Raw genomic sequence first — 114396 nt, 5'->3', positions numbered from 1 at the left:
GACACTTTTTCCAAGTATCAAAAAGATGCCCCGTGTAAGGAGGCATCTAATCTTGTTTGTTTAGTTATGGAAACTGATATATAAGAGCACGCCGGCAATGGCTAAAGCGGCCACTCCCAAGACCACGTTTACAATTGTGTGGACTCTCTTTGGTACGGATTCGCTCATTTGGAACTCATAGGCCCCATAGAAGGCTAGGAAAGGAAGAATCCCCCAAAAAGTGCTCTGTCTGTGGACTAATTTGTCGATCAGCAAACAGGCAGCCACGATCAACAGCATGTTCACCGAAATTGCTAAGATACTTTTTCTCGCTCTCATTCTAATTTTTCCTCCAGCAAAAATTGAAATTCACATATACGAATACAAGAAAATGATACCATAGCATACGCATAAAGGAAATATCAAAAAGATGCCCCGCGCAAGGAGGCATCCCTATTGATTATTCAGCGTCTGGCCAAACTTCCTTAGCCGTGTCGATGACCAGCTTGATCTTGGCCCATTGTTCTTCATCAGTCAAGTGGTTGCCTTCTTCAGTTGAGGCAAAGCCGCACTGGGTGCTGAGAGCCGTAGTAGCCAATGGGTGGTACTGGCCTGCTTCCTTGATCCGGGCCTTCAAAGCTTCCGGGTCTTCCAATTCCGGCTTCTTGCTGGTTACCAGGCCCAAAACAACTACCTTGTCAGCCGGCACTTCAGCCAAAGGAGCGAAGTCGCCTGACCGGTCGTCGTCAAATTCCAGGTAGAAGGCGTCCACCCCTTTTTCCTTGAAGACGTAAGGAGCAGCTGGGCCGTAGCCACCTTCTGAAGCCCAAGTTGAGTCGTAGTTGCCCCGGCAGATGTGGGTCGTAATCCGCAAGTCTTCTGGCAGGTCAACCAAGGCATTTTCATTGATTTCCTTGTAAAGCTGCAGGACTTCTTCGCGCTTGAGGTGGCCTTCGTCAAAAGCATGCCAGAAACTGTCGTTGACCAAGACGCCCCAAGTACAGTCGTCCAGCTTGATGTCGCGGGCACCATGCTTGTACAAGTCCAAAATCAATTCCCGGTAGACCTTGGAAACGTCCTTGGCCAGTTCTGCCCGGTCTGGGTAAACGGCATCAGTAGCCGCGATCAATTCATCGTTGCGGCAAATCAGTTCACAGTAAAGCTGAGCCGGGGCAGGGATACTCTGCCGGGCTTCAACGCCAGCCGCATCCGCCAAGGGCTTGAGGAAGTCGAAAGCTGCCACATCCGGGTGACCAGCTTCATAAGTCAATTTGCCAACCAACTTGGCCGCGTCTGGCCGGGTTTCTTCATCATGGAAGAAGTAGCCATGATCAGCCCGTACATGTTCTACCCCGCCAAAGCCCCAGAAGGTATCCAAGTGCCAATAGCTGCGGCGGAATTCCCCATCAGAAACTACCTTTAAGCCAGCAGCGACTTCTTTTTGCACCAGGGCCTTGATTTCCTGGTCTTCTACGGCCGTAAGCTCGGCCTGGCTGATTTCGCCGCGGGCAAATTTTTCCCGGGCTTCCTTTAACGCTGCTGGACGCAAGAAACTGCCGACAATATCGTAACGTGGAAATGACATCTGAATTACCTCCGAAGTTTTTAAATCGTGTTTTTAATTTGCTCTTAATGCTTGTTATTATAGCCAGATCTCGTTATGATTGAAAATAGCTATTTTTATCATGTATCGATAGATTTAAACTATGGAGGTTCAACCATGCGCATCCAGCAACTGCTCTATCTGCAAAAAGTCGTCGCCCTCGGCAACATGACCGAGGCAGCCAAAGAACTTTTCATCGCCCAGCCTACCCTGTCCAGCGCCATCAAGCAGCTGGAAAAAGAAATGGGGATCACCATCCTAATCCGGGGCAAAAAAGGGGTTAGCTTGACTGAAGATGGCCGGGAATTCATGCAGTACGCCCAGCAGATCCTGGACCAGGTCCAGCTGCTTGAGCGCCGCTACGGCGACCAGGCCAGCGCCCCGAAGATTTTTTCCGTGGCGGCCCAGCACTATGCTTTCGCCGTTGACGCTTTCGTCCAGCTGTTAAAAGAAATCGGCCAGAGCGACTACCAGGCCAGCCTCAAAGAAATGCGGACCTATGAAGTCATCGAAGACGTGGCCAACCTCCACAGCGAGATCGGCATCGTCTACCTCAGCCGCTACAACCGCCAGGTCATGGAAAACAGCTTCCAGGAAAAGGAGCTCAATTTCACTCCCCTTTTTAAGGCCCGGCCCCATGTCTTTTTATACAGAAACCATCCCCTGGCCGGCAAAAAATCTATCTCTTTAGCCGACCTCTTGCCCTACCCTAAGCTCAGCTACGACCAGGGCCAGCACAATTCCTTCTATTACTGGGAAGAAACCCTGGCTGACCAGCACTCACCAAAATCCATCATTGTCAGTGACCGGGCCACCCTGTTTAACCTGGCGATCGGCTTAAACGGCTATACCATCTCTTCAGGGATCATCAATGCTGACTTAAACGGGGACGACATCATCGCCCGGCCTTTGATCAGCGATGAATACATTGAAATCGGCTACCTGACCAACCGCCTGCACCAGCTCTCTTCCATCGGGCAAAAGTACCTGGGCTACTTAAGGGAAAGCATTGCAAAGAATGCTAAAAACTAACTTAATTTATTTCTAATAAGGCTCAGCTGCTTTTTTCTTAAAAAATCCCGTCCCCGCTTAATTTAAATAACTTTGCGGCCTATACAAGGTTTGCCAAACGGCTATTTTGTAGTAAAATTAAAAGATATAAACGGGCTTAGCACTTTGCTTTGAGCCAGATAAATTTTAACTTAGCATTAATCAAGCATTTTTTCAGCTCGGAAGAAATGCCAACACTGGAGGTTTAGACAACTATGGGTTGGATACTTTTAATTTTAATCATCATCATCTGCGTCGGTACCTACATCAACTCCCGCAATGAAAAGAAGAAGCAATCCCAGCTGTGGGCACAGCGTCAAAAGGACAGCTATGTTCCGCCAATGCCGATCATCAGTCTGGAGACCGTTGACGGCGCAAACAAGCTGGTTGTCAAGAACGACTCAAGCGTCTACTTCACCCAATATGAAAAGGGCAAGGCTCCTTGGCCAGGCGGCGTTGAAAACTTCAGCGTATACTACGACAAGGATACTAAGCACTTATTGATCTTGTCATTGGTACAAGAAAACGACAACATCGACTTCGGTGAAGTTGACCCTGAAGCAACTGAAAAGTTCCTGGCTGTCTTCCAAAGCGTTGGCGGTCACTTGGCTCAGCACTACGAATTGCTGACCTTGAACAAGGTTGACTCCAGCGACCTCAACCTGGCAGTCAAGTCCAGCCCGGCCAAGGTTTACTTCTACACTGAAAAGTCAGTAACTGACGGCAAGAAGCGCCTGTACTTCTCACCAGACCCGACTTCAACCGCCTACAAGCTTTTGGGCGTGGCAGTCAGCGATGGCAGCAATGGTGAAAAGAGCATCGACCTCAGCCTGGAAACCTTCAAGGGCGTTAAGGGTTCAATCTACACCACCCTGTCAGAAGCCGGCGTGAAGGACCTGCAGGAAAACTTTGCCTAGGTCAAAACAACATAATATCAACCGGTCTCCAACTTTTTTGGAGACCGGTTTTTTTACGCATATCAGATTAAAGGAAAATTAGATGACTGAATTTTTTGAAAACGACCAATTGCAATTTGCACAAGTCCTTACCCAAGTAGCATCTTACGCCAAGTCCCACGAAGCTAAAAACTTGCTTCTGCAAGCCCAGCCATTGACCAAGCCGGCAGCCGTTGTCCACTTACTCGACGAAACAGAAGAAGGTACGCGGCTCTTAGAGCGGCGCTTGCAGCTGCCGTTTGTTTCTTCAGATTCCCTTTTGCCATTGATCAATCGCGCTCAGAGGGGACTCCTTCTATCAGCAGATGATTTGGAAAAAGTTGCTGATTATCTCCGGGTCTGTGAATTGCTGCAACGCTTTTTGTGCAGAGAAAAAGATCTGGTTCCAATCCTTAATTCCTATGGTGAAGAGCTCCAGCTTTTTCCAAAACTGGTTGAACAGATTTATCAGTCAATAGAACATGGTCAAGTTGCCGACAGCGCTGACCGCGACTTGAGGCGGCTGCGGCGACAAGAACGGGAACTGAACCAGGAAATAAAAGACGCCGCTGGTAAGTTGCTGCAAAGCAAGAAAGTCAGCCAAAGTTTGCAAGAACAGCGGCTGGTAGAAAAAGATGGCCACTTGACTCTGCCCGTCAAAAGCAGCTTTAAAAAGGCAATCGCTGGCCGAATCATCGCTTATTCGGCCAATGGGCAGACTGCCTTCATTCTTCCACGCAAGCTGGACCAACTAAGCAGCGAAAAGATTGCTGTCAAGGGACAAATTGAAGCTATTGAAGCGATGATACTCGGACAACTGACCGCTGCCGTCTATGAAGAAAGCCACGGCCTATTACGTAACATTGATATCGTCGCGGCAATTGATCAAATTATGGCCCGGGCGCGGTATAGCCGGGAGCTAAATGGCAAGCGGGCCAGATTAAATCAGACAAATCAGCTGCTTTTACGGGGGATGCGGCATCCCCTGCTTAAAAATCCCGTTCCACTTGACCTGGAAATCGAGTCACCAGTTCGCGGCTTGATCATTACTGGACCAAATGCCGGTGGCAAAACCGCCACTTTAAAAACCTGCGGCCTGGCTATCATGATGACAGAGATTGGGCTTTATCTGCCTAGCCGGGAAATCTGCGACATTCCTGTCAGCCAGCAAATTTTCAGCCAAATTGGTGACCAACAGGACCTAGATAACTCCCTGTCGACCTTCTCAGCAGAAATGACCAATATTGCCGAAATTGTCACTCACGCTCAAAGCCGCAGTCTGGTTTTGCTCGATGAACTGGGAAGTGGCACTGACCCTGATGAAGGAGCTGCTATTGCTATCTCCGTCTTGCAAACCCTGCAACTTAAGGGATGCTTGGTTTTAGCCACGACCCACTACAGTAGGATCAAGGACTATGCCGTTAAGCATCCAAATTACCGGACCGCGTCAATGGACTTCAATGCTGACACTCTCACCCCAACATACCGTCTGCTCTTAGACCAAGTCGGCCAGAGCCGGGCTTTTTGGATCGCCCAAAAAGTAGGGATGCCAAAAGAAATTATCGACCAGGCGCAAAAAGTTTTAGCCGGTCAATTGCCACTCAACAGCAGCACGGTCATTTTGAAAGAAAAAGCCACTGGCAAAATAGTCAAAACACATTTTTGCAAAGGAGACGTGGTCTACGCGGGCAATCTGGAAAAAGAGGGTATTTTCTACGCTTTGGAAGCAGACCGAACCTTAGCCAAAATTTTTATCAACAAACAATTTTATGTCGTTCCCGTTAAACGGCTGAAATTACGGCGAAAAGCTGCCGACCTTTATCCAGAAGGTTATAACCTGGACCTGCTCTTCATAAGCGACTGGCAAGAATATAAATTTAACAAGGACTTGAACCGCGGGAGCAAAAAAGCTTATAAGAAATTAACAAAGTATGAGCAAGAAGTGAAAAGCAATAGTGATGAAAATAGTTAATGTTTTCTGCTTATACCGGTTGAACAGGCTATAGAATTAGACTAAAATTACTAAAAAATGATAAAGAGGTGGTAACAATGGATTTGGAACAAGTAATTGAAGATTTAGACAACAACACGATTTCTTATTTTTCAGATATCGTGCTTTCATGGAATCACAATGTAATTACTAAGGGAAGAGCATGAAATTTGAATCATTTTTAAGTTCTTTCAAGTCAGGAGATTCTTCATGGCAAGAATCTCCTGTTTTGTTTGAAAGAATACAATACGCAAAAGAAACAGTTTTACAAAACAAACCCGCTCACAGCAGAAGTCTAAAAGCACCTGAATTCTTAACGGACTTCGGACTGCGTAAATCGACATCACAATTCTACTTTATTGAACAAGTCAGCAAAAAGCTTGGGATAACTTTGCCAACCGAAGAAGAGATCGTAGCCCAGCTCATGACAATTGATATCTCCGACCTGGCAACTTGGATTGATTCTATCGTAATGATCCTCGGCTACTATTCGTCTTGTCACTCAGTGGTCACACTCCGGCAAGATGAATTATGTCAGATAGATTCCCCAGCCGATTTGGTAAAACTCGCTACGCTTTGCGGTATTGAGAGGGATGCCAGATTAGCAGAAATAATTTTTAACTTAGCTTTAGATAAAGCAGAGGAACCTGAAATTCAAAGACTGATACTTCATCGCTTGTGCGTCTTAAAACTAAAACGTACTAATAATACTGAGGATTTTTATAAGACGATGTCAGTCTTGACCTCTAAAATGATTCTTCAAGATCAAACTGAGGAATCTTTAGTTCTTATTGACAACTTACTTGCGCTAGCTCTAATTTCTACCGCCGATAATCACTATCAGCATCTGCAAGACGCCCGTCTTCTGTTGCTTAGTGCCAGTACAATTCTAAGCAGCTGTATTACCACAAGCGATGCTGCCAACACTACATTGATTTCTGAGCTTGTTCGTTACTATAGTCAAGTTTCAATTAATCAAGTTCAATTAGAACTAGAGTTGCAAAACTATGATCTTGCCAAAGAAATCATAAAAAACAGCATCAAACTGACTTCTGCGTATAACAGTGAGTATTTAGCTGAAGAATTTGCTACAGCTGCTTATATTGACTACAAGACCGAAGATTTTTCACTTGCCATATCTGGCAGCATAGATGCTCTATCAGAATACCGGCAGTTGGGCGATGTTTTAGGTATAAAAAGAATGAAACAAATCTTAGCAGCCTCTCTAGCAAAACTAGGTCTAAAAAAAGATGCCGAAACCGTTATGCAACTCATATCCCAAGATCCTTTAGGAGAAAAAGACTACACCATTTTTACTCATGACTTTATGTAAACTAATCAACAGCAACCGGGGCCGCTTCGCCATAATCTTTGCCCTGCTGGTCATGACCCAGGTCATCGACGTTACTTCAACTTACCTGTTCTCGCCAATGGTCAACCAAGTTTCCGCCGGCCGTTTTAACATTTTTTGTAGCCTGCTTCTGATTCAATTTGCCCTGGCCTTAGTACTGAACTTGGCTTTCAACGGGGCCAACTACCTCTTCAGCAAGCAGACCCAGCAGTATCTGCACGGTGTCAGAGACAGACTGGCTGACCACTATTACCAACAGCCTGCCGGCGTCTCCGAAATGACCAACCACTTTAGCCAAGACCTTGACACCTTGACTTACGATTACGCGACTGTTCTCTTTTACTTGATCTGTGACGTTATCAACGCGCTTATGGTTGTCGCCAGCCTCTTGTCTTTTCACTGGCTCCTGCTCCTGGCCAGCCTCTTAACTACCGTGACTTCCTTCGCGATTGCCCGCTTATTGGAAAAATACAGCAACCAGGCCACTGATCAATTGTCAGTTGCCAACCAGCACTTTTTAGCGACTATTGCCCAATGGACTGCCGGCCTGGCAGAACTTCGCCGCTATTTTGCCAAAAGCCCTTATCAAAAAGCCTTGCTTAAGTCCGGCCAAGAGCTGGCCGACCGGCAAGTCAGCCGCCGCAAGATCAACAGCCAGATCCAGTGCCTGCAAAGCCTTAGCAACGCCTTAGGCACAGTCAGCATCCCCCTCATCGCCGGCTTCCTCTTCTTTAAAGGACAAATGTCCTTAGGCGGCGTCATTGCGGCTGGTTATTTCGCCAGCAGTATTTTTTCCGTCCTGGAAAACATCGCCGGCAGCTATTCTTATCTGAACTCGACCAAAAGCCTGCGCCAGCGGCTTAGCCGCCTACAGGAAAGCAAGAAAAATGACAATCTGCAGCCGGTCAGCTTGATGGCCCAAATCGAGATTAACCAGGTCTCCCTAACCCGCAGCAAGCAGCTTCTGTCCTACCCCGATTTGACCATCCATGCTGGTGAAAAAATCCTCATCACTGGCGACAGCGGCAGTGGTAAAAGCACCCTGCTAAAACTGCTTTTAGGTGATTTACAAGCTGAAAGAGGCCAGATCGTTTTTAAAGACGCTGCTGGCCAAGCCTTCCAGCCGGATCCTTACTCAATCGGCTATCTGGCCCAGGACCTGGTCCTGTTCCCCGCGACTTTGGCGGAAAACGTGACCATGCATACCCCTGGCCTAAGTGCTGATCCAAAAGATTACCTGGAAGAAGTCGGCCTTAAGCTTGATCCCCAGCGCCAGATTACTTCAGACGATTTGACCCTGTCCGGCGGTCAAAAGCAAAAACTGGCTCTTGCCCGGACTTTAAGCCATAACTTTCCCCTGCTTTTGCTGGATGAGTCACTCAGCGCGGTTGACCGGACTGGCCAGGACCAAATCTTGCAGACTCTTTGCCAATTGCCGGCAACCGTCATCTTCGTTGCCCACAATTTAAGCCCTGAACAAAAAGCCCGCTTTGACCGGGAAATCAGCTTAGCTAGAAAGAAGCATGTATGACTTTTAAAGAATTTTACCTCCGCAAACCAGTCAAAAGCAGCCTGCTCTTCCTGGCCGCGGCTTTAAGCTCCTTGCTGCTGGTCGGGTCTTCTTACGCCTTGACCCTGGAATTCAATGCTTTAAGAAACCGGCAGCCCGTGCTTTTTGCCCAAATGCTGGCCCTGCAGCTGGCCTGCTTGGCCTTCAGTGCCCTGCTCACCTACTACGGCAACCTGGCCCTGGAAAAGCTGATCCAAAGCTACCTGCAGCAGATCCGGCAAGAGCTTGCCCTGCATATATTCAATGATGGCCAAGCAAACGATCCAGCCCAGGCGCAAAACCAGCTGCTTAAGGAAGGAGACCTGCTAACTGTCAGCTACCTTCGCAATATTTACAGCAGCTTTAAGGCCGGCATGACGGTCCTGGCTGCCGGCGGCGCTCTGCTCAGTTTTCACTGGAGCCTCTTCATCGCCTGCCTCATCTTTGCCTTGATGCAGATCTACCTTCCCCGCCTGCTTGACCGCCAGCTCAACCATGCCAATCAAAGACTGGCCGCGCAGAACCAGGCCTATCTCAAGCTTCTTGGCGACTGGCTGCTCGGCCTTGGCGACTTGCACCGCTGCCTATCCTTAGCCTGGTTTAAGGAAAAAGCCGGCCTGGCCGCCAAGGAGCTAGAAGATGCTCATGTGCACAAAAGCGCCGTCTCTGCCCTCTTGGATTACCTCAATCAGCTGGCATATTCTCTTGGCAGCAGCTTGATCCTGCTCTTGACCGCCTTTTTGGTCATCCAACACTGGACGGCTTTTGGCCTGCTCAGCAGCATTGCTTCTTTTAACAGTGACTTTTTTGGCAATCTGCAGAACGCGGCTGACTACTTAGGCGAAATTTCCGGCAGCCGCCAGCTGCGGCAAGACCTGCTTAAGCAAAGAGAAGCTGTCCCAGAGAAAAAAGAGACCGGCCAAGCTCCAGCTGCTTTTGCCAGCAGTCCTTTAACCGTTGACTTTAACGGCCTCACCCTGGTTTACCCGGCCATCAAGCTGCAGCCTGGAGAAAAAGTTTTGCTGACCGGCGCCAGCGGCCGGGGGAAAAGTACTTTTTTCAAGCTGCTCTTAGGTGAAGTCAAGGCAGCCAGTGGAGAAATTCACTATCTGGACCAGAAGGGGCAGGCCATTCAGCCCAACTTGAGTCAAATCGGCTATCTCCCCCAGGATCCCCAGCTTTTCCCCGGCAGCGTTGCCGAAAACATGACCATGTTCAATCCAGATTTAAGCGATCAAGACTTGCTCCGCCAAACAGCAGACCAGGTGAACTTAAGTGAGGACCTGCATCTTTGGCCGGCCGGGCTTGATACAAGAGTTGCCGTAGAAAACAGCAATGTTTCTGGCGGCCAGCGGCAAAAAATCGTTCTGGCCCGCAGCTATCTTTACCACAGCCAGCTGCTTTTGATCGATGAAGGCACCAGCGCTATTGACCAGGCCGCCACGCGGGAGATTATTGCCCGCTTGCTCAAGACGGATAAAACGATCATGTTCGTCGCCCACAATCTGACCGCGGAAAGCCGCCAGCTTTTTGACCGCGAAATTCAACTTGATTAACCTGGAAAGGTTCACGAAAGTGAGCCTTTTTTATTCTCCTATTGCACATTGCTACTAGTTCGTGATAGTATATTAACTATAAAAGCGTTTTCTTTATTTTGACTGCACAAAATAAAAATTACTATTTTTCTATATAATAAAAGAATGATAAGGATACTAGCATGACTAACGAAACCGAACTTTTGCAAGCCGTTCAGCAATTGGCAGACAAGGACGTAGCGCCTTTTGACCTGCAGATCGACCGCCAGGCCAAGCTGCCAAACGGCCTTTTCCAGAAGATCGTTGACCTGGGCCTTTTGCGGGCAAAAATTCCCAAGGAATATGGCGGACTGGACGTCTCTGCCATGACCGCCGGCAAGATCGTCAACATCCTGGCCAAGGCCAACGCCAGTGTCGGCGTAATGCTGGAAGGCCACTACAAGAGCTGTGACCAGCTGGCCAAGTACGGCACTGACGCTGCTAAGGAGCGCTACTTTGCCTGGGGTGCCCAAGCCATCCTTGGCTTCTCCAACACTGAACCAGAAGGCGGCTCAGACCCAAGCAAGCACCAGTCCTACGCGGTTGAAAAGGACGGCCGCTGGATCATCAACGGCGACAAGGTCATGATTACCAACGGGACCCTGGCTCAAGTCTACTCAGTCAATGTGAAGACCGGTCCTGACGAATACTCTGTCTTTATCGTGGACAAGGGGATGCCAGGCTTCTCCTTCGGCTATGTTGAAAAGTTTATCGGCTTGCGGGGGATTCCTTGCGGTGAAGTTGTCATGAACCAGATCGAAGTTGGTCCAGAAAACATGCTGGGCAAGCGGGGGCAAGGTTTGGAAATTGCCAACAACGCCCACGATGATGCCCGCTACTTGATGGGGGCCGTTTTGACTGGGATCCAGGAACACGCCCTTGATATTGCCAAAAACTACGCGGCTAAGCGCAAGTCAGGCAATACCCTGCTTAAGGACATGCAAGTTACTCAATACAAGATCAGCAAGATTGCAACCAACAAGGAACTGACCCGTTTGGTTTACGAGGAAGCTGCCCGCCGTAAGGATGCCGGCCTGCCATACATGGAACAATCCGCTATGGCCAAGTGCTTCGGCAGCAAGGCAGCGGTTGAATCCTGCGACTTGACCCTGCAAATCATGGGCGGCTACGGCTACAGCGCTGAATTTGCCCCAGAACACCTGGTAAGAGACGCCAGAGCCATGGAAATCGCTGAAGGCACGATCGAAAAGATGTACACGGAAATCAGCAATGCTGAAATGGCTGATGTACCAAGCCAGGAAGTGGCAAGAAAGCAGGCTGACTTGACTGACCTTGACCAGATCCTGCCGCTTTTAGAAGCAGCCAAGACTCCAGCCGGCGCGGTTGACGCGGTAAGCAGCCCATCACAAGCAGCCGGCCTGCCAAAGGCCAAGATCGTTCTGGCTCTGGGCCGCGGTGCCAACCAACCAGAAACTATCGCTCTGGCCAAGCAAGTAGCTGAAAAGCTGGGCGCTGAAATCGGGGTTACCAGACCAATGGTCGGCTCAGACTTCAACCGTGGCCAGCAACTCGGCGTCAACGGCCACAAGATCAAGCCACAAGTTTTGATCAACCTGGGGATTGCCGGCGCGCCGCAATACACCTTTACTGTTGACCATGCTGAAAACATCATCTCCGTCAACACTAACCCGAACGCTATCGTCTTCGAAGACTCAGACTACCGCTACGTCGGCAGCACTTACGACTTCTTGAAGGAACTGCTCAACCGTTTGGGCTAAAAATTAATAACCGCCAGCCGCTGGTATTTAACCGCGGCTGGCGGTTTTTTCTTTACTCTGAGCAAGTAGTGTAAAGAGTTTTGGGGCTTTTTCGCCATTTCCTTCAAATAAATTGAATTTGTCAGAAAATTTTTGCCGAAAAAAACGTACTAGTAAATGGAGGGGTAAAAATAGCTTACTAGTGAAAGGATGTTTTATAATATGAGCAAGGAAAATAATTTGAACCAGTACGAACCGATTGGCATTACTGACGATTTTATGTTTTTCGCGGTGATGAGCGATGAACAGATCTGCACCCGGCTCTTGCAAGAGTTGTTGCCAGAACTCAAGATTAAAAAGGTGACGACAAAAGCCCAGTCACAAATCAAGGGTGGCCGTGAAGACAAGGCTATCCGGTTGGATATCCAGGCCTTTGACGAACAAGGGCGAATCTACGACATCGAAATGCAGCTCTCCCGGGATTTTCAACCAAAACGGAGCCGCTATTACAAGGCTTTGGTTGACATGACCACTTTGCTAGCCGGGACTGACTATGATGATTTGCCACCGATGTTCGTAATTATCTTCTCTCCCTTTGACCAGTTCGGGGACAAGGAGCGGGTTTCAGATTACATCGTGTATTGTCCGAAAACACACCGGGCACTTGGCGATGGCACTCACGTCGTCTACGTCAACTCAAAGGGAGTGAACGGCAAAGTCAGTCCGACCATGCAGAAGTTCTTGGATCTGATGAATGGACAAGTTGACCGCAAGAATGCTCTGATCAATGACATCGCCAAGAAGATGGATTACTACAATCATAATCAAGAATGGAGGGCGAACAGATTGGAATACGAGACAACTTTACGCCATGAGCACAAGCTCGGCGTTGATGAAGGCCGCAAGCAAGGAATTGATGAAGGTATTGACAAAGCAAAAGCAGCTGATGCTCTGAGCGTAATGGTAAAGTTTAATGTATCAGCTGAGCAGGCCTTGGATGCATTGGGCGTTCCAAAGTCTGACCAACCCAAGTATTTGCAGATGATGAAAGAAAAAGTTTAATCATTCAAAAACGAAGCCGCACATTAAAGCGGCTTCGTTTTTTGTTTTGATATATAGTGTGAAAAACTTATACATAATTAAGATATAGAGTTATAATTATCTTAACGTCAAAAGTAAAAAACATATTTTTTGAAATGGAATGAGAAAAAATGATTTTAGCTGAGGTAGCTTACAATATCTGGCCAGTCTTGCTTGCCCAACTGGTTGGCATCATCATCTTCTTCGTGATCGCCTACTACTTTGCCAAGTTCCTGGTAATCAAACTGACCCCCTTAGTCCTCAAGATCAAGCGCGAGGAAGAAGCCAAGCAGGACCACGGCCAAGACGATTAGCCGGCTTGGATAATTTTTGCCGCAAGCTATTACAAAATAACTATCTGTGATAGCTACAAAATAGATAATTATCAATATTTTTTCAATATACATCCTTCTTGTTATGCTATTTCCGGATAATAAACATATTTAAACAAAAAAGCCCTTGCATGCAGTCATGCAAGAGACTATAATTCTAAGTGTCAATATCACATCTGTTGTTATATTAGGAGGAAAATATGAAGCCAAAGCATCTATTGCTTAGTGCCATTTTCGCTATCGCACTTTTTTTGGGAAATCTCTTCTGGCACAGTTGTTAAGGCCGATAGTTTTAACGGAGCATCAACTAACTCCCAACTAACTACTAGTCAAATCAAACAAGCCGATAAGTATGTTGATGTTTCCAATAATCAGTATGTTTTATCCGATTCAGGGAAGAGCAAGCTTTCCGAAAATACTAAGAAAGTTGTTGAAAATCAATTAGCTACGGTAAATGCTGATATTCAAAAAAATGATCTAGTTATCAATACAGAAACTAAATCTCTCTCTACACAAGCTTTATATGTTTCTAAAGCTGCCAGTGTTAAAGGCGCCGCTCGACTTCATAGTGGTTGTTATGTTCGCGCCTTTTGGTGGGGTGTCAGAGTTTACTTCACTTCAAATGCAGGCGTTTATTGGTTTGCCGGGAAAGCCGGAAATGTCTCTACAATTTCATCTTTAGCATCGGCTATCGCAACAGTAACAGGACACGAAATTGCATCGACATTAGGCGAAGCCTTTGGGATGTATGTCGACTCTTTTAGCAGTCAATTGTTAAACTACAATAAGAAACACAAAAAGAGTAAGATCTATACTGACATCAATTACACTGCCGGATTTTCATTCCACATTTACAAGTAAATTTTCTGAGGTATTATCATGGTTCCAAACAGTTTGTTAATCAGCATCTTCGCGTCTGGGCTGCTGTTGGGCTTTATTTTGGCTGTACCTTTCGCGCCAAAGTTGCAAGAAATTAGAGATTTCTTCCGTTACCGGATTGGCTATTGGAACATGCTGATCCCTATCGGAATCATCGTAGTTACCAACGCGGCAGCCTATAGCATGTTGAACATCGCCGGACTGGCTCTTCTAGGCCCCTTTGACTTGATCTTCATTGGCGCGACGATTGCCGACTATTTGCGGGACCGGAAATTTAATTCCGGCAAGCAAAAGCGTGACGAATAGCCGGCTTGGACAATTTTTGCCGCGAAAGGTTGACAAGCGGCTATCGTTATTATATTATGATTAAAAAATGAAAACACGTTGACAAGGAAAAGATAAGTAGCTGGTCAAATCTTCTTTCAGAGAGGCGCGGTGGCTGAAAAGCGCTGAAGAGGCCCCGGCGAACATGGTCTTTGAGTCATACGGGAGGCGAGCTCCGGCAAGTTTCCCGCGGGAGGCGCCCGATACCGCGCCCGAGTATAACTCCGCCCAGGCGGAGCGTACTTAAAGGCGGTCTTTTTTAGACCGTGAAGATGGGTGGTAACACGCTAATACGTCCCTGAGCGAAAGCATTTTCGTTCAGGGACTTTTTTTGTCACGTTTTTTCAAGTAATTTAGTCAACCAGTATTTTTTAGAAAAAAGGAGATTATCATCATGGCTAAAGTAGAAAGTTTTGAATTGGATCACACTAAAGTTAAGGCACCTTACGTCCGCTTGATCACCGTTGAAGAAGGCCCTAATGGCGACAAGATCTCCAACTTCGACCTCCGCCTGGTGCAGCCTAACGAAAACGCCATCCCAACTGGCGGCCTGCACACCATTGAACACCTCCTGGCCAGCCTCCTGCGCGACCGCTTAGACGGCGTCATCGACTGCTCCCCATTCGGCTGCCGGACCGGTTTCCACTTGATTACCTGGGGTGAACACACGACCACTGAAGTAGCCAAGGCCCTGCGCGACTCCCTCAAGGCCATCAGAGACGACATCACTTGGGAAGACGTGCCTGGCACCACCATCGAAAGCTGCGGCAACTACCGCGACCACTCCCTCTTCAGCGCCAAGGAATGGTGCAATGATATCCTGAAGAAGGGCATCAGCGACGACCCATTTAACCGCCACGTGGTTGAAGACTAGTTTTTATTTTTAGGAGCAAAAATCATGAGAAGAAAGAAAAAGCAGCAACGGCTCATCGCCGCCGCCATCGCCCTCGTCGTCATCATTGCCGCCTTCTTCGCCCTGCGCCTGACTTCTTCCCGGCAAACGGCCAAGAGCCAGACGACTACCGTCACTGTCGGCTCCATCGGCCCCGACGTCCAAGTCTGGCAGCACATCGCCAAGAGCAGCCAGGCCAAAAAGCTGGGCCTTAAGATCAAGGTGAAGGCTTTTACCGACGGGCCCAGCCTCCTGCGGGCAACCTCTGACGGCAGCATCAACGTCAGTGCCTTTGCTTCCTGGGCCTACCTGGAAGCCTACAACAAGTCCAAGAGCAATACCGGCCAGCAAGTAGCCTTGGCCACAACCTACCTGGAGCCAATGGGTATCTACTCATCCAAGTACAAGAAGCTCTCCGACCTGCCTAAAGGCGCGACCATTGCCCTGGCCAACAACGCCGCCAACGAAGCCAGAGGGCTCCTGCTTTTGCAAAGCGCCGGCCTGATTAAGCTGAAGAAAAACTTTGACTCAGCCAGCGGCAACACCAACGACATTGTTTCCAACCCCAAGAAGTTCAAGTTCAAGCTGATCGATGATACCACCGGCCCCCGGGTCATCAAGTCCGTCGACGCCGTCCTCATCGGCAACACCATCGCCCTGGCCGGCAACTTGAACGTGCTGAAGGACTCCCTTTACCACGAAAAGATCGACCAGAGCACCAAGAACAACATCAATGTCCTGGCCACCGCTAAGAAAAGCAAGAACAATGCCGCTTACAAGAAGCTGGGCAAGCTCTACCATAACAAGCAGATCCAGAAGTGGATCGCCAAGAAATACTCCGGCACCAAGGTCGAAGTCAACAAGCCGGTTTCCTACTTGACCGATTAAAAAAGCTGAGCCGTTTGGCCCAGCTTTTTGCTTTCCTGCCTTAATTAAATTAATTTGCCCTTGCAGTGGTCGACTTCATGTTGGATGGTTTCCGCCACAAAGCCTGTAAAGGCCTGCCCATGCTCTTTTAAATCCATGTCCTGGTACTTGACCGTGATTTCTTCATAGCGGTCAACTGACCGCTCTCCCGTCAAAGACAGGCAGCCTTCTTTTGCCAGGTAGTGGCCGGATCTTTTAACGATCTTAGGGTTAAGCATAACTATAGGTAAAAAGCCGGCGTTTACCGCGATAATCGCCTTGTTTACCCCAATCATGTTGGCAGCCAGGCCAGCGGCGGGCGGCAGGCCGTCAACGCTTTCCCGGTGGGCCAGCAGGGTGTCCAGCAGGTCCTGGGCCGCTTGCCGGTCACTGGCAGCTGCTTTAGCTGCCGGCTGACTTAAACGGAGGGGGTCGTGGATGATTTTTTGCACTGTCATTTTTCTTGCTCCTTTATTTGCTAAAACCAGTTTAAAGGGTCTGGAGCTTTTTGACAAATATAGTTTGTGAAAAACGTTCACGTTCACGAACTAGCGGCAAGCTATTCGCTTAGTATAGCGCTTACAATAAAAATATTTGCTCAAATACTCACATTTTAGTTTTTTACCCGGCGATTTTGTGCTAAGATTATCAATGTAAGAGCAAGAATAACGGAGGGACAATTAATGACTAAAATTTTTGCTTACGCAATTCGTGAAGATGAAAAGCCATTCTTGAAGGAATGGGAAGACGCTCACAAGGACGTCGAAGTTGAATACACTGACAAGCTTTTGACTCCAGAAACTGCTGCTTTGGCAAAGGGTGCTGACGGTGTTGTTGTTTACCAACAACTTGACTACACCGCTGAAACTCTGCAAGCTTTGGCAGACAACGGCATCACTAAGATGAGCCTGCGTAACGTTGGTGTTGACAACATCGACATGGCTAAGGCTAAGGAACTTGGCTTCCAAATCACCAACGTTCCAGTTTACTCACCAGACGCTATCGCAGAACACGCTGCTATCCAAGCTGCCCGCATCCTGCGTCAAGACAAGCGTATGGACGAAAAGGTTGCCCGTCACGACCTGCGTTGGGCACCAACTATCGGCCGTGAAGTTCGCGACCAAGTTGTCGGTGTTGTAGGTACTGGCCACATCGGTCAAGTTTTCATGCAAATCATGGAAGGCTTCGGCGCTAAGGTTATCGCTTACGACATCTTCCGCAACCCAGAATTGGAAAAGAAGGGCTACTACGTAGACTCACTTGACGACCTGTACAAGCAAGCTGACGTTATTTCCCTGCACGTTCCTGACGTTCCAGCTAACGTTCACATGATCAACGACAAGTCAATTGCTGAAATGAAGCAAGACGTAGTTATCGTTAACGTATCACGTGGTCCATTGGTTGACACTGACGCTGTTATCCGTGGTTTGGACTCAGGCAAGGTCTTCGGTTACGTAATGGACGTTTACGAAGGTGAAGTTGGCGTCTTCAACGAAGACTGGGAAGGCAAGGAATTCCCAGACGCACGTTTGGCTGACTTGATCGCTCGTCCAAACGTTCTGGTAACTCCACACACTGCTTTCTACACTACTCACGCTGTTCGCAACATGGTAGTTAAGGCCTTCGACAACAACCTTGAATTGGTTGAAGGCAAGGAAGCTGAAACTCCAGTTAAGGTTGGCTAATCTAGCCGCTTAGAAATCCCTTTTTTAAAACTTACAGATTTTCTTACAACAATCTACTTAAAAATTACTTACATTACTTTACAAACACATACTTTTAAACTTATCCATTAAAAGCTAAAACGAAAACCCGCGGGGCCTTCTCACCCGCGGGTTTTTGCTTGCTGATTTGTAGAAGAAAAAGTGTTGGATGCTTGCTCTCTAAGTCATCCAACACTTTTTAATTTGCTTGCTTATTTTTTCGGACGTCGGGCAGGCTTGCTCTTAACGTCAGCCACGCCCTCTAAAAGGTTGGCATAGCGAGCCATGACGAACAGGTAGTCTGACAGGCGGTTTAGATACTTGAGGCTGTCGCTCTTGACCTCCCCGCTTTCGTCCGCATACAGCACGCAGACCCGCTCGCTGGTCCGGGCCAGTGCCCGGGCATACTGGAGGTTGGCGCTGGTCTTTGACCCGCCAGGCAGGATGAATTCCTTCATTTCCGGCAATTCTTCCGTCCAGGCATCAATCTGCTCTTCCATGTAAGTCACTTCAGCCAAAGTAATCGTATGGTGCCGCTTGACCACCAGGTCAGCCTGCAATTCATACAGTTCCCGCTCCAGCTTGATCAGCTTTTCTTCCAATCTCTGGCAGGCCGGAGAAAGGTTGGCCACCGTAACCCCCAGCCAGGACTGCAGCTCATCGAGAGCTCCCAGTGTCTGGATCTGCGGGGTGTATTTGGCAACCATCTTGCCGGTAACCTGCTTGGTTTTCCCCTGGTCGCCGACTTTAGTGTAGACTTTGAGCATTTTGCTTCCACCCTGCTTTCTTTTTAAACCGGTCCAGGCCCAAAATCAATGGCAGATAAAGGATAGGATAAAAGGCCAGGTTGCCGGCGGCGTGATACAAGTCAAAGGTCAGGCCGCTGACCCAGTAGGCGATGAAAGCTGCCCAGCCGCCCCAGCCAGCCATGCCCAGGCTGACGAAGAAGCCGTATTCCAGGCCCAGAAAGCCGACCAGGAGCTCCTGCAGCCAGTAGAATTTCCGGCTTTTCAGCGGCAAAAGCCTGGCAAATAATGCCACGGTCAAGGCGCAGGCCGCGTAGGCAAAAATCTGCGGCAAGGTCCAAATTCCAAAGCCCAGGAAGATGTTGGAGATCACCATGACCAAAACGGCCAGGAGAATCCCCGTCCCTGCCCCCAGTTCCAGCGTGGCTAGCATGATAATATCAGTCACTGGCTGGACATTGGGGATATCGATAATTTTAAAGATCCGCAAAACCACGCACATCGCCGTTAGCAGGGCCAGCAGGGTCAGCCTTTGCAGCTGGTAGCGTTCCTTGGTCTGCATCTTAGTATTGCTTCAGAGTGAAGACAACCTTGGACTTGTTCTTGGTCAGCTTGTCCTTGTCAGCCGCTACCTTGGCCATCTTGCCGTTAACTGTGTAAGTCCAGTAGAGCTTCTTCTTTTCGTCGCCCAGCCCCTTGATCTTGGTGATGAAGACGCCGTATGAAGATTTAGTGTAGCTGACCTTCCAGGCCTTTTTCAAAACAGTGAAGACGCTCGTCCCTTTCTTGACCTTGAAGGTCTTCTTGGCTACAGTCTGCTTGTTCTTGGCCTTGGTCGTGTCCTTCAAAGTATAGGTCACGCTGATTTGCTTGGTGGTCTTAGCTGCTTGCACGCTTTGCTTTTGGACAGGCTGGCTGGCAAAAAGACCAACGAAGGCTGCCAAGGCAACTACGACTGCTAAAATCTTCTTTTTCATTGTTTGTTTCTCCCGTTTTTTATTTCAGTTTTGTTTTTTGTCTTTTGTTTCTAATTTGCCTGTCTTATTTAACCGGGCAGGCACCGCCTTCACAGTCAGTCTGGTCGACCAGTTCCAGGTCCTTGACGTCGCTATTCAGCTGGCTAAAGACCTCTTCCACGTCGCCGGTGATTTCCCGGCTGCGCTTTTCATAAGTCTCCTTGTCGATCGGTTCCTTTGGCGCTTGCTGGAGCGATCCGCCAAAGTATGGCAAAAGCGAGGTCGACTTGGTGATGAAGCGGTACTGGCGGAGCAAGGATTCAACCTGGTCTGCTTCAGAATCCTGGAAAGTAATCGTGCAGGAAACCGCGTTGTCCGACCAGTAAGTCTGCAAGAAGGCCTGGGTAGCAAATTGTTCCGCGATTGAAACCGTGCCGGCTGAAGCAAAGTTAGGGTTATCCGCCCCTACCGCCTTGATCGGAAATTCCACGCAGGTCGTGTTTTCCGTGTAGATATCTGCTTCCGTCCGGTAGCCGCAGGCCTTCAAGGCTGGCAAAAGCGGGTCAGAATCCTGGAAACGGATCCGCTGGATCAAGTAAGCACCGTAGTGGAAGTGCATGCCTTCACTGGCCCCGGCCAGCTTAGCCACCGTGCCTGACGGCTTGACCGTGGTGTGCTTGATTGATTCATTGCAGCCCAAAGTCTTGCTGTAGGCCTGATCAGCCTTGACCACTGCCTTGTAAAGGTGATCAACCGCCTTGATGGCCCGCTTGTCGTAGACTGGCACCTTAATGGCTTCATGGGTTTCCGGGTCAAAGTCATCCTTGAAGCCAGTGACCACCCGGTTGCCCAGTCTGGTCAAGAGCCAGTCCTGGATCCCGGACATGGAGATCCCGATCCGGCGGTTCTTTTGAATTATTTCCCGGGAAATTTCCCAGTCATAAGGACTAAAAGTTACCCGCTTGGTGTAGCGGGCCGCCAAGGCAAAGACTTCCTGCAGGTCCCAGCCCTGTTCTTCCGCGATCAGCGGGAAGACTTCAAAGAGGTTGCAAGGTTCCCCGTTGGCCAGGGAGATCTCCCCGCAAGGGTTGGTCCCTTCCACGTCCCCGTCAATTCCGGCCTGGTAGCCATCAATGATCCGGCCATAGTTCTTGGACAAGTCCAGGTTCACGATCCCCGGCTCCCCGTTTTCCCGGATCCCGGCAGCGATTGGCTGGTAGCCGCTGAAGGCTGAGTCAACCGCCACGCTGTTGTTGGATGCCCAGCGGTGGTGCATCAGCTTCTCCTGGTCCTGCTTCATGGAAATGAAGTCCTGGTCGTCGTTTGAGCCCAGGGCCAGTTCGGCTGACCGGCGGACATTGCCAGCCACGACTGCCTTGCCGATCAAGTTGCAGATGTCAGTGGCATCGACAGCCGTAAGACGGCCGCCGGCCTTATTGTTCAAGACTTCGTTGACGTCCAGCAGCATGGAGATCAAAGGCATTGGGCCGGAAGCCGTGCCGCCGAAACCGTGGATCTCTGCCCCGTAAGGACGGATGTCAGACAAGTCCAGGATCAGCTTTTGCTTGCGGTCCGGGTTGGTTTGGGCAAAGTGGAGGTCGATCAAGAGGGCATTAGCCAAAACCCAGCCTTCCCGGGTGTCCGGCAGGCGGTAGTAGATGCTGTCAGAATCTTGGACCAATTCATTTTTGCCAACGGCCCCAACCTTGACGGAAGCATCGTAAGATTCACTGGTCTCGTCGATTACCAGCTGCAGGTCGATGGCAAAATCGACCCGGGGGATCTGGCTGATGTTGGATCTGGCAACTGAGAAGCCAACCCCGCCCCCCTTCATCAGTTCGTCAAAGAGGAAGGAGAAAGGCATGGAGACAGCCTTTTCCTGCTTGCTAAGATAGCTGGGCACAATCTTGCTGTCCCCGTACTTTTGCGGGCGGATAGCCACAAACCAGCAGTTGTTCAAGGAATCCCCGGTCCGTCTTTGGTAGTCGGTCCCGGAAATCCACAAGTTCCGGCCAGATGGCGTCGCACCCAAACCGTAGATCAGCTTGTAGAGCCGTTCAGCTTCTTCAGTCAGGCTCTGCTTCAGTTCCAGACTTGGGGAGTCCTTGAGCCGGGGATCCAGGTTGATGTTTCCTTCAACCACCCGCTTGACGGTTTCATCCCAGTTTTCACTCCGCCCCTTTTCCGGCAGCCAGCGGGCATAGGTCCGCTTGTAGGTTACCCAGCCCAGCTTGCCCCAGTGGGGTTTTACACTCTTTTTCACCCGGTCGACAAATTCAGCCGAGAGCGATATTTCTTCACTCATCTTCTCAGATCCTTTCTGCTTGTCTCATTATTTTCTAAGCACTCCATATGTTAGCAGTCTTCCTGTGAAACACAATATCTAGTATCGTGTAACCAGGCGAACACGAGAAAATGTATGTCGGTTCAATTCAAACCCCGTAAGCCTTCAGCCACCGAAAAAATTTTTTCAAAAAAATTTTTGCAATTTTCGTTCGGCTTTTGCGAATATATACAAAAAGACTGCATAAATACCAGACAGGTTTCTGGTACGTTGTGCAGTCTTTTTCATAAAAATTTTCAGTTTTTCGCTAAAATTCAGCTTGGTCCGGATCCAAAACCGGCTGCCCGATCCCTTGCAGGCCATCCAGCTTGGTCATGTCGTCTTCGGTAAGTTCAAAGTCAAAGACTTCGGCGTTGGCCTCGATGTAGTCCGGGTGGACTGACTTTGGCAACGGCAAGAAGCCATGCTGCAGGGACCAGCGGATCAAAACCTGGGCGCTGGACTTGCCATACTTGGCCCCAACTGCCTTGATGGTCTCATTGCCCAAAAGGCCACCCGTCCCCAAAGGACTGTAAGCCTCGCTCAAAAGGCCATATTCCTTGTTAGCGGCCGTTACTTCCGCTTGCAGGTCATTTGGGTTAAGGCAGATCTGGTTGACCACAGGCTTGATTTCTGCCGTCTTCAAGAGGGCTTCCAGGTGGTGGCGGCGGAAGTTGGAAACACCGATCGCCCGGATCTTGCCAGCCTGAACAGCTTCTTCCATGGCCCGCCAGGCTTCCGCGTTGGCTTCTGCCCAGTGGTCCCGGACAGCAACCGGATTTGGCCAGTGGATCAAGTACAGGTCCAGGTAGTCCGTGTCTAGTTTGAGCAGGCTGTCGTCAATAGCGGCCTTGGCTCCTTCATAGCTGTGGGACCCGTTCCAGAGCTTGCTGGTCACGAACAAGTCGCCCCTCTTAACCCCGCTCTTCTTGATGGCCCGGCCCACGCTCGCCTCATTGCCATAAGCCGCGGCCGTGTCGATATGCCGGTAGCCGGCATTCAAGGCTGCTTCAACTGCTTCTTGAGCCACGTCGCCATCTGGCGTCTGCCAGGTCCCGAAACCAATCACGGGAATCTTGACCCCGTTGGCCAATTCGTAAGTATCTTCCAAACCGTGCAAAGTCATTTTTTGCCTCCTGTCAAACATGTTACTTACTTTTTGTAATTTAGTTTATTATAACAAAAATCCTCCCTGACGGGAGGATTTTCTAACATCTTGACTTTACTTTTAAAGTTTTTGATTTTTTATTCCAAACTGGCCAGACTGTCCTTCAGCTTCTTGGCGGAAGCTTCCAATTTGGCCTGTTCATCAGCTGGCAAATCCAAAACTGGTACTTCTTCTACCCCATGCTTGCCAACGATTGACGGGTAGCCGATGTAGGTCCCCAAGGATTCAACGTAGCAGCTGGTTGGGCCGTAGAACTTGGCGTCAGAGAAGACTGCTCTGGCCAAACGAACCGCGCAGGTAGCAACAGCGTAGCAAGTGTAGCCCTTGCCCTTGCCAACCTTGAAAGCATTGTCCTTGCTCAAGCGGTCCATTTCTTCTTTCTCTTCTTCATTGAAGAGGTCCTTGGCTGGCCGGTTGTTGACCCAGACGGTTGACCAGGCCGTAAACTGGCTGGACCCGTGCTCGCCCAGGTTGAAGCCGGACACGTTTCTTGGGTCCTGGCCCAACTTTTCCCCGACGACCCGCTGCATTCTGGAAGTATCCAGGAAGGTCCCGGTCCCAAAGACTTGATTCTTTGGCAGGCCGGTCACCTTTTGCAAGATAGAAGTTACCACGTCGCAAGGGTTGGAGATGTTGATGATGACGCCCTTGAAGCCGCTGTCCTTGATCTTCTGGCCAACTTCAACCGCGTTCTTGGTGTTGATCGGGAATTCCGCGAAACGGTCACCAGTCGTGATTGAGGCCGCCACGTCACCAAAAGCGGTGATGATCAAGTCGGTGTCCGCCAATTCCTTCCAGTCGCCCCACTTGACGTTGACGTAGAAGTCATTTCTGCCCAGGGTGTCGCGCAGGTCGCCCCATTCAGCCTGGCACTTGGTCTCATTCTTGTCCAGCAAGACCAATTCGTCTGCTACCCCGTGGGTAAAGAGAATAAAGGCTGCCGTGGCCCCAACGTGTCCCATGCCGATCACTGCTACTTTTCTCATCAAAGATTCCTCCTTGCTTTTTAATATATCGTCAATTATTTTTTCATAATTAACAATAAAACAAGTTTGGCCAAAGTGCAAGCTTTACTTAATTAAAAAAGTTTGAACCTGGTTAAAAATTATGAAAAGAAAGTCACAGCAAAAGAAAAAGGACTTCCATAAAAATGAAAGTCCTTCTGCTTAATCTGTAAAACTGAATTCCAGCGGATCCTGGCCAGCGCTCAAAGATACTGAGCTTGGGCCGTTTCTCTTCAAGCGGCCCAGGGGGTAGAAGCCCTGGCTGTAGTTCTTGTCGCTGGCAAAAATCAGCAGCTTGTCACTGGCTGGATCATAGCCGATCTCGCCCGTAATGGCGTGGGTCAATTCCTGCCCCTTAGGGGTTGGCAGGTTAACCTTCTGCGTGCTGACGAGCAAGCCGTCCTTCTTGCTGGCCTTGAAATTCAAGTCAACCTTCTTCTTCTTCCACTGCTTGAGCAGGCTGATCGTGGTTGGTGACTTGGGCAGGATGCCAGTAATCTTGCTCTTCTTGCCGGTCAATTCCACCTTCAAGTTCTTGAAGTGGTGGTTGTCCGTTGACTTGACTGCCTTCTGGTACTCTGAGGTATCGAAGGCGTCTGAACTGCTTTCTGCTTTCTGGCCACCGCTGCTAAAGGCCATAATCGCCGTGCCGGCAAAAATGACCAGGATCAGACCGATGACCCCTTTTTCTAATCTCTTCATATACACATACGCCTCATATACTAATACTAAAATTCTTTGCTAAAAGTTCTTTGTTTTTTCATCCTCTAACTTCTAATTGTAACCGAATTACAGCTTAATTTCCAATAAAATTGGACAATGATCCGCTCTTTCCCCAGTCGCGATCATTTCCGACTTCTCCACCTGGTCGGCCAGGCGGTTGGAAACCAGCCAGTAGTCGATTCTCCAGCCGGAATTGTTGGCCTTGGCCGTCCGCACCCGCTGGGCCCACCAGGAGTAGACCCCTTCAACCTGGCCATGGATCTGGCGGAAGGTATCCGTGAAGCCTGCTGCTAAAAGCTGGCCAAAGCCGGCTCTTTCTTCATCTGTAAAGCCGGCTGAATGGTGGTTGGACTCCGGATGCTTCAAGTCGATTTCCTGGTAGGCAGCGTTGAAGTCCCCACTAGCTAAAACCGGCTTCTTTTTGTCCAATTCTTCAAGGTAGGCCCGGTAGCACTTGTCCCATTCCTGCCGGTCGCCCAAGCGGACCAAGCCGTTGCCGGCATTTGGCGTGTAGACCTGGGTCACGTAAAGGTCCGGGAATTCCAGGGTCAGGATCCGGCCCTCAAAGTCCATCGGCTCCGGTGCCCCGATTTCCGGCCGGGTCACCACCGGATCCAGGCCCTTTTTGTATAAAAACATCGTGCCCGCGTAACCCTTCCGGGCTGGCTCCATGCTGGAGCGCCAAACGAAATCGTATTCCGGGAAAAGGTCAGCCAAGGCAGCCTGGTGCTTCTTGCTTGGGCCGCTGGCTGGCAGCTTGGTTTCCTGCAGAGCCAGGACGTCTGGATCCAGGTCATGCAAGTTCTTCAAGACCCCCCGGGTCATTTCCGCCCGCGGGGAGGTCCCCGTCAAGGCCGCGTTCAATGAGTCGATGTTCCAAGAAATCAGTCGCATTTTATCTTCACTTTCTGTTTTTCTTTACTCTCTGTTGCTTTTTACGCTTTATTTTTCTTAAATATTCAAAATTTCCAGGGGATAGTCGACCGTATAGTCAGCCTTTTCTTTTTTGAGGCTGGCCGGGTCAAAGGCGCCCCAGGTGCAGGCACAGGTCGCGCAGCCGGCGTTCTTTCCCATCCGGATGTCGTACTTGGCATCCCCCAGCATAATCGATTCCTTCAAATCCAAGCCATGCCGCTTGGCCAACAGGTCGATCTCATCGCTGGCCGGCTTATGGTTGACCACCTCATCAGCTCCGACAAAGTCGGTGAACAGATCCAGCAGGCCCAGATTTTCCAGATTGTGGACAATTTCCGGGTGGGTCTTGCTGGAGCAGACGAAGAGCTGCTTGCCGGCCAGTTTCAGCTGGGTCAAGGTCTTCACGATCCCTGGAAAAAGGCGGACCTGGTCGTCCTCCAGCAGGGCATATTCCGCCATGCTTTCCTCAAACAGGGTCTGGGCCAGGTCGCTTCTGTGCCCTTCCTGGGCCCAGCGGGCAATTGAGACATCGATCGGAATCCCCATGGCCTGGTAAATATCTTCAGTGCTTGGCACCTTGACTCCCCGGGCCTCAAAGGCCTTCTGCACGCTGGCCGCGTAGATGTGGCGCGATTCGCAGATCGTGCCGTCGAAATCAAAAAAGTAATTTTCCATTTTTCCCCAAGTCCTTCTTAAAGTTTACTTACTTTAAGTATACACGGAAACTAACGCAGAGCGGTCGGGGCGAAATCTTTTTTCAAGATCCGCTGGAACTGGGCGTAGTTGTCCACCTCAAAGAGGGGGTGGACCGGCAGGGTCTTTTGCCGGTGGCGGTGGTTGTACCAGATGCTGTCAAAGCCGTAGTTTTCCGCCCCCATGATGTCAGAGGACAGGCCATCGCCGAAGAAGACCGTCTGGTTGGGGCTGTAGCCGCTTCTGGCAAAAAAGTAGTCAAAAATTTCCGCGTTTGGCTTCTGCACCCCGGCTTCCTGGCTGGTCACGACCAGGTCAAAGTAGTGCCTGATCCCGGCTAATTCCAGCCGGTGCTCCTGGCCAAACTGTTCCCCGTTGCTCAAAACCGCCAGGCTGTAGCCCAGTCTTTTGGCATAGCGGAGGGTGTCCTTGACCCCAGGCAGGAGCTTGTGGCCGGTATGGAAGTAACTGTGGAATTCGTCAGCCGTCTCCATCCCGTCAACTTCGACCCCGCAATACTTTTTGATAATGTCCGGGAACATGATCTCATAGAGCTGGTCCAAGGTCAGCTCGCCCTTTTCCAGCCGGCGCCAGAGACCCTGGTTATAGGCGTGGAATTCTTTTTCAAATTCGTCACTGATCTCCCAGCCATGGGATTTAAAGAGCTGAACCAGGGAATCGTGCACCGTTGCTTCAGTGTCGAGCAAGGTGTCGTCAACGTCCAGGATAATTTGCTGATAGCGCATGTGGCCTCCTTATTTTCTGTTACATTACTTGTTTCTATTAGGCGTATTAAGTTTCCATTATAGACAAAAAGCTGGGCCAGTGCAAAAAATTGTCTTCAACTTATCTTACCCCCGTTTTTCTCTTTTCCACATCTTGGGCCTTACTCCGACAAGCAACTACGATATCTTGTGGATAACTTCTGTGGAAGTTGTGTATATCTAGTAGCATCCCCGGCACTTAGCCACTAGACTTAGTTTTCTCGTAATAATTACTATACGTGTACTCGATAAAATATCTTATTGACAAAAAGCTCCAGTAAAACTATATTAATCAAGTAAGCAATAGTTTTACTGGATTGGAGGAGAAACATGTCCAGAAAAAATACTTTTCAGCTTTGTCTTTTAGCCTTGTCCACGGCCCTGATCATTGTCGGCAGCCAGCTGGCGGTCCCCTTGCCGGGCGGGGTCCCTTTTACCCTGCAGACCCTGGTGATTCCTTTGATCGCGGCTGCCTTTGGCTGGCAGCTGGGAACCGGCGCCGTCGCCCTCTACCTGCTCTTAGGAGCCGCCGGCCTCCCCGTCTTCAGCGGGGCCAGTGGCGGCATCGCCGTTCTTTTCGGGCCTAACGGGGGCTTTCTCTGGGGCTTCTTGCCCCTGGCCCTGATCACGGGTCTGGCTAAAGGAAACAGATTTTATTTGACCCTGGCTGCCGGGATTGCCCTCTTTTTGCAGCTGCTCTTGGGCGCGGCCTGGCTAGCCTGGATCAGCCACTTACCATTTACGGCCGCGGCTAGCGCTGCTATCTGGCCTTTTTTGCCAACGACTTTGGCCAAACTGGCCCTGGTTGTCGCCCTGGCCCCGCGCCTGCGAGCGATTTTTGCCACTTACGCCGGCAAGGTCAGCCGCGGCTATCAAAAATAAGCTGTCAGAAAGCATGCAAAAAGACGAAGTTCTTCTTAGAGCTTCGTCTTTTACTTTCTTCAATTTCGCCTTACTGCTGGTAAAGCGTGACCAGCTGCTGGGCCAGGTCAGGCTGCTTGAGCTCGATCTGTGGAACCAACTCCATGGCGTCGATCTTCCCGCTGTGGATCCGGGAGATGTTTTCCGGCGTCAAGCCTTCCGTTTCGATGATTTCCAAGGTAGTCGGCAGCTTGTGGTACTTGTACATCTTCCCTCGCAAAGCTTCCTGCCGGGTCCCGTCCAGCATCCGTCTGAGCAGGTCCCGCAGCTCGTCTTCCTGCTCATCAGTAACAGTAAAGCCGATCAAGCGCAAAGACCGGGGCACGGCGTTGATGGTCTCTTCCACCGTCTTGCCGTAGCTGACCGAGTGCAGCTGGGTCAGCGCCTCAAAGAAGGCTTCTTCCAGCCGGTCGTCGCTGAGGCCAGGATTGCTGTCTTTCAGATACTGGCGGTACTCTTCCGTCGCCGTGGTCCGTTCATAGTACCATTCGTTTTCCCGGCGCAAAAATTCATCCTTCTCCGGCACGTAATAGAGGCGGTTGTGCTGGAGCTTTTTGATCTGCTTGAAATCCTGCGGCAGATCCATCAAGACCCAGTCGCCGTAAAGGTAGAATTCCTCATCCTCGTCTTCGCCCCGGTCTTCAACCAGCAGCTCCCCTTCACCAGCGATATTGTAGTCCTGGTCGCTCTGGTCCAGCATGGTGAATTCCCAGAAGTCGTCCTCGTCAATATTGAGCAAGGGGTTCTGGTGGCTGAAAATGTGGTACGCGTGTCTGAGCGGAATAATGCCGTACATGTTGATCATGGCGTAAAGATAGCGCCGGATCAGCAACTTGTTTTCTTTACTAATCATCTGTCTCACCTACCATTTTCGATAGATCTTTCCCTGTTTTTTCTACATCCTATTATAGGCCTGCTGGCAAAAAATCAGTACATCGGCCGACCAAATTCTTCCAGGCTGACCTGGCCGTTGTCATCGACATTCAAGACCGTCATCTCGTTGTGCTTAGGCAATTCCGTTCTAAGGTGCTTGCCCCCGTAGATGCAGGCCAGGCAGTGAATGACGCAGGCATGGCCAACCAAAAGGATCCGTTCTGACTCATCATAGTTGACCAGATAGTCGATCCCGCGCTTCAGGCGCTCTTCAAACTCGCTCCCGCTTTCAGCATCCCCTTCCGGGTCAGCCGCGTGGAACAAGTCCCCGATTTCCCGCCAGGTGTAGCCGTCCTTGACCGCGTCGACCAGGCGGGGGTACTTGGTGGACTTAAAGGCTGCCGCTACCCCTTCCGTGTCATGGAAGGCCTCGTAGTAGCCGAAAAAGAGCTCCCGCAAGTCAGCGGTCTGGGTCATCTTGGTTGACTCCCAGTTGTCATTTTCTGAAACGATGATCTTCCGGGTGTCAGCGGCCCGCTTCAAGTCACTGGAGGCCACCAAGTCAAAATGCTGGTCCTTCAAGGCCTTTCCCAGCTGGTGGGCACCTTCGATCCCTTCTTCAGTCAAAGGGGCGTCAGACCAGCCCTGCAGGCGCTGGTACTTGTTCAAATAGGTCCGGCCATGGCGAACCACATAGATCTTCTTCATTGTTCAACCTCTTCCTTGGGCAGCTGCTTCATCATTTCCGCTGCCAGCAATTGATAACCGCGCGAGCCAAAATGCAGGCCATCATCGAGTTCTCCCCGGCACAAGTCTGCAAGGTCCCCCTCCTTCAGCATGGCCGTGAAAAAGTCGGCGTAGGCGACCTGGTATTCAGCCGCGACTTCCCCCATTACTTTAGCATACTTTGCCAATTTTGCGTTGGTCCGCCCCCGCTGCTTGCTTTCATCTACTGCCGGCCCGGAGACCAGGACAGTTTTGACCCCTGGATAAAAACAGACCAGGGCGGAGACAATGGCCTGGAGGTTCTGCCGGTACTGATTGAGTGGTACTTGCTTATGGCTGGCCGCGTCATTGATCCCCACCATTAAGAAAAGCTGGTCAGCCCGGGGCCGCTTTAAGGCCAGGTCGCCTAATAAGGCCAGCAGGGCGCCGGAATTGATGCCGGACACCGCCGTATTGTCGATTTCCAGGTCAGATTTTCTCTCTTTCAAGGTCCAGTTGATCCGGGGCTGGTCCAGGCCTTCTTTTCGGGCGAAGATGCTGTCGCCAAGTAATATAATTCGCATTTTTACCTTTCTATGCCATTAAAGCATTTGTTATTTTTTACCACTAATATTATTTTGAAAGCAATCCCTGAAAAGGCTTAACAAACAAGGGGAACGAGTGCTAATATGGTACTAGCCTAGTTTATAGTTTTTAGCTTATAATTAACAAAAATCATCGTACAGTTTTTTATTTATATTCCGCCAGTTGCTCCATGAGGATCGAGACATGACAGAACTTTACCACTTTTCCGCGGCAAACCGCGAAAGCTATGAACAACTGAATTTCGCCCTGGCCGTCTTTCAAGAGTACGAAGGCAAGCTTATTCCCCTCCTGGTTTCTGACGGCCTTTGCCGGCTTTACCAGTTAAGCCGGGAAGACCTGCTGAACCACCTGCGAGACATCAGCTACATCACCAGCAACATGCTCAAGGCCAAACAAGATCTTTTGACCTGCAGGATCAAGCTGACCGAAAGCTACCAAACCGTTCTCCTGCACTTAAGCAGGCAGGATTTTTCCGGCCAAGGCCTGCTTTTCGTGGAGTATTTGAACATTGGGGAAGATGCGGTCGACACCCAGCCAATTCAAATCAGCCATATTCCTTCCAATGAACAGTATGAGGACAATTTGACCGGTCTGCTCAACGGGGCTTATTTGACTAGTTTCGGCAAGGACTATCTGGTCAGCAAGCTGCGGGCCGGCGACCAGCCCAGGGTCATTCTTTTTAACGTTATTGGGATGCACGGCTACAATGAGCACTTCGGCTATCTGGCAGGCGACCGCTTCTTGGTCAAGATCAGCAAGCAACTCTTAAACCTCTTCCCCGACGGCCTGGTCATCCGCTACAATGACGACCGTTTCGTGGTTTTGTCGACCGATACCGATTATATCGCCAAAATCAAAGAGCTGCAGAAATTCGTTCTCCGCAACTACTCCGTCGGCGGAATCAAGGCCGGAATCTGCTACTACACTGATCCCAGAGAAAGCATCAAGTCGGCCATCGACAAGGCCAGGAAGGCCCTCCAGTATACCGGAGATGACTTGACCCAACTGTATCATGTTTTTGACGAAAGCGTCCGGGAGAAGTACGTCAACCGCGACTACGTCTTGACCCACTTCCAGGAAGCCCTGGACAAGCGCTGGATCAAGCCTTACTACCAGATGGAAATCCGCAGCTTGACCGGCAAGGTTTGCGGCTATGAGGCCCTGGCCCGGTGGATCGATCCTAAGGAAGGCGTCCTCAGCCCGGCGACTTTTATCGGTATTCTGGAAGATACCCACTTGATCAACCGCCTGGATTTGTCGATCATCGACCAAGTTTGTGAGATGCTGTCCTCCTGCTACAAGCGGGGGATCCCGATCCAGCCCGTCTCTGTCAACCTCTCCCGGGTCGACTTCCAGGTCTGTGATATTTTTGCGGAAGTCGATGCTATCAGGAGAAAGCACAAGATCCCGACCTCCTACTTGAAGATCGAGATCCTGGAATCAACCTTGACCACGGTGCCGGAACAGCTGCACAAGGCTATGGACAAGTTCCACGCTGCTGGCTACCAGATCTGGATGGATGACTTCGGCAGCGGCTACTCCAGTCTGAACAACTTGAAGGACTTCGACTTTGACCTCTTGAAGATCGATATGATTTTTTGAAGAACTTCAAGACCAACTCCCGCAGCCATATTATTTTGCGGGAAATCGTCGACATGGCCAAGCATCTGGGCATCCATACCCTTTGCGAAGGGGTCGAGACCAAAGACCAGGCCGACTTCCTCAAAGCCATCGGCTGCGACCGCCTGCAGGGTTTCCACTTCTCCAAGCCCCTGCCAGAGGAAGAAATGCTGGCCTTGATCGAAAAGAATGGCGCGGACCACTACGAGCCGCAAGAGATGAACAACTACTATGATACGATCGGTGAAACCAACATTTTGGTCAACCCGATGGTCAGTCATATTTCCCAGGGAATAAAGCACCTGGAAATGCCCCTGGCCTTGATCGAGCGGCGGAGCGGCGACCAGCTGATCTACTACTTCACCAATTTTGCCTACAAGGACGAATTGACCCGTCGCCACCTGGATCAAGAAGAATGGCAGGAAATCGTCAATGATTCGGCTTTTTATAAGAATCTCCTGCTCAATCTGATGGGCAGAAGCAAGAAGGCCAAGGCTGCCGTCAACGGCATGCTGGACAACTACAGCTCTATCGAGGTCCGCCATTTGGCCAACTACCAGGACCGGGACATGTACGTCTGCGCGATCAACAACTTTGGCCATTACTTAGACAAGACAAGACAAGACAAGACAAGACAAGACAAGACAAGACAAGACAAGACAAGACAAGACAAGACAAGACAAGAAGTAAAAACTCAGCACCCGGACCGGTGCTGAGTTTTTACTTGCTAAATTTCAATCCCAATCATCAGCCCGCCCTCTTCAGCGTAGAAGCTGCATAGAGCATGGCAGTTGCCCAGGTCAACCTTGGCCTCTGGATGCTTTTTTCTGATCTGGTCGTGGAGCTCAGCCGCGCTGTCGAAGTTGTCAGCGTGGTCAATCTTGACCCGGCCGCCCGTATAGCCTTTCTCTTCCAAAGTTTTCAGCAGGGCAGCCAGGGTCTTCTTCTCCCCTCTGGCCTTGCCCAAAGGCTTGATTTCGCCTTCCTCTGCCCAGCCGTAGATCCATATTTTCAAAAGGCCGGCAATCTTGGCTACTGCCGGACTGACCCGGCCGTTATTGGCTAAGTTGGTCATCGACTTTAAGGCGAAAAAGAGGCGGATATGGTTTTCCAGGTAGTCGCTCACGGTCTCTACCAGGTTAGGAAACTGCATCCCTTTTTCTTTCAGTTCCGCGATCTTTTCTGCCGCCAAAAACTGGGCCGGACCCGCGCTTTTGCTGTCAAAAACGTGAATCAAGACGTTTGGATGCTCTTCTTGGTAGATCTTTGCCGCCTGGACAGCAGAATTGTAGCTGCCGGACAAGACTGAAGAGATGGTCAAAACATAGATTTCACTGCCCCCGGCGTAAGCATCCAGCCAGGCAGCGATACTAGGACAGGCTGAAGAAGCCGCGATCCCGCTTTTAGCCCTTTCATTGAATTCCACCTGGTCAAAGCTGGCGTCGTCCGCCCAGGTCTTGTCCCCTTGAATCAAGCTCAAGGCCGCTACTTCCAACTGGCAGCCGCCCAAATTCCCCGCCGTCATGTTGGCCCCGGAATCAGTCACTATCTTAATCGTCATATTTTATAATCCTCGTCATCGGTTTCTTAAAAACTTTTGCTTAAGTCTATAGCAGGAAAGTCCCTATGTCAAGTTTTTTGAAAACCGCTAAGCCGATTTGCTATAATGTGGATGATTGAATTTCATTTTGCCTGTATCTTTTGTATCAGCTGACAGGAGGTTTTTATGGAAAAAATTGCCCGTTCCCTGGCCGGCCTGCACCTGCCCCGCTACCAAGACTTGCCCCAGATGGGCCTGTACCTGGAGCAGACCGCGACCTATATCAATGAGGCCCTGGCCCCCTTGGAAAACGTCCACCTGACCAGTTCCATGGTCAGCAACTATGTCAAGCACGACTTGATTGCCTCGCCTAAAAAGAAGCTCTACAGCCGCCAGCAGATTGCCGAGCTGACTTTCATTGCCATTTCTAAAAACGTCCTCTCTCTGGCTGACCTGCGCGAAGCCTTAAAGCTGCAACGGTCCAGCTACGACACCGAGACGGCCTACAACTACATGGTTGATGAGCTGGAAAACGTCCTGGCCTACGTCTTCGGTTTTAAAGGCGAACTGGCCGACATCGGCCACGAGCACGGGGAATACAAGACCATGCTCCGCAACGTCATCATGACCGTCAGCTACAAGGTCTACCTGGACAAATACTTCGCCCAGTTTACCAGCCAGGAAGAAAAGTAAAAGAGCACGCAAAAAAGGACATCCGCCAGGATGTCCTTTTGACTATTTCTTCTGATTTTTCTGAATAAATTCAAACAGATTTACACTTTCATTGGACGCATTAGCCATTAACCATCCAGTCATAAAACTCTGGTGAGTTCTTAGGATCATAATGGCCATTTTCGTCAAAGTCAACGCCTTCTTCTGGAATTTGATCGATCAAATCGGCCCAATCTAAAGCACTTGGCAGCTTTTTAATCATGATTTTATCATCTTGAATCTCAAAGGTGACTTCACTACCTTTGGTCAAGTTCAATTCCTTTCGAATTGAAGCCGGAATAACAACTTGTCCCTTTTGAGAGACACGGCCAACCATTGTTTGCATCGTTTTCTCCTACTCTCCTCAAGCCGTTGTCAGCGTTTGGTAGACCAGCTTCCCGTAATGGGGATTGTCGACCATGCTGAAGTTGGACTTGACGGCAATTTCCTGCCCGCTCTGACTGATGACGTGATAGTTCAGCTTATGGATATCGCCAATCTCAGCTTCAGCCGTAAATTTCTTCAGCCAAACCTCGACCAAATCCATGTCCCGCGGAGCCACGACATGTCCGGCTTGGGTGTTCACCCGGCCAAAAAAGTCCCACAGATTGTCATAGCCTAAAAGGCGCAGGGTTCCTTGATTGACGAAAAGAATATGGCCATTTTCCGGCTTGTAGATCATCAGAGCAGTAGGAATATTGGCCGCGATGTCATGCAGGGTGAAGCCCAGCTGGGATCTAAGGGGCTTGCTGGTTTCCCCGGAATAGTACTGGGCCCCGCTCTTGCCGCTCAATTTGACCTCATAGAGAGCCTCGTCAGCCCGGCTGATCAAGCCTTCCAGCTTCTTCCCCTGCCGCGGGCTGTCCGCGTAGCCGATCGACAAGCTGTACTTGACTTTGTGGCCAAAATAAGTGATCTGATGGTCGGCCGTCAGAATCCGCTGGATCACCGTCTGGCAGTCATCCGCGTCCAGCCCCAGCAAGGCCAGCATGAATTCGTCCCCGCCAGTCCGGCCCACCACGCCGCGGCTTCCCACAGCCTCTTGCAGCCCTCTGGCCACCTGCTTCAAGACTTCATCCCCGATCTGGTGGCCGTATAAGTCGTTGAAAAGCTTGAAGTCGTCGACGTCAACCATGACCAGGGTAAACTTGCCACCTTCCTGCCCCTTTAAGCTGCGCTTCAGCTGCTCATTGAAGCCCAGGCGGTTGTTGATCTGGGTCAGGGGGTCAACGGTCGCTTCTTCTTTTAACAGCCTCGTGCGGGCCTGGTGCCTGACCAAGGCTACCGCCAGGCAAAAGATCCCAAGCGCCAGCAAACTGAATAAGACCATCACCCGGCTGCTTCTTTGCTCATAAGTCCAACCGCCTTTTGGTGAAACGTAGATCTTCCAGCTGCCACTTGAACTGCTGGGCTTGAAGCTGTAGGCCACTGGACTGACGACAGCTGCCTTTGATCTGGACATCAGACTGTACTTCTTGCTGTCAACCGGACTTCTCAAGAGGCGGTAGTTGTAGTCCCCATGCTTCAAATTGCCTAAACTGGCCTTTAGCAGCTGCTTGGCATTGACCGCTACGACCGCGAAGCCCCACAGCTGTCCTTTGACGAAAAACGGCCGGTAAAAAATCATCCCGCTTTCTCCGCCCTTGAGGGTGACGGGTCCCTGCATGATGGTTTTCTTCTTGCTCACGGCATATGCCCGGCAATGTCCGCGGCTGAACCGCTGATAAGCTTGCTTAAGTTCATTCGTCAGCCCGGGGTTGGCCTGCCAGTTCCCTTGCACGGTAACCAGATAGCTGCCCTGTACATAACCTGTTGCCAATATTTCCCGGCTTCTTTTGGCAAAATTGGTCACCTGACCATTGTCATCAATAGTCGTCTGTGCTAATTCCCGGCTAAAGTCTTCAGCCTGTTCCAGAGCTGGAGAAAAAGACCTGCCCACCAGTTCAGCTGTCTGCAGAGCCCGGTTTTCCTCTGTACTCTTAAATTGCTGGTAGCTCCACTTTCCCATGGAAGAAAGCACCAGAATCAAGCCGATAAAGACGGTCGTTAAAAAGATGTAATCCCCACGGCGCATTTTGTACTTGCTGCTCATTAACTGCTCCTTATTTTCAGTGTTACTAATTATGACACAAAAGTTATAACAATAACACTGAAAGGTCTTTTTATCCCAAAGAATAATTGCTATGGAATTATAACTTTAAAAAACAGGCAAAAATAAAAGACCGACCTTAGTCGATCTTTTTAACATCTTTAATATTTGATTCACTGGAAATGTAGTGGGGCCGGTGCTTGCTTTCCATGTAAATCTTGGCCAGGTACTGACCCATCACGCCGAGGCTGAGCATGACCAGACCCCCGATAAAGATCACCACGCAGATCAAGGAGGCCCAGCCGGCTACCGGGTCGCCCTTGATCAACTTGCGCAGAACAATTACGATCAGCATGATAAAGGACACCCCGGTCATGAGGAAGCCCATCCAAGAAGACAGGTTCAGCGGCACCAGAGAGAAGTTGATAATCCCGTCAATGGCGTACTTGAACAGCTTCCAAAAATTCCACTTGCTTTCCCCGGCCACTCTTTCCACGTTTTCATAAGGGAGCCAGTAGGTCTTGAAGCCGACCCAGCCAAAAATCCCCTTGGAGAAGCGGTTGTACTCACTCATTTCCACGATCGCGTCGACCATATCCCGCTTCATCAAGCGGAAGTCCCGGGCCCCGTCGACCACATCAGCGTCAGAGATCTTGTTGATGATCTGGTAGAACTTGCGGGCAAACCAGCTTCTGATCGGCGGCTCACCCTTCCGGTCCTCCCGTCTGGTGGCCACGCTGTCGTATTCACCGGAGTCCAGAATCTTGATCATTTCCGGCAAAAGGGCCGGCGGATCCTGCAAGTCGGCGTCCATCACAGCCACGTAGTCCCCGCTGGCGTTGACAAAGCCCGCGTACATAGCGGATTCTTTGCCGAAGTTTCTTGAAAATGAAATGTAAAAGACATGGGGATCCTTAGCGGCCAGGTCGCGCAGAATGTCCAAAGTCTTGTCCTTGGACCCGTCATTGACAAAAATCAGCTCGTAGTCGTCGGGCAGTTTTTCCAGCGCCTCATGAGCTACAGGATAAAAAAGGGGCAAAGCCGCTTCTTCGTTGTAGCAAGGCACGATAATTGAAATCTTTTTCATTCTTTTTCAGATCTTCCTTCCCTTTCTTGTCTCTTATCTCTAAGTTTAACCCCTAAGCCGGCACAAATAAAGCCAGGCCAGGAAAGCAGGGAAATTGCCAAAAGCAGCTTCATCCAGAAAGGAGTCACGAATTCCAGATAGGCCACGTTCTTGCCCTTTTGGCTGGCCACCAAGGGAGCGCCGATCCGGCTTCTTTCATACTTATGCAAAACTTTGCCGTTGACCGTCAGCTTGGACTGAGCATAAGTCACGACTGGCAGCCGCTTCTTTTTCCCCTTGCTCTTCCAGGTCAGCTTGATTCTTCCGCCCTTGACGGCCTTGATCTTGAGCGGCTTTCTGACCTTGTGGTTCAAAACCGTCTTGTTGTAGGAACTGGCCGCCTTGTCGGTCTGCTCTTGCCAATATTGCTTGTTCTTATAAGCATCTGACCAGCCGGTAATGACCGGCTTAGGGTCAAATTTGTAAACTGGCAGGTAGTCGGCGATTGGCTTTTTGGTCAAGGTCAAAAACTTATGCAGGTTTTTAGAGTGCGTGGCCGCGTTAGCCTGCCGCATGGCTTCTTTGCGGGCGGGAGTCAAGGCAATCAAGCCCTTCTTGGTCTTTTTGATCTTGTGCTTGCCCGGATCAGTGACTTCATGGCCAAAATTGGTGATGGCATTGTGACCGACATTGGTCAAATAGCCATTCCAAGCATCGACATTCATGTAGTAGACCAGGCTGTTCACGCTGATGACCAGAGACAGGCCAGCCAGCCCGTAGATCAGCCAGGCGAAGTGCTTGGACTTCTTTAGCATGATTTCCGCCGACATCCCTATCCCCAGCAAAATCAAAGGATAAGCCAGGCAGATAAAGCGGGACGGGAACTGGAGGAAGCGGGCCAGGACCGGCAAGCGGTTGGAAATATGGCCCCAAGGCAGCATCCGGGAGGAGACCAGCAGCCAGAAGCAGCCATAGAGGCTGACCCAGCAGTTGAGCCGGTTTTCCTTCCGCCGCCAAAGGGCATAGACCAGCTGGCCAATAAAGATGTAGGCCAGCCAGTAAGGCAGGCTGCCCCGCATGCTGTAATTGACGATGTTTAAAGGATTGTGTCTGATATAAATGTGTCTGAGATGCAAGGACTGATCCATCATGTCCATCGTCGACGGGGCGGCCAGCTTATTGGTCTTGGATATCCAGAGAAGCGGGGCCAGGGTGTTCAAAGACAGCAAGACAGCAAGACCGACTGCTTTAAAAGTCTCCAGCCAAAGCTGGCGGGACCACTTGTTTTGGACCATGGCATAAAGCCAGGCTGGAAGCAAGAGGGCCACGTACATCACGGCCGTCAGCAGGTGCACTTCCAAGGCGATAGCCATCAAAAGGCCCAGCTTGACCCAGTGAATTGGCTTTTCCTTGTCCAGAATCATGTCCGCGGCCACCAAGATGGCGTAAGGCATCATCGCCGCCCCAATGCCGGAGAAGTTGGTCCCTTCCTGCCAGCGGGGCAGCCAGCCGATCGTCATGTAAAACGCGGCCAAAAGCGTGGCAACTGACCGCCGGCTGTCAAAGCGGCGCAGGGCCCAGTACATGCCGGTTCCCCCAACCGCGTAGACGATAAAGGAGCTGACCAGCTGATACCGGTACCAGCTTTTAACAAGCAATAAGAGCAAGCCATTGGCATAAGCAAAAAGCGGCCCGTACAGGGCGTTGATCACCCGGCCAGAATGGCTGAAACCATACATGGTCATGAACCAGTTGAAGTTGCCGTGCTTGATCTGCTCAGCAGCTTCATAGAAGCGGTTGTAATGGAAAATCGTGTCCGACCCGATGATGACGTTCCCCGTCCGCATCTGCCGGTAACAGAAATACGCCGCTAGCAAAAGCAGGGCGGCGTAGGGCAAAAAAGCTTGGTATTCAAGCTTGCGTTTATTATTGTCTTCTTGCATCTCTCTTTCTTTCCCTTTCATTTCCAAAAAATGGCCTGGATTATACACTCTTGACCCAGTCCACTACTAACTGGTACAACTTTCACTAATTCTAGGATAATCATTTTCATTTTCACGTGCAAGCCTTTTTAACATCTTTTAATGTCCTTTTTCAAAAACTTTACGCATATATATTACGAAAAAGCCATAACAGCCATTTTGGACTTATGAAAACAAAAAATATCCCTGTACACCAAAAAAGCAGCTGCTTATGGCTAGCTGCTTCTTAGGTAGTGTATATGTATGTTGTGTATATCAGGGAAAGAAAAATATAAGAAATATGAGTTATAGACAAGTTCTTTCAGCTCGTCTACGATTCTTATAGTACACAGTAAATTTGAACAAACTATGATGCTAATTCTTCCCTTCAGTGAAATTTCCATAGGCAAAAAGCCGAAGCACTTTTGTTTTTCAGCAGTTGGCCCGGATTCGTGAACAATTCACTTACTTTTCCCTAGAAAGTTTGTTAAATCTAGCTAAAAAAGCGCATTCATGTTCAAAAAATCACGATTCCCTATATCTTTTTGCCGGCTATAGGTATATAATTATTAGCTGTTATGTACCTTAAAAATTATCTACTGCAAGGAGAACAGAATTTTGATGCACAACTTGTTAAATGAGTTCCTGTCTACCGGGCTCATGATTCTTTTCGGTGTTGGCGTGCACTGCGATGACGTTTTGAACAAGACCAAGTACCACGGCTCAGGCCACATTTTCGCCATTACGACCTGGTCATTCGGGATCACTGCCTGCCTCTTCATCTTCGGCGGCGTCTGCATGAACCCAGCCATGGCTCTCTGCCAGGCTATCCTGGGTCTGATCCCATGGTCCAGCTTCATCCCTTACACTCTGGCTGAATTCGCCGGTGCCTTTGCCGGGGCTCTTCTGGCTTACTTCATGTATGCTGACCACTTCAAGGCTTCCGAAGACACCATCGACGGCGTGGCTACCCGGAACATCTTCTCCACCAACCCTAACCTGCGCAACCTGCCACGGAACTGGATGGTCGAAATGATCGCCACTACCATCTTCTTGAGCGGTATCCTGGCCATCGTTGCCAAGTTTGAAAAGCTCGGCTGGACTCCACTTCTGGTTGGTCTGCTGGTTTGGGCGATCGGTATGGGCCTGGGCGGTACTACTGGCTTCGCCATGAACCAAGCCCGGGACTTGGGGCCACGTCTGGCTTACCAAATCCTGCCAATCAAGAACAAGGCCAACAACGACTGGCAATACGGCTTGATCGTGCCAGGTACCGCGCCATTTGCCGGTGCCGTTCTGGCTGCCCTGTTCGTCAAGTACTTCTTGAAGCTGACTTTCTAATTCAGCTAAAGGCTTAATAAGAAGAATACTGAACACAAGAGAAAAAAGCGCTGGACCGCGACGTCCAGCGCTTTTTCGCGTAAAAAAATAGATATAGATGCGGCCCGGAGGCCGCGGGTTTGCTTGTCTTGGAAAGAATAAAAAAAGGTATGGAATCATAGATCAAGATCTCTTGATCTATGGCTTAAATGATACGGGGGAAGTATGAATGATCTATGACGACTTTCTTGCTTTTCTCCTAGGAAAAGTTTTATTTTTTACCTGGATTCAGCCCCTAAACTTGCCCTTAAACAGCCGTTCTTACATTTTCTTCAAAGTGTAAAGGGCGGAAAAACGGGCTTTTTGCCCCCTCGCTTCCGGTCAGCACTCCTTTGGCAAAGATCCTAAGCTAATACTTGCAAGGCGCCGAGCAAGAAAAAATTAAGGAGTGCGAAAAAATGAACATGCAAATCAATCAAGCAATGGACCAAGCCTGGGAAAACCGGAAATTAGTTGCCGGAGCCTTGAAAACGGCCCATGTCTACCGGAAATGTGCCGATTACGAGGATCTTTTTCAAGAAGGCTTGATCGTCTACGCCCAATGCCTGCGGGAAATGGCTGACCAGCCGCGGGAAGAAGCAGACAAATTGGCCTTCCGCAAGGTCTACTGGCGGGTCCTTGACCTGCTCCGGCAGAGAAAGCGGCAAAGAGACCACGATGAACCGCTGCTGGCCGCCGCCTTTGTTGGCCAGGCCGACCAGCACAATCTGCTTCTTAAGGAAGCCTGGAAGAAACTGTCGACTAGCGAAAAGCTGCTTTTAGGCCAGAACCTCCTCGCTGGGCGCAGCCTTAAGGAAACGGCCGACTTGATGAACATCCCCTACCGGACGGCCAGCCGGATCAAGAAGCAGGCCCTGGAGAAACTCCGCCGGCAGTTAGTCTGAATTATTATAAGGAAGCAAAGCAAAGCCCCCGCGAGCGCGGGGGCTTTTCGTTATATTCTGAACAAGAACTTTTTCTCTGCCTGCTTTAAGGCATAGTCTAAATCAGCTGGCAAAACAGGCAGGCCGAGTTCATCCAGCAGGACCTTTTTAAAAGCCTCTGCCTTTTCTGCCCGGATCTCACTCAAAAGCTGCCTTAAAGACGGAAGCTTGCCGGCCAGTTCTGCCTCAACCGCCTGCTGGTAGCTGGGTCCGTAGAGCAGGTTCCAGTCACCTTGCCGGCAGACCGGGCAGCCTACTTGACCAGCCAGACCATGAAAAAGGCTGCAGTAGAGGGCATTGTGCTCAACTGCTTCTTCCACTTGCCGGCTGGCGTTGGCATAGCCGCGCTTCAGCTGAAAGAAATAGCAGTTGACCCCGGCCAAATCGGTCATGAGCATCCCGCCTTGGCAGGCTTCCATCCCCCGCATCCGCTGCAGGGCGATTAGATCGACCAAGCCGGCGTGAAAGGATTCCGGAGAAAAAAGCGCCCCGTGCCCCGCTGAAATCACGTGCTGCTCCCGGATCTCCAGGAGCTGGTAGAGCTTTTCCTGCAAGGGATAGCCGCCAGGCAGGTCTTCGTTGACGAAGTGGGCCAGCAGGGTCTTGGTCGTTGCTTTTAAGACGATCTCCCCCTGCTTCCGGTCGACCAGCAAGGTCCGGTAAGGGGCAGCCGGGCCCAGGTCATAAGCCATAACAAAGTCCGGCCCCAGCCGGTAGCTGTCCAGCTTCTTGGCCTCGATTTTTCCTTCGGCTAATCCTGCCTGGTAGTACTCCCGGCTGTAGACCGTCATCATTTGAAGGCCTCATGGCAGATTAAATTCCGCCTTAGAATCGTCTTTAAAGGAATTGCAGCCAGACTTTTTGCTTTTGACTCTGGCTCTTTATCCTTGAGCAGGTAGCGCAGGACATAATAGATCCGGGGATCTTTTCTCCCGCTAGAGATTTGAAAACCCGCCAGTTCCACGCCCGGGCCGTAGTGTTTGCCGAAGTACTTTTCTTCATACAAGGGGCCAAAGAGGTCAAACCAGCTTCTGAGTTCTTCCCCGTCCACTTCTTCGCCCTGCAGCAGGCAGGAAAAAGCTGCTGGCTGCTTTTTTAGGCCGGCAAGTTCACTGATGTGGACCAGGTCTGCCGGGAAAATATTAGTCGAAAAGCAGGCGTTGTTGCGGAAATAGATCCGCGGCCCATGAAAAAAGACGTATTTCTCAGCTTCCTCAGTCTGCAGGAGAGCCAGCTGGTCAACCGTCAGGTCCCGGACTCTTTTCCTTTTCTTGGCAAAAAGCTGCAGGAGCAGCCAGGCCAGCCGGTCCGCGTCAGAAGTAGCTCCTATTTCAGTTTGCAGAACCTGCTTGACTGCCTCGCGGAAATTCTGTTGCAATTCGTCCAGGGCCTGGCGGATTAAAGGGACGTCAGCTGACTTGATCACGTTCAGTCTTTGCTTGTCCAGCAGCAAATCGCTTAAACAAATATCCTTGCTTTCCAGCTGGCGGCGCAAGCCGGCTGACCAAACCCGGCCAGCCAGCTGCCGCTTAAGTGCCTCTTCGACTTCTCCCATTTTCCTTTTCCTGTATTTAAAACATCCTGATTAACTGTGGATAATACTTATATTATGAAGAATTAAGACTATCCATTCCAAGTTAAAAATATAACATATTCGCGCGTGAATTAAAAGCGCTAACATCTAATTTTTTAATCAATTGTTTTGAACCCTCCAGTCCCTTTTGTTAAGGCAAATGAGTTATTATATTAATTAAGGAACATATCATATTTTATAGGGAGCAAGCCATGCAAATTACTCGAGCGTTTGCCTACGCGGTCTCGGAATATTTCTGCGTTATTATGATCTTATTGCTGTTAAGATCATCTCTGCAGATCAAGCGCCACAACCGCCAACATCACTGGTTCAATATCAGTTTGGGCATTCAGGCCGCTTACCTCTTTTTAGACGGAACCCGGACCCTGTTGATGAACCATATCCTGCCCAGCAACCAATTTCTGGTCAATTTTACCAGTCTTTGTTTGTCGATCACTCTGAACATCCTCAGCTATACCACCTTGATGTTCGTGGCTTACAAGATTGAGCTGCCCTTGACCACTGACAAAAGGCAAAGCCGGTTCGTACTGGCCCTGCCGATCGCGATCTCAGCCGTGGACTTGATCTGCGCTATTTTCGCGCCCCAGCTGATGTTCTCTACCAATAATATCAATGCTTTTACGCCATTTTTCTCAGGCCTTTTCCTTTTCCTGCCGATCAGTTATTCTGCCTTCGTCTTTGTGATTACGGCTTATAATGCCATAATCAACCGGAAAAACGGCCTGGGCCACTACTACCTGGTCTTGACCTTCTATCCAGTTCTGATGACGGTCTTCGGCTTCATCGAAGTCATGCTGTCCACGGCCCTGCCCCTTTACTCTTACGCGGTAACTTTTTATTTCACCTTCAACTTCCTTTACCAGCTGAACTCCTCTATTAAGGAAGCAACTATCGACAGTCTGACGGGCTTGAGAAACCGAGAAAACCTCAGGGAATACATCGACGATATCTGGAAGCAGGGTACAAGTGACCAGTACTACCTGTTCATGATTGACATGAACGGACTTAAATCAGTCAACGACGTCTACGGGCACGTGGAAGGCGACCATGCCATCCGGGCCATCGGCCAGGCCCTGGACGACGTCCTGCAGACTGGCAATGACGGGATCGTCTGCCGTTACGGGGGCGACGAATTTTTAGCGGTCATTACGGTCACTGACGACAAGCAGGCTGACAAGCTGGTGCAGCTGACCAGAGAAAGGATCAGCTACTACAGTCAGGTCGACAAGCTGCAATCCGCCCCGCAAGTAGCTACCGGCTACATCCACCTGCCTAAAGAAAAAACTCCCCTGGCTGACCTCTTGAAACAGGCTGACAGCAAGATGTACGCTGAGAAGCAGGCCATGAAGACCGGGGACCGGGCAGCCAACTTCTTTACCGACGAAATCACCGGCCTGCCAAATGCCAACTACTTCCATAATTTCGCGGGAAACTTCCTTAAGAAGCTGGCAAAAAAAGACCAGCATCCCCTGGTTATCCTGTTCAACATTTCCGGCATGCACAGCTACAACGACCGCTTTGGCTACCAAGGCGGCGACGACCTGCTCCGGACAGTTTCCCGGGTTTTGCGGGACTTTTTTGACCAGGAAGATGACATCTTAGTCCGCTACACGGAAGACAACTTCGTCCTTTTAACTTGCACGCCCTTGACTGAGGCCAAGCAAAAGATCCGGGACATCTCCAAAAAGGTAACGGCTATTGATTCGATTGGGATCAAGGCCGGGATCTACCAGACCAAAGATGGCAAAGAAGACGTCATTGCCACGGTCGACCGGGCCCGGCGGGCCATGCGCCTGATCGGGTCTGACCGCCAGCGGGTCTACTGCGTTTATGGGCCGGAAGTTCAGGCAGTTTACGACAGCCGGGACTTCGTCTTGATCAACTTCAAGCAGGCCTTGGAAAATGGCGACATCAAGCCCTTCTTCCAGCCAGTCATCCGCAGCTTGACCGGGCAGATCCGCAGCTTTGAGGCCCTGGCCCGGTGGAATGACCGTCAGCGGGGGGCAATTCCGCCCGACCAGTTCATTGGAATTCTGGAAGAGACCCGGCAAATCCACCTGCTGGATCTGGAGATTTTCCGCCAGGTCTGCCAATTGCAGCAGAGCTGCCAGCGGATGGGCCTGCCGATCCCGGTGATTTCCGTCAACATCTCACCAGTTGACTTCAACTCCTGTGATATTGTCGCGGAAATCGAGAAAATCAGGACCCAGTACCAGGTTCCAAGCAAGTATCTGAAGATTGAAGTTTTGGAATCAGTCATTGCCAGTGCCCCGGACCAGCTGAAGGAGATCATCGCCCAGCTGCATGATTTGGGCTATGAGATTTGGATGGACGACTTTGGCAGCGGCTACTCCAGCATGAACAACTTGAAGGACTTTGACTTTGACCTGCTGAAGATCGACATGGGCTTTTTGGAAAACTTTACCGCAAACTCCCAGAGCAAGATCATCATTTCAGAAATCGTCGACATGGCCAAACGGCTGGGGATCGAGACTTTATGCGAGGGGATCGAGAACCGGAGCCAGTCAGATTTCCTCAAGGAGATCGGCTGCCAGTACCAACAGGGCTATCTCTTCGCGGCTTCCATGGAGCCGGAGGAATTGCGGCAGTTCCTGGGCAAAGCTGGCGACCAGCTTGAAGATATCAGCTTAAGCGACTACTACAGCCAGATCGACCGGGTCAACGTTTTGTCCAACCCGACCCACAGCCTGGCAGAACAGAATTCCAGCCTGGGTGAAAATATCGACGTGCCGATGGCCATCATTGAAAAAGACGGGGATAACATAAGCTACCTTTACTTCAACCACGCCTTGAAACGTTTGCTGGCAATAGCAGAGAACGGGCAAGCTGTTTCGGCTGAGACTCTTGCTAAGCTGCCGGCCGTGGATAAATTCCTGTTAGAGCAGATGGACCGCTGCCAGGGGAAGGACCGGGCAATTTCGGCCAGTTATGAAAGCGGCGGCTTGGAATTCAAGATCAGAATGCGCTGGCTGGCCAGTCAAGAAAAGAGCTCGTTCGTGTATATCGTTACGTCGGAACATTATCAAGAATAAAGTATGACCAACTCAAGACATCTTGGGTTGGTCTTTTTATTCGCTGAAAATTCAAAAAAGTCACAAAAAACGCAATAAAGGTTGACAAAATATTCAACCGTGCTAACATTGAGTTGGTTTTAAGAAAGAAGATGTTTTGATTGAGTAAGCTTTTACTCAAAGTCTTAGTTCCTTTAGCCACTGTCTTTGTATTGGGCGTTACTGTTGTTTCTGCCTCAGGCAAAGCATATTGGACAATCAGTTCAGAAACCGTTAGCGATCATGGTCGTTGGAGCTCCTACGGTAGTTCCAACAAGAAGATGACTAACTCCAATTACGCGTCATTCAACGGTGATGCGCAACCCGCAAGCTTTGGCTATTACGTCCACTTGATCAATAACAAGGCAGCCACAAGATCTGGTACAGTTCCATTGGAACTGAATCATACGACAAGAGCCAATAATAACTCTGGTAAGAAGGGCTACCACTATTACGCCGATGTTCGCTCTAAAAAGTATGAGCCAAATACGACCAGAGTAAAGCTGCACTTCAGCGCGGACTACAAATAATGTAAGAGGGGTGTTCAGCCCCTCTTTTGTTTTTGAAGGAGTAATAAATTGAGTCGTTCAAGGAAAATCGCCATCTCTCTGGTTTGCCTTTATCTAATATTGGTAACCTGGCAGATCTTTTATGAAATCGGTCAAAACAAGATGTTACGTTTTGATCCCGATCATTTTCTTTATATGTTTTTCGGTATTCAGTTTGGCGGCGTGTTAGACGATGCCTTCTCTCTATACCTACTTGAATTTTCATTGATACCTGTAATAGGATCAGCGCTCGCCGTCTTTACCAAAAACAATAATTCGTTTTCAAATTACCAGCAGCGGTCGGGCTATCACGGCTATCTTAAAACTGCCTGCCTAAGAGCCTTTGGCACTGGCTTTGGTTTGGCTATTCTGATCAATATCTATCAGATGATTATTATCAGCCTCTTTTACAGTCCTTTTGTCTACCAAAATCCCAGTTTTTTCCTTTGGGACAATTCCGGTGGCGTTTCTCTTTCACAGAACAGCTTGGTAGCACTGGTTTTATACGTTTTCATGTCTGCCATCGGCTGGGGCAGTTTTTCCTTACTTATCCTTGCAGTTGGCCTTTGGATCAAGAAAAACAGCCTGTATCTGGTAAGCGGTACTATTATTATGTTGATCTGTATCTTAACTCCTACACTTATAACTGCCAACAGTGGTCCTTTGTTGATCTTGTCAGATATGTTCTTCCTGCCAAATATCATGTCTCCAGGCCTGTTATCATTCGTGAATGCTCACCAACCTGTCAATGTCTACGGTCTTTACTTCCTGACCCTGGCCACCTGCCTGCTGATAGTTGCCGGTCTAATCAGATTTTGGTATCTGAAGAAGGTGCAAAATGGCTGATATTGACCTCGAGCTTCTGCCACAAACTAAACGCTTCCGCGAACTTAGCCTGGCCTTGATCTTCATCCTGTCTGCTGCTGCCAGCATCTATACACTGCACGCTATAAAGGAAAGAGATATTGTCTACTTCTTCTTATACAACAACCTGCTTTCCCTATATCTGCAGACCTTTGTCCTCTTGATCATTTTCAGCCAGATCCTTAAAGTCCGCCCCATCGCTGTCTTTCTTGGCATCCGCCAGGCTGAAACTGGACTGGTAAAGAAGCTGCTCCAGCTGATCCTGCTGGACATCCTGGTCATGACGGTTGGCTTGGCCATCCCCTACCTGCTGGGCGTTCGCCACTACTTCAGATGGGGCAGTCCGGCCTTGGGCAGTCTGCTCCTCTTCTTGCACCTGCTCTGCTTTACCCTGTGTGTCCTTTTCATGATTTTGAGCTTAAGAGTCAGCCACCCCTGGCTGATCTTCATCATCGCCATTGCCGTGATCATGCTCTATCACTACAATCTGGAGCAGTCCACCCTTTTGTCCAAGTACAGTATTATCTTTGACCCCTTATACCGGGCCACTCACTATATCTACTTCTGATTTTTGCTTTTGGAGGAAAAATGTTACAGGTTACTCATGTCAGCAAGAAATTTAAAGACGCCGACGTTCTCAAAGATGTTTCTTTAACTGTCAAGCCGGGCGAATTGATCCACATCGTTGGGGTCAACGGGTCTGGCAAGTCAACTTTATTCAAGATCATCACTGGACTGCTTAAGGCCGACAGCGGCACGGTCAGTCTGGACTCCGGCGATGTGATCGGGGCCTTGATCGAAAACCCGGGCTTTCTGGAATATGAAACCGCCTGGGCCAATCTGCGTTTCTTGGCCAATGTCCACCATAAGTTCCAGGAAGACAAGGTCAGAAAGCTGCTCACCGACTTTGACCTGGACCCAGACAGCCGGCAAGCCGTTGGCAAATACTCTATTGGCATGCGGCAGAAAGTTGGCATCATCCAGGCCATCATGGAAGACCAAAACATCATTCTTTTGGACGAACCAACCCGGGGCATCGACAAAAAAGGGGTCAAGCAGTTTGTCGACCTGCTTGAGCGGCTGAAAACTGAAGGCAAGTCCGTCGTCGTTGCCAGCCACGATGACATCCCCGGCCTAGTCTATGACCGGACCTTGACCCTGGAAAACGGGGAACTGAAATAACACTCTTTAAAAGACCAACTCAAGACATCTTGGGTTGGTCTTTTTGCATTTTTTTCAAAATCGTCAAGAAAAAGTCAAATTTCTATTGACACACCGTTTTCACATTGCTATCATAAAAAACATCAAATTGTATGAAAGGGAAGGATATTCGAAATGAATAAGCTTTTAGTAAAAATTTTAGTTCCTTTAACCACCATTTTTGCATTAGGCGTTACTGTTGTTTCAGCCTCTGGAAAGCCTTACTGGACTATCAGTGAAGAAACTGTCAGTGACCATGGCCGCTGGAGCTCTTATGGCAGTCCCAACAAGAAAATGACCAATTCTAATTATGCATCATTTAATGGAGATGCCTTGCCAGCTACCTTTGGTTATAAAGTTCATTTGATCAACAGCAACGCCGCGACTAGATCTAACACTGTGCCATTGAAATTAAATCAAACGACACGGGCAGGCAACAACTCCGGGAAAAAGAACTATTACTATTACGCAGACGTTCGTTCTCAAAGTTATGAGCTAAGTACGACCAGAGTAAAGTTGCACTTTAGTTCCGATTACAAGTAATGCACGGGAGGCGCTCAGCCTCCCTTTTATTTTTGGAAGGAATCAAAAAATTGAGTCGTTCAAGAAAAATCGCTATCTCTCTGGTTTGTCTTTATCTGTTATTGATAACTGGCCAGCTTTTTTACCAAATCAATCAAAATAAGATTGTCCGTTTTGATCCTGATAATTTTCTGTATATGTTTTTCGGTATTCAGTTTGGCGGCGTATTAGACGATCCCTTTTATTTATACCTATTTGGATTTTCACTGATACCTGTAATAGGATCAACGCTCGCCGTCTTTACCAAAAACAACAATTCGTTTTCAAACTACCAGCAGCGGTCGGGCTATCACGGCTATCTTAAAACTGCCTGCCTAAGAGCCTTTGTCACTGGCTTTGGTCTGGCTATTCTGATCAACGTCTATCAGATGATCATCATCAGTCTCTTTTACAGTCCTTTTGTCTACCAAAATCCTAGTTTTTACCTTTGGGACAAATCCAGCGTTTCTCTTTCACAGAACAGCTTGCTAGCTTTAATTCTGTATGTCTCAATGTCTGCCATCGGCTGGGGCAGCTTCTCTCTGCTTATCCTCGCAGTGGGCCTTTGGATCAAGAAAAACAGCCTGTATCTGATAAGTGGATCAATCATCATGCTACTATGCATCTTGTTGCCAACGGTTTTTGTTGCTATGGGATGGCCTTTGTTGATCTTGTCAGATATGTTTTTCCTGCCAAATATCATGTCTCCAGGCCTGTTATCATTCGTAAATGCTCACCAGCCCGTCAATGTCTATGGTCTTTACTTCTTGACCCTGGCCACTTGCCTGCTGATAGCTGCCGGCCTAATCAGATTCTGGTATCTGAAGAAGGTGCAAAATGGCTGATATTGACCTCGAGCTTCTGCCACAAACTAAACGCTTCCGCGAACTTAGCCTGGCCTTGATCTTCATCCTGTCTGCTGCTGCCAGCATCTATACACTGCACGCTATAAAGGAAAGAGATATTGTCTACTTCTTCTTATACAACAACCTGCTTTCCCTATATCTGCAGACCTTTGTCCTCTTGATCATTTTCAGCCAGATCCTTAAAGTCCGCCCCATCGCTGTCTTTCTTGGCATCCGCCAGGCTGAAACTGGACTGGTAAAGAAGCTGCTCCAGCTGATCCTGCTGGACATCCTGGTCATGACGGTTGGCTTGGCCATCCCCTACCTGCTGGGCGTTCGCCACTACTTCAGATGGGGCAGTCCGGCCTTGGGCAGTCTGCTCCTCTTCTTGCACCTGCTCTGCTTTACCCTGTGTGTCCTTTTCATGATTTTGAGCTTAAGAGTCAGCCACCCCTGGCTGATCTTCATCATCGCCATTGCCGTGATCATGCTCTATCACTACAATCTGGAGCAGTCCACCCTTTTGTCCAAGTACAGTATTATCTTTGACCCCTTATACCGGGCCACTCACTATATCTACTTCTGATTTTTGCTTTTGGAGGAAAAATGTTACAGGTTACTCATGTCAGCAAAAAATTCAAAGACGTCGACGTCCTAAAAGACGTTTCTTTAACTGTCAAGCCGGGCGAATTGATCCACATCGTCGGGGTCAACGGATCCGGCAAGTCAACTTTATTCAAGATCATCACTGGTCTGCTTAAGGCCGACAGCGGCACGGTCAGCCTGGACTCCGGCGACGTGATCGGGGCCTTGATCGAAAACCCGGGCTTTTTGGAATATGAAACCGCCTGGGCCAACCTGCGTTTCTTGGCCAATGTCCACCACAAGTTCCAGGAAGACAAGGTCAAAAAGCTGCTCACCGACTTTGACCTGGACCCAGACAGCCGGCAAGCCGTTGGCAAATACTCCATCGGCATGCGGCAGAAGGTCGGCATCATCCAGGCTATCATGGAAGACCAAAACATCATTCTTTTGGACGAACCAACCCGGGGCATCGACAAGAAAGGGGTCAAGCAGTTTGTCGACCTGCTTGAGCGGCTGAAAGCTGAAGGCAAGTCCGTCGTCGTTGCCAGCCACGATGACATCCCCGGCTTAGTCTATGACCGAACCTTGACCCTGGAAAACGGGGAACTGAAATAAAATTCAATCCATAACAAAACCAGCCCAAGCTTTCGCTTGAGCTGGTTTTTTAGTGCTATTATCTTGTTTTTCCGCTTTTTACTTAAGCAGGTCCTTGGCCATTTCAAAGCAGCCCAGGGTAGCTGAACCGTTGTTGGCAACGATTGGCCGCACGATCAGTTCGTCCAAGTCCGGCAAGGCAACGTAGTCGTTGTTCATTTCCGCGAAGTACTTTCTGACCGTTGGCATGTCGCCTTCGTTCAAAACTGACCCGCCGACAACCATGACGTCTGGCCGGATGGTCAGGTAGATGTTGTAGAGCATCTCCGCCACGTAGTAGGAAATCAAGTCAAAGACTGGGTGGCTGCGGTCCAGGTCTTCACCAGGAATCCCGGTTCTGCCCTTGATGGTCGGACCAGCCGTCAGGCCTTCCCCACAGGCGTCGTGGTGGAAAGGACAACCGCCTTCATACTTGTCGTCCGCCCGCTTAGGAATGCGCATATGGCCCATTTCTGAGTGGTTGGTGTAGCCGATGAAGTGGCCTTGCTGGATGGCACCGGCCCCAACGCCAGTCCCGATGGTGATGTAAAGGTAGGTCTTTTCATCATCCCGGCCGCGGGCAATGTATTCCCCGTAGCAGGAAGCGTTGACGTCAGTCGTCAAAACGGCTGGCACGCCCAGTTCCTTTTCAAAGTAGCCCTTCAGTTCAGTATTTGACCAGCCTGGCTTTGGGGTCTTGGAAATGTAGCCAAAAGTCTCTGACTTCGGGTCGATGTCGATCGGGCCAAAAGAGCCGATCCCGATGGCCTTGACTGGGTTCTCCTTGAAGAAGTCCCGGCAGGCTGCCAAAGTTTCCGCCGGAGTCGTGGTTGGCACCCGCTTGGTTGCCGTCGTTTCCCCAGTTTCCACGTTTTGCACGCCTAAGATGAACTTGGTGCCGCCGGCTTCAATGCTGCCTACAAAAGTATCTGTCATGTTCTCACCTATGCTTCTGTTAACTTTCGATTTTGTCTTTTAAGCTTCATCGCCTGGTTTGGAAGCGATAATCGTAGCTTGACCATCTAAAGTATAACAGGAAATCGTCGTTGGCAAAATCAGATGATCACCTTTTTTCAGCGGGTAAGTCTGCCCGTCGACCGTCAAGTCGCAAGCTCCGTCCAAAACTGACAGCAAGCGGTACTTGCCGTCCTTGATCTCAAAGTCGCCCTTGCCGTGAACATCCAGCTTGAAGACGCCGAAGTATTCCGCCATAACGAACTGGGTCACGTGAACGTCGCCAACATCCCATTCTTCATGGTTGAGCTTTGGCATCTCAAACGGCACTTGCACCGTGTCGATTGACTGCTGCAGGTGAAGTTCCCGCAGCTTGCCGGTCTTCTTGTCCACCCGGTCAAAGTCGTACATCCGGTAGGTGGTGTCGCTGGACTGCTGGGTTTCCAAAACCATGATGCCGCTGCCGACAGCGTGCACCATGCCATGCGGCACGTAGAAGAAGTCACCTTCGTGCACCGGAACGGTCCGCAAGAGCTTCTTCCATTCCCCGTTTTTCACCATTTCGGCGAATTCTTCCCGGGTCTGGGCATTGTGGCCGTAGTAGAGCTTAGCGCCTGGCTTGGCCTTGATCACGTACCAGGATTCAGTCTTGCCCAATTCCCCTTCGTGGATTCTGGCGTATTCATTGTCCGGGTGCACTTGCACGGACAGGTCTTGGTTGGCATCCAAAATCTTGGTCAGAAGCGGGAAGACATCCCCTTTGGCATTGCCAAAAAGTTCCCGGTGCTGGTCCCAAAGCTCATTCAGCTTCATCCCCTTGTAAGGGCCGTTCTTGATGGTCGCCGGGCCGTGCGGGTGGGCGGAAATTGCCCAAGCTTCACCGGTGTGGTCACTGGGAATCTGGTAGCCAAATTCGTCTTTTAAGCCAGTGCCGCCCCAAATTTTTTCATGAAAAACTGGTTCCAAAAATAATGGTTCTGCCATTTGTTTTGCTTCTCCTTAAAAAACATGTTTTTTCTTTACAGCTTCCATTGTAAACCTTTCCGGCAAGGCTTGTCGACCGCTTTCTTAATCAGCGTCGAGTTCGTTAGTATCGCTCAGCTTCCGGTACCAGTAAGCGGACTTCTTCAAAGTCTTCTTTTGGGTGTGGATGTCGTCGCGGATCAAGCCGTAGCGGTTCCGGTAGGCGTTCATCCAGGACCAGTTGTCAATGGCAGTCCAGAGGAAGTAGCCCTTGCAGTTGCTGCCTTCGCTGATCCCCTTGTGGAGCCACTTCAAGTGGTCGCGGATAAAGTTGATCCGGTAGTCGTCTTGGACTTCACCCTTGTCGTCCAGGAAGCGTTCTTCTCTGGAAACACCCATGCCGTTTTCTGAAACAAACCACGGGAAGTTATCATAGTTTTCACGCAGGTTGACGGAGATGTCGTAGAGGGCCTTCGGGTAGATTTCCCAGCCCTTGTCGACGTTCATGATCCGGCCTGGCATCTCGTAGTTGTCGAAGTGGATGTCCGGCATCCAGTCTTGCAGGCTCTTTGGAGAGATGGCTGGTGCTTGAACCCGCATTGGCTGGTAGTAGTTGACGCCCAGCAGGTCGATCGTGCTTTCCTTGATCAAGTCCAGTTCTTCTTGAGTAGCATCCCAGAGAACGCCATCATCAGCCAGGATCTTGACGATTTTTTCCGGGAAGGTCCCCTTGATGGCGGCCTCAAGCCAAAGGTCAACGCACCAAAGGTTGGCAAATTCCGCTGCTTCCAGGTCAGCTGGCTCGTTTGATCTTGGGTAAGCTGGGGTCAGGTTCAAGATGATCCCAACCGTGTGCTCGTCGTCATTGAAGCGGGTGTGGAACTTTTGAATAGCCTTGGCGGAAGCCAGGTTGATGTTGTAAGTTACCTGGACAGCCAGCGGGCCGTCAACTTTGAGCGGGTAGTGGAACTTGTACAGGTAAGCCCCGTCAACGATAACCTTAGGCTCGTTGAAGGTGAACCAGTGCTTGACCCGGTCGCCGTAGAGCTCGAAGCACTTGTCAGCAAACTTGGCGAACAAGTCGCCGACGTGCTTGTCTTCCCAGCCGCCGTACTTCTTTTGCAGTTCATAAGGCATGTCGAAGTGGCAGAGGTTCATGTAAGGTTCAATGCCGTTTTCCAGCATGCAGTCGATCAGGTCGCTGTAGAACTTGGCCCCGTCCGGGTCAACTTCGCCCGTCTCAAAGTCAGCGATCAAGCGGGACCACTGGATTGAAGTCCGCAGGTGCTTGATGCCGGCTTCCTTCATCAAAGGCAGGTCCTTCTTGTAGTCATTGTAAAAGTTGGACGCCGTGTCCGGCCCGACCCCATTGTAAAAAGCTTGCGGGTCAGTGTCGTACCAATAGTCAAAAACGTTACGGTGACGCTTGTTAAAGCGGCCTTCAGTCTGCGGGCCTGAGCAGGCAGCCCCCCAGGCAAAATCATCTGGAAACTTCAGCATTATTCTTCTCCATGTTCTTGTTCAAAATCATATACGCAGCCGCGCAAGTTGGCTTCACCGCGGTATTCACACACGGCCAGGTCCGGCTTGACGGTGGCAATGCCCACCTCTTGGCGGATTCGTTCAATTTCTTCATTCAAAAGGCCCAGCAGGTCAGGGTTGTTGGAAATCGCCCCGCCGATGATGATCTTTTCCGGGTCAAAGCCGTGCTGCAGGTTGAAAATAGCAGCTGCCAAAGCCTTGATCGACCGGGTTCTTTCCTTAAGAGCCAGAGGATCGCCGGCCTTGGCCAGGTCGTAGACTTCCTTGCCGGAAGCTTCATGGCCGCTGGCCTCACTGTAACGTTCAGCCATTTGGACCGGGGAAGCGGCCTGGCTCAAGGTCATACCGGCTTCAGCCGTGGTCTGGTAGCCGAACTCGCCCCCGTAAAGGTGGGCTCCATGCCAGATCTGCCGATTGAAGATGATGGCCCCGCCGACGCCGGTACCGATGACCATAAAGGCCAGGGAGGAATTGTTTTTGCCGGCACCGTCAGCCAGTTCAGCCAGGGCCGCGCAGTTGGCGTCATTTTCGATGCTTACTGGCAGGCCGAAGATTTCTTCCAATTTCGGCACGATCTGGAAATTATGGATGTAAGGCAGAGCGCTGGCCCCTTCAATGACCCCGCTTTGCTTGTTCACGGCACCTGGTGAGGAGATGGCTACCCCGGTCACGGCGCTTTCCGCCTTGATCTTGGCCACTTCTCCGCCCAAAAGGCTGTAGAAGTCTTCCAGATTGTCCGGGGTTGGCAGAGCGTGCACTTTTTGCAAGCGGCCGTCTTCCCAGGTCGCGAACTTGATTGTGCTGCCGCCAATGTCGATTGCTGCTAAATTCATTCTTTGATCACCTTGTTTGTTAAATGACTGGCCTAACCAGGTCAGCTTGGACGACATCTTTCAACTATGAGCCACATGTTTTCAGTTCTTGTCGCCAGCTGGATTTACTTCTTTTCTGCCATCTTTTCGTAGACGGAAACCAGTTCATTTGCCAGGTCGATGTAAGTAATCGCGGTCATCAAGTGGTCTTGCGAGTGCACAACCAGCAAGGTCAGCTGGATATGTTCACCGCTGGCTTCCTTGGTCAGCATGGCAGTTTGCGAGTTGTGAGCATCTACCAAGGCGTTGTTGGCTTCCTTAAGCTTGCCGTGTGCCTTTTCAAAATCACCTTCGTGAGCCGCGTCAATGGCTTCCTTGGCAAAAGCCCGGGCATTGCCGGCGTTGACGATCAAGCCCATGACGGACTGCATAGTTTGTTCTTCTTCACTCATTATTTTTAACCTTTTTCAATCTAAATTATCGTCGATTTACGCCTTTGCTTCAGCTTCAGCGTTTTCTTGTTCCCGCTTCAGCAAAACTTGGTCGTAACGCTTGGCAAATGGGAAGTAAACCAAAGTTGAAATTACCAAAACGCAGAACTGCCAGATGGCAATCTTCCAGCCGCCGATGAAGAAACCAGACAGAACAGCTGGCGTGGTCCATGGTGCCGCAACACCGTTAAGCGGTGGCAGGATGCCGTAGCGGATCAAGCCGTAAGTTGACAGGCTGACGATCAGCGGCACGCAGAAGAATGGCACGGCCAGGAATGGGTTCATAACCAGTGGCAAACCGAACAGGAATGGTTCGTTGATGTTGAAGATTGACGGTACGAGTTCGATCTTACCAATTGCCTTCATCTGCTGGGACTTGGCGAACCAAACCGTGAAGACAACCAAACCGATAGTGATACCAGAACCGGTCAAGTTGATGAAGTTGTTGTAGAATTCGTTGGTAATAACGTGAGCCCCTTGGGCAACAGACAATTTGCCCGCGTGGTACAAAGCAGCGTTGGCCGCGGTGTTTGGCAGAAGGAAGGCGCCGGCAACTGAACCGACGATCAAACCGCCGTGAACGCCAAAGAACCAGAAGAATGGTACGGCCAGGCCGATAACGATGGCCCCGCCCCATGAGTCAGACAGACCCTGCATCGGCATTTCCAGAACTTGGTAGATCCATTGCAGCATGTCAGTGTTGCCAAAAGTCTTGAAGGCAGCAAACAGCAGCATGCAGGCAGTCAAGTCAACACCGGCTGGAATCATGGCTGAGAACTGCTTGGAAACGCTGGATGGCACTTGTTCTGGCAGCTTGATCTTCCAGCCCTTCTTCATCATGGCGCTGTAGCTCCAGCCGACCAAAAGGCCGATGATGATGGCAGCAACCATCCCTTGGCCGCCAAACCAGGTAATGTTCAAAACGTTAGTGACTGGCGAAGCCAGGAAGGTCTGCAGAGCATGCGGCAATTTGTCGATGTTCTGGGCCACGGCTGAGCCTGACAAGACAACCTTGCCGGCCGCGTTGCTGATGCCGCTGGCTTCAGCTGACTTAAGCGGGCTGTCGACCTGCATGAACTGCAAAAGCAGGAAGGCTGACAGAGCAGTCAAAGCGGCCGGGAGAGGCTCAACTTTTTCATTCTTGACATAGACATAGGCAATCCCGACAACTGACCAAACGGAGATCATCCCGAAACTGGCCGTGTAAGCCTGGCTAAAGAAGGCTGACCAGCCGCTGTCGGACAAGGCCTGGGAAACTGCCGGAATTGGGAAGTTGGACATGATCAAGAAGATCGACCCAATAATGATAAATGGCAGCGAGTAGACCATCCCGTCTTGGATAGCCTTGACGGCCTTCGTGTTAACAAACTTCATGATTGGTGGCAGAATCTTTTGATTGACAAAAGCACTGAATCCACCCTGCTTTGTAGTTTCTGTACTCATCACTTTTTCCTCGATTTACAAACGCAAAAGCTCTTTACTTGCTCATTACCTTAGTAGCTTGTTGAACAACCTTTTCTCCGTTCATCATGCCGTAAGCAGCCATGTCAATGACATCGACCGGAACATCGGTGCCTTCAACCTTCTTTTGGAAGTCAGCCAGCATGTAGCGGACTTGCGGCCCAAGCAAGATGCAGGAGATGTTCTTGTTTTCCAGGTTTGAATCAGCTTCAGCTGCTGGACAGGCAAAGATTTCGTAGTCCAAGCCGTCCTTAGCGGCAGCTTCTTGCATCTTTTTAACCAGCATACTGGTACTCATCCCTGCTGAGCAGCACAGCATAATCGTTTTTTCAGCCATTCTAATTACCTCCTAGAACTTCTCTTCACGGATATGTGTTATCGCTTACAAAACACATTATACGCTTGCGTAAAGAGTATGTCTAGTAGTTTTAAAAAATATGTCTTTTGTTTTTTCGAGGATCTTTAGCTTGAAAAAGTTTTAGAGTGTTTATTTATAGTTTTGTTTCAAATGGTGCTAAAGGAGCACCGAGTTCATTATAGACCGCCAAGTCCGGATAGTTGGCGTAGCCATAACGCAGACCTAACGCGTCATCTGGGCAATCCAGGCTGACTTCTTGCCCCTTAACCTGGACCTTGACAGTTTGATATGGCTGCCAATTGTCCTTGGTCAAAAAGCTGACTTTGACTTCGCCGGTGACTTCCAGCTGGAAGCTGTTGATCACTTTAAAGCTGAGCCGGCCAGCTTCTTTCTTAAAAGCAACTGCCGTTGGCGTTGCCGGGTAGGATGCCCCGGACATGCAGGCGGCCAGCCGCTGGCCGGCTTCCCGCTTGTGAGTCGGGTGAATATTGTGGGCCTCGCCCAGGTCGGCAATGGAAACCAGGTCAACGTATGGTCGGCTGGCAGCTGTTTCCAGCTGGGTCTGCCGGATCATGGCCACGCTGTTTTCCGGATTGTCGGCATAGCCAGGCAGCTGGATCAGCTTGACTGGCAAAGAGGGGTCAGCGAGCACGCGGCGCCAAGTGTTAAGCAGTAAGTTGAGGAGTTTGGAGTAGTATCTTGGCCGGTCAGTGTCGTTTTCCCCTTGGTACCAGACCCAGTCGGTCACGGTAATATCCTGGATCTGGCTGACCATCGTCTCATAAAGAGCACCTGGACGCAGGTAGCTGTCCGGCCGCATTGGCGGCGGCCATGGCGTGTGGCCAACGATATTCTTGGCCTGGCTCAAGCTGCTTTCCGGATGCTGGTCCAGGTACTGCTTGAGGTCCACATTGTGCTGGTCGACAGCCGCCTGCCACTTGGCGGTTTCAGCGTCGAAATCAGCCCAGCTTTTGCCCTTGACGGCTGCTTCATATGGGTCGATAAAGGCCGTCTTCAGTTCCGGATCTTCCTTCAAAAGGTCAACCGGCAGCCAGTTGGAGGCTGAGGTACCACCTTTGAAGCAGTCCACTGCCGCGTAAATTTGGCTTGGGTCAAGCTCTTGCAGTTTGGCCAGGCAGTAAAAGCCGATGGCCGACATTTCGCCGGCCGTTTCGGCATTCACTTCATGCCATTTTTCTTCAGCCACATCCGGCTTTACCGCCCCGGTTTCCGGGTCACGGTAGTCGATCTGCGGGCAGTTGTAATAGTAAAGGTTCGGATGGCTTCCAGCTGCTAATGCGGCCTTAGCCTGGGCAAATTCCGCGTCATCTTTCAGCCGGTATTCGATATTGGACTGGCCGCTGAGGAGGATCACCCGGCCAAAGCGCAGATTTTTCAGAGTCTGCGTCTGCCCGTGACTGACTACCGTCAGTTCAGCCAGTTCCTGTTTGTCATATGCCGGCAGAAGGAGCTGCCAGTGGCCTTGTTCATCGGCCTTGCCTTGGTAGCGGCGTCCGGCAAAATTGACCGTAACTACTGCTCCGCTGGCGGTTTGCCCGCCTAAACGGAAGTCCTTGTAAATTGGCAGGACCATGCCGTCTTGAAAAATATCCGCTAAAAGTTTGCCCGTCATTTTTCTTCACCTAGTGCAATCTTATTGCAGTTTTTCCTGCAAAGCTTTGACTTCTTTTTGCAAATTGAGTTGCTTTTCAGCAACAGTCATCATGATGTCCGCGGCCATAAAGTGGTCTTGTGAGTGGATCAGCAAGAGTGACTTTTCCACTTCTTCGCCGCCCATTTCAGCTGACATCCAGGCGGTTTGAATGTTGTGGGCCTGGTGCAGGGAGTCATGAGCCTGCTTCAAAAAGTCTTCAGCGGCGGCAAAGTCGCCGTCTTCGGCGGCCTTCATGGCCCGGATTGATGCCGACTTGGAGTCGCCGGCGAAAGAAATCAGTTGCATTGCCTTGGCAAGTTGTTTTTCATCCATAATTAAAATCCTTCTTGATTCTTTTTCTATTAATCCTGATTCCTAGCTTATTCAGCAACAGCCTTAGCCATTTCATCCATTGGCTCGTCCGGATTCAGCCGGTTGTCCATTCTGACGAATGGCACGTAGAGAGCGGTACATACGAAGAGGATGATGGCTTGGACGATCAAGCCCTTGATGTTGCCGGTGTAGAGCAGGCCGGAGATCAGGGTTGGCACCGTCCATGGAACGTTGTTGACGATTGGCGCGATGAAGCCGATCTTGGTAAAGAAGATACCGATGTAGAAAGCTACTGGTTGGCAAAGCAGCCATGGAACGAAGTAGATCGGGTTCATGATGATTGGCAAACCGAAAGTGATTGGTTCAGAAATGTTGAAGATGGCTGGCATCAAGGCGATGTTGGAGATCTTCTTAGCGGCAACTCTCTTGGAGAAGAGCTTGATGGCCAAAACTGGGGCTACTGAACATGAACCAGCCGCGATGGTTGAGAAGTTCATGAACAGGGTTGAGTAGATGTGGTGTGCCTGGCCCAGCATGTTTTGCGTGTCATTGATGTTCCAGGTCAAACCGAAGATCGGGCCCCAGATGGAAGTCGGGTGAATCCCGAACCATTGGAGCAAGCTCCAGGTAGTTTGAGAAACAAAGGCGAAGGCACCAGTTGAGGAGATGGCCATAGCCGGCTTTTGCAAAAGCGTCAAAAGCAGTTCTGGCATGGTTTGCCCAGCCAGGGTAGTTGAAAGGCCAGTCAAGATGATGTAGACGCCCAGAGTCACGGTCCCCGGAATCAATGATTCAAAAGAGCGGGCAACGGCTGGCGGAACTGAGTCCGGCATCTTGATGGTGATATTCTTGGCCAGCATCTTGTTGTAGATCCAAACCGCCGAAGCGGAGATCAGCAGGGCAGCGAAGACACCCTTAGTACCCAGGAATGAGGTATCGATGTAGTTCAAAACATCGATCGCCTTCTTCGAACCGGTTGGCGTGTAAGAGAAGTGCCATGGCAGGCAGATGAAGAAGGCCCCTAAAGCGTAGAGGACGTCCGTCATGTGTTCCTTGGACTTCGGGTAGTACTTTCTTGAGAAAGTGTTGGCGAAGATCACGACCAAAAGAAGGGCGAAGACGTTCAAAGAACCGTTTGAGACCAAGCCGATCAAGTTGGCGAAGTTCTGCAGAGCCTTGCAGAAGCCATTGGCTTCCCAAGCTGACCAGGAGCCGGCAATCATCCGGCCCAATTGCAAGCCTTGCTTACCGAAGATCAGCCCGTTGATTGGGTCAATGAAGACGTTTTGCAGCATAATCGCGAAACCAGCGATCATGGAAGTGGACGCTACGATGATAAAGGAGTCACGCAGGGTCAGCAGAAATTTGTTGGCCGCGATCTTACCAGCTACTTTGGTAAAATTGGCCTGGAATTTTTGTAAACCAGTCATTATTAGATCCCTTCTTCTTTCAAGGCCTTAACGATCGTTGCCCCATCCATTGAACCGAATTGCTGCATAGTCAAGGCAACTACCTTGGTGTCCGGGTGTTCCTTCTTCATTGAGTCTTCGTCCCAGGCAACTTGTGGTGCCAGAACGATTGCATCAACGTCGTCGCCAAGTTCGTCAGCCATGCCCAGGTCGTAGGCATCAACCTTGACGTCGGCACCTTCAGCCGTGTAGACGTCCTGCATCTTCTTAGCTACCAAACTGGTTGAAAAACCACCGCTGCAGAAAAGCGCAATCTTCTTAGTCATAATACTTATTCCTCCCAAAAAACATTTGTACTAACAAATTCAATTCTTGATAACGTTTACACTCTATATTCTAGCAAGCCCTTTCATAATGTCAATACCTTTTATGATTTGTTATTACAAATATTTTGCCAAGGGATAAAAAAATACCCTTGAAGGCTGATCCTTCAAGGGTTTGCAGGAGTTATACAAATTTCTGCATTCTTGTATTTGTCTTTAACTTTTTGCCTTGGTCGGCTTGTAGCGGAGAATCCGTTTGATGCTGAAACCAGCGGTCTTAAAGTAAGTTTGAGCATACTCGAAGATCTGCTGGGTGGCCAGGTAGGATTTTTGCTCGACCATCAGCAATTTGTCATGGATAGAACAAGACAAATCCTTGGCCAGTTCTTCATTGGCGTCAACGAGAGTATATTCCCGTTCAGCTGAGCTGATATTGAAGTCCTGCTCATTTTCCAGGACAGTATAGATCGACTGAGTCAAGGCATCCATGCCCAATCCCTGGACTACCTTGACCGGCATGGCCAGCTTCTGAATCCCGACCAGGTCGCTGTGATAATAAATTGCCCGCTTGATTTGGTAGCAAAGGTCGAACTTGGTCAATTCCAGACTGTCCTGCAGGGCCTTGGTTGGCTTAGCCACCCGGAAGTCCAGCAGCTTGACCTGGTAGCGGTCAAAATCGATGATTTCAAAATCATCATAATCAAGCTGACTGGCGGTATTAGTCTCAGAATCCTTGACGAAGGTCCCGGCCCCTTGAATGCGGTAGATCAAGCCATCATTTTCCAGCTGCTGCAGGGCGTTGCGGACCGTGATCCGGCTGACGTTAAAGTCGTTGGCAATGGCCATTTCCTGGGGCAACTGGTCGCCTGGAGCGTACTTGCCTTCAGCTATCTCCTGCCTAAGCTGGTTGGCGATCAGGACGTATTTCGGGGTCTCTCTCATTTCTTTCATCTCCTGTTTACGGTTTGAATCAAAAAATTTGTCTTCTCAACTAATTTTCCACTATAACAATTATTCAGCAAAAGAGCCAAAAAGTCAGCAGAAATTTGTTAAAAAGTTTTCAATATATCAAAAAAGAGCCAGACTTCCGTCTGACTCTTGTCTCGCGCGGCAGCTTCCTATCCTCGCAGGCAGTTTCCCACCAACTACTTTCGGCGTTAAGAAGCTTAACTGCTGTGTTCGGCATGGGAACAGGTGTATCCTTCTTGCCATTGCCACCGCACTCTTGCTTGAGCTTGCACGCTCAAAACTGAATATCTCTTCCAAGTCAAAACCTCATTGCTTCGCTCTTTTGGTCAAGTCCTCGACTGATTAGTACCGGTCCGCTCCAAAGCTCACGCTTCTTCCACTCCCGGCCTATCTACCTCATCGTCTCTGAGGTGTCTTACTTTCTTGAAGAAATGGGAAATCTCATCTTGAGGGGGGCTTCGCACTTAGATGCTTTCAGCGCTTATCCCGTCCGCACATAGCTACCCAGCGATGCCTTTGGCAAGACAACTGGTACACCAGCGGTGCGTCCATCCCGGTCCTCTCGTACTAAGGACAGCTCCTCTCAAATTTCCTGCGCCCACGACGGATAGGGACCGAACTGTCTCACGACGTTCTGAACCCAGCTCGCGTGCCGCTTTAATGGGCGAACAGCCCAACCCTTGGGACCGACTTCAGCCCCAGGATGCGACGAGCCGACATCGAGGTGCCAAACCTCCCCGTCGATGTGAACTCTTGGGGGAGATAAGCCTGTTATCCCCAGGGTAGCTTTTATCCGTTGAGTGATGGCCCTTCCATGCGGTACCACCAGATCACTAAGCCCTACTTTCGTACCTGCTCGAGTTGTCTCTCTCGCAGTCAAGCTCCCTTTTACCTTTACACTCTGCGAATGATTTCCAACCATTCTGAGGGAACCTTTGGGCGCCTCCGTTACACTTTAGGAGGCGACCGCCCCAGTCAAACTGCCCGTCAAACACTGTCCTCGGCCTGGATCACAGGCCTGAGTTAGAGCATCCGTCAAGCAAGGGTAGTATCCCAACAGCGCCTCAGATAAGACTGGCGTCCTATCTTCTCCGGCTCCTACCTATCCTGTACATGCTTGACAGATACCCAATATTAAACTGCAGTAAAGCTCCATGGGGTCTTTCCGTCCTGTCGCGGGTAACCCGCATCTTCACGGGTATTATAATTTCACCGAGTCTCTCGTTGAGACAGTGCCCAAATCATTACACCTTTCGTGCAGGTCGGAACTTACCCGACAAGGAATTTCGCTACCTTAGGACCGTTATAGTTACGGCCGCCGTTTACTGGGGCTTCAATTCAAACCTTCGCTTGCGCTAAGCTCTCCTCTTAACCTTCCAGCACCGGGCAGGTGTCAGCACCTATACTTCATCTTACGATTTTGCAGATGCCTGTGTTTTTGATAAACAGTTGCTTGGGCCTTTTCACTGCGGCTGATCTTGCGACCAGCGCCCCTTCTCCCGAAGTTACGGGGCCATTTTGCCGAGTTCCTTAACGAGAGTTCTCTCGCTCACCTGAGGATACTCTCCTCGACTACCTGTGTCGGTTTGCGGTACGGGTGCACCGTTTCTGGCTAGAAGCTTTTCTCGGCAGTGTGACGTCGCAGCCTTCGCTACTTTAATTTCGCTCCTCATCACGCCTTGTCCTTATGAAAGCAAGCATTTGACTCGCTCTCAGACTTGACGCTTGAACGTGGTATCCAGCACCACGCGCTGCTAGCCTCCTGCGTCCCTCCATCGCTCATAACGATTCGGTGCAGTACAGGAATCTCAACCTGTTGTCCATCGACTACGCCTCTCGGCCTCGCCTTAGGTCCCGACTTACCCTGGGCGGACGAGCCTGCCCCAGGAAACCTTAGTCTTGCGGCGGACAGGATTCTCACCTGTCTTTCGTTACTCATACCGGCATTCTCACTTCTAGAAGCTCCACATGTCCTCTCGGTCATGCTTCACCGCCGCTAGAACGCTCTCCTACCACGTGCTTGCGCACATCCACAGTTTCGGTATCATGCTTAGCCCCGGTAAATTTTCGGCGCGGCGTCACTCGACTAGTGAGCTATTACGCACTCTTTGAATGATGGCTGCTTCTGAGCCAACGTCCTAGTTGTCTGCGCAACTCCACATCCTTTTCCACTTAGCATGAATTTTGGGACCTTAACTGGTGATCTGGGCTGTTTCCCTTTCGACTACGGATCTTATCACTCGCAGTCTGACTCCCGCACATAAATGTCTGGAATTCGCAGTTTATCTGAATTCAGTAACCCTTGACGGGCCCCTAGTCCAAACAGAGCTCTACCTCCAGCATCCTCTTTGCGAGGCTAGCCCTAAAGCTATTTCGGAGAGAACCAGCTATCTCCAAGTTCGTTTGGAATTTCACCGCTACCCACAACTCATCCCCGCAATTTTCAACTTACGTGGGTTCGGTCCTCCAGCGCGTTTTACCGCGCCTTCAACCTGGTCATGGGTAGGTCACTTGGTTTCGGGTCTGCGTCAGCCAACTGCTCGCCCTCTTCAGACTCGCTTTCGCTGCGGCTCCGTCTTTTCTGACTTAACCTTGCTGACTAACGCAACTCGCCGGTTCATTCTACAAAAGGCACGCCATTACCCGTTAATGGGCTTTGACTACTTGTAGGCACACGGTTTCAGGTTCTCTTTCACTCCCCTCCCGGGGTTCTTTTCACCTTTCCCTCACGGTACTGGTTCACTATCGGTCACTGGTTAGTATTTAGCCTTGCGAGATGGTCCTCGCGGATTCAAACGGGATTTCACGTGTCCCGCCCTACTCAGGATACTGATAGGCCTTCTTTGGATTTCGCTTACGGGGCTCTCACCCTCTCTGGCGCGTCTTCCCAAACGCTTCTGCTATCCTCTGAAGTGCCATGTTTCAGTCCTACAACCCCGGCAGATAAATCTGCCGGTTTGGGCTCTTTCCTGTTCGCTCGCCGCTACTTGGGAAATCGATATTTCTTTCTCTTCCTGCAGCTACTTAGATGTTTCAGTTCACTGCGTGTTCCTTTCTTGTGCTATGTATTCACACAAGAATAGCATGTCTGCACATGCTGGGTTCCCCCATTCGGAGACCTCCGGATCAAAGCCTACTTACGGCTCCCCGAAGACTTTCGCGGTTAGTCGCGTCCTTCATCGGCTTCCAGTGCCAAGGCATTCACCGTGCGCCCTTCTTCACTTGACCTTGCAAGTTTGTTCTTTCGAACTCTCTCGGTCGCTTTGCAATGTTTTCATTGATCTCAATGATTCTCGGTTTTTTCTTGGAATTAAGATATTCAGTTTTCAACGTACAAGTGAGAGTTGGTACTCTCAAAACTGAACAAAGTTTCTTTTGCAGTGTGCTTCCGTAACTCACAATCGTCTATTAGTGTTCCCACTCTCTGATTGTGTGTCTTTCCTTAGAAAGGAGGTGATCCAGCCGCAGGTTCTCCTACGGCTACCTTGTTACGACTTCACCCCAGTCATCTGCCCTGCCTTAGGCGGCTGACTCCTAATGGTTATCCCACCGACTTTGGGCATTGCAGACTTCCATGGTGTGACGGGCGGTGTGTACAAGGCCCGGGAACGTATTCACCGCGGCGTGCTGATCCGCGATTACTAGCGATTCCAGCTTCGTGCAGGCGAGTTGCAGCCTGCAGTCCGAACTGAGAACAGCTTTAAGAGATCCGCTTGCCTTCACAGGTTCGCTTCTCGTTGTACTGCCCATTGTAGCACGTGTGTAGCCCAGGTCATAAGGGGCATGATGACTTGACGTCATCCCCACCTTCCTCCGGTTTGTCACCGGCAGTCTCTTTAGAGTGCCCAACTTAATGATGGCAACTAAAGACAAGGGTTGCGCTCGTTGCGGGACTTAACCCAACATCTCACGACACGAGCTGACGACAGCCATGCACCACCTGTCACTGCGTCCCCGAAGGGAAAGACTTATCTCTAAGTTTGTCACAGGATGTCAAGACCTGGTAAGGTTCTTCGCGTTGCTTCGAATTAAACCACATGCTCCACCGCTTGTGCGGGCCCCCGTCAATTCCTTTGAGTTTCAACCTTGCGGTCGTACTCCCCAGGCGGAGCGCTTAATGCGTTTGCTGCGGCACTGAGAACCGGAAAGTCCCCAACACCTAGCGCTCATCGTTTACGGCATGGACTACCAGGGTATCTAATCCTGTTCGCTACCCATGCTTTCGAGCCTCAGCGTCAGTTGCAGACCAGAGAGCCGCCTTCGCCACTGGTGTTCTTCCATATATCTACGCATTCCACCGCTACACATGGAGTTCCACTCTCCTCTTCTGCACTCAAGAATGACAGTTTCCGATGCAGTTCCACGGTTGAGCCGTGGGCTTTCACATCAGACTTATCATTCCGCCTGCGCTCGCTTTACGCCCAATAAATCCGGACAACGCTTGCCACCTACGTATTACCGCGGCTGCTGGCACGTAGTTAGCCGTGACTTTCTGGTTGATTACCGTCAAATAAAGACCAGTTACTGCCTCTATCCTTCTTCACCAACAACAGAGCTTTACGATCCGAAAACCTTCTTCACTCACGCGGCGTTGCTCCATCAGACTTGCGTCCATTGTGGAAGATTCCCTACTGCTGCCTCCCGTAGGAGTTTGGGCCGTGTCTCAGTCCCAATGTGGCCGATCAGTCTCTCAACTCGGCTACGCATCATTGCCTTGGTAGGCCTTTACCCCACCAACTAGCTAATGCGCCGCGGGCTCATCCTAAAGTGACAGCTAAAAGCCGCCTTTCAAACTTGAATCATGCGATTCATGTTGTTATCCGGTATTAGCACCTGTTTCCAAGTGGTATCCCAGTCTTTAGGGCAGATTGCCCACGTGTTACTCACCCATCCGCCGCTAGCGTCCAACAAATCATCCCGAAGGAATCTTTGAATTCAGCTCGCTCGACTTGCATGTATTAGGCACGCCGCCAGCGTTCGTCCTGAGCCAGGATCAAACTCTCAATTTGAAAATTGAGCCTTTTTAATCTGCTCCAGATTATTTGCTTGCGAATTGACTTCGCTTATTTGTTTGGATCAAACAATGTTTGACCCGCACACTGCGAAACTTTGTTCAGTTTTCAAAGTACCAACTTGCGTCAAGTGACGCAACGTTTTATATCTTACTCGCTTGTTTGATTCTTGTCAACAAGTTTTCGATATTTTCTTTTTTGCCTCCGCGAGAACTTCCTGTCTCACGCGGCAACAAATATTAGTATACTCGTTATTTTTGAAAGGTCAAATCAAGCTTTTCATCCGGTTTACATTATGAACACCCGGCAGAGTTGTGATAAGGTGGAGCCTGATCTCGTTCGGCAATATCAAGTGTAGTTGGCATTTTTGCTTTCTTTCTGTTTTCTTTGTTCGGAAAAAGGTGATTTTTTGGCTGATATTTTTTCTAAAAGTTTTTTGCTTTTTCTTTTCCAAATTACAAAAGCGCTTTCTTATTTGTCTGTTCTTCGACAATCTCAATTGCCAATTGGCAGCGGTCATAAACATCCCGCGCGCTTAGATGCAGTCCTTCAGCCAGCCACTCGTACAGGATCGCATAGATAATGTGAGCTGCATTATTCAGAGTCTTAATCGAATAGTCCCCGCTTAAGGAATGGGCATCAACGTAGCAAACTGTCTTCTTTCGCAGCAGCCATTCTACTTTCCGTGGAAAACGGGCCGCAAACTCTTTACCCTTGGCTTTCCCCTTCTCCGCATCAATCAAGGCCACCAAGTTCAAAATGAAACAGCGGTCTTTTTCCATATAGGTCAATAGTCTCTTTAAGCCGCTGGCGTAATCACCGCTTGCAAAGTACAAATGCTGGTCCAGCTTCTTTAATAGCAATTCTGCGCTGAGCTGCCGCATGCTGCCATAGTGGGCATAAAAGGTTGGCCGGGAGCAGGCAGCCAGCTTGCAGAACTTCTTGACGTTGATCTCACTGCCCCTCTCGCTGTCCAAGACCTGGGCCAGGATCTGGTTGGCTTCCAAAAGTTTGATACTGGTAATCATTTTTACTACCTCCGTTCGAGACACATTATCTGTGTCTCGAACTTTTTTTGCAGCCGGCAGCGCTAAAAGGCCGGTCTGGCGCGATTTCTTGTTTATTACGATTTAGTCGTAATGGAAAATCGGCAGCGCAGCAGCCGCCAGCCCTCTTTTCTTTCCGAAAACAAAAGCCAGCCCTGACCCTTCCTTGTCAGTGCTGGCTTCGCTGTGCTGTGTTGCGTTTTATCTTCCGCTTTCGCCTCAGTCGCTGTTTTCTACTCACTTTTCATCTATTATCTTATCACAAAACTTATACCGAGTTCAGTCAGTTCTTATACTAATTTTACTAAGATTTTTTCTTCTAAAAAAGTCCCCTCACCTTTTGTTTCTCTAGCCTTTTTCCTCTCTTGATTCACTTTGCACATTATTTCCCACCTGTTATTTTCCCGAAAAAAAGACCCACCCGCTCTGGGTGAGTCCAAATTCTTAGGCTTGTGGTTCTCTCCATTCGCCGCCTTGAGCCAGCTGCTGCTTGCCAAGTTCGCTGACAATAACAGAGATGTGTTCCTTTGGCGCGCCAGTGTCTTCTGAGATCACCCGGGTCACGTCCTTCATCATCTTTTCCAGTTGTTCTGGCGTACGGCCAGCCAAGAGTTCAATGTGTACAAATGGCATTGTTCTGCTCCTTTTTTCAAAAACAAGTAACTTTTCCTACATTATACCTGCTTTTTCAGAAAAAGCACCCCGCCAAAGCTACTTTGCCAAAAGTTCCTTGATTGCCTGGTCCAGTGGAGTCAAGCCACCCAGAACTTCTTCCAGGTCGCTGCTTTCTTCAGTCAATGAGCCATCATCAATTGGCTGCTGGAAGCTGGCGTACATTGCCGCCGTGTCATGATCCAGGCCCACGCCTTCCAAGACCTGCACGTATTCGTCCTGGCTGACCTGCTTAGCTGCAGTGTCTTCACCAGTTGCCGCGTTCAAAGCCGCTGCCAAATCCTCGTAGCTCCGTTTTGGGCCGGCAAATTCATAAACTTCCTTTGGATCGTCACTAGTCAAAACCTTGACCGCTGCTTCCGCGTATTCTCTTTCCAGTGCCCAGCCGGCAAAATTATTTGCCCAGTAAAGACGGTTGGCTGGACCTGGAGCCAGGAATGACAGATCGTTTTCCAAGTACCAGTTGTCGCGCAGGAAAGAGTGCTTGATCCCGCTCTCCTTAAGCAGCTTTTCCGTCAGCTTGTGGTCAGCTGCCAGCCAGTTGTCGCTTTCGCTGGCCTTCGGGAAGCTGGTGTAAGCCACATAGCCAACGCCGGCTTTCTTAGCAGCTTCTACCACGTTCTTGTGCTGGTCAGCTCTAGTTACTGCCCCGCCTGGCTGAGAAGAAATGAAGAGAAACTTGTCCACGCCGTCCAAAGCCTTTTCTACAGCTGTTTCATCGCCGTAGTCGGCCTGGCGGATTTCCACGCCCGGGAAAAGCTTCTTGCCCTTTTCTTCATCGCGGACGATCGCCACTACATTTTCTGCCCCAACTGCTTCGACCAGCTTCTTGACCGCGGTCTGGCCAAAGTTGCCAGTAGCCGCTGAAATAGCGTACTTCATAATTGCCTCCGTTAGTTTTCTTTTTTCTCTGTTTTGTTTACTTGTTATTTTTAAATCTACAATTATTCTAGCACGTGTATTTTTAAAGTCAACACCTTTTCCCATAAAAAAACGCCAGCTTTCGCTGACGTAATTAGGCAAGTTGCCCTTCTTCTTTTATCTGCTTGACGATTTCCTGCAGGCTGATCTCCCGCATCTTGGCAAAAGCTGCCTCTTCCACTTCCGCGTAGGCCTTGGCCAGCGGCCCTTGAATGTTGCCGCCAACTGGGCACTTCTGCTCCGTGTCTTCATCAACGTGCAGCAAGTGGTGATCCATGTCGACTGCCGCGAAAATATCATAGAGGCTGATTTCTTCCGGCTGCTTGGCCAATTCCGGCTCAGCACTCCCCTGCTTGGTCTTCAACAGCCCTGCCTTGCGCAGGTCCATCATCAGGCTCCGCACCATGCTGGGATTGGTCACGATACTGCTTGCGATCGCCCGGCTGGACAGGTCGCCATCGGGAAAAATCTCGATATAGGCCAGCAGGTGGACCGCGTCGCTCAATTTATGGGAAAATTTCATTTCTTACCAGCTCCTTTTTAAAAAGCCTGTTTTCTTAATCTTAACAGCTTTTTCCGGGATTTGCCACTTTTGCCATGTTACACGTGAAACTATTGCTGGCATTTCTCCCGCAAAAAATCGATCAGTTCCGGGCTGCAGTTCTTCTTCAAGAGCAGCATGCCTTGGTCTGAAGCCGGCATCATGATGATTTCCTCGTCAGTTTCAATATAGCGGGTGATCTGGTCATAGCGGTATTCCCCGTCCCCCCGGTTGGTCAAAATCAAAAAGTGGTCCGGGTAAAATTCGTAGCGCACGTAGTCATCCTTGATGGCCGGCATGCCCGCGTAGATTTTCTTCAACCGCCGCTTATAGAGGTAGACGATTGCCGCTGGGTAAAAAGCAATCACCAGGGCAAACATGACCGTGAAGTCGTACTGTTTCAAGGCGAAAGCCACCGCTCCGGCCGCGATCCAGATTGCTTCCGCGATCATGATGATCCGCCGCCGGCTTTTTTCCGTCACCTTCATGGCCATCCTGGTGTACTCGTTCAGGTCCATGTGCACCTCGCTGATATATAGGGCTTGTTCCATCTGCCTCACGTCCTTTCTATAAAAATTATAAGCTATTCTTCCCCGCCCGTAAAAAAAGACGCGCCATAGCGCGTCTTTGAGTCAGTCCTAACTATATTAATATTTCTCATCCTTGCTCAGCTCATAAGTTTCCGCGATTGCCAAATTATAGTATGGCATCAGCCAGATCCCCAAAATTCCCAGAGTAAAGGCGGTTAAAATGTACCAGCCCAAGAAGGACAGGTTCAAACAGAGCAGCTTCCAGACCCGGCCCTTGGTCAGCTTCCAGCCAACGCCGATTTCCGCCCAGACTGACCGCTTCTGCCCGGCCTGGACGTCTTCGTCGATCACGTAGACAACATAGGTCAGCCGCAGCTCGATCCAGACCAGCAAAACGACCAGCAAGATCAAAAGAATGATGCCTGCCACCACCGGCACTTGCGGAATGGCTGACCCAACTACCGCGGCCGCGATTGCCACGGTCCCGGTCCCGATGATCAAGGCTTCAATCACCCCATAAATGAGCAAGCGAGCAATGTGCTGGCCGGTCAAGCCGCACCAGGCATTCGGCTCTTCCCCGCCCTTTTGGATCTTATTCCGCCAGCGGTCAAAGAAGATGTAGCCGTTAGCCGTCAACAGCGCGGCCGCGATTTCCAAAAGGAAAAAGATGATATTGGCTCCGGCTCCCGACTTGGAATCGGTCGCCTGGTCAACGACATTCGGTATGATATTTGCCACAATCAGCAGCAGACCCATCGGCATATAGACCTTCTTCGGGATCTGCTTCAAGTTTTCCCGGGCCAAAGCCCGGATTTCCTTCGCTTTCATTGTTCACTCCTCTGTAAAAAAGCTTTTATTATTTTCACTATTATTATAGCGCTGATTGTTTCACATGTAACATAGTTCTTTTCCTATCTGCCCTGCTGCCAGCGTATGTTATGATGGTAAAAAATCTTTCCACAGTGAGGTCGATTCCATGGAACTTTCCCCTTTGAGCCCGCCCCGGCTCGTCAGCAATCAGCAAGAAAACATCTGGCAAACCCTGCGCCGGCAGCTGCTGACCTGCCAGTCATTCACTTGGACCGTGGCCTTCATTACCGCCGACATGCTGCCAGCTTTCAAACTGGTTATGGAAGACCTGCAAGCCAGCGGAGTCCAGGGCACCATCATCACCGGGACCTACCTGGCCTTCAACCAGCCCCGGGTTTTCGCCGAACTCTTAAAAATTCCAAATCTACAAGTCCGGATCGTAGACGGCCCCTTCCACGCCAAGGGCTATCTTTTTGACCACGGGGACTGGCAGACCGCCGTCATCGGCAGCGCCAACTTCACCCGATCCGCCCTTCTGGCCAACCAGGAATGGTGCCTCAAGGTCGACTCTCAAAACGATTCGGCTTTGACCCAGCAACTAGCCGCGGCTTTAGCAGACTTGATGGCCAAAAGCCAGCCCTTGACCCGCCTCTGGCTGGCCGACTATGAAAAAAGCTGGCAGCCACCAGCCAAGCCTGTGTTACACGTGAAACAAGAAAAGATCGTTCCCAACCAGATGCAGGCAGCCGCCCTAAAAAATCTCCAAGCCATAGTCAAAAGCGGCGCCCGCCGGGCCCTGGTGGTTTCCGCTACCGGGACAGGCAAGACCTACCTGGCGGCTTTAGCGGTCAAAGACTTTGCCCCCCGCCGCTTCCTCTACCTGGTCCACCGGGAAGAGATTGCCCGCAAGGCCCTGGAGACCTTCAAAAAAGTCATCGGCGGCAAGGACAGCGACTTCGCCCTTTTGACTGGGACCAGCCACCAGCAGGCCCGCTACACCTTCGCGACCATCCAGACCGTTTCCCAGGACCAGTTCCTGGCCAGTCAGGCTGCTGATTTTTATGACTACATCTTGATCGATGAAGCCCACCGGTCCGCCGCCCCCAGCTATCAAAAAGTCCTCAGCCACTTCAGCCCGGTCTTTTGCCTGGGCCTGACGGCCACGCCGGAGCGGATGGATCAGCAGGATATTTTTGCTCTCTTTGACTACAATTTAGCCTACGAGATCCGCCTGGCCGATGCCCTGGAAAGCAAAATGCTCACGCCCTTCCACTATATCGGCATCCGCGACTACGAAATTGACGGCCAGACTTCTGATGACTTCAGCGACCTCCGCTGGCTGGGCACAAAAGAGCGGGCCAATTACCTGCTTAAAGAACTGGACTACTACGGCTATAGCGGTCCCCGCCCCTGCGGCCTGGTCTTCTGCAGCCGGCAGGAAGAAGCCCGGCAATTGGCAGAAGCTTTCACGAACCAGGGCCAGCCAGCCCAGGCCTTGACCAACCTGGATTCTCCAGCTGTCCGCCGGCAGGCGGTCAAGGACCTGGAAAACGGCCGCCTTCACTACTTGGTAACGGTCGACCTCTTCAACGAAGGCGTGGACATTCCCGCCCTCAACCAAATCGTCATGCTCCGGGCCACCCAGTCAGCCACGGTCTTCATCCAGCAGCTGGGCCGGGGCCTGCGCCTCTACCCGGGCCAAGACTTCGTCACCGTCCTGGACTTCATCGGCAACTACCAAAACAACTATTTGATTCCCCTGGCCTTAGCCGGGAAAAAGCTCTCCCGCGACCAGCTGAAATACCAGCTGCAAACCGTCAGCTTTGCCGGCCTGTCCACCATCAACTTCAGCCGGATCGCCAGCCAGGAGATCCTAGCCTCCCTGGACAAGGTCAAGCTGGACTCACTCAAGCAGCTGCGAGAAGCCTACGGTGACCTTGCCCAGCAGCTAGGCCGGCCGCCCCTTTTGCTGGATTTTGCCAAAAAAGGCCAAGTCTCGCCCCGCCTCTGGCTGGACAGCAAGTCCCTGCCCCACTACGGGGCCTTCCTGGCCAAAATGGGTCAGCCCTGCCAGCTGTCCTCTTACGAAAGCCAGCTTCTCTCCTTCGTTACCAAGGAACTGACCCCGGGTCAACGGCCGCATGAGCTTTTGCTTTTGCAGGTTCTTTTGCAAAAAGGCAAAATCAGGCAAACTGATTTCCAAGCTCTTTTGCAAAAATACGGGGCCTACGACTCACCCGCCTTGGAAAAATCTCTAGCAGCCATCCTGTCCTTGGACTTTTATGATGTCAAAAGCGGTTCGACTACCCAAAAAGCCAAGTACGGCGGCGAGCCTGTCGCCTGCTTAAAAGACGGCTGCTGGTCTTTAAACTCCAAAATTGTCCAAGGCAGTCCGGACTTCCTTCGCCTTTTTAAAGACGCGGTCAAAACCGGCTTATTCCTCGCCAAAGAAAAAGACCCAGCGCAAGACTTCACCCTTTACGCGGCTTACGACCGCAAGGAGGTCTGCCGCCTGCTCAACTGGCCGCTAGATGTCAGCCGGCCCATGTACGGCTACCGGCTGACCGGTGACGTCTGCCCGGTCTTTATCACTTATCAAAAAACTGACCAGGAGCAAAGAAACGCCCGCTACGACAACCAAGCCCGCGGCCAGCGCCTGGCCTGGTACACCAGAACTCCCCGCCACCTGTCTTCTCCGGAAGTCCAGCAGCTCTTGCGGGGCACGGAATCCGGCCAGCAAGTCACCCGGATTCCAGTCTTCGTCAAGCGGGCTGATGCCTACGGCCCGAAGTTTTACTACCTGGGCTCGGCAAAAATTGATCCTGCCACGGTCCGCGAGGTTAAGCTCAAGGGCAAGAGCGCGGTTGGCCTGGACCTGGTCCTGCCTGATCCCCTGCCGGCCAAAATCGCCGACCAGCTTTTTGGCAATTAAAAAGGCTTCCCAGCCGGGAAGCCTTTTAGTGTGCCCGCTTCATGACGCGGACGGTAATATCTTTCAATGCAAAGTAGAGAATTGGCGTGCAAACCGCGGTTGAACAGGAGTTGATTACCGTGGCCAGCAGGCTCAAGAAGGCCGCTACCAGGGCCGGCTGCAAAGCCGTCCCGGCCATCAAGGCCTCCACGACCGTCGTCGCGTAAGAGGTAAAAATCTTGGTTACCCCGGCGATGACCGCCAAAATAATGATGTTCTTCTTGCTGTCGTTGTACTTCATGCCCTTGTAGACAGCTGACAAAACGGCAGCCACGACTACGACTTCCAGCATGGTCAGCCAGCTGGTAGCCGCGTAGCCGTTGAGAATGTCAAAGCCGCCCAGGCCGATGATCCCCGCCAAGGCCCCATTGCGGAAGCCCAGGTAGAGAATTGCCACGGCCGTCAAGGTGTTGCCGAAGTGGATGAAAGGCCGGCCCACGACTGCCGGCAGCGGGATCCGCAGGACCCAGATGCCGATATAAATCATGGCCGCGAACAAGCCGGTCATCACGACTGCTCTTAAAGAATTCTGTTCATCGCGCATTTTTCTTCTCCTCCTAAAAATAGATGATCAATGCACTAATTTTGCAACTGCCGCAAGAGCCAAGGCAGGGCCGCCGCGTAATTAGGGCCGAAGCGCTGGTCCTGGTCCAAATCAGTCGCCAGGATTGCCTTGGCCACGAAGTCTCCGGCCACGCCAGCCGCCTGCTCCAAGTCCAGCCCGTGAAGCAGGCCGGCCAAGAGGCAGCTGGCAAAAAGGTCCCCGGTACCAAAATAGCTACGCGGAATCCGGTCCTGGGTTCTTTCCCAAACCCGGCCGCCCCGGCTGAGCCCGTAAACCCCAATCCGGTTGTCGGCCAGGGGCACCCCGGTCAAAACCACCTGGGACAGGGCAAACTTCTGGGCCAGGCGCTGGGTAATCACGCAGGCCCGGTGGCTGTCAACCTCAGTAAAGTCGACCGGCTCATTCAAGAGCAGCAAGGCTTCAGTCAAGTTCGGCGTCAAAATCGTTGCCTGCCGGGCCAGCCGCTGCATCTGGACAACATAGCTGTCATCAAAGCCGCGGTAGAGACGGCCGTGGTCAGCCATGGCCGGGTCCAGCAAGATCAGTTTCCCCTGCCGGCTGTATTCTTCCAGCCCCTTCTCCCAGACCCGGCTGGCTGCCTGGCCCAGGTAGCCCAAATAGATGGCGTCAAAAGAGATATTTTCCTTGTCCCAGTGCGCCCAAATATCTGGCAGACTGGCCGACAGGTCCAGGAAGGTGTTCTCCCCGAATCCGCCCGTATGCGTAGACAAAATTGCCGTTGGCAAAGCCGCGGTCTGCAGGCCGCTGGCCCCTAACACGGGCAAGGCGACCGCCAGCGAGACTTGACCAACGCAGGATAGATCTTGACTGATCAAGACTGATTTCACTTTTGGCCCCTCCTTGTTGCTCAGTAAGCTCTATTATATGCTTGCTTAAAAAATATGAAAGCAATTCGTGCTGACTTTTTTCTAATCTGGTAATAACTAGTATAACACGCACGTTTTCATTTTCAGAGCACAAGAAAAGCCAGTTGCTTAGAAGAGCAGCTGACTTTGGTTAGGAATGTGTTGTGTATGTATAAAATTCAATGCAATGTTACATTGAGGAAAGAAAAATAAAAGAAATTTGGATGTTGCAACTTGCGGCTCTCCACAACCTCAAGCTACGAATCTAATATACAAGATAGTTGTGATGGAATTATGATCTTTTCCTTACGAATTTCAAAACAACTATTATTTTTAAACTGTTTGCTTATATTGTTTACTTATTACTTAGTAAGTATAATTTAAGCCGTGACTAATTCGTAGACGTAGCTGATTTCACTTTCCCGGTAGACCCCGTGCAGGGTGCCCACCCGCTTGAAGCCGCTCTTTTCGATCAAGTGCTGCATCGGCAGGTTGTCCTCATGGGTGTCGACTCTGACGGACTTGACGTCATTGAAGCCGCTGGTAAAGTAATTGATCACGGCCTGGTAGAGCTGTGAGGCATAGCCGTGGCCGGTATGGTCGGAGTGGATAGCTACCCGGTGAACAGTGACGTAGTCATTCGTGTCGACTTGCCAGTGGCCGTCCAACTGGTCGTAAGCGTGGTCCGGCGCTGGAATGATGGTCAAAGTCCCGACGGTTTCCCCATCGTCGGCCTTGGCCAAGTAAGCGTAGCCGTTCTCGATGTCCTCGCGGACGTGGTCAGGGTTCGGGTAGTCCCCCTGCCACTGGTCAATCCCGCTTTCCGCCAACTGGTTGCGCCCGTCCTGCAGGATCGCCATCACTTGGTCAAAATCTTTCAGTTCTGCTTTTCTGATCTGCATTTCCTATCGCTTCCTTATCTATATTGCTGGTTCATGACAACGACAAAGGGTATTTTACATAAACAGGCGGACAAGCTCAAACGATCTGCTTAAAGTGAAGCCTTTTCAGTACCAAAAAGCTGTAACATTATTTAAAAATTAGAAAAGTCTGTGTCAAGGTTTTGTAACATTACAGTTATATAATGAGAATTGTTGCAAAATAAACCACTTATTTTGAGCATTTGAAGCCAACACAATTTTTTAATGGGAGTACCTTACATGAAGCTTAAACACCTTAAACTGCTTGCATTAGTCTCCACATTGACGGCAGCTGTCAGCATGAGCTTTGCCGGCCTGGCACAGGCCAGCACGACCAGCGCCAGCAGCCGTTCTTATGGGGTCGACGTGTCAAGCTACCAGCCAACCAGCACGACCAAGTACAGCAAGGCGGGCGCCCAGTTCGTCATTGTCAAAGTCAGCGAAGGCACCAGCTACCGGAATCCAAACGCCAAGGCACAAGTAGCCAGCGCCAAGGCCAACAACCTGTTGCCAATGGCCTACCACTTCGCCAACTTCGGTTCCAGCTCATCCAGAGCCAAGAGCGAAGCGGACTACGCTATCGCCAGCGCCAAGGCTGTCAGCCTGCCAGCAGGCTCATACCTGGCTTGTGACTGGGAAACCAGCAGCGGCAACTCAACCAGCGGGAGCAAGAGTGCCAACACCAGCGCCATCATGGCCTTTATGAAGAAGATCAAGGCCGCCGGCTACCAGCCATTGCTCTACTCTGGTTCTTACCTTTTGAACAACGCGGTCAACACGAGCACGGTTACGGCAAGCTACCCTAACTCACTGTGGGTAGCCTACTACACCAGCTCAGGCCGGATCGACGCGCCAGACTTTTCATACTTCCCGTCAATGAACGGGGTCATCATCTGGCAGTTCACTGAAAACTGGAAGGGTCTGAACGTTGACGGGAACATCTCAGTTCTGCCTCTGTCAATCAGCTCAAGCTCATCATCCAGTTCTTCATCAAGCTCCAGCTCATCTAAGACGCCAGCCAGTCAAGCACCTGTAAGCAAGACTAAGAAGAAGATCATGTCTAAGTCTTACGTCTACACTTCCGCCGGCAAGAGAACCGGTGCTTACAAGAGCGCGTACACTTACGTTTACGTGATCGGCGGGATCGTCAAGATCGGCAGCAGCAACTACTACAAGATCGGGACCAACCAGTACATCAAGGCTAACAACGTTGACGGTACTGCCCGCAAGCTGGTTCACAATGCTTGGACTTACAACAGCAAGGGCAAGCGGGTGAAGTCAGTTGCTACCTTGAAGAAGGGCAAGCAAGTCTTCACTTACGGCGGCAAGCGGAAGATTGCTGGCAAGACTTACTACCGGATCAACGTCGGCCGTTACATCAAGGCTGCCAACGTGAAGTAAGCCGGACCGCGAATTAATTTTAGAAACAAACAAAGCTCTAATTGCCACAGAGGCAGTTAGAGCTTTTTTTATGATGAAAATTAGCGGTAATACTTAGTCCCCCGACCAGCGCCAACCTTAGTCAGCAAATGCCGGTCAGTCAGCTTGCGCAAAAGGCGGCTCAAACGGCTGCTGTTGATCCCAGTCATGTCAGCCAGCTCTTTTTTGGCAAGGGGCTGGTTAGGCTCCAGACTTTGCAAAATTAGTTCTTCATCTGGGCTAAGCTGCATATTTTGCTGAGCCAACGGCAAGATGACCCGTACTGACTGGCCACTGACCTTAAAGCGTGGCTGCATGGGCAGTTGGTCATAAGCTTGCTGAATTCTTCTGATTCCTGTTCCGAACAGCTCGATGTAATTCAAGCGATAAAAAACGTTGGCAATAATTGGATTGCGCGGAACGGAGACATAGCCGTCCAGATATTCTTCTTCATTGATACCGAAGGGCAGACCACCTGGCGAAGTCAATTCAATCCTGTCCTCAAACATAGCTATCTGGATGTTAGCCGGCACGTCCCAAGCCCGATGAACCAAGGCATTAGCTACTGCTTCCCGGAAGGCGGTCATCGGAATCAGCCACTTGACCTGCCGCTGGCTGCCCTCGATCACTTCATACTCATAGTATTTTTGAAATTCTTTGATTGCCTCATGATACTGAGTCAAAAGGGAGCAGTGTTTAATCGTGCGGCGATCCATGATTTCATTGATGCTTTTACCAAACCGAATCATGTCGATGCCGGGAAAAGTATTCTCATCTGCCAGCAATTCAGCAGCATGGTTATAGCCGCGCCGGTCAGAATAGAGATTCAGGCTTTTGAGAATATCCTTGGTAACCGCCTCAATACCAACCTTTTCTTGCAACTCCCGCGTCAGCTGCTCAAATGACAACGAATCAGCACTACTGGTTTGCTCGTCAAAACTCTGATTTGTCCCTTGCAAGGTTAGGCGGTTTAATTCTCCCCTGGAAACTTCAATTGATGAAGTATCATTTCTTTTATATGCCTTGCCACGATACAAGTATGGTTTATCCAAACCCTCTTTTACTTCTAAAACAACAGTTTTTTCCGGGGTAACCTGCAAAGTATAGTTGGGTTTTGGACTAATGCTGTCATTGATTTTGTTTTCAACATCCAGACAGGTCTTTTCCGGATCATCAAGGCCTACTACTTCACCCGCGTCATTAATGCCAAAGACGATCTGTCCAGTTCCGTAATTAGAGTAAGCACTGACCGTCTTCAAGAATGTATTTGTTACCTTCTCCTTGTACTCCATCGTCCGTGTTTCTTTCATCCATATCACCCCAATCGTAGCACTTTAAACGACACTTTTTCTCTTAATCATATCATTCATTTTAGCACGATTTCCGTTAATCGTCGCACTTCGATTGCATCGATTTCGCTAATCATCGCGCTTTGATTGCATCGATTATGGCTAATCGTCGCGCTTCGATTGCATCGATTATGGTTAATCGCAGCATATTGAGTTAATTTTGCCGGCTATTTACACAAGTTTTTAGACAGAAAACTAAAAGTCATGGCTTCGGAAGTAACTGTTCCATCACATCCGACCACATTTTCATGTCCTCGTGAGGACAAGCTAGCAAAACTGTCAAGGCAGGAAATTCTGTCTTTAAATACTGTATAGCTTGAACGCAACGTTTGAGAAAGAGCAAATTCATGATCTCTGAATAACAATTAAGATCCAGCTCAACAACTAAATTTGTACATTCCGGCTGAACTTCAACCAAATTTCTCAGTTTCAGCAAACTTTCTGTCTGCAACATTTTTGAAGCAGAAAGCTTCCTTTGACAAACCGGATAATCAAACAGACAGTACACAGAACCTAACTCTAAAACATCAGACACAGTTTCGCTAGACACCAAACGAAGTGGTTTAGCCGGCATCGGCAGCCGGTCTAAATGTATTGTAAGCAAAGAGTATGACTTCTTCACTGATGCCTCCTAAAAGTCAAAGGCAATGCCGGTATTGCACTTAATCGCCAGATTAGCAAATTCCAGCATCTTCTCATAAACTGGACGGACCGTATCATTCATCGGCCGCTTCATCCGGTCAAGCAACCACTCTCGAAATTTCACGCACTTGTCGGGCTCGAAGAAATCAAAATCCCCCCAGTCAAACATGGCATCAAACTTATCCCACATCTCAGTCAAGAAGCCATCGTCTTCCAAAGCCTGGGCAGTCTTCTCATCAAAGTAGTACTCAGCCGCTGGCTGACCATCGACATAATGGATTTTGTACGCTTCGTCATACTTTAATGCACGATCATCTAACGCAACTAACAACCACATGTTACATCTCTCCTCTCTTTTTAATTTTAAAGTGAGTCTCTTTTAAGTTCCTAGATGGCGTACCATCTAATTTACAAAACATTTCTACTTTTTTGTCAAAAATACGCAAGTAGCCGGCAACCTTATCGCATTTGATTTTATATCTGGTACCCTCGAAATCAAATTTCACTCCACCCTCTGTATGAAATGACCTCTTTGGATCTCCTTTAGGTACAAAACGATCTACAACCTCATTAATATTTACCTTGTTCTTAACCCAATCTTGGTTCCATTCCTTTTCCCGATCTTTGCTCCTGATATACCGGCCGCGATCAATATCATTTTGCGGCACGGTAACATTGACGTAATACTCAGAAGCTTCAGAATACGTCGATTTTGAATCACTCATTATGTTGCTCCTCTATGACACTTATCTAACCCTTAAACATCAGACGCGGTTTCGCTAGACACCAAACGAAGTGGTTTAGCCGGCATCGGCAGCCGGTCTAAATGTATCGTAAGCAAAGAGTATGACTTCTTCACTGATGCCTCCTAAAAGTTAAAAGCAATCCCGGTATTGCATTTAATTGCCAAATTAGCATACTCCAGCATTTTTTCGTACACTGGACGAACCGTATCGTTCATTGGCCGCTTCATCCGGTCAAGCAACCATTCACGAAATTTCACACACTTGTCGGGCTCAAAGAAGTCGTAATCCCCCCAGTCAAACAAGGCATCGAACTTATGCCACATCTCAGTTAAGAAGCCATCATCTTCCAAAGCTTGAGCCGTCTTCTCATCAAAGTAATACTCAACTGATGGCTCGCCATCAACATAATGCACCTTGTAGTACTTCAGAGCCCGGTCATCCAACGCAACTTGTAATCTCATTCTACATTTCCTCTCTCTTAATAATTTTAAAGTGTGTTACCTTTAAATCATCTGATGGTGTTCCGTCTAATTTACAAAACATTCCTACTTTTTTGTCAAAAATGCGCAAGTAGCCGGCAACCTTATCGCATTTGATTTTATATCTGGTACCCTCGAAATCAAATTTCACTCCACCCTCTGTATGAAATGACCTATTTGGATCTCCTTTAGGCACAAAGCGATCTACAACCTCATTAACATTGACCTTGTTCTTAAGCCAATCCTGGTTCCACTTCTTTTCCCGATCCTTGCTTCTGAGATACCTATCCCGATCAATATCATTTTGCGGCACGGTAACATTGACATAATACTCAGAAGCTTCTGAATAAGTCGACTTTGAATCGCTCATTATGCTACTCCTCTATGACACTTATCTACCCTTGCCATCCTACTTCATATTTTACTCTAGTCATGACTTGGTACACCGTCTTTAAGTATTCCAGCCTCCTTGTCCCAAAATAGTGTTTTTTGTCCCGCCTGCGATATAATAGGTTCAGCAAGCAAAGACGAGAGGCGGTACACATGAAGAAGAAGGACATAGTCGATCTAATCAAATATCACGAAGAATGCAATGATTATGCCTTTACCGAAAAAGCTCAGCAAATCGCCGATGACTTTCGGAAATTAGGAGATGAAGAACTCGGCAACTACATAGATACTTTAGTCGCCAAAGCCAATATTTTTGTGCCGCAAACTTCTTCTCTGACTTTCCTAGAAGAAGTTCCATCAACTCCAGTTGGCCAGCTGCCCTTACCGGAAAAAGTTGCTGACAAGCTTGAATGGATCGTTAACGCGGTCTACAACAGTATGAACGTGAACAAGTTCCTTTTTAAAGGCCAGCCAGGTACTGGAAAAAATTCGTCTGCCAAAACAATCTCCAAGATCCTTAACCGCAAGTTGCTAAAAGTTGACTGCCAATCCTTAATCAGCGAAAAAACTGGCCAAATTCCAAGAAATCTCGCTCAAGCCTTTTATGAGATCAACAACTATCCCTACCCTAACCAGATAATCGTTCTTTTAGAGGGAATCGATGCAATTGCTTCAGACCAGGACGCTTTTCTAAAAGGACTCGATAACCTGCTGCCCGGATTTACTATAATTGCCACGGCAAACTCGATTGAGTCCTTCAAGCTGCCATTGAGCTTGCATTTTAAGTTAATTGTCAATTTTGACCAGTACAGCCAGGAAGACTTGACCGAAGTAGCTGTCGCGATAATGAATAACGTTTACCAAGAGTACCAGGGTCTGGCGAAAAATATCCGGCTGTTTAAGAAGATAATTGCTTTATACGGAGACAGGATCCCCCTCCCTGGTGACTTGAAAAAGATGGTTGAAACTGCCGTAACCTTCAGCAACATCCAAGCAGATCCAGCTAAATACCTGCAAAATATCTACCAAAGTGTAACCGGCCACTCACCAGAACTTCACGATCTGCAAAAAGAAAATTTCACTATCCGGGAAATGGCAATTCTGACTGGCATGTCCAAAAGCACCGTTGGCCGGAAGCTAAGGCACGACTAATTTTTTTAAACAAATAGCTACATTAACTCACTCTGTGTGATGTGAGTTAATGTAGCTTTTCTTCTCTATAATATTTCTTACTGAATGCGCGTCAAGTCATGCACTCATCGCTCCTACTCCTCTTCCCGCAGCTGGCTCCGCTTGTTGAAGTAATTGCGGTAGGACAGGTAGCCCGCGATCACGGCGCCCAGGCCAGTCGCTGACAAAAGCATGAAAGTGACCATAATCTGGTACTTGATTGCGTAAACTGGGTCCACGCCGGCAAAAATCAACCCTGACATCATCCCCGGCAGGCTGACCAGCCCCACCGTCTTAGCCGAGTCGATCGTCGGCTGCATGGCAGTCTTGATGCTCCGCCGCAGGATGGTCATACTGGCCGTCTTCACGTCAGCCCCGAGGGCAATTTTTTCCAAAACCTGCTGGCGCTGGTCATGGAAACCCGTGGCTAAAGCCTTATAGCACAGGCCCATCGCCACCATCTCATTGCCGGCGATCATCCCCGTAATCGGAATGATCTGCATCGGCTTCAACTTCACCGTCTGAGTCAGCAGCAGCACGCCTAGGGTGATGTAAGTCCCGATCAAAAGAGCCACGATTGACTGCCAGAGCTGGCGGTTCGGGTTGGGATCCCGCTTGTTAGCGTTCCAGGCCGCGTTAAAAATGATAAACAGGGTCATCAAGAGGGTCAAAATGGCATTGTTGACCTGCATGATGAACTTCAAGACGTAGCCGACGATGACCAGCTGGACGATAGCCCGGCCCACGCTATAAAAAATGTCCTTGGTCAAGCCCAGCTTTTCCTTCCAGGAAATCGCCACGGACACCAGGACCAGGGCAAAAGACAAGATTAATGACAGATCGCTGACAGCCATTGATTTCATTTGAGCACTCCTCCTTTTTCCATGTGCAGGAGCTGCTTGGAAGCGGCCAGCTCCTCTTGGTCGTGGGTCACCTGCACGATCGTGGTCCCCTCCTGGTGTACCCGGGCGATCAGCTGGTGGACGATCTGCTTGCTCTCTTCATCCAGCCCTGTCGTCACCTCGTCCAACAGGAGAACCTCCGGCCGGAAAAGCAGGTTGCGGATTAAAGCCACCCGCTGCTTCTCCCCGCCAGACTGGGTGGTAATCTTTTTGTCCAGATAGTCAGCTGGCAGATCCACCTGCTGCAAGGCAACCTTAGCCCGCTTTTCATCAAAGTCCTGCTTGCGGATGGCAAAAGGCAGGGCCAGGTTGTCCTTAACCGTTTCGTCGAACAAGGTTGGCTGCTGGAAGCAGTAGGACACCTGCCGGCGGTACTGGACCAGGTCCAGGTTATCAAGATTTTGCCCCTGGTAAAAAATCTCCCCCTTATTAGGCGAGATCAAGCCCGCGATCAGCTTCAAAGTCGTGCTTTTCCCGCTGCCTGACGGCCCGGTCAAGGTGAGGTAGTCCCCCTCCTCCACCGCAAAGGAGACGTCTTGCAGGATTTTCTGGTCACCAGCCTGGTAGGACACCTGCTTGAGTTCAATGAGTGCCATTTTCTTCCTCCTGATTTCTGTAATTTTCATACTACATTTACATTATAGTCCAAAGCGGATGAAACATTTTTTATAAAAGCTTGAAGGATTTTAGGCAAGAAAAAACCGCCACCCTGCAGGTGACGGTTAAAATATGCTGACTAGAGGATTCGAACCTCCGACCCCTTCATTACTAGTGAAGTGCTCTGCCAACTGAGCTAAGTCAGCGACTCTTGTGCCTTAACACAGTTATTAATTAAACCATAAAAACGTGTCCTTGACAAGAGCTTTCGCGAAAAAAGTTGATTTTTTTAGGCGGGCAGTTTAATTTCCCGGTCAAACAGGTCCCGCTCTTCCTTAGTCAGATTGTGCGCGACCAAAACCACCGTCTGCTTGGATTGAAGCAATTTGTCTAGGATTTTCCGGCCAGCTGCTTGGTCGATCGCGCTGGTCCCTTCATCAATCAAGAGAAGCTGGCTGTCATGAACTTCCGCGCGGGCCATCACCACTTTCTGCTTCTGTCCGCCAGACAAATTGTCCCCCGCCAAGTCAACTGGCGTTTTCAGGCCTTGAGGCCAACTATCAACTGCCTCAGCCAGCTGGGCATCGGCCGCGCTGGCCTCTGCCTTTGACTCAAGATCTGGATCAAACATAGTGATGTTATTCATAACGCTACTTGGCAATAAAATTGCCTCCTGTGGCAAGTAGCCGATTTTAGTCCGGTCAGGCGTCACCCTTTTCCCAGCCTGGTCAAAAAAGCTGATCTGGCCGCCGCTGGCGACTGCTTCCCCTACCAGAAGCTTAAACAGCGTCGACTTACCAGTCCCGTTGGCCCCGGTCAAAAGTACTTTTTCACCCGGCTTGACTTGGATGTCTGGATACTTGATTTCATGTCCATTGGCAAAAGTCAGCCGAAGATCCTTTACAGAGAAGGCTGCTGGCGCTGTCCCCTTTTCTTCTGCTTGAGCCAGTGGCTGCCGCAAGTCCAGAATCTTTTCCTGCAAGCCGCGGCTGGCAACCAGCTGTCCCCGGTAATTGGCAATGTTCATCAAAGAGCCAAACAGGTACAAGCTGAAGTCATTTACCGAGGCAATCAAGCCGAATTCGAGCTGCCCGCGCGCTACCAGATAAGCAGTCAGCAGGAAAATCAGCGTGTTCCCCAAAGAATAAATAGCTTGATTAAGGTATTCCAGTTCCTGGTCAACTTTCTGCTGCTTCACATAAGCAGACTCTAATTCACGGGCGTCAGCGTGAATACTGCTTAAGAATTTTTCCCCGACCGCGTAGCGGCGCAAAGTATCAATGCCATTGAGCCAGTCTGCTAGGGTCTGCAAATATTTCCGGTTGCTGGCCGAAATTTTGTCAGTAGCTTTTTGCAGCGGCTCATCAAGCACGCGCGGCAAGTACATCTGCAAGACGCTTACGACAATAACCAGTAAGAGCAGGCTCCAGCGGAAAGATGCCAGAGAACCGGCAACCAGGGCCAGCAAGACGGCCGAATGAACGATACCGCCAATAGAATCAGCGTACTGTTCCTTCAGCATTTCCAAGTCATTAGTCAATTCATTTTGCAGATTTTCCTTTGTCCCAGCCGCTTCAGCATAAGCGTGGGCAAGAACCTCCTGCCGGATCTGATGAAAATACTTTTCAAGGTGAAGTTCCCAGAAATAATCGGTCACTTGGTCAAGCAGGCTGCCGAGCAGGAGCAAGCAGAGCTGCAGAGCTGCAAACAGCAGAAACTGCTGAAAATGCCGGTCTTTTATCGCGCTGAACTCCCAGGTCAAGGCAAAAGCCGCCCATGCCGTCAGCAAAGCCGTCGATGCCCGGGCCAACAATAATGCCGGAAAGCGGCCGGGATTTAGCCGAAACAAATCTTTAATTTGCAAAATCTTCCCCTTCTTTCAGATTGATCACTTGATCAAATCGCTCCCGCTCTTCGAGCGGTAAATTATGCCCAACAAAAATCAAAGTCTGCTTCCGGGCCAGCAGAAGTGGCAAAATTTTCTGCCGGCTGGCCTGGTCAAGCGCACTCAACGGTTCATCCATCAAAGATACTTTTTTATGGCGCAAGAGTCCGCGGGCCAGGAAAATCTTCTGCTTCTGCCCGCCGGACAGGTCTGCCTGCCGGGGACCGACTTCACGGCCGAGGTCAGCTGCCTTGGGAAAGTCCCGGTCTAAGCCAACCTTTTGCAGTACCTCCGCCAATTCACTTTGCTTTTTGCCATCATACATGGTGATATTGTCAGCGACCGTTCCTGGAAAAATCCAGCCAGCCTGCGGCAGATATTCAAAAGACCGGGCCGGATTTGGGATTTCCTTTCCTTCAGAATCCAAATATGTCAACTGGCCTTTGCTGGGTTTAATTTGGCCAAGCAGGAGTTTGAGCAAGCTGCTTTTCCCGCAGCCACTCGGCCCGGTAAGCAAGACCTTCTCCCCTGCCTTGATCGTAAAATCAGGATATTTGATCACTTGCCCGCCCAAGTTCGCTTCTATTCCCCGGCCGACAATCGTTTGGGGATCTTCAGTCTTCGTGGTCGCTTGAACTTGCAAATGCTGGAGCATGTTTTCATTCAGCTTAGTCGTTGATTTTGCTGAAATATACGCCGAAAAAGCTTCTTGCAGGGAACTGAAAACGCCATTGGCTAAATAACCAGCAGCGATGATTGCCCCGAAAGCCACCTGGCCTCTAAAGTACAGTATTCCCGCCAGAAAAGGGACTCCCACGATCCCGATATTGTCGACTATTTCTTGCGTGAATTCCGCGACTGACAGGCAAGCTTGCCGCTTGATCCGGGCGTCCTCCAATTTTTGGCTTTCCTCACCAAGCTGCCGGCACAGTACCTTTTTTAAAGAAAAACGCCGCAGTTCCTCAATCGCTGCCAGCCACTGGTCCAGTGCCTGCAGATACTTTTGATTGCGGTTAACCACGGCTTCAGTTGCCGCGCTGCTTTTTTCTTCAAAGAGCTTCGGCACAAAAAGAGCCACAATAGCGATTGCCCAAGCACAAAGAACCAGTTGCCAATTAAAGGAAAGAATTGCCACACTGACAAAAAAGGCGTAGAGCACATTGTTGACGAAATAATAGATGCTTTGCCAATAATCTTGGTTGATCACCTGCAAATTATTGACCAAGTCATTCTGCAGATCAGCTGTCGGCCACTGATCATTGCTGCCATAGTAGGCCTGCAGCAAATTTTGCCGGTAGCTGTCGCTCGCTGCTTGACTCTGCTGGCTGAACAAGTAGTTGTTTACCGCCAAAAGCAGGTTGCCAAACAAATCCAAAGCTAATTTAAGCAGGGCTAGGCCGAAAAGCCAAGTAAATTTTCCACCAATCAAGCTGTTCAGCTGCGGGCTGATCAAGTACAGACTGTAGGCTGACACAGCTTGAAACAAAACGCTCAGCGCCAGCAATACGGCTGCCCGCGGCCGATTAGCTTTCAGCCACAATTTTAGCAATTTACTCCTCCTTATCCCGCTACAGAAACATTAATCTTCAAGATTGTCCATCCATCAAAATCTATCTGAATAGCATCTTTCGGAATTCGAATTCCAGTTAGAAACATAATTGCGTAGTAACTAGCCATGCCCGCGGCCATTGCTGTTACAGATGAGATTGCAGCCATTGGAAAACTGTTGTCAATTATGCAGTCTTTTGTAATCTGTTCCTTACCTAAAAATTCACTGTAATCTCTTGTTACACCTGGAATTTTAGGATACACATTTGCTGCAGTTGAAGCGTAGCTGCTAAATATCACAGCTTTTTTAGTCTTATTAGCAACTTCATCAAACCAGCTGTCTAATTCTGCTGGTTGATCCATCGAATTTACAATCAGATCAGTTTCAGCATCAATATTCGCTTCGATATCATCCGTACCTGTAATCTTACAATGTACAGTCTCCACATTAACAGTGCTGTCTATCTTCTTTAAGTAATCTGAACATGCCAGTATCTTAGCTTTATTTACATCGCTTTCCACATAAGCAGTTTGTCTCGTGAGATTTGATTCTTCCGCTGTATCAAAATCAACCAGTTTTATGTCCTTTACTCCTGCTCTAACCAGGTATTCAGCCATTGCAGATCCAATCCCACCAACTCCAAACACAGCTACTTTTGCTTTTTGCAATTTTTCTTGGTATATATTTGGATCAACATTGTCAGACGTGTCCATCCATTCAAAGAAGCTGATACTTCTGGAATATTTTGAGTTATCGCTATACGAATTAGTAGTAATTAAGCCTAAAGACCGAAATTTCTCAATTATATTGATCAGTTCTTGATCTGAAATCTTCAAGTCTTTTCTGTCCAGTTCCCCGTTTAAGTATTTAATGACTTTTTCATTCAATTCGGTATCCGGCACTTTTCTGATTAATCCTTTATTCCCGATACCAAATACAATTTGATCTCCATTGATCAGAGGTTGTAAGGTCCTTTTTATACGTAAATCCATGCTTTCTCCTCCATATACAAAAAGCGCCAAACACAATTAGTGCTTGACGCCTCAAAACTAAGCTATCTTGTACCACAGCCCTTACGCCAACCGATTCTATCACTGTTGCTAAATTCAACGCGCATTTCCCACATCTCCTTTCTAATGATTTTATTCACCGTTATTTATACCGATATTCTAGTGCTTCAAAATGAGAAAGTCAATACGCTTTTAATAAAAAAATAATCTTGTTTCATTCACTACTTAAACAGCTTGAAAAGAAGCTCACCGATCCCAAAATTGCTGACGTCATGCCCCGTGCAAAGAATGCTGAGACTGCTGGCAGGCGTAATCTCTTTACGGGACAGTCGCTTAGCATTTCTTTCAACCATTTTTTCAAAATTCAAAATTACATTGTCCATGCTTCTGTCTCCTTGCCTGTCAAAGCGGCAACCAGCTGAACTCATCGCCTTGCCGCAGATCTTTCAGCAGGGTCAACAATCCCGCGCTCCCGGTTGAAAAGTCCAAGCTCAGCTTGTAGCCATATTTTCCAGGCGCCAAAATTTCGTCATTGCCCGCGACCAAATACTGGTTCAAAGCAGCTAAAGCGTAATCCAGCAGCGCATAGTCACCATCGCCAGCCAGACTCTTGGCCAGCGGAAGCACGCCGCTATAACCCGATACCAGCGTCTCCATGTAGGTGCAATAGGTCAAACAAGACTTTTTCAGCTTATCAAACAAGAGCTGATATCTCTGCTTAAAAGCCGGATCCTCCCTCATGAATTTATGCATCAGCAGGGCCAGGCCGAAGTTTCCGTTTTCCAAATATGGAAGCAGCCTTGCAAAGCCGCGCGATTGATCGCTAATGGTCAAAGTCTCTGCTTCTTCAGCATGGTCCCGCAAGATCCGCGAAACGATTTCTTCCGCCGCTTCTTTTTGCCCTAATTGCCAAAAAAGCCAGCTCACGCCGCCCCAGCCTGTCAGCAGGCCAACATCCTCATCCGCGAAATTGGCAAAATCCACCTGCTCCCATCTGCCGGCCAGCTCTTCCGCGATTTTTTCGCTTACTGCCGGGTCCTCTTCCAGCAAGGCCAGGGCAATCCCGGTCAAGCCCGTGGCCAGCGAATTGTCAGTCATATTCAGATCAACTTTTTGTCGCAGGATTTGCCTCATCTGCTTGGCCAAGTCCGGAAAATCCCGCTTTTCCAAGACGCTTGCCAAACCAGCCGTTCCGTTGAACAAGCCAATTGCCGCAGACTCTTCCGCAATCTTGATTATCTTCCCTTGATTTCTTGCTACCCAAGCCTGCAGGTCCGTGTTCTGGCCAACTGCCCATAAAATGCCCGCGGCGCCATGAGCTAAGTTCAACAGCCCCATAGGATCGGCATTTTCCTCATATAAATTTGGCACTAATCCTACCTGATCAAAGCGCGAATGCCGCAGGATCCCCCTAGTTAAGCCTTCTTTAAAAAAGTCCACGGTCTGCCGGCTCAGATCTTTCTCTGGAATAGCCAGGGGCTTTTCCAGAAAAATCGGTACGGACGCCTGCATGTTTCCAGCAATTTCCCGTAAAAATTGGACTACATCCTGGCCAAAATAGCCCCCAATCCATTTTTCCTGCTTGGCAATTATATCCGGCGCCAAATCAGCAACTGGAATGACCGGCAGGAAAAGATAGTAGGCAATCCGCGCCAAGGCAAAATCGTCAGCTTCCGCGTAAGTCTTGGCCGCCCGAGAAACAAAGCCAACCGTCGTCAGACCCGGGACATACTTTTCCCTAGCCTTGCCCGCGTTTTCAAGGTCAATCAGGCGGACGTCCCCATCTTCTGTAACCAGGATATTGCTTAAGGACAGGTCGCCAACGGCGAGACCACGGGCGTGAATCTGCTTTAGCAGCTCCTTCAGCTGCTCTAAAATTTTGCTCGCCTTGGCCTTATAGCGGGCCTTTTTTTCAAGATCCCCAACGACAAAAGGAAATTCCGTGGCCAGAAGCTCTTCCAGGCTTTGCCCGGCAATATATTCCTCGGCCAAAAAGTGGTGCCGCCAGGACGTAAAATCATCCAGATAATTCACCACGCCTGGCAGGTCCGCCAACTGCCGCAAGATTTCAGCTTCATTTTCAACTCTGGCAAAGCCATCCTTCAGATTGGCATCCAGGCCTGATTGCCGGCGCCCTTCCTTTAAAACTACTTTTTTCCCCTCATACAAGGCCAAATATACCCCGCCAGCATTGCTGAAGTGCAGGGCTTCTTTGACTTGATACTCCTCTAAAGGGGCGAAAGCTGCCTGCTTTGGAAAAGTATTTTTGCCAAAAATTGGCAGGTCTTTGACAAAATCAGGTTTCTGGTAATAAGGCAGCCGCTGGTCTTCTACTTTGTTTCCAGCCGGGTCATATATTGCCGGCACCCGCTCGCCAGCCGCGTTGACCAGATAAAGCGGCTTAAAGCCGCCATAACGGAAATAAACGTTGCTCTCCTGCCAGTTTTGGTCGCTCAAAATATATGGTCCCAGAGCAAAAGTTTCCGTCAGCTTTTGCAATTCTGCCAGCAGGCAAGCAAATTCCTCCTCGCCGCGCGGGTAAACCGTGATAAACTTCCCGCTTTCGCCGCGGTCAGCGTACTTGGAATTAGATTCAACGTATTGCTCCAGGCTGCTTTGAAACTTGAAAGAAACTTTCTGCTTGATCAGCCACGGCGCTACTGCATCCAGCATCCCCTGGGCCTGCTTAACCGTGGCACTCAAGTGAATCTTCCAGCCCTGAACCGGCAATTCATCTGGTTCATACAGGACGTAATGCCAATTGGCGGTCTTTTTCTCCAGCCAGGCCGCGTCCGGCCGGTCTTTACGCGTAAAAAAGTGCTCTTCCTCCCCTTTTTGCCGGGTGTAAAAGAGGCTGCCTCTGTTCCGGGCCGCCTCCAAATACTTTATCTGCTCCTCCAACATGCCTGCCTACCTCTTTTCCTTAAGCTGCTGTTCATGAACATAACGGCGGTAGTCGGGAACTTTTTCCAGCAGTTCCTCATGACTGCCGCTGGCAACAACTGTTTTATTCTTGATGAAATAGATCCGGTCGCTGTTGGCGATCGTGGCCAGCCGGTGCGCGATCGTGATCTGGCCGCAGTTCTTGGTCCGCTTCAATCGGTCCAAGGCGGTCATGATGATTTTTTCAGTATCCGCGTCTAAATTCGATGTTGCCTCATCCAAAATCAAAAATTTAAAGTCGCGCAGGCAGGCCCGGGCAATCTGCAGCCTCTGCCTTTGCCCGCCGGAGAGCTGCTTTCCGCTCTCTCCCAGCAAACTGTCTAACCCTTTCGGCAATTTTTTCGCGTATTCCTCCAAACGCACCAGGGCCAAAGCATCCCAAAGCTCCTGATCCGTCACTTTTCTGTTTAAACCCAAAGTCAAATTATCGCGGATGCTCCCCGAGACAATCGTGTTTTCCTGCAGCACGACGCTGAAAAAGCCCCGCCATTGCTCCAGGGAAAAATCCGTGCTTGCCTGGCCGTTTAAGCTGATTCGGCCCGCGTCAACCGGATACAAGCGCGTGATAACGTTGACCAAGGTGGTCTTTCCAGCCCCCGTCGCCCCAACCAAGGCGATTTTTTCACCGCTTCTGATTTCCAAATCGACCTTTTCCAAGACTGGCAGCTCCTGGTAGGCAAAACTGACCTGGTCAAGCTTGAGCAGGCTGTTGCCTTGCGCGACTGCCCGCTGCTCCTTGCCAGCCGTTTCTTCAGCAGCTTCGTTAATGATTTCGCTGATCTTGCGCGTGGCGCCCAGCATTTGCTTTCTGTCAGAATAAAAAAGCGCGACATTGTTGATGGGAGCAATGATTTGAAAAAAGTACATCATAAAGGCCCCCAGGGTCCCAGTTGACAGAGAACCGCTTTTTACCCTCAGTGTCCCATAAAGAACGACGGCCATAATCAGGCAAAAAGACAGCAGCGACTGCAAGGGCCCAATCACCGCCGCGATTCGGTCGCTTTTAAGGGACAGGCTGTAGAGCTTGTTGATCTCCCTGGTATTTTTGGCAAAAACGTCCTCTTCCGCCTTGTTCAATTTAACGGTCTTGATCTGCTTGATGCTTTCACTGGTGACCCCGGTCAAAGACGCCAGGCTGCTTTGGGTTTGGTCAGCGATCACTTCGCTGATTTTTCCTAAAGGAACCGTCACCAGTCCGTCAATAGGAAAGACCAGCAGCATGAGCAGGGTCAGCTTCCAGTCCAAAGAGAAGGTGATGAGCATCGTGCCCAAGATGGTCAAGCTGCCCGTAACCACCGCCGGGATCGTTTCGGTCAAAAAGCTTCTCAGCACGTTGACATCGTTGATGATCCGGCTGGTCAAATTGCCGCTGATCTGCTGATCAAAATATTTCTGTGGCAGGCGCAGGACCTGCTTTTGGAGACGCAGGCGCAGCTGGCGGACTTGGCGATCGCCTTCACTGCTGATCAAGTAGTCGCTTATAGTGCTGACCAGGAGATTGCCAATAAGGATCGCCCCGCCCAGCAGCAAGACTTTTTTAGAAAGTCCTGACCAGGCGAACTGCTTAAGGTTGATAAAATGGCGAACCAGCAGGGGCAGATACAAATTCAGCAAACTGGCAATTATGCTCAGCAGGATGCCCCAGAGCAAGCGTGGCGTGATCTTTAGCAGCTTCATGGCTTAACGGATTTTAAACGAAAAGTGGCTGTGGCTGTTTGGGCACATGATGCTGATGTGGCTGTAGGAATTGTGCCAATTCCAATGCTTGCTTCTTGGCTGCTCCAATTCCTTGAAAGCCTGGTTCAGCTCTTTTTCGATCATCAGAATATAATTTCCCATCAGTATTTCCTCCCTTAAGATCTCTAATCTCTGTCCTAATTCAATCATTAAGGCCAAATATTGATATGGATCTGATCACACAGAATACTAATATTGCTGTGACTGCCACCTCTTGTGCTTCGCCGCTTTTTAGCCCGAAGACTTGTAGCAATTCCTTGTAAATTCAATGCTGGATTATTTTCTGTTTGAAAATTTTGAGTATCTGTATTCATAGTTATTTCCTCCCTTAAGATCTATGCCTCTTGTTATATGCCTTTCCAGCCTCCCGCGTAAAAATAATTTTTGAGCGTCGAATTTTTAGCCTTGAGCGTTGCCAGCGTTGAACTTTGCCAGACGCTGCTTTAAGATAAATAACAACCGTTCTGTAACACGTGTATTTTCAAGGAAATAAAAAAATGATCAACAGCTTGTTCAACAATCTAGCTTTTAACCCTTACCTTTTCTCGGTCCTTCTGGCCTTTACCCTTGCCCGCCTAAAAAGGTCTGACCTGCTCCTTTATCCTCTCCTGCTACTCCCGGTGCTCTTTGGCTACCAATATGTCCTGGCGGCAATCATTGCCGTTCAATTAATCTCTCAGCTTTTCGCGCGCGGGCAGGGCAAAATCCTGAGCAGACTCTTCTTCTACTATTTGGTCTTGATCCTTTACCCCATCCTGGGTGAGCTCTTCGGCTGGATCGTCCAACTGCTCTTCTACTTTTTTACTCACCACCTGCTTGATCACGTGGCCATTAATTTAGTTTGCTTCCTTCCGGAAATCTTGATCTGCCTGCTCTTTTACTTTTTGAAAAAGCACTTCGCCCTAAATCTGGAAAAAACTGCTGCTGACGTCAAAGGCAATCCCAAGTTTTTAAACTTGCTGGTTTGGATCATTTGGTCCTTCCTGCTGGTCACCTACGCGATTTGGGTCATGCTTGAGGTATTCAATATCGCCCCCTTGGTGGAACTGGGCTTGATGACTATCGTGCTTTTGCTGATCACGGTCCTCTTTTTCAATCTCTACCAGGCGATTCAAGAGAACCAGGAAATTATGGCCACGCGGGTTCAAAAAGCAGAAATCCAGCAGATCCAGGAATATTCCTCCCGCTTGGAAGAGGCGAATATCTCCCTGCGCAAGGCGCGGCATGATTACAAAAACAGCCTCCTGGCCTTAAACGGCTACCTGCTGACCGACGATGTCGCCGGGGCCAGCAAGTACCTTGAAGAACTGGTCGCAGGCAGCAACCGCCTGCAAGAAGCGGCCAACTCAATGACTTTGGAACTAGCCAATCTGCAGATCAAGGAACTGAAATACTTGATCATCGACAAGCTGCAGCAGGCCCAAGACCAAGGCATCAAGACCAGGGTTGAAATCAACAAGCCAATTGCCTCTTTGCCCGTGAATATCGTGAACATCATCCGCTGCGTTGGCATTTTTTTGGACAACGCGATTGAAGCCTGCCAGTCACAGGCAGACGGGCAGATCAGCGTTCTGCTGACCAAATACTCGGGCAACAATTACTCCTTGATCGTGCAAAATACGATTTCCCAGCCAGTTAATCTTGCCCAAGTTCTGAAGCCAAGGGTAACGAGCAAGCAGGACCATGATGGCCTGGGACTTGATAATGTCAACGAAATAGTCAACAGTGACCCTTATTTGTCCTTGGAAATTGAGCAAAGCCCCAGCGAAATTTCATTTGAACTAGTTATTCAGAAGGGATAGAAAAATGCTAGCCATCATCGTTTTGGAAGACAATACCGCTGAACGTGAAATCATTCAGCAAATGATTGAAAACAGAATCCAGATCAACCCGACGCCTGCTGCTTATGATGCCCGTGTCGTCTTGAGTACCGGTGATCCTCACAGCGTATTGGCTTATATCGCGGAGCATCAAGACCTGAACTACCTGGCCTTTTTGGATATTGACCTGAAGACCAGTCTGGACGGCATTGAAGTCGCCAGCCGGATCAAAAATATCGGTATTTTAAGCCAAATCGTCTTTGTTACTGCCGACGCGACGGCCTTGCGGCTAACCATTGAGCGGCACGTTGAGCCATTGGACTATATCACCAAAGACGCGGCTCCCGCGCAAATCCAGCACAGAATCTATGAAACAGTTGATACCGCGTATAAGCGCTACCGACTGACCATGACTTCGGCAAAGCAGACAAGCTATTTTACCTACAGCAAAATCCGCAATTTCGTTGAAAAAATTCCACTTGCTGACCTCTATTACATCAGTATTCAGCCGAAGAAGTACAAGACCTTGCGGGTTTATGCAAAAAATAAGGTCTTCGATTGCCTGGGCACCCTCAAGGATTATGAAAAAAGGTATCCAAGCTTGGTTCCAGCTGACCGGCAAAGCTTGATAAACCTGGATGCAGTGCAAAATTACGATGAAAAAAAGGGCATCGCCTATTTTGATCAAGGCATTGCCCATTCCGTTGCCGTCCGTCGCCGGCGGTCTGTCATGTTGAAACTGAATGCAACAAAAAATGACCTTGCTTAAAAAAGGTCATTTTCTTTATATATGCTGACTAGAGGATTCGAACCTCCGACCCCTTCATTACTAGTGAAGTGCTCTGCCAACTGAGCTAAGTCAGCGACTCTTGTGCCTTAACACAGTTATTAATTAAACCATAAAAACGTGTCCTTGACAAGAGCTTTTACCAAAAAAATTGAAATTATCTGTTTTTAACCGTGAATCGGGGCAAAGAAGTAGAAGATTACCGCCAAAATCACCAAGTACGCCACTTGCACGCCGGCCGCGAGCTTAAGTGTCTTTTCCATCCCCTGCATGGCCGGATCCTGCCGTTGACTGTACAAGTACACCAGTGGCAGCCAGCCCCAAAATGGCAGGACAAAGCTCAAGACCGTGAGCAAGGTCAGCCAGATTGACTTAACTGTTACAACTTTCATTCGTCTCATCTCCTTTTCATTCTATGCCGTAATCATACACCTTTAAAGTTTTTTTGTAAATAAAGAATTACATCAAATCAATAAAAGCCTTCCCTGCCCCGCTTTTTGCGCAATAATGTACAATGTTAGCTAAGGAGGTTTTTGCGATGGCATCAACATTAGACTATCTGCGCTGGCGAGGCGATCTGCCTTTTCAAGCTTGCCCTTTCAACAGCCTGGATGCTTCCTTAATGGCATCCTTGGCCTACCTTCCCTTTGACGGCAGCACGGTTGGCCACAGCTTAGGCGAGGTCTGCCAGTCCGTCTACCAGCGAGAGGGCCATGACTGGCAGGGCTTGGACAAAACTGAACTCCTGCTCTTGCCCAAATCCCCCCGCCTGGCTGACTTGACCGTCCTGGACTGGGTCAACAAGATGGAGATTGAGCCCGAACCCATCCAGTTCAACGCTGGCGCCTTCCGCCTGGACGACCGGACCATCCTGGTCGCCTACCGGGGCACCGACCAGTCCATGATCGGCTGGAGCGAGGACATGGTCATGAATTATACACCGGAAATTACCGGACAAAAGCTGGCCGCTAAATATCTCAACCAGATCGGCCAGGCCTACCCAAATGACCGGATCTACATCACCGGCCACTCCAAGGGGGGCAACTACGCCCACTACGCTTTGGCCTTTGCTGATCCGCAGATTCAAGCCCGGGTCATCAAGTCCTACAGTTTTGATGGGCCTGGCTACCGGCACCAGATTTACGGGACCAGCGGCTTCCAAGACAATATCAAAAAGATGAAGACCTACATCCCGGAAAGCTCCATCGTCGGCTGCATGCTGGACCATACTGAGCGCGTCTTGGTCGTCAAGTGCACCCAGCCAGCACTCAACCAGCACGACCCAAGAACCTGGAGCGTTGGCCGGGACAGCTATGTTTTGGCGCAAGAAGGCCTTACGGCTACAGCCCGGGTGATCCGCCACTCCCTGATCGCCTTCAACCACCAGATTCCCGCGGAAAAAAGAGGGCAGATGTGGTCCGCTCTTTTTGAAGCTTTTGGCAGCCTGGACATCACCAAGATCAAGCAGATCAGCGGTTTTACCGGCACCTACCGTTTTGGCCGGGCATACTTTGCCATGGATCCGGAAATGCGGACTATCTTCCGGCAGATTTTTAACAACATTATTGAAACGACCCGGCAGAGCCTTACCCTGCCCTTCAACAAAAGCGAGGATCCCTACAAGGACCGGCCTAATTTCAATGACTCAAAGAAAGGGCCAATCTTCTTTGAGGCCTACGACATCAAGCAAGAATAACAAAAAGCGCGAATCAGCAACGATTCGCGCTTTTTTGCTGGCTAAAGCAAATTGAAAGATACTGGATAGACCTTTGGAACAAAGTACATGCCGATCCAACGTACAATATACTTGACTGATCCTTCATCCGCGATTAGCGGCGAGATTCTGGCAAATTCCTTTTGAAAGTCCTGGGTTGTCAGCTTCATCGCATCTTCGGCTGAAAAGACCATATCAACCGTCTTCTTCACTAGCTTATCCTCTACCGTAGGATCATTGACCCCCATTTCCAGTAAAAACAAGCTTAGAGAAACGGGGCTTTCAATACTGTCATTCCGCGACAAAGCCATTTCTTGCATGGCCTCAACCAACATCTTGGTTATAGCCGCGTGATTTTCCTCCGTGATCATGCCGTTATACATTGCATGCTCCTCCTTATATGAAAATTTGCTCTATTTTATCAAACAAAAGTACTTAAAAGCAACGCAAATAGGACTCCTCTGCTTTCATCTATCCGGTCTTCGCTAGATTCCCTTCCGACGTCTAGCTAAACTATTCCGGTTTTCTTCTTGAAATTCCTTTTCGGCTTGTTGGGCGATTGCAACCATCAACTCAGTTGTTTTAGACAAATCTATTTCCACATTATGGTTTGTAGAAATAACATTAGTGCGTACCCCTCTATCGGTCTTTTCAGAGTTATATACCATAACACAATCTTTTTCCCTAACATGACTGTACTTTTCTTTAGCCCGTTCAGAAGCAAGGCTCAGCAGACTTCTAGGTGAGTACAGATTAACTTGAAAATCCTTCAATGCGAGCATGAGATCCCGGTCCTCTGTCCTCAGTGCTCGATTGAAGTTGATCGTCTTTGCTTGTCCAACTTTGCTCAAGTCAGTAATAATCAAGGTATCTGCATCTGTAATTTTCTCTAGCTTATCCAATACTGCCAACTTTTCAAATGTATAACCATAGTTTTCGAGACATAGTGGTCGCCTTGGCGTATAACCCTTTTTGAATCGCTTAAAAACTTGACTAGCTGAAATATTCAAATATTTTAGTCCAAGTAAATGCTCAAAATTCTCTTTTTTAAAGCGAACTGGAAGAATTGAAATGCCTCTATCGTCTTTAAAAGCATAGTTTACCCTCATATTCTTTCCAGAAATAGCATCATAGAATTTTACTGCCTTTTGAATAGATTTAGAATATCTATTCAATAAATCTATTTCTTTCTTGTTAGGAAGATGATAGTTTCGAGGAATATCTAAATCTCTGATGTCACCATAATAGCTATTAAACTTAAAGTTTTCCATCTTAAATCCTCTGTGCTAAAATAAATGTAGGTTAACAAATGAGGCAAATCTGACTTCTAATTAACTGCTATCTAAGCAGGATGGGCCGCCCGATACCCGACGCTATGCCGATGTCAAAATGGCGAATTTAACCACTCAGCAGGTAAAACCTGGTCATGCTAAGGCGGCATGAATTTCCTCCCCCTTCAACACGGAGGGTTTTCTTTTTATTTTTGCAAGTTTAAAAAAGAAGTGCGTTTTTTGCGCACTTCTTTTTCTTTTCCCCCTACCCCTGGGCCTCATGGCCTGGGTCCAGGTTGGAGAAGCGGTTGTAAGGCTTGGAGAACATCAGCTTGGCTGATCCCCGCCGGCCTGACCGGTTCTTTTCAATAATAACTTCAACTTCAACGTTTTCCGGATCGTCCTTCGGTTCCTCACCGTCGTCATCCTCATCCCGGTAATAGTCGTCCCGGTAGAGGAAGCCAACGATGTCGGCGTCCTGTTCGATTGACCCGGATTCCCGCAAGTCTGACAAAATTGGCCGCTTGTCCTGCCGCTGCTCAACTGACCGCGACAACTGCGACAGGGAAATTACCGGCACGTGCAATTCCTTGGCCATCTTCTTGAGCTGGCGGGAGATCGCGGAAACTTCCTGCTGGCGGGACTCAGTCTTTGGCCCTTCAATCAGCTGCAGGTAGTCGATCACGACCAAGCCCAGGTCGCCCCGCTCCTTTTGCAGGGCCAGGCACTCGGCCCGGATTTCGCTGATCTTGATCCCCGGCGTGTCATCGATATAAATCGGAGCATGCCGCAAGACATTCCCCGCCATTTCCAGCTGTTTCCACTCCTTTTGGTCCAGGATCCCCGTTCTGAGGTGCTGGGAGTCGATCAGGCCCGTTGAGGCCAGCATCCGCTGCACCAGCTGCTCACCAGACATTTCCAGGGAGAAGACCGCTACCGGCTTTTTCTCAGTAACGCCCACATTCTTGGCGATGTTCATGGCAAAAGAGGTCTTCCCGACACCCGGCCGGGCCGCCAAAATGATCAATTCGTCATCATGCAGCCCCGTCGTCATCTCGTCCAGGTAGGCAAAACCCGTCCGTAGACCCGTAACCGCGTCCTGGTTCTGAGCATTATTTGAAATCTGCTCCAAGGCCCCGGCAACCAGGTCCTCAATCTGGTGAAAACCCCCGCTCCCCTTTTCATTGGAGACGTTCATGATCTCATTTTCAGCGTTGCTGAGGATCTCATCCACGCTGTCAGACCCTTGAATGGCACTGGAGATGATCTTCTGGCTGGCGTTGATCAGGTTGCGCAGCTGGGCCTTCTGGTGAACGATGCGGGCATAGTCCTTGGCGTGAAAGGCAGTTGGCGTTGCCAGCAAAAGCTCTGACACGTAGGCCATGTCGCCCAGTTCTTCCAATTGTCCCCGCCGCTTGAGCTCCTCTTGCAGGGTAACCAGGTCGATTGACCTGCTCTCGTCATAGAGGGCCAAAAGGGCGCTGTAGACCAGGCGGTTGGCATGTTCATAAAAATCAGTCGGCTCTAAGACCGAGCTAACTTCGTTGATGACTTCGGGATCAATGAAAATCGCCCCTAAAACGGCTTTTTCAGCAGCAGAATCATGCGGGATCTGCTGCGTGACAAGATTATCCATCAATCACGGCTTCTTTCAGCTTCTTAATTTTCTTGGGTAACGTGGACCCGGACCTTTGATTCAACACCCTTGAAGAGCTTGACTGGCACATTAGTGTAGCCCAGAACCTTGATTGGTTCCCGCAGTTCCAGCTTGTGCTTGTCCAGCTTGATGCCGAACTGCTTGTCCAGGCCTTCGATGATCTTCTTGCTGGAGATTGAACCGAAGAGGCGGGAGTCGCTGCCGGCCTTGGACTTCAGTTCAACCATAGTTTCGTCAGCTTCCAGCTGCTTCTTGATCTCTTGGGCAGCTGCCTTTTGCGCTTCGTATTCAGCCTTTTCGTTGGCTTCCACCCGCTTCAGGGTGTTCAGGTTGCCCTTGTTGGCTTCCTTGGCCAGCCCCCGCTTGATCAGGTAGTTTTGGGCGTAGCCGTCTGGCACGTCCTTGACCTGGCCCCGCTTGCCTCTGCCCTTAACGTCTTGCATAAAAATAACTTTCATCTTTCATAGCTCCTTTTCTTCTTTAACTGTTTTCTTCCAGATATTCGTCAATGGCCGCCAGCAAGCGCTGACAGGCCTCTTCCACCGTCACGTCCTTGATCTGGGTCGCCGCGTTGGACAAGTGGCCACCCCCGCCCAGCTTCTCCATGATCACCTGGACGTTGATATGACCCATCGACCGGGCCGAAATTCCGACCTTGTCGCTGCTTCTTCTTGTGATGGCAAAAGATGCCGACACCCCTTCCAAATCCAGGGCCGTGTCGGCTGCCTGGGCGGTCAGGATCGGGTCGATCACCTTGTCCTCCGGCCCCTGCATGACCGCCATCTTCGGCCGCAGCATCTGCAGGCTGGCCACCAAGTGGCTCTTGACCAGGAAGCTGGAAATGTCTTCCTTCAAAAGCTCGCTGACCACCGAGGAGTCCGCCCCGATCGACCGCAGGTAGCTGGCCGCGTCAAAGGTTCTGGTCCCCGTTCTGAGGGAGAATTCCTTGGAGTCGACCGTGATCCCGGCCAGCATGGCCGTGGCTTCCAGGTTGGTCAAGACCCGGTTGTCCTCAGCTGGCTGCTGGTATTCGACCATTTCCGTCACCAGTTCGCTGGCTGAGGAAGCATATGGCTCCACGTAGGTCAGCATCGGGTTCTCCGGGAATTCTTCCCCCCGCCGGTGGTGGTCGATTACCACGATCCGGTTCTTCAAGCGGTCATAGAGCTTCTGGTCATAAGTGATGGAGTACTTGGAGTGGTCCACCATGACCAAAAGGGAGTTGTCCGTCACGACCGCGTTGGCCTCATCCGGGCTGACAAACAGGTCCAGCTGGGGGTCAGCCGCCTGCATCTTCTTGACCAGGCGGTCAACGTCATAGTTGCAGTGGGCCGTGTCCAGCAAAAAGTGGGCCTTGACCCCGTGCAGACGGGCGATCTTGACGACCCCGATCCCGCTGCCGACAGAGTCCATATCAGGCCGCTGGTGCCCTTGGACGAAGACCTGGTCAACATCCTTGAAGAGCTCGCCCAAGGCCTGGGAAACCATTCTGGCCCGGACCCGGGTGCGCTTTTCCATTGGGTTGGACTTGCCCCCGTAGAAGCGGGCCACCTGGCCCAGTTCCCTAAGAACTACCTGGTCCCCGCCCCGGCCTAAGGCCAGGTCCAAGTTGGCCTGGGCCTGGTTGGCGATCTTTCTCAGTGACTCGCCCCCGTAGGCAATCCCGACCGACAAGGTCAAAGGAGTGTTGTTCCGGCTGGTTTCCAGGCGGATCTTGTCCAAAACTGAGAACTTGTCTTCTTCCATGGCTTCCAGGTCCTGCAAGTGGGCCAGAAGCAAAAAGTGGTCCTCATCGATCCGCTTCAGGTAGGCCTTGAACTTCTTGGCATAGTCGTTCAAGGTCGTCTGCAGGTAGGTGCTGGTTCTGGCCAGTTCCTGGTCGTGCATCCGCTCGCTGAGCTCGTCGTAGTTGTCGACAAAAATCTGGCCGATAGCCAGGCGCTCAGCCCGGTACTTGTCAGCCAAGTCAGCATAGCGGGTAATGTCGAGCAGATAAATGACCCCGATGCTGTCTTGGACGACCATTTCAAATTGGTGGTCCCCCCACTTGACCACCTTGCTTTCAGAAGTCTGGGCCTCAAGGGCTTCTTCAACCAGCTTGCCCAGCTTCCGGTCGACTGCCGTAATCGTCTTGCCGATGGCGTCCTTGTCGCCCAGATAGAGCTGCAGGTAGGGGTTGACCCATTGGATGTGCCGGGATTCGTCGTAAAGGAGGATCCCCAGCGGCATCTTGATCATGGCCTCCTGCTCCCCCCGCTTGATCCGGTAGGAGAGGTTGGCCGCGTAATTGTTGGTATTTTTCGCGAGAATGTAAACGCCGAAAACGACCCAAAAGACATCCACGATCAGGACCAGCAACAGCGCCACCCCGAAGATCCGGTTGATGAAGAAAGCCACAACCGTGCTCAGCACCGTCAAGAAGGCGACGCTTGAGAAGGCAATGATCAATCTGGAATCCCGGACGAATTCTGGCAATTCAAGTTTGCGTAAAAAGTTTTTCATAAAATTCTTCCACATCTTTAAAGCAGACTAAACTATCTCCATTATAACCTATTGCCGGCCGCCACAAAACAGAAAAGAAAAAGAGACCGGGAGGAGTCCAGCTCCTTTCGGTCTCTTTATTTGCTTATTGATCCTGCTGCTTAGTCTTCAGCTACGAATGGCAGAAGGCCCATAATCCGGGCTCTCTTGATAGCGTTGGCAACCTTGCGTTGGTTCTTAGCGCTAGTACCAGTGACACGACGTGGCAAGATTTTACCTCTTTCTGAGATAAAACGTTTCAACAGATCAACATCCTTGTAGTCTACGTAGTCGATGTGGTTGGCTGCGATAAAGTCAACCTTGCGGCGACGACGACCACCTCTTCTTTGTTGAGGCATGTCTTCAGATCCTTTCTTGTGTAATTTTAAAATGGAAGATCGTCATTTGAGACGTTGATTGCACCGTCAGAGCTGTCGAACGGGTTGGCATTCGTATCTCCGCCGGCAAAGCCGTCTTTCTTGTTATCTTCATTGAATCCGGCATTAGCAGCCCCGTTTGATTGGGCTGGGTTGCCGAAGGCGTTATTGCCAGCATAGCCGCTGCCGCCGCCAAATCCGGAGTTGAAGCCGGAGTTTTGGCTTTGACCTTGGCCGTAGCCGCCAAACCCGCCGTTTTGCTGACGGCTTTCACGCTCGCGGCGTGATTCGAGCAGTGAGAAGTTGTCCACGAGGACTTCTGTCACGTAAACTCTTTGGCCGTCCTTGTTATCATAGTTTCTGGTCTGGATCCGGCCCTGGATGCCCACCAAACTGCCCTTGCTGGTGAAGTTGCAGAAATTCTCCGCAGCCTTGCGCCAAATCACGCAGCTGATGAAGTCCGCTTCTCTCTGGCCTGATGCATTGGTAAACTGCCGGTCAACGGCTAAAGTGAACGTAGCAACCGAGATGCCGCTCCCAGTAGTACGTAATTCAGGATCACGTGTTAAACGGCCAACAAGTACAACATTATTGATCATACTTATTTCCTTCCTATTCCTGTATTACGGAAAACTACAATTACTTGTCTAACTTGACAGTCATTGAACGCAGAACTGAGTCGTCGATCTTGCTCAAACGGGCAAATTCGTTGACAGCAGCAGCGTCGTCAGCAGTGAAGGTCATGATGTAGTAACTACCTTCACGATACTTTTCGATTTCGTATGCGAAACGACGCTTGCCCCAGTCCTTAGCTTCAACCATTTCACCACCATTGTCAGCGATCACCTTAGTGTACTTGTCAATAATGGCCTTCTTTGCTTCATCGTCAACGTCTGGCTTGATGATGTAAGTAATTTCGTACTTGGTTGTCATAGACTATTGCACCTCCTTTTGGACTAAATGGTTCTTGCTAAAATCAAGAACAAGGAGTAATTGATCTAATTACTCGCAATGCCTAATTTTAGCACAAAATAAAAAAATTACCAAACATTTTTTACACGTGATCCGGGATTTTCTTCCCACTAACTATTACGCCAAAAATGCTGGTAATTTTTTATTTTATCTTACTTTTTTGTTTTTGCTTCTTAGGCTTCCGTTTCCGGCTCGCTTTCAGCTTCGTCTTCGTCTTCAGCCGGTACGACTGCCATGCTTGCCACGGCATTGCCGTCAGCTACCTTGATCAGGCGAACGCCCATAGTTGACCGGCCAGTCTGGGAGACATCGCTGGTCTTGAAGCGGATCATGATCCCGTCAGTGGTGATCAGCATGATGTCGCTTTGCCCGTCAACCACGGCCACGCCAGCCAGAGGACCGTTCTTTTCGCCGATCTTGGCGGTCTGGATCCCCTTGCCGCCCCGGCCCTTGACCGGGTATTCGCTGGCCGCGGTCCGCTTGCCGTAGCCCTTTTCAGAGATGGTCAGAACTTCATCTTCCGGCTTTAAGATCCCGGAGCCAACCACGTAGTCGCCTTCGCGGAGGTTGATCCCCCGGACGCCGGCCGCGCTTCTGCCCATGGCCCGGACGTCGTCTTCATTGAAGGTCACGGCGTAGCCCTGGTGGGTGGCAATCAAAATGTTCTGCTGACCGTCAGTGGTCAGAACGTTGGACAGTTCGTCGCCGTCCTTCAAGGTCAAGGCAATCAGACCGTTGGTCCGGATGTTTTCAAATTCCTTGATCTTGGTCCGCTTGACCGTCCCAAGCTTGGTGATGAAGAAGGCGTAGTCGTCTTCATGCCCTTGCGGCACGCTGACCACGGTCTGGATGTGCTCTCCCTTCTCCAGCTGCAGGAGGTTGACGATTGGCAGGCCCTTGGCGCTTCTGCCGTATTCCGGGATTTCGTAGGCCTTCTTCATGTAGACCTTGCCCTTGTTGGTGTAGAAGAAGAGGTAGTCGTGGGTGCTTGAGTAGAGCAGGTGCTCGATGAAGTCGCCCTTTTGGACGCCCATCCCCTTGATCCCCTTGCCGCCGCGGTTCTGGGTCTTGAAGTCGTCGATCAGCATCCGCTTGACATAGCCCTGGTGGGTCAAGGTCAAAAGGACGTCTTGTTCTTCGATCAAGTCTTCGTCTTCGATCGTGACCACTTCGCTGGCCGTGATCTGGGTCCGGCGCTTGTCGCCAAAGCGCTTCTGGATATCCAGCAGCTCGTCGTAGATGATCTGGTCGATTCTTTCCGGCTTGGCCAGAATGTCCTTGTAGTCAGCAATCTTGACCAAAAGCTCCTGGTATTCGCCTTCGACCTTGTCTCTTTCCAAACCGGTCAGGCGGACCAGACGCATGTCCAGGATGGCCTGGGCCTGGCGGTCGTCCAGGTCAAAGCGGCTGATCAAGCCCGCCTTGGCGATGTCGCTTGATTCAGAGTTCCGGATCAGGCTGACGATTTCGTCGATATGATCCAGCGCTACCCGCAAACCTTCCAGGATGTGGGCTCTGGCTTCAGCCTTTTCCAAGTCGAACTTGGTCCGGCGGGTGATTACGTCTTCCTGGTGGGCCAGGTAGTACTGCAGCATCTGCTTCAAGGTCAGGAACTTCGGTGCCCCGTCCACGATCGCCACCATGTTCATGGCGAAGTTGGACTGCATCTGGGTTTCCTTGAAGAGGTTGTTCAAAACCACGCTGGCGCTGGCATCCCGGCGCACGTCAATCGTGATCCGCATCCCGCTCTGGTCGGATTCATCTCGGACCCCGGTAATGCCGTCGATAACCTTGTCGCGGGCCAATTCAGCAATCTTCTGAACCAATTCAGCCTTGTTGACCAGGTAAGGAATCTCGCTGACGATGATTCTTTCCCGCCCGCTCTTTTCCGTTTCGATTTCGGTCTTGGCCCGGACGACGATATTGCCCTTGCCAGTTTCATAAGCGTGCAGGACCCCGCCCCGGCCCATCAAGATCCCACCGGTTGGGAAGTCCGGCCCTGGGATGGCCTTCATCAGTTCCTTGGTCGTCACGTCCGGGTTCTTCATCAGCATGTGAATGCCGGAAATGACTTCAGACAGGTTGTGCGGCGGAATGTTGGTGGTCATCCCGACCGCGATACCGCTGGAACCGTTGACCAGAAGGTTAGGAATTCTGGCTGGCAGGACGGTCGGTTCGTTTTCCGTGTCGTCGTAGTTTCTCTGCCAGTCAACCGTGTTCTTGTTGATGTCGCGGAGCATTTCCACGGCAATCTTGCTCATTCTGGCTTCAGTGTAACGCATGGCAGCCGGCCGGTCACCGTCAACGGAACCGAAGTTGCCGTGCCCGTCTACCAGCATGTAGCGGTAGGCAAAGTCCTGGGCCATGTGAGCCATGGCCAGGTAAATGGAGGAGTCGCCGTGCGGGTGGTACTTACCCATGACGTCCCCGACGATTCTGGCACTCTTCTTGTAAGGCTTGTCTGGAGTCACGCCCAGCTCGTTCATCCCGTACAGGATCCGCCGCTGGACCGGCTTCAAGCCGTCGCGGACGTCTGGCAAAGCACGCGCCACGATGACGGACATGGCGTAGTCCAAGAAGGAGCTCCGCATCGTTTGCGTCAGATCGACATTTCTGATCCGCCGGTCTTGTCCTTGATTTTCGTTATCCATTCCTACCTCCCATTAAGCATCCAAGTTTTCAACATATTGGGCATTGTCTTCGATGAACTTCCGCCGCGGGCCAACTTCGTTGCCCATCAGCATTTCAAAGACTTCATCCGCGTCCTTGGCGTATTCCGGGTCTACCCGGTCCAGGCGGCGGTTTTCTGGGTCCATGGTCGTCTCCCACAATTGTTCAGCGTCCATTTCCCCCAGCCCCTTGTAGCGCTGCACGATTGGCTTCGGGCTTGGCTGCAATGACCCAAGGTAGTCGTGGAGTTCTTCGTCAGTGTCCAGGTACTTGATCAGCTTGCCCTGGCGCACTTGGTACAGAGGCGGACGGGCGATGTAAACGTAGCCCTTGTCGATCATCGGCCGCATGTAGCGGTAGAAGAGAGTCAAGAGCAGGGTCCGGATGTGGGCCCCGTCGACATCGGCGTCAGTCATGATGATCAGCTTGTGGTAGCGGGCCTTGGAGACGTCAAAGTCTGCCCCAAAGCCAGTCCCCAGGGCCGTAAACAAGGTCCGGATTTCCTGGTTGGCCAGGATCCGGTCCATTGAGGCCTTTTCCACGTTCAGGATCTTCCCCCGGATTGGCAGAATGGCCTGGGTCAGCCGGCTCCGCCCTTGCTTGGCGCTGCCGCCGGCGGAGTCCCCTTCGACGATGAAGAGTTCGGAGATGTTCGGGTCATTTGAAGTGTTGTCGGCCAATTTGCCTGGCAGGTTGGCGATTTCCAGGCCGGACTTCTTCCGGGTAACTTCCCGGGCGCGCTTGGCGGCAACTCTGGCTCTTTCGGCCAATTGCCCCTTTTCCACGATCTTGCGGGCTACCTGCGGGTTTTCCATCAAGAAAGTGGAGAAGGTTTCAGAGAAGGCCCGGTCAACGGCAGTTCTGGCGTCGGAGTTGCCCAGCTTGGTCTTGGTCTGCCCTTCAAACTGCGGGTTCGGGTGCTTGACGGAAATCACGGCCGTCATCCCTTCCCGGATGTCCTCCCCAGACAGGTTGTCGTCGTTTTCCTTCAAGATCTTGGCCTTGTGGGCGTAGTCGTTGACCACCCGGGTCAAGGCTGTCTTGAAGCCCGCCTCGTGCATCCCGCCTTCATAGGTGTGGATGTTGTTGGCAAAAGTCATCAAAGTCGTCTTGTAGCCGGTCGTGTACTGCAGGGAGACTTCAACGTCGATGCCCTCGTACTTGCCTTCCACGTAGATTGGCTCGTCAAAAAGCACCTCCTGGCCCCGGTTGAGGAAGGAGACGTATTCCTTGATCCCGCCTTCGAAGTGGTAGACGTCGGTTTCCGCCGTATCCTTGCGCTTGTCAGTGAAGGTCAGCTTCAGCCCCTTGTTCAAGAAGGCCAGTTCCCGGATCCGGTTCTTCAAGATCTTGTCGTCAAAAACCGTGGTTTCCGTGAAGATGTTCGGGTCCGGCCAGAAGTGGACGATGGTCCCGTGTTCAGTCAAAGGCACGGTCCCGACTTCCTTCAGCTCTTCAACGACCCGGCCGTGGTCAAAGGCAATGTGGTACTTCTTGCCGTCCCGCATAACCGTCACGTTCAGCTTGGTGGACAGGGCGTTGACAACTGAAGCCCCGACCCCGTGCAGACCACCGGAAACCTTGTATCCGCCACCGCCGAACTTACCACCGGCGTGCAGAACCGTATAAACGGTTTCAACGGCTGGCCGGCCGGTCTTCTTTTCGATGTCGACCGGGATCCCCCGCCCGTCGTCTTGAACAGTCACGCTGTTGTCTTCGTTGACGGTGACTTCGATCTTGGTCGCAAAGCCCGCCAGGGCTTCGTCGATCCCGTTGTCGATGATTTCCCAGACCAGGTGGTGCAAGCCTTGGGAGCTGGTTGAGCCAATGTACATCCCCGGACGCTTGCGTACGGCTTCCAGGCCGCCAAGGACTTGAATCTGGCTGGCATTGTACTTGTCAGCTTCTTTTTCAAACTGCTTGGCCTTCTTCAATTTGTTATCTTCGTCTGCCATTTAATCCTTCCTCTTTTTCTATAATTTGGCCGGAATGGATGTAAAAAATTCGCGGCTGTTTGACTATTTCCTGGGAAATACCATCCAGATCGGTTGTCGTAATAAAAGTCTGGGTTTGACCATGGATGAAATTGAGCAGGGCCGCCTGGCGGTTCTGGTCCAGTTCGCTCATCACGTCGTCCAAAAGCAGGATCGGCTCTTCTCCCGTCAGCTGCTTGATCAGCTGGATTTCCGCCAGTTTCAGGCTGAGGGCAATGGTCCGCTGCTGGCCCTGAGAGGCAAACAGGTGGGCATTCTTGCCGTCCAGCTGAAATTCCAGGTCGTCGCGGTGGGGGCCCAGCTGGGTCGTGGCCCGTCTGAGCTCATCGTCAGCGATCTGGTCAAAGCGGTCCAGCAGCTTCTGCTTGATCTGGGCCGGCTGGTCTTCATCCGTAATTTCCTTGGCTGAGGGCCGGTAAAGGACCCGCAGCTCTTCTCTTTGCCCGCTGATGGCCCGGTAGGCCTCGGCCGCGTAACGGTTGAGGTCGGCCAAATAGCGGTAGCGCCGCCAGATCAGTTCACTGGCCGCGGTGGCCACCTGCTCGGTCAAAACCCCGAGCAGAACCTGGTCACTGGCCTGCCGGCGAGCCAGCTGCTTGAGATAGTTGTTTCTCTGCTGGAGCAGCTGCCGATACTGGCTGGCGAAATAGAGATATTCCGGGTTGATCTGGCCGAATTCCAGGTCCATGAAGCGCCGGCGCAAAGAAGGGGCCCCCTTCACCAGTTCCAGGTCTTCCGGAGAAAAGAGGATGGCGTTAAGGTGGCCCACATACTTGGAAAGCCGGGCCTGCTCGACCCGGTTGACCCAGGCGCTCTTGCCCTTCTTGCTGATGACGATGCGCAGGTCAAGGTCCAGCTGGCGCTTGTGGACCCGGCCAGCCAGGCTGGCAAAGTCCTGGCCGAAGGCAATCATCTCCCGGTCATTGCTGGTCCGATGGGACCGGCTGAGGGCCAGAAAGTAGATTGCTTCCAGCAGGTTGGTCTTGCCCTGGGCATTTTCACCCAGAAAAACGTTCACGTGCGGGTCAAATTCCAGGTCAAGGGGAGCCAGGTTGCGGAAACCGCTCTGCTTAAACCGGCCCAGGTACATTAAAGCCCCTGAACCAGCTCGTATTCCTTGCCGGCAATGGTCAAGCGGTCACCAGGATAGAGCTTCCTGCCCCGGCGGTCGTCTTCTTCCCCGTTGACTTGGGCTGGATTGTCCTTGAGGTACCACTTGGCCTGCCCGCCCGAGGAAACGATACACTCATCTTTCAAAAATTGACCGAGGGTGATGAATTCACCATTAATCGCAAAAGTTTCGATAGTCTTCACCTTCAACAATGTAAAACTAAAACTAGTATTCCACTTATAAATTATAGTCTTTTTTCCAAGGAAACTCAATCAAGAAGGCCATTTTTAGGGCCTCTGAGCGCTCATTTGCCTATTTAGTATCGTGGTACATAAAGCAAGTATTCTGGGCTAAAAGCCGTAAAAAACGCTTGTATGAAAAAATGGTCGAAAAAAAGCCACTCCGGAGAGTGGCTTTTGTAAATTATTGGCAGTCTGTTTTAGAAAGTTCGGATTGGAGTGATCAGCTGGACGAATTCGATTGACTGGTCATTTGGCACGACCGTGAATGGCCGCAGGCTTTCCGTGAAGTTGATGATGACCGAGTCAGTTACTGAGGCCCGCAGGGCAGCGGCCATGTAGTCCGGGTTGAAGGAAATGGTCAAGTCCCGGCCAGTTAGGCTGCTGAAGCCGACTTCTTCTTCAATCTTCCCTACTTCTGGTGAATTACCGGAAACCAGGACGGTTTGGTCGGCCACGTTCAGCGTCATTTGGACAGCGTTGGTCCGGTTGGCGTGCGTCAAGAGGCTGGCCCGGCTCAAAGTCTGCATCAAGTCAGAAACTCTGAACTGGACGCTGGTCGTTGATTCAGTTGGCAAAAGTCGGTCAACGTCCGGGTAGGCTCCTTCCAAAAGGCGGGTGTAGAAGGACAGGTTTTCAAATTCAAAGCGGATCTGGCTGTCGCCCAGGTAAACCTTGATGTCCTGGTCAGCGTCGCCGATGATCTGAGCCAGTTCCTGCAGGTTCTTGCCCGGGATGATCAGGGACAGGTCTTCGCTTGGGCCGGCTTCAACGTCGACGATTCTTTGGGACAGGCGGTGGGAGTCAGTAGCCACGGCCTTGATCTGCCCGTTCTTGAAGCTGAAGTTGACCCCGGTCAGAGTTGGCCGGCTTTCTTCGGTAGATACGGCGAAAACAGTCTGGGTGATCAATTCCCGCAGGGTCTTGGACGGCAGACTGAAGGAAGTTCCGGCAATTTCCGGCAGGCGCGGGTAGGCGCTGGCATCCAGGCCGTTGATGGTGTAGTCAGCCTTGTCAGAGGTGATCTGGATCTGGTTGCCTTCCTTGACTTCGAAAGTAAATTCCCTGCCCGGCAACTTGCGGACAATTTCGCTGAACAGGTGGGCGGTCACGACAATAGAGCCGGTTGATTCAACCCGCAGGTCATCAGAAACCGGCTGGTTCAATTCAATGGAAATATCGGCATTGCTGCCTGTCATGATCAATTCAGTTTCGGTCAAGTCCAGCTTGATCCCACTCAAAATTGGAATCTGGGCTCTTGAGGAAACTGCCTTTAAAACGGAATTCAAGTCATTGATAAAAAGATTGCGCTGTACAGTAAATTTCATCTGATCCTCCTTGGTTAGTTTGCTGCTCTCTTTATTTAATTATTTATTATATAGATAGTTGTAGTAGTAGGTCCTGTGAATTCTGTTGATAACTAACCGGAAGCCCGGTAATTCGGACTTTTGCCAGTTGAAAAGTTGTGGATAAATCAAGGACTTGTCCACAAGTTTTCAACGGACCTATCTTTCCAGCATCTGCCGCAGGTCGGAAACAGCGGACTTGATTTCAGTGTCCGTTTTGATCTGCCGGGCGATTTTGTCGCAGGCATGCATCACGGTCGTGTGGTCCTTACCCCCGAATTCCTGGCCGATTTTCGGCAGGCTGGCGTCGGTGAGCTCGCGGGACAGGTACATGGCAATCTGGCGTGGGATGACGATCTGCCTTACCCGCTTCTTTCCTTTAAGGTCCGGCACTGAGGTCTGGAAGTAGTTGGCCACGACTTCCTGGATCTTGGAAATCTGCAGTCCCCTGCTCTTCTGGACCAGCTTGAGGTCAGCTAAAGCCGACCGGGCTAAGCCAATGTTGATGTCCTGCTTTTGAATGGTGGCCTGGGCCTGGACTTTGACCAGGGCCCCTTCCAGCTCCCGGATATTAGTATCGACCTGACTGGCCACGTAGTCCAGGGTGCTTTCATCGATCTCCAGGCCTTCGGATTCAGCCTTCTTGCGCAGGATGGCGATCCGGGTTTCCAGGTCTGGCGGGGTGATTTCAACCTGCAGTCCCCAGGCAAAACGCGAGACCAGCCGCTCGGACAGGTCGGGAATTTCCGTTGGCAGCCGGTCACTGGTCATGACGATCTGCTTTTGATCATTATAGAGAGTCTCAAAAGTATGGAAGAATTCTTCCTGAATCCCTTCCTTCTTGGCGAAGAACTGGATGTCGTCGACCAAGAGCAGGTCAGCAGTCCGGTATTTCTCCCGGAACTTGTCCTGGGTCTTGTTCTTGATGGAATTGATGAAGTCGTTGACAAAAGTCTCACTTTGAATGTAGACAACCTTGGCATCTGGTCTTTCCGCCAGCATCTGGTGGCCGATCGCCTGCATCAAGTGGGTTTTACCAAGGCCCACGCCCCCGAAGATGAACAAGGGGTTGTAGAAGGTCCCCGGGTTGTCGGCAACCGCCAAAGCGGCCCCGGCAGCCAGTTTGTTGCCCTCGCCTTGAATGAAGTTTTCGAAGGTGTACTTCTCGTTTAAGCGCAGGTCCTTGGTGAATTCCCGGCCCTGCGGCCGGGCTTTCTCGGGCTTGGCCTGCGGCTGGGGCTCCAGCATTCTTTCGCTGCTGGCTGCCGGGCCGTTCTTAACGACGAAAACCGGGTAGATGTCGATTCCCGCGTAGGCATAAGCCGACTGGATCAGGTTAGCGGAGATGTTTTGCTCCCAATACCCCTTTGCCACGGGGGTTTGGACGGAGATTACCAATTCATGGGTGTCCTTGTTGAAGGAGACGGGCTTGGTGTTTTTGAACCAGGCATTATAGGATACTTCGTTAAATTCGGACCGCATTTCAGCGTTGAAGCTATCCCAGAATTTTTCTAAATCGAACAA

Annotated in this window: 109 protein-coding genes, 2 tRNA genes, 3 rRNA genes and 1 pseudogene; 35 read left to right on the top strand and 80 right to left on the bottom strand. The window is 50.2% G+C overall.

Annotated features, from left to right (window positions below):
* Positions 1 to 60: 60 nt before the first annotated feature.
* Both ACYVUT_RS00575 and ACYVUT_RS00570 read right to left on the bottom strand, forming a co-directional pair.
* Positions 61 to 318 (bottom strand): hypothetical protein, encoded by a 258-nt coding sequence (locus ACYVUT_RS00575; protein WP_484499628.1) that lies wholly within the window; start codon positions 316 to 318, stop codon positions 61 to 63.
* 121 nt (positions 319 to 439) lie between these two features.
* Positions 440 to 1564, bottom strand: coding sequence for a 5-methyltetrahydropteroyltriglutamate--homocysteine S-methyltransferase (locus tag ACYVUT_RS00570; RefSeq protein WP_484501346.1), 1125 nt, complete (start codon positions 1562 to 1564; stop codon positions 440 to 442).
* Between the two features lie 135 nt (positions 1565 to 1699).
* On the opposite strand from ACYVUT_RS00570, the gene ACYVUT_RS00565 reads away from it, so the two are divergent.
* From ACYVUT_RS00565 to ACYVUT_RS00505, 13 genes are all read left to right on the top strand, one after another.
* Positions 1700 to 2614: a LysR family transcriptional regulator gene (locus ACYVUT_RS00565; protein WP_484501345.1), complete on the top strand. Its 915-nt coding sequence runs from the start codon at positions 1700 to 1702 to the stop codon at positions 2612 to 2614.
* 233 nt (positions 2615 to 2847) lie between these two features.
* The gene (locus ACYVUT_RS00560) at positions 2848 to 3549 is read left to right on the top strand and encodes a hypothetical protein (RefSeq protein ID WP_439775099.1); all 702 of its coding nucleotides are present in this window, start codon (positions 2848 to 2850) and stop codon (positions 3547 to 3549) included.
* 82 nt (positions 3550 to 3631) lie between these two features.
* A complete protein-coding gene (locus ACYVUT_RS00555; protein ID WP_484501344.1) occupies positions 3632 to 5539 on the top strand; it encodes an endonuclease MutS2 in 1908 nt (635 codons plus the stop codon).
* A gap of 181 nt (positions 5540 to 5720) precedes the next feature.
* On the top strand, positions 5721 to 6890 hold the full coding sequence (locus ACYVUT_RS00550) for a hypothetical protein (protein WP_484501343.1): 1170 nt from the start codon (positions 5721 to 5723) through the stop codon (positions 6888 to 6890).
* Positions 6877 to 8439: an ATP-binding cassette domain-containing protein gene (locus ACYVUT_RS00545; RefSeq protein ID WP_484501342.1), complete on the top strand. Its 1563-nt coding sequence runs from the start codon at positions 6877 to 6879 to the stop codon at positions 8437 to 8439. Before ACYVUT_RS00550 ends, ACYVUT_RS00545 begins: the two co-directional genes overlap by 14 nt.
* Entirely contained in the window at positions 8436 to 10013 is a 1578-nt protein-coding gene (locus ACYVUT_RS00540) for an ATP-binding cassette domain-containing protein (protein WP_439775218.1), read from the top strand. Before ACYVUT_RS00545 ends, ACYVUT_RS00540 begins: the two co-directional genes overlap by 4 nt.
* Before the next feature lie 161 nt (positions 10014 to 10174).
* Positions 10175 to 11770 carry an acyl-CoA dehydrogenase family protein gene (locus tag ACYVUT_RS00535; RefSeq protein WP_439775219.1) on the top strand — a complete coding sequence of 532 codons (1596 nt, stop codon included), beginning with the start codon at positions 10175 to 10177 and terminating at the stop codon, positions 11768 to 11770.
* A 201-nt stretch (positions 11771 to 11971) separates the two neighbouring features.
* Complete coding sequence (locus ACYVUT_RS00530; protein ID WP_439775220.1) at positions 11972 to 12811, top strand: Rpn family recombination-promoting nuclease/putative transposase; 840 nt, start codon at positions 11972 to 11974, stop codon at positions 12809 to 12811.
* Between the two features lie 149 nt (positions 12812 to 12960).
* Positions 12961 to 13143 (top strand): hypothetical protein, encoded by a 183-nt coding sequence (locus ACYVUT_RS00525; RefSeq protein WP_008460863.1) that lies wholly within the window; start codon positions 12961 to 12963, stop codon positions 13141 to 13143.
* Positions 13144 to 13386: 243 nt separating this feature from the next.
* A complete protein-coding gene (locus tag ACYVUT_RS00520; protein WP_484501341.1) occupies positions 13387 to 14022 on the top strand; it encodes a hypothetical protein in 636 nt (211 codons plus the stop codon).
* A gap of 18 nt (positions 14023 to 14040) precedes the next feature.
* A complete protein-coding gene (locus tag ACYVUT_RS00515; RefSeq protein ID WP_439775224.1) occupies positions 14041 to 14346 on the top strand; it encodes a hypothetical protein in 306 nt (101 codons plus the stop codon).
* Between the two features lie 412 nt (positions 14347 to 14758).
* Positions 14759 to 15238 (top strand): S-ribosylhomocysteine lyase, encoded by a 480-nt coding sequence (locus ACYVUT_RS00510; RefSeq protein WP_484499622.1) that lies wholly within the window; start codon positions 14759 to 14761, stop codon positions 15236 to 15238.
* Positions 15239 to 15262: 24 nt separating this feature from the next.
* Positions 15263 to 16144, top strand: coding sequence for a MetQ/NlpA family ABC transporter substrate-binding protein (locus ACYVUT_RS00505; protein ID WP_484499621.1), 882 nt, complete (start codon positions 15263 to 15265; stop codon positions 16142 to 16144).
* Positions 16145 to 16188: 44 nt separating this feature from the next.
* On the opposite strand, the gene ACYVUT_RS00500 is transcribed toward ACYVUT_RS00505, so the two are convergent.
* Positions 16189 to 16620, bottom strand: a complete 432-nt coding sequence (locus ACYVUT_RS00500; protein WP_484499317.1) for a peptide deformylase — start codon at positions 16618 to 16620, stop codon at positions 16189 to 16191.
* A 225-nt stretch (positions 16621 to 16845) separates the two neighbouring features.
* Here ACYVUT_RS00500 and ACYVUT_RS00495 point away from each other — a divergent pair, with 225 nt between their 5' ends.
* Entirely contained in the window at positions 16846 to 17847 is a 1002-nt protein-coding gene (locus ACYVUT_RS00495; RefSeq protein WP_439775227.1) for a D-2-hydroxyacid dehydrogenase, read from the top strand.
* A gap of 230 nt (positions 17848 to 18077) precedes the next feature.
* Here the strand turns inward: ACYVUT_RS00495 and ACYVUT_RS00490 are convergent, their stop codons facing one another.
* The 10 genes from ACYVUT_RS00490 to ACYVUT_RS00445 all read right to left on the bottom strand — a co-directional run bounded on the left by ACYVUT_RS00490 (position 18078) and on the right by ACYVUT_RS00445 (position 27139).
* Positions 18078 to 18632 (bottom strand): cob(I)yrinic acid a,c-diamide adenosyltransferase, encoded by a 555-nt coding sequence (locus ACYVUT_RS00490; RefSeq protein WP_484499620.1) that lies wholly within the window; start codon positions 18630 to 18632, stop codon positions 18078 to 18080.
* Positions 18613 to 19173, bottom strand: a complete 561-nt coding sequence (locus ACYVUT_RS00485; protein ID WP_484499619.1) for an ECF transporter S component — start codon at positions 19171 to 19173, stop codon at positions 18613 to 18615. The genes ACYVUT_RS00490 and ACYVUT_RS00485 overlap by 20 nt, the downstream gene beginning before the upstream one ends.
* Position 19174: 1 nt before the next feature.
* A complete protein-coding gene (locus tag ACYVUT_RS00480) occupies positions 19175 to 19588 on the bottom strand; it encodes a DUF4430 domain-containing protein (RefSeq protein WP_484501340.1) in 414 nt (137 codons plus the stop codon).
* Between the two features lie 64 nt (positions 19589 to 19652).
* Positions 19653 to 21872, bottom strand: a complete 2220-nt coding sequence (gene nrdJ, locus ACYVUT_RS00475) for a ribonucleoside-triphosphate reductase, adenosylcobalamin-dependent (protein ID WP_484499618.1) — start codon at positions 21870 to 21872, stop codon at positions 19653 to 19655.
* Between the two features lie 286 nt (positions 21873 to 22158).
* Positions 22159 to 23016 (bottom strand): aldo/keto reductase, encoded by an 858-nt coding sequence (locus ACYVUT_RS00470; protein ID WP_484499617.1) that lies wholly within the window; start codon positions 23014 to 23016, stop codon positions 22159 to 22161.
* Between the two features lie 119 nt (positions 23017 to 23135).
* Positions 23136 to 24044: an L-lactate dehydrogenase gene (locus ACYVUT_RS00465; protein ID WP_439775233.1), complete on the bottom strand. Its 909-nt coding sequence runs from the start codon at positions 24042 to 24044 to the stop codon at positions 23136 to 23138.
* Between the two features lie 180 nt (positions 24045 to 24224).
* Positions 24225 to 24764, bottom strand: a complete 540-nt coding sequence (locus ACYVUT_RS00460) for a hypothetical protein (protein WP_484499319.1) — start codon at positions 24762 to 24764, stop codon at positions 24225 to 24227.
* Between the two features lie 87 nt (positions 24765 to 24851).
* Positions 24852 to 25679, bottom strand: a complete 828-nt coding sequence (locus tag ACYVUT_RS00455) for an exodeoxyribonuclease III (protein ID WP_484501339.1) — start codon at positions 25677 to 25679, stop codon at positions 24852 to 24854.
* Between the two features lie 57 nt (positions 25680 to 25736).
* Positions 25737 to 26375, bottom strand: a complete 639-nt coding sequence (locus ACYVUT_RS00450; protein WP_439775236.1) for an HAD family hydrolase — start codon at positions 26373 to 26375, stop codon at positions 25737 to 25739.
* 50 nt (positions 26376 to 26425) lie between these two features.
* Positions 26426 to 27139: a YjjG family noncanonical pyrimidine nucleotidase gene (locus tag ACYVUT_RS00445; RefSeq protein ID WP_439775237.1), complete on the bottom strand. Its 714-nt coding sequence runs from the start codon at positions 27137 to 27139 to the stop codon at positions 26426 to 26428.
* Positions 27140 to 27487: 348 nt separating this feature from the next.
* Here ACYVUT_RS00445 and ACYVUT_RS00440 point away from each other — a divergent pair, with 348 nt between their 5' ends.
* The gene (locus ACYVUT_RS00440) at positions 27488 to 28039 is read left to right on the top strand and encodes a biotin transporter BioY (RefSeq protein ID WP_484501338.1); all 552 of its coding nucleotides are present in this window, start codon (positions 27488 to 27490) and stop codon (positions 28037 to 28039) included.
* Between the two features lie 70 nt (positions 28040 to 28109).
* On the opposite strand, the gene ACYVUT_RS00435 is transcribed toward ACYVUT_RS00440, so the two are convergent.
* The 3 genes from ACYVUT_RS00435 to ACYVUT_RS00425 all read right to left on the bottom strand — a co-directional run bounded on the left by ACYVUT_RS00435 (position 28110) and on the right by ACYVUT_RS00425 (position 30240).
* On the bottom strand, positions 28110 to 28931 hold the full coding sequence (locus tag ACYVUT_RS00435; protein ID WP_439775239.1) for a hypothetical protein: 822 nt from the start codon (positions 28929 to 28931) through the stop codon (positions 28110 to 28112).
* A gap of 74 nt (positions 28932 to 29005) precedes the next feature.
* The gene (locus tag ACYVUT_RS00430; RefSeq protein ID WP_439775240.1) at positions 29006 to 29659 is read right to left on the bottom strand and encodes a histidine phosphatase family protein; all 654 of its coding nucleotides are present in this window, start codon (positions 29657 to 29659) and stop codon (positions 29006 to 29008) included.
* On the bottom strand, positions 29656 to 30240 hold the full coding sequence (locus ACYVUT_RS00425; protein ID WP_439775241.1) for an SGNH/GDSL hydrolase family protein: 585 nt from the start codon (positions 30238 to 30240) through the stop codon (positions 29656 to 29658). The genes ACYVUT_RS00430 and ACYVUT_RS00425 overlap by 4 nt, the downstream gene beginning before the upstream one ends.
* 205 nt (positions 30241 to 30445) lie before the next feature.
* Between ACYVUT_RS00425 and ACYVUT_RS00420 the strand changes: the two genes are divergently transcribed.
* Both ACYVUT_RS00420 and ACYVUT_RS00415 read left to right on the top strand, forming a co-directional pair.
* Entirely contained in the window at positions 30446 to 31864 is a 1419-nt protein-coding gene (locus ACYVUT_RS00420) for an EAL domain-containing protein (protein WP_484501337.1), read from the top strand.
* Positions 31861 to 32598 (top strand): EAL domain-containing protein, encoded by a 738-nt coding sequence (locus tag ACYVUT_RS00415; protein ID WP_484501336.1) that lies wholly within the window; start codon positions 31861 to 31863, stop codon positions 32596 to 32598. Before ACYVUT_RS00420 ends, ACYVUT_RS00415 begins: the two co-directional genes overlap by 4 nt.
* A gap of 11 nt (positions 32599 to 32609) precedes the next feature.
* Here ACYVUT_RS00415 and ACYVUT_RS00410 read toward each other — a convergent pair whose 3' ends face one another.
* Positions 32610 to 33443, bottom strand: a complete 834-nt coding sequence (locus tag ACYVUT_RS00410) for a DegV family protein (RefSeq protein ID WP_439775243.1) — start codon at positions 33441 to 33443, stop codon at positions 32610 to 32612.
* Between the two features lie 165 nt (positions 33444 to 33608).
* Between ACYVUT_RS00410 and ACYVUT_RS00405 the strand changes: the two genes are divergently transcribed.
* Complete coding sequence (locus tag ACYVUT_RS00405) at positions 33609 to 34115, top strand: DUF1836 domain-containing protein (protein WP_484501335.1); 507 nt, start codon at positions 33609 to 33611, stop codon at positions 34113 to 34115.
* A gap of 100 nt (positions 34116 to 34215) precedes the next feature.
* Here the strand turns inward: ACYVUT_RS00405 and ACYVUT_RS00400 are convergent, their stop codons facing one another.
* From ACYVUT_RS00400 to ACYVUT_RS00385, 4 genes are all read right to left on the bottom strand, one after another.
* Positions 34216 to 34479 (bottom strand): AbrB/MazE/SpoVT family DNA-binding domain-containing protein, encoded by a 264-nt coding sequence (locus ACYVUT_RS00400; RefSeq protein WP_484501334.1) that lies wholly within the window; start codon positions 34477 to 34479, stop codon positions 34216 to 34218.
* 18 nt (positions 34480 to 34497) lie between these two features.
* Positions 34498 to 36225 carry a sensor domain-containing diguanylate cyclase gene (locus ACYVUT_RS00395; RefSeq protein WP_484501333.1) on the bottom strand — a complete coding sequence of 576 codons (1728 nt, stop codon included), beginning with the start codon at positions 36223 to 36225 and terminating at the stop codon, positions 34498 to 34500.
* 136 nt (positions 36226 to 36361) lie between these two features.
* Positions 36362 to 37309, bottom strand: coding sequence for a glycosyltransferase family 2 protein (locus ACYVUT_RS00390; protein WP_484501332.1), 948 nt, complete (start codon positions 37307 to 37309; stop codon positions 36362 to 36364).
* Positions 37306 to 39231, bottom strand: coding sequence for a hypothetical protein (locus ACYVUT_RS00385; protein ID WP_484501331.1), 1926 nt, complete (start codon positions 39229 to 39231; stop codon positions 37306 to 37308). Before ACYVUT_RS00385 ends, ACYVUT_RS00390 begins: the two co-directional genes overlap by 4 nt.
* Before the next feature lie 636 nt (positions 39232 to 39867).
* Here ACYVUT_RS00385 and larD point away from each other — a divergent pair.
* Both larD and ACYVUT_RS00375 read left to right on the top strand, forming a co-directional pair.
* Entirely contained in the window at positions 39868 to 40590 is a 723-nt protein-coding gene (gene larD / locus ACYVUT_RS00380) for a D/L-lactic acid transporter LarD (RefSeq protein ID WP_439775249.1), read from the top strand.
* Positions 40591 to 41027: 437 nt separating this feature from the next.
* Positions 41028 to 41513, top strand: coding sequence for a sigma-70 family RNA polymerase sigma factor (locus ACYVUT_RS00375; protein WP_439775250.1), 486 nt, complete (start codon positions 41028 to 41030; stop codon positions 41511 to 41513).
* A gap of 50 nt (positions 41514 to 41563) precedes the next feature.
* Here the strand turns inward: ACYVUT_RS00375 and ACYVUT_RS00370 are convergent, their stop codons facing one another.
* Together ACYVUT_RS00370 and ACYVUT_RS00365 are read right to left on the bottom strand one after the other, a co-directional pair.
* Positions 41564 to 42346, bottom strand: coding sequence for a hypothetical protein (locus ACYVUT_RS00370; RefSeq protein ID WP_484501330.1), 783 nt, complete (start codon positions 42344 to 42346; stop codon positions 41564 to 41566).
* Entirely contained in the window at positions 42343 to 43107 is a 765-nt protein-coding gene (locus ACYVUT_RS00365; protein WP_484501329.1) for a hypothetical protein, read from the bottom strand. The genes ACYVUT_RS00370 and ACYVUT_RS00365 overlap by 4 nt, the downstream gene beginning before the upstream one ends.
* Positions 43108 to 43337: 230 nt before the next feature.
* Here ACYVUT_RS00365 and ACYVUT_RS00360 point away from each other — a divergent pair, with 230 nt between their 5' ends.
* The 9 genes from ACYVUT_RS00360 to ACYVUT_RS00320 all read left to right on the top strand — a co-directional run bounded on the left by ACYVUT_RS00360 (position 43338) and on the right by ACYVUT_RS00320 (position 51435).
* Complete coding sequence (locus tag ACYVUT_RS00360; RefSeq protein WP_484501328.1) at positions 43338 to 46199, top strand: bifunctional diguanylate cyclase/phosphodiesterase; 2862 nt, start codon at positions 43338 to 43340, stop codon at positions 46197 to 46199.
* Positions 46200 to 46339: 140 nt separating this feature from the next.
* Entirely contained in the window at positions 46340 to 46747 is a 408-nt protein-coding gene (locus ACYVUT_RS00355) for a choline-binding protein (protein ID WP_484501327.1), read from the top strand.
* A gap of 48 nt (positions 46748 to 46795) precedes the next feature.
* Positions 46796 to 47611: a hypothetical protein gene (locus tag ACYVUT_RS00350; RefSeq protein WP_484499326.1), complete on the top strand. Its 816-nt coding sequence runs from the start codon at positions 46796 to 46798 to the stop codon at positions 47609 to 47611.
* The gene (locus ACYVUT_RS00345; RefSeq protein ID WP_484499327.1) at positions 47604 to 48197 is read left to right on the top strand and encodes a hypothetical protein; all 594 of its coding nucleotides are present in this window, start codon (positions 47604 to 47606) and stop codon (positions 48195 to 48197) included. The genes ACYVUT_RS00350 and ACYVUT_RS00345 overlap by 8 nt, the downstream gene beginning before the upstream one ends.
* Positions 48198 to 48217: 20 nt before the next feature.
* The gene (locus ACYVUT_RS00340; RefSeq protein WP_484499328.1) at positions 48218 to 48811 is read left to right on the top strand and encodes an ABC transporter ATP-binding protein; all 594 of its coding nucleotides are present in this window, start codon (positions 48218 to 48220) and stop codon (positions 48809 to 48811) included.
* A gap of 153 nt (positions 48812 to 48964) precedes the next feature.
* A complete protein-coding gene (locus ACYVUT_RS00335; RefSeq protein WP_484499329.1) occupies positions 48965 to 49372 on the top strand; it encodes a choline-binding protein in 408 nt (135 codons plus the stop codon).
* A 32-nt stretch (positions 49373 to 49404) separates the two neighbouring features.
* Positions 49405 to 50235: a hypothetical protein gene (locus ACYVUT_RS00330; protein ID WP_484499611.1), complete on the top strand. Its 831-nt coding sequence runs from the start codon at positions 49405 to 49407 to the stop codon at positions 50233 to 50235.
* Positions 50228 to 50821, top strand: coding sequence for a hypothetical protein (locus ACYVUT_RS00325; protein ID WP_484499327.1), 594 nt, complete (start codon positions 50228 to 50230; stop codon positions 50819 to 50821). Before ACYVUT_RS00330 ends, ACYVUT_RS00325 begins: the two co-directional genes overlap by 8 nt.
* A 20-nt stretch (positions 50822 to 50841) precedes the next feature.
* On the top strand, positions 50842 to 51435 hold the full coding sequence (locus ACYVUT_RS00320) for an ABC transporter ATP-binding protein (protein WP_484501326.1): 594 nt from the start codon (positions 50842 to 50844) through the stop codon (positions 51433 to 51435).
* 78 nt (positions 51436 to 51513) lie between these two features.
* Here ACYVUT_RS00320 and ACYVUT_RS00315 read toward each other — a convergent pair whose 3' ends face one another.
* The 21 genes and pseudogenes from ACYVUT_RS00315 to ACYVUT_RS00215 all read right to left on the bottom strand — a co-directional run bounded on the left by ACYVUT_RS00315 (position 51514) and on the right by ACYVUT_RS00215 (position 72272).
* Positions 51514 to 52389: an ROK family protein gene (locus tag ACYVUT_RS00315; protein ID WP_484499332.1), complete on the bottom strand. Its 876-nt coding sequence runs from the start codon at positions 52387 to 52389 to the stop codon at positions 51514 to 51516.
* A gap of 39 nt (positions 52390 to 52428) precedes the next feature.
* Positions 52429 to 53391 (bottom strand): mannose-6-phosphate isomerase, class I, encoded by a 963-nt coding sequence (gene manA / locus ACYVUT_RS00310; RefSeq protein ID WP_484499333.1) that lies wholly within the window; start codon positions 53389 to 53391, stop codon positions 52429 to 52431.
* An 84-nt stretch (positions 53392 to 53475) separates the two neighbouring features.
* Entirely contained in the window at positions 53476 to 54870 is a 1395-nt protein-coding gene (locus tag ACYVUT_RS00305) for a glycoside hydrolase family 1 protein (RefSeq protein WP_484499334.1), read from the bottom strand.
* A complete protein-coding gene (locus tag ACYVUT_RS00300; protein WP_484499335.1) occupies positions 54870 to 55745 on the bottom strand; it encodes an ROK family protein in 876 nt (291 codons plus the stop codon). Before ACYVUT_RS00300 ends, ACYVUT_RS00305 begins: the two co-directional genes overlap by 1 nt.
* A 104-nt stretch (positions 55746 to 55849) precedes the next feature.
* The gene (locus ACYVUT_RS00295; RefSeq protein ID WP_439776289.1) at positions 55850 to 56176 is read right to left on the bottom strand and encodes a PTS lactose/cellobiose transporter subunit IIA; all 327 of its coding nucleotides are present in this window, start codon (positions 56174 to 56176) and stop codon (positions 55850 to 55852) included.
* A 36-nt stretch (positions 56177 to 56212) separates the two neighbouring features.
* A complete protein-coding gene (locus ACYVUT_RS00290; RefSeq protein WP_484501325.1) occupies positions 56213 to 57658 on the bottom strand; it encodes a PTS sugar transporter subunit IIC in 1446 nt (481 codons plus the stop codon).
* Between the two features lie 34 nt (positions 57659 to 57692).
* The gene (locus ACYVUT_RS00285; RefSeq protein ID WP_484501324.1) at positions 57693 to 58013 is read right to left on the bottom strand and encodes a PTS sugar transporter subunit IIB; all 321 of its coding nucleotides are present in this window, start codon (positions 58011 to 58013) and stop codon (positions 57693 to 57695) included.
* A gap of 154 nt (positions 58014 to 58167) precedes the next feature.
* On the bottom strand, positions 58168 to 59667 hold the full coding sequence (locus tag ACYVUT_RS00280; RefSeq protein WP_439776311.1) for a sialate O-acetylesterase: 1500 nt from the start codon (positions 59665 to 59667) through the stop codon (positions 58168 to 58170).
* 21 nt (positions 59668 to 59688) lie between these two features.
* Entirely contained in the window at positions 59689 to 60021 is a 333-nt protein-coding gene (locus ACYVUT_RS00275) for a PTS lactose/cellobiose transporter subunit IIA (RefSeq protein WP_439776310.1), read from the bottom strand.
* Positions 60022 to 60068: 47 nt separating this feature from the next.
* A complete protein-coding gene (locus ACYVUT_RS00270) occupies positions 60069 to 61451 on the bottom strand; it encodes a PTS sugar transporter subunit IIC (protein WP_439776309.1) in 1383 nt (460 codons plus the stop codon).
* 2 nt (positions 61452 to 61453) lie between these two features.
* Positions 61454 to 61756, bottom strand: a complete 303-nt coding sequence (locus ACYVUT_RS00265) for a PTS sugar transporter subunit IIB (protein ID WP_439776308.1) — start codon at positions 61754 to 61756, stop codon at positions 61454 to 61456.
* Positions 61757 to 61969: 213 nt separating this feature from the next.
* A complete protein-coding gene (locus ACYVUT_RS00260; protein WP_439776307.1) occupies positions 61970 to 62695 on the bottom strand; it encodes a GntR family transcriptional regulator in 726 nt (241 codons plus the stop codon).
* A 163-nt stretch (positions 62696 to 62858) separates the two neighbouring features.
* Positions 62859 to 62975, bottom strand: a 5S ribosomal RNA gene (rrf, locus tag ACYVUT_RS00255).
* A gap of 69 nt (positions 62976 to 63044) precedes the next feature.
* Positions 63045 to 65950 (bottom strand): 23S ribosomal RNA (locus ACYVUT_RS00250).
* Between the two features lie 218 nt (positions 65951 to 66168).
* Positions 66169 to 67731 (bottom strand): 16S ribosomal RNA (locus ACYVUT_RS00245).
* The 16S, 23S and 5S rRNA genes sit together here, the layout of an rRNA operon.
* Positions 67732 to 68189: 458 nt before the next feature.
* Positions 68190 to 68762, bottom strand: a complete 573-nt coding sequence (locus ACYVUT_RS00240; RefSeq protein ID WP_439775734.1) for a hypothetical protein — start codon at positions 68760 to 68762, stop codon at positions 68190 to 68192.
* Between the two features lie 462 nt (positions 68763 to 69224).
* Positions 69225 to 69416, bottom strand: a pseudogene (locus ACYVUT_RS00235) (2-hydroxymuconate tautomerase); the annotation flags it as partial.
* A 75-nt stretch (positions 69417 to 69491) separates the two neighbouring features.
* Complete coding sequence (locus ACYVUT_RS00230) at positions 69492 to 70334, bottom strand: NAD(P)H-binding protein (RefSeq protein ID WP_484499339.1); 843 nt, start codon at positions 70332 to 70334, stop codon at positions 69492 to 69494.
* A 133-nt stretch (positions 70335 to 70467) separates the two neighbouring features.
* Positions 70468 to 70896 carry an Rrf2 family transcriptional regulator gene (locus ACYVUT_RS00225; protein WP_439775736.1) on the bottom strand — a complete coding sequence of 143 codons (429 nt, stop codon included), beginning with the start codon at positions 70894 to 70896 and terminating at the stop codon, positions 70468 to 70470.
* Positions 70897 to 70985: 89 nt separating this feature from the next.
* Positions 70986 to 71465, bottom strand: a complete 480-nt coding sequence (locus ACYVUT_RS00220) for a YcxB family protein (RefSeq protein WP_439775737.1) — start codon at positions 71463 to 71465, stop codon at positions 70986 to 70988.
* Positions 71466 to 71561: 96 nt separating this feature from the next.
* Entirely contained in the window at positions 71562 to 72272 is a 711-nt protein-coding gene (locus ACYVUT_RS00215; protein ID WP_439775738.1) for a DUF975 family protein, read from the bottom strand.
* Between the two features lie 148 nt (positions 72273 to 72420).
* On the opposite strand from ACYVUT_RS00215, the gene ACYVUT_RS00210 reads away from it, so the two are divergent.
* Complete coding sequence (locus ACYVUT_RS00210; RefSeq protein WP_484499341.1) at positions 72421 to 75186, top strand: DEAD/DEAH box helicase; 2766 nt, start codon at positions 72421 to 72423, stop codon at positions 75184 to 75186.
* Between the two features lie 25 nt (positions 75187 to 75211).
* Here the strand turns inward: ACYVUT_RS00210 and ACYVUT_RS00205 are convergent, their stop codons facing one another.
* From ACYVUT_RS00205 to ACYVUT_RS00195, 3 genes are all read right to left on the bottom strand, one after another.
* A complete protein-coding gene (locus tag ACYVUT_RS00205; protein WP_439775045.1) occupies positions 75212 to 75769 on the bottom strand; it encodes an ECF transporter S component in 558 nt (185 codons plus the stop codon).
* Between the two features lie 35 nt (positions 75770 to 75804).
* Positions 75805 to 76638, bottom strand: coding sequence for a pyridoxamine kinase (locus ACYVUT_RS00200; protein WP_484499342.1), 834 nt, complete (start codon positions 76636 to 76638; stop codon positions 75805 to 75807).
* Positions 76639 to 77036: 398 nt separating this feature from the next.
* On the bottom strand, positions 77037 to 77558 hold the full coding sequence (locus ACYVUT_RS00195; RefSeq protein WP_484499343.1) for a GNAT family N-acetyltransferase: 522 nt from the start codon (positions 77556 to 77558) through the stop codon (positions 77037 to 77039).
* 258 nt (positions 77559 to 77816) lie between these two features.
* Between ACYVUT_RS00195 and ACYVUT_RS00190 the strand changes: the two genes are divergently transcribed.
* Complete coding sequence (locus tag ACYVUT_RS00190; RefSeq protein ID WP_484499344.1) at positions 77817 to 78977, top strand: SLAP domain-containing protein; 1161 nt, start codon at positions 77817 to 77819, stop codon at positions 78975 to 78977.
* Positions 78978 to 79057: 80 nt separating this feature from the next.
* Here ACYVUT_RS00190 and ACYVUT_RS00185 read toward each other — a convergent pair whose 3' ends face one another.
* The 6 genes from ACYVUT_RS00185 to ACYVUT_RS00160 form a co-directional block, all read right to left on the bottom strand.
* Positions 79058 to 80305, bottom strand: coding sequence for an ATP-binding protein (locus ACYVUT_RS00185; RefSeq protein ID WP_439775041.1), 1248 nt, complete (start codon positions 80303 to 80305; stop codon positions 79058 to 79060).
* A 241-nt stretch (positions 80306 to 80546) separates the two neighbouring features.
* A complete protein-coding gene (locus ACYVUT_RS00180) occupies positions 80547 to 80966 on the bottom strand; it encodes a hypothetical protein (RefSeq protein WP_439775040.1) in 420 nt (139 codons plus the stop codon).
* 9 nt (positions 80967 to 80975) lie between these two features.
* Positions 80976 to 81323 carry a hypothetical protein gene (locus ACYVUT_RS00175; RefSeq protein WP_412136719.1) on the bottom strand — a complete coding sequence of 116 codons (348 nt, stop codon included), beginning with the start codon at positions 81321 to 81323 and terminating at the stop codon, positions 80976 to 80978.
* Between the two features lies 1 nt (position 81324).
* Positions 81325 to 81711, bottom strand: coding sequence for a hypothetical protein (locus ACYVUT_RS00170; protein WP_439775039.1), 387 nt, complete (start codon positions 81709 to 81711; stop codon positions 81325 to 81327).
* Between the two features lie 143 nt (positions 81712 to 81854).
* On the bottom strand, positions 81855 to 82193 hold the full coding sequence (locus ACYVUT_RS00165; RefSeq protein ID WP_439775038.1) for a hypothetical protein: 339 nt from the start codon (positions 82191 to 82193) through the stop codon (positions 81855 to 81857).
* A gap of 1 nt (position 82194) precedes the next feature.
* On the bottom strand, positions 82195 to 82581 hold the full coding sequence (locus tag ACYVUT_RS00160; protein ID WP_439775037.1) for a hypothetical protein: 387 nt from the start codon (positions 82579 to 82581) through the stop codon (positions 82195 to 82197).
* A gap of 173 nt (positions 82582 to 82754) precedes the next feature.
* On the opposite strand from ACYVUT_RS00160, the gene ACYVUT_RS00155 reads away from it, so the two are divergent.
* Entirely contained in the window at positions 82755 to 83753 is a 999-nt protein-coding gene (locus ACYVUT_RS00155; protein ID WP_439775036.1) for an AAA family ATPase, read from the top strand.
* Positions 83754 to 83866: 113 nt separating this feature from the next.
* Here the strand turns inward: ACYVUT_RS00155 and ACYVUT_RS00150 are convergent, their stop codons facing one another.
* The 11 genes from ACYVUT_RS00150 to ACYVUT_RS00100 all read right to left on the bottom strand — a co-directional run bounded on the left by ACYVUT_RS00150 (position 83867) and on the right by ACYVUT_RS00100 (position 94708).
* Positions 83867 to 84634 carry an ABC transporter permease gene (locus ACYVUT_RS00150; protein WP_404540362.1) on the bottom strand — a complete coding sequence of 256 codons (768 nt, stop codon included), beginning with the start codon at positions 84632 to 84634 and terminating at the stop codon, positions 83867 to 83869.
* Positions 84631 to 85269 carry an ABC transporter ATP-binding protein gene (locus ACYVUT_RS00145; RefSeq protein WP_484499345.1) on the bottom strand — a complete coding sequence of 213 codons (639 nt, stop codon included), beginning with the start codon at positions 85267 to 85269 and terminating at the stop codon, positions 84631 to 84633. The genes ACYVUT_RS00150 and ACYVUT_RS00145 overlap by 4 nt, the downstream gene beginning before the upstream one ends.
* Positions 85270 to 85403: 134 nt before the next feature.
* Positions 85404 to 85476 (bottom strand) — tRNA-Thr (locus tag ACYVUT_RS00140).
* Positions 85477 to 85559: 83 nt separating this feature from the next.
* Positions 85560 to 87134, bottom strand: a complete 1575-nt coding sequence (locus ACYVUT_RS00135) for an ATP-binding cassette domain-containing protein (protein ID WP_439775034.1) — start codon at positions 87132 to 87134, stop codon at positions 85560 to 85562.
* Positions 87124 to 88704: an ATP-binding cassette domain-containing protein gene (locus tag ACYVUT_RS00130; RefSeq protein WP_439775033.1), complete on the bottom strand. Its 1581-nt coding sequence runs from the start codon at positions 88702 to 88704 to the stop codon at positions 87124 to 87126. Before ACYVUT_RS00130 ends, ACYVUT_RS00135 begins: the two co-directional genes overlap by 11 nt.
* Positions 88705 to 88715: 11 nt before the next feature.
* Complete coding sequence (locus ACYVUT_RS00125; RefSeq protein ID WP_484501323.1) at positions 88716 to 89696, bottom strand: ThiF family adenylyltransferase; 981 nt, start codon at positions 89694 to 89696, stop codon at positions 88716 to 88718.
* Positions 89697 to 89935: 239 nt separating this feature from the next.
* A complete protein-coding gene (locus ACYVUT_RS00120; protein ID WP_439775031.1) occupies positions 89936 to 90097 on the bottom strand; it encodes a hypothetical protein in 162 nt (53 codons plus the stop codon).
* Between the two features lie 19 nt (positions 90098 to 90116).
* Positions 90117 to 92618 carry a class III lanthionine synthetase LanKC gene (lanKC, locus tag ACYVUT_RS00115; protein ID WP_484501322.1) on the bottom strand — a complete coding sequence of 834 codons (2502 nt, stop codon included), beginning with the start codon at positions 92616 to 92618 and terminating at the stop codon, positions 90117 to 90119.
* A gap of 6 nt (positions 92619 to 92624) precedes the next feature.
* Positions 92625 to 94334 carry an ABC transporter ATP-binding protein gene (locus ACYVUT_RS00110; RefSeq protein WP_484501321.1) on the bottom strand — a complete coding sequence of 570 codons (1710 nt, stop codon included), beginning with the start codon at positions 94332 to 94334 and terminating at the stop codon, positions 92625 to 92627.
* A gap of 3 nt (positions 94335 to 94337) precedes the next feature.
* The gene (locus ACYVUT_RS00105) at positions 94338 to 94496 is read right to left on the bottom strand and encodes a hypothetical protein (protein ID WP_439775028.1); all 159 of its coding nucleotides are present in this window, start codon (positions 94494 to 94496) and stop codon (positions 94338 to 94340) included.
* A 47-nt stretch (positions 94497 to 94543) separates the two neighbouring features.
* Complete coding sequence (locus ACYVUT_RS00100) at positions 94544 to 94708, bottom strand: hypothetical protein (protein WP_439775027.1); 165 nt, start codon at positions 94706 to 94708, stop codon at positions 94544 to 94546.
* Between the two features lie 183 nt (positions 94709 to 94891).
* Here ACYVUT_RS00100 and ACYVUT_RS00095 point away from each other — a divergent pair, with 183 nt between their 5' ends.
* Both ACYVUT_RS00095 and ACYVUT_RS00090 read left to right on the top strand, forming a co-directional pair.
* Positions 94892 to 96196 carry an autolysis-associated sensor histidine kinase gene (locus ACYVUT_RS00095; RefSeq protein ID WP_439775026.1) on the top strand — a complete coding sequence of 435 codons (1305 nt, stop codon included), beginning with the start codon at positions 94892 to 94894 and terminating at the stop codon, positions 96194 to 96196.
* A gap of 4 nt (positions 96197 to 96200) precedes the next feature.
* Positions 96201 to 96983 (top strand): autolysis-associated response regulator transcription factor, encoded by a 783-nt coding sequence (locus ACYVUT_RS00090; protein ID WP_439775025.1) that lies wholly within the window; start codon positions 96201 to 96203, stop codon positions 96981 to 96983.
* A 22-nt stretch (positions 96984 to 97005) separates the two neighbouring features.
* Here the strand turns inward: ACYVUT_RS00090 and ACYVUT_RS00085 are convergent.
* Both ACYVUT_RS00085 and ACYVUT_RS00080 read right to left on the bottom strand, forming a co-directional pair.
* Positions 97006 to 97078 (bottom strand) — tRNA-Thr (locus ACYVUT_RS00085).
* 90 nt (positions 97079 to 97168) lie between these two features.
* Complete coding sequence (locus ACYVUT_RS00080) at positions 97169 to 97393, bottom strand: hypothetical protein (RefSeq protein WP_003616378.1); 225 nt, start codon at positions 97391 to 97393, stop codon at positions 97169 to 97171.
* Positions 97394 to 97539: 146 nt separating this feature from the next.
* On the opposite strand from ACYVUT_RS00080, the gene ACYVUT_RS00075 reads away from it, so the two are divergent.
* A complete protein-coding gene (locus ACYVUT_RS00075; protein WP_439775024.1) occupies positions 97540 to 98697 on the top strand; it encodes a DUF2974 domain-containing protein in 1158 nt (385 codons plus the stop codon).
* A gap of 41 nt (positions 98698 to 98738) precedes the next feature.
* Here ACYVUT_RS00075 and ACYVUT_RS00070 read toward each other — a convergent pair whose 3' ends face one another.
* The 14 genes from ACYVUT_RS00070 to dnaA form a co-directional block, all read right to left on the bottom strand.
* The gene (locus ACYVUT_RS00070; protein WP_439775023.1) at positions 98739 to 99098 is read right to left on the bottom strand and encodes a hypothetical protein; all 360 of its coding nucleotides are present in this window, start codon (positions 99096 to 99098) and stop codon (positions 98739 to 98741) included.
* Between the two features lie 102 nt (positions 99099 to 99200).
* Positions 99201 to 99986: a PBECR4 domain-containing protein gene (locus ACYVUT_RS00065; RefSeq protein WP_439775022.1), complete on the bottom strand. Its 786-nt coding sequence runs from the start codon at positions 99984 to 99986 to the stop codon at positions 99201 to 99203.
* Between the two features lie 265 nt (positions 99987 to 100251).
* Complete coding sequence (gene dnaB, locus ACYVUT_RS00060) at positions 100252 to 101622, bottom strand: replicative DNA helicase (RefSeq protein ID WP_439775021.1); 1371 nt, start codon at positions 101620 to 101622, stop codon at positions 100252 to 100254.
* Between the two features lie 23 nt (positions 101623 to 101645).
* Positions 101646 to 102101, bottom strand: a complete 456-nt coding sequence (gene rplI, locus ACYVUT_RS00055; RefSeq protein ID WP_439775020.1) for a 50S ribosomal protein L9 — start codon at positions 102099 to 102101, stop codon at positions 101646 to 101648.
* Between the two features lie 22 nt (positions 102102 to 102123).
* A complete protein-coding gene (locus ACYVUT_RS00050) occupies positions 102124 to 104145 on the bottom strand; it encodes a DHH family phosphoesterase (protein WP_484499352.1) in 2022 nt (673 codons plus the stop codon).
* A gap of 140 nt (positions 104146 to 104285) precedes the next feature.
* A complete protein-coding gene (rpsR, locus tag ACYVUT_RS00045) occupies positions 104286 to 104522 on the bottom strand; it encodes a 30S ribosomal protein S18 (protein ID WP_003612635.1) in 237 nt (78 codons plus the stop codon).
* Between the two features lie 26 nt (positions 104523 to 104548).
* The gene (gene ssb, locus ACYVUT_RS00040; protein ID WP_439775018.1) at positions 104549 to 105139 is read right to left on the bottom strand and encodes a single-stranded DNA-binding protein; all 591 of its coding nucleotides are present in this window, start codon (positions 105137 to 105139) and stop codon (positions 104549 to 104551) included.
* 40 nt (positions 105140 to 105179) lie between these two features.
* Positions 105180 to 105473, bottom strand: a complete 294-nt coding sequence (gene rpsF / locus ACYVUT_RS00035; protein WP_412136694.1) for a 30S ribosomal protein S6 — start codon at positions 105471 to 105473, stop codon at positions 105180 to 105182.
* A 212-nt stretch (positions 105474 to 105685) separates the two neighbouring features.
* Positions 105686 to 108163, bottom strand: coding sequence for a DNA gyrase subunit A (gene gyrA, locus ACYVUT_RS00030; protein WP_439775017.1), 2478 nt, complete (start codon positions 108161 to 108163; stop codon positions 105686 to 105688).
* Between the two features lie 12 nt (positions 108164 to 108175).
* A complete protein-coding gene (gene gyrB / locus ACYVUT_RS00025; protein WP_270448922.1) occupies positions 108176 to 110137 on the bottom strand; it encodes a DNA topoisomerase (ATP-hydrolyzing) subunit B in 1962 nt (653 codons plus the stop codon).
* Positions 110121 to 111266, bottom strand: coding sequence for a DNA replication/repair protein RecF (recF, locus tag ACYVUT_RS00020; RefSeq protein ID WP_439775016.1), 1146 nt, complete (start codon positions 111264 to 111266; stop codon positions 110121 to 110123). The genes gyrB and recF overlap by 17 nt, the downstream gene beginning before the upstream one ends.
* Positions 111266 to 111496: a S4 domain-containing protein YaaA gene (gene yaaA / locus ACYVUT_RS00015; RefSeq protein ID WP_439775015.1), complete on the bottom strand. Its 231-nt coding sequence runs from the start codon at positions 111494 to 111496 to the stop codon at positions 111266 to 111268. Before yaaA ends, recF begins: the two co-directional genes overlap by 1 nt.
* A gap of 230 nt (positions 111497 to 111726) precedes the next feature.
* Positions 111727 to 112854 (bottom strand): DNA polymerase III subunit beta, encoded by a 1128-nt coding sequence (gene dnaN / locus ACYVUT_RS00010; RefSeq protein ID WP_439775014.1) that lies wholly within the window; start codon positions 112852 to 112854, stop codon positions 111727 to 111729.
* A gap of 177 nt (positions 112855 to 113031) precedes the next feature.
* The coding region (gene dnaA / locus ACYVUT_RS00005) for a chromosomal replication initiator protein DnaA (RefSeq protein ID WP_484499603.1) at positions 113032 to 114396 on the bottom strand (1365 nt) is incomplete at its 5' end.

It is taken from the genome of Lactobacillus sp. WILCCON 0059, from assembly GCF_057197985.1.
This window is presented reverse-complemented; position numbering and strand designations above follow the sequence as displayed.

Coding starts and splice junctions, on each gene's coding strand:
- ACYVUT_RS00190 (WP_484499344.1), top strand. CDS start 77,817: ATGAAGCTTAAACACCTTAAACTGCTTGCATTAGTCTCCACATTGACG.
- ACYVUT_RS00370 (WP_484501330.1), bottom strand. CDS start 42,346: ATGATGACGGTCTACAGCCGGGAGTACTACCAGGCAGGATTAGCCGAA.
- ACYVUT_RS00460 (WP_484499319.1), bottom strand. CDS start 24,764: ATGAAGAGATTAGAAAAAGGGGTCATCGGTCTGATCCTGGTCATTTTT.
- recF (WP_439775016.1), bottom strand. CDS start 111,266: ATGTACCTGGGCCGGTTTAAGCAGAGCGGTTTCCGCAACCTGGCTCCC.
- ACYVUT_RS00305 (WP_484499334.1), bottom strand. CDS start 54,870: ATGCTGAAGTTTCCAGATGATTTTGCCTGGGGGGCTGCCTGCTCAGGC.
- ACYVUT_RS00570 (WP_484501346.1), bottom strand. CDS start 1,564: ATGTCATTTCCACGTTACGATATTGTCGGCAGTTTCTTGCGTCCAGCA.
- ACYVUT_RS00290 (WP_484501325.1), bottom strand. CDS start 57,658: ATGAGTACAGAAACTACAAAGCAGGGTGGATTCAGTGCTTTTGTCAAT.
- ACYVUT_RS00170 (WP_439775039.1), bottom strand. CDS start 81,711: ATGAGTGATTCAAAATCGACGTATTCTGAAGCTTCTGAGTATTACGTC.
- ACYVUT_RS00160 (WP_439775037.1), bottom strand. CDS start 82,581: ATGAGCGATTCAAAGTCGACTTATTCAGAAGCTTCTGAGTATTATGTC.
- ACYVUT_RS00545 (WP_484501342.1), top strand. CDS start 6,877: ATGACTTTATGTAAACTAATCAACAGCAACCGGGGCCGCTTCGCCATA.
- rpsR (WP_003612635.1), bottom strand. CDS start 104,522: ATGCCTCAACAAAGAAGAGGTGGTCGTCGTCGCCGCAAGGTTGACTTT.
- rplI (WP_439775020.1), bottom strand. CDS start 102,101: ATGAAAGTTATTTTTATGCAAGACGTTAAGGGCAGAGGCAAGCGGGGC.
- ACYVUT_RS00150 (WP_404540362.1), bottom strand. CDS start 84,634: ATGAAATCAATGGCTGTCAGCGATCTGTCATTAATCTTGTCTTTTGCC.
- ACYVUT_RS00530 (WP_439775220.1), top strand. CDS start 11,972: ATGAGCAAGGAAAATAATTTGAACCAGTACGAACCGATTGGCATTACT.
- ACYVUT_RS00205 (WP_439775045.1), bottom strand. CDS start 75,769: ATGCGCGATGAACAGAATTCTTTAAGAGCAGTCGTGATGACCGGCTTG.
- ACYVUT_RS00325 (WP_484499327.1), top strand. CDS start 50,228: ATGGCTGATATTGACCTCGAGCTTCTGCCACAAACTAAACGCTTCCGC.
- ACYVUT_RS00445 (WP_439775237.1), bottom strand. CDS start 27,139: ATGCGCTATCAGCAAATTATCCTGGACGTTGACGACACCTTGCTCGAC.
- ACYVUT_RS00575 (WP_484499628.1), bottom strand. CDS start 318: ATGAGAGCGAGAAAAAGTATCTTAGCAATTTCGGTGAACATGCTGTTG.
- ACYVUT_RS00100 (WP_439775027.1), bottom strand. CDS start 94,708: ATGAATACAGATACTCAAAATTTTCAAACAGAAAATAATCCAGCATTG.
- ACYVUT_RS00215 (WP_439775738.1), bottom strand. CDS start 72,272: ATGAAAGCGAAGGAAATCCGGGCTTTGGCCCGGGAAAACTTGAAGCAG.
- ACYVUT_RS00440 (WP_484501338.1), top strand. CDS start 27,488: ATGTCCAGAAAAAATACTTTTCAGCTTTGTCTTTTAGCCTTGTCCACG.
- ACYVUT_RS00155 (WP_439775036.1), top strand. CDS start 82,755: ATGAAGAAGAAGGACATAGTCGATCTAATCAAATATCACGAAGAATGC.
- ACYVUT_RS00315 (WP_484499332.1), bottom strand. CDS start 52,389: ATGACAGATACTTTTGTAGGCAGCATTGAAGCCGGCGGCACCAAGTTC.
- ACYVUT_RS00535 (WP_439775219.1), top strand. CDS start 10,175: ATGACTAACGAAACCGAACTTTTGCAAGCCGTTCAGCAATTGGCAGAC.
- ACYVUT_RS00515 (WP_439775224.1), top strand. CDS start 14,041: ATGGTTCCAAACAGTTTGTTAATCAGCATCTTCGCGTCTGGGCTGCTG.
- ACYVUT_RS00365 (WP_484501329.1), bottom strand. CDS start 43,107: ATGGGAGAAGTCGAAGAGGCACTTAAGCGGCAGCTGGCTGGCCGGGTT.
- ACYVUT_RS00230 (WP_484499339.1), bottom strand. CDS start 70,334: ATGAAGTACGCTATTTCAGCGGCTACTGGCAACTTTGGCCAGACCGCG.
- ACYVUT_RS00195 (WP_484499343.1), bottom strand. CDS start 77,558: ATGCAGATCAGAAAAGCAGAACTGAAAGATTTTGACCAAGTGATGGCG.
- gyrB (WP_270448922.1), bottom strand. CDS start 110,137: ATGGCAGACGAAGATAACAAATTGAAGAAGGCCAAGCAGTTTGAAAAA.
- ACYVUT_RS00410 (WP_439775243.1), bottom strand. CDS start 33,443: ATGACGATTAAGATAGTGACTGATTCCGGGGCCAACATGACGGCGGGG.
- ACYVUT_RS00125 (WP_484501323.1), bottom strand. CDS start 89,696: ATGGATTTACGTATAAAAAGGACCTTACAACCTCTGATCAATGGAGAT.
- ACYVUT_RS00070 (WP_439775023.1), bottom strand. CDS start 99,098: ATGTATAACGGCATGATCACGGAGGAAAATCACGCGGCTATAACCAAG.
- ACYVUT_RS00565 (WP_484501345.1), top strand. CDS start 1,700: ATGCGCATCCAGCAACTGCTCTATCTGCAAAAAGTCGTCGCCCTCGGC.
- ACYVUT_RS00390 (WP_484501332.1), bottom strand. CDS start 37,309: ATGAAAAAGATTTCAATTATCGTGCCTTGCTACAACGAAGAAGCGGCT.
- ACYVUT_RS00500 (WP_484499317.1), bottom strand. CDS start 16,620: ATGACAGTGCAAAAAATCATCCACGACCCCCTCCGTTTAAGTCAGCCG.
- ACYVUT_RS00555 (WP_484501344.1), top strand. CDS start 3,632: ATGACTGAATTTTTTGAAAACGACCAATTGCAATTTGCACAAGTCCTT.
- ACYVUT_RS00260 (WP_439776307.1), bottom strand. CDS start 62,695: ATGAGAGAGACCCCGAAATACGTCCTGATCGCCAACCAGCTTAGGCAG.
- ACYVUT_RS00450 (WP_439775236.1), bottom strand. CDS start 26,375: ATGGAAAATTACTTTTTTGATTTCGACGGCACGATCTGCGAATCGCGC.
- ACYVUT_RS00185 (WP_439775041.1), bottom strand. CDS start 80,305: ATGAAAGAAACACGGACGATGGAGTACAAGGAGAAGGTAACAAATACA.
- ACYVUT_RS00270 (WP_439776309.1), bottom strand. CDS start 61,451: ATGACTGGTTTACAAAAATTCCAGGCCAATTTTACCAAAGTAGCTGGT.
- ACYVUT_RS00510 (WP_484499622.1), top strand. CDS start 14,759: ATGGCTAAAGTAGAAAGTTTTGAATTGGATCACACTAAAGTTAAGGCA.
- nrdJ (WP_484499618.1), bottom strand. CDS start 21,872: ATGAGTGAAGAAATATCGCTCTCGGCTGAATTTGTCGACCGGGTGAAA.
- ACYVUT_RS00120 (WP_439775031.1), bottom strand. CDS start 90,097: ATGGACAATGTAATTTTGAATTTTGAAAAAATGGTTGAAAGAAATGCT.
- ACYVUT_RS00550 (WP_484501343.1), top strand. CDS start 5,721: ATGAAATTTGAATCATTTTTAAGTTCTTTCAAGTCAGGAGATTCTTCA.
- ACYVUT_RS00375 (WP_439775250.1), top strand. CDS start 41,028: ATGAACATGCAAATCAATCAAGCAATGGACCAAGCCTGGGAAAACCGG.
- ACYVUT_RS00065 (WP_439775022.1), bottom strand. CDS start 99,986: ATGGAAAACTTTAAGTTTAATAGCTATTATGGTGACATCAGAGATTTA.
- ACYVUT_RS00105 (WP_439775028.1), bottom strand. CDS start 94,496: ATGGGAAATTATATTCTGATGATCGAAAAAGAGCTGAACCAGGCTTTC.
- ACYVUT_RS00480 (WP_484501340.1), bottom strand. CDS start 19,588: ATGAAAAAGAAGATTTTAGCAGTCGTAGTTGCCTTGGCAGCCTTCGTT.
- ACYVUT_RS00110 (WP_484501321.1), bottom strand. CDS start 94,334: ATGAAGCTGCTAAAGATCACGCCACGCTTGCTCTGGGGCATCCTGCTG.
- ACYVUT_RS00360 (WP_484501328.1), top strand. CDS start 43,338: ATGCAAATTACTCGAGCGTTTGCCTACGCGGTCTCGGAATATTTCTGC.
- ACYVUT_RS00265 (WP_439776308.1), bottom strand. CDS start 61,756: ATGACTAAGAAGATTGCGCTTTTCTGCAGCGGTGGTTTTTCAACCAGT.
- ACYVUT_RS00090 (WP_439775025.1), top strand. CDS start 96,201: ATGCTAGCCATCATCGTTTTGGAAGACAATACCGCTGAACGTGAAATC.
- ACYVUT_RS00425 (WP_439775241.1), bottom strand. CDS start 30,240: ATGCGAATTATATTACTTGGCGACAGCATCTTCGCCCGAAAAGAAGGC.
- ACYVUT_RS00080 (WP_003616378.1), bottom strand. CDS start 97,393: ATGAAAGTTGTAACAGTTAAGTCAATCTGGCTGACCTTGCTCACGGTC.
- dnaN (WP_439775014.1), bottom strand. CDS start 112,854: ATGAAATTTACTGTACAGCGCAATCTTTTTATCAATGACTTGAATTCC.
- gyrA (WP_439775017.1), bottom strand. CDS start 108,163: ATGGATAACGAAAATCAAGGACAAGACCGGCGGATCAGAAATGTCGAT.
- ACYVUT_RS00210 (WP_484499341.1), top strand. CDS start 72,421: ATGGAACTTTCCCCTTTGAGCCCGCCCCGGCTCGTCAGCAATCAGCAA.
- ACYVUT_RS00220 (WP_439775737.1), bottom strand. CDS start 71,465: ATGGAACAAGCCCTATATATCAGCGAGGTGCACATGGACCTGAACGAG.
- ACYVUT_RS00430 (WP_439775240.1), bottom strand. CDS start 29,659: ATGAAGAAGATCTATGTGGTTCGCCATGGCCGGACCTATTTGAACAAG.
- ACYVUT_RS00285 (WP_484501324.1), bottom strand. CDS start 58,013: ATGGCTGAAAAAACGATTATGCTGTGCTGCTCAGCAGGGATGAGTACC.
- rpsF (WP_412136694.1), bottom strand. CDS start 105,473: ATGACAACCAAGTACGAAATTACTTACATCATCAAGCCAGACGTTGAC.
- ACYVUT_RS00240 (WP_439775734.1), bottom strand. CDS start 68,762: ATGATTACCAGTATCAAACTTTTGGAAGCCAACCAGATCCTGGCCCAG.
- ACYVUT_RS00465 (WP_439775233.1), bottom strand. CDS start 24,044: ATGAGAAAAGTAGCAGTGATCGGCATGGGACACGTTGGGGCCACGGCA.
- ACYVUT_RS00470 (WP_484499617.1), bottom strand. CDS start 23,016: ATGACTTTGCACGGTTTGGAAGATACTTACGAATTGGCCAACGGGGTC.
- ACYVUT_RS00455 (WP_484501339.1), bottom strand. CDS start 25,679: ATGCGACTGATTTCTTGGAACATCGACTCATTGAACGCGGCCTTGACG.
- ACYVUT_RS00075 (WP_439775024.1), top strand. CDS start 97,540: ATGGCATCAACATTAGACTATCTGCGCTGGCGAGGCGATCTGCCTTTT.
- dnaB (WP_439775021.1), bottom strand. CDS start 101,622: ATGGATAATCTTGTCACGCAGCAGATCCCGCATGATTCTGCTGCTGAA.
- ACYVUT_RS00435 (WP_439775239.1), bottom strand. CDS start 28,931: ATGATTAGTAAAGAAAACAAGTTGCTGATCCGGCGCTATCTTTACGCC.
- ACYVUT_RS00490 (WP_484499620.1), bottom strand. CDS start 18,632: ATGCTCAAAGTCTACACTAAAGTCGGCGACCAGGGGAAAACCAAGCAG.
- ACYVUT_RS00400 (WP_484501334.1), bottom strand. CDS start 34,479: ATGCAAACAATGGTTGGCCGTGTCTCTCAAAAGGGACAAGTTGTTATT.
- ACYVUT_RS00275 (WP_439776310.1), bottom strand. CDS start 60,021: ATGGATGAAAAACAACTTGCCAAGGCAATGCAACTGATTTCTTTCGCC.
- ACYVUT_RS00385 (WP_484501331.1), bottom strand. CDS start 39,231: ATGCAAGAAGACAATAATAAACGCAAGCTTGAATACCAAGCTTTTTTG.
- ACYVUT_RS00225 (WP_439775736.1), bottom strand. CDS start 70,896: ATGAAATTTTCCCATAAATTGAGCGACGCGGTCCACCTGCTGGCCTAT.
- ACYVUT_RS00095 (WP_439775026.1), top strand. CDS start 94,892: ATGATCAACAGCTTGTTCAACAATCTAGCTTTTAACCCTTACCTTTTC.
- ssb (WP_439775018.1), bottom strand. CDS start 105,139: ATGATCAATAATGTTGTACTTGTTGGCCGTTTAACACGTGATCCTGAA.
- ACYVUT_RS00420 (WP_484501337.1), top strand. CDS start 30,446: ATGACAGAACTTTACCACTTTTCCGCGGCAAACCGCGAAAGCTATGAA.
- manA (WP_484499333.1), bottom strand. CDS start 53,391: ATGGCAGAACCATTATTTTTGGAACCAGTTTTTCATGAAAAAATTTGG.
- ACYVUT_RS00495 (WP_439775227.1), top strand. CDS start 16,846: ATGACTAAAATTTTTGCTTACGCAATTCGTGAAGATGAAAAGCCATTC.
- ACYVUT_RS00175 (WP_412136719.1), bottom strand. CDS start 81,323: ATGTGGTTGTTAGTTGCGTTAGATGATCGTGCATTAAAGTATGACGAA.
- ACYVUT_RS00505 (WP_484499621.1), top strand. CDS start 15,263: ATGAGAAGAAAGAAAAAGCAGCAACGGCTCATCGCCGCCGCCATCGCC.
- ACYVUT_RS00165 (WP_439775038.1), bottom strand. CDS start 82,193: ATGAGATTACAAGTTGCGTTGGATGACCGGGCTCTGAAGTACTACAAG.
- ACYVUT_RS00485 (WP_484499619.1), bottom strand. CDS start 19,173: ATGCAGACCAAGGAACGCTACCAGCTGCAAAGGCTGACCCTGCTGGCC.
- ACYVUT_RS00145 (WP_484499345.1), bottom strand. CDS start 85,269: ATGGCACTCATTGAACTCAAGCAGGTGTCCTACCAGGCTGGTGACCAG.
- ACYVUT_RS00525 (WP_008460863.1), top strand. CDS start 12,961: ATGATTTTAGCTGAGGTAGCTTACAATATCTGGCCAGTCTTGCTTGCC.
- lanKC (WP_484501322.1), bottom strand. CDS start 92,618: ATGTTGGAGGAGCAGATAAAGTATTTGGAGGCGGCCCGGAACAGAGGC.
- ACYVUT_RS00345 (WP_484499327.1), top strand. CDS start 47,604: ATGGCTGATATTGACCTCGAGCTTCTGCCACAAACTAAACGCTTCCGC.
- ACYVUT_RS00395 (WP_484501333.1), bottom strand. CDS start 36,225: ATGAGCAGCAAGTACAAAATGCGCCGTGGGGATTACATCTTTTTAACG.
- ACYVUT_RS00540 (WP_439775218.1), top strand. CDS start 8,436: ATGACTTTTAAAGAATTTTACCTCCGCAAACCAGTCAAAAGCAGCCTG.
- ACYVUT_RS00300 (WP_484499335.1), bottom strand. CDS start 55,745: ATGAATTTAGCAGCAATCGACATTGGCGGCAGCACAATCAAGTTCGCG.
- ACYVUT_RS00340 (WP_484499328.1), top strand. CDS start 48,218: ATGTTACAGGTTACTCATGTCAGCAAGAAATTTAAAGACGCCGACGTT.
- ACYVUT_RS00405 (WP_484501335.1), top strand. CDS start 33,609: ATGGAAAAAATTGCCCGTTCCCTGGCCGGCCTGCACCTGCCCCGCTAC.
- ACYVUT_RS00050 (WP_484499352.1), bottom strand. CDS start 104,145: ATGAAAAACTTTTTACGCAAACTTGAATTGCCAGAATTCGTCCGGGAT.
- ACYVUT_RS00280 (WP_439776311.1), bottom strand. CDS start 59,667: ATGACGGGCAAACTTTTAGCGGATATTTTTCAAGACGGCATGGTCCTG.
- ACYVUT_RS00320 (WP_484501326.1), top strand. CDS start 50,842: ATGTTACAGGTTACTCATGTCAGCAAAAAATTCAAAGACGTCGACGTC.
- ACYVUT_RS00295 (WP_439776289.1), bottom strand. CDS start 56,176: ATGAGTGAAGAAGAACAAACTATGCAGTCCGTCATGGGCTTGATCGTC.
- ACYVUT_RS00335 (WP_484499329.1), top strand. CDS start 48,965: ATGAATAAGCTTTTAGTAAAAATTTTAGTTCCTTTAACCACCATTTTT.
- ACYVUT_RS00560 (WP_439775099.1), top strand. CDS start 2,848: ATGGGTTGGATACTTTTAATTTTAATCATCATCATCTGCGTCGGTACC.